The organism is Gordonia sp. ABSL11-1 (genome assembly GCF_030315685.1).
Classification (GTDB): domain Bacteria; phylum Actinomycetota; class Actinomycetes; order Mycobacteriales; family Mycobacteriaceae; genus Gordonia.
This window is the reverse complement of the sequence record NZ_JASXSI010000002.1, coordinates 1-115,343: the sequence shown is the minus strand read 5'-3', so window position 1 is coordinate 115,343 and position 115,343 is coordinate 1. Positions and strand designations below refer to the sequence as shown.

Here is a 115,343-nt window from a genome sequence, read left to right as displayed (position 1 = left end):
CCGAGCTCGACGAGGTAGCCGACAGCCTGTCGCATGCGCATCGTGTCGTTGGTCCGGACTGTGGCGAGCCGCTCGCCGACCAGATCCCCGGGCAGCCGGCGACCGACCACGACCATCGGCGCACGCCCGGACAGCGCTGCGAGATCGTCGGGCGACGACATGAGCCCGAGGAGGATCACCGCGCCACAGCGATGATCGAGCAGGGTGTCGATAGCCGACGGTTCCGCGCGTCCCGGGAGGTTCGCGGTCAACAGGACGTCGTAGCCGAGTTTCTCGGCCGCGGGGTAGATGTTCGTGACGAGTTCGCCCTCGAACAGTTGCGACACGTCGATGAGGACGCCGAGCGTCCGGCTCTTCCCGAGCGCGAGAAGTCGGGCCGCGGCGTCAGGCCGATATCCCAGTTCGTCGGCGACGTGCAACACCCGGCGACGGGTCTCCTCGCCGGCCCCGGGCGTCCCGTCCAGCACGAACAACACCAGGGTGCGGGAGACGCCTGCCCGCGCGGCGACATCGGCCATGGTCGGACGACGTGATCCGCGGTCGGCCCCGCGATTGTCCCCTGCTCTCGGCGGCACTACGACTCCTCCCCGATGGTGACGGTTGACACAGTGACCCACCCGCATCCTCTATCGGGCCGAGCGAACGGATGCTGACTGGTTCATCACCTCCCTCGATCCGATCTACGAGCGCGACACCATGATCCCGGTCTCGCCCGGAGAGGTCCCACCAACCGACACGGCACACCGCGACGCGCGCCCGTCCTACGCTCACCTGACGCAGCTGCTGCGTTCCCGGGGCTACACGGTGGACGAGGACCTCATCGGCGACTACCGGCCCGAGGCGTCGCCGAGTTGTACCGGGAGGCGTTCGCACGGATGGGCGGAGTCGACTCACCGCTCGCGTGAGTACAGCTGGGCCTCAGGAAATCTCGCGGCGGTCGCCGTCGACGCGGGCCCGCACCAGACGTAGTGCGTGGGCGACCGTGGCGGTGACGATGTCCTCGGGTTCCCCGTCGAACGTCTCGTCCGAACTGCTCACCTCGCCGCGATCGAAGAGTCCGAAGCACACCGTGCCCGGCGGCTCCTCCTGCGCCGACGGACCGGCCTCACCGGTGACCGCCACCACCAGATCGGCACCGAGCAGGCGCGCCGTGTTCGCGGCCATCGCCTCCGCGGCCCTCGCGCACACGACGGGACCGTCGGGCACGCCGAGCAGCCCGTGCTTCACCTCAGGCCGGTAGGCGACGATCCCGCCACAGAACCACTCAACCGAGTTCGGCGCGCGACTCAGCTGTGCCGCGATGTTGCCGCCGGTGAGGGATTCGGCGACCGCCACGCGGACCTCACTGACGGTCGCGGCGTCGGCGATCAGTCGGCACTCACGATCGATCGTGACGGAGTCCATCATTCGCACCTCCTGAGTCGACGCGGGGTCGCGCCCGACGACAGCGCTCCGATCGGGCAGGTCGTCGCGTACCCGGCGTCGGATACCCCGCGGTCGGCGGGACGAATCACCCTGCACTCCGGCGCCGGGTGCGGCATCATCGGCGCTCATGACGGCCTCGGATGATGCGGACACCCGGTGAGCGATGCCGGGCTGGTCTTCTTTCACGGGCCGATGGGGGCGGGGAAGTCGACGTTCGCCCTGCAGACGCATTTCAACCAGGGCCGACAGGGGCGGTCGGGACTGCTGCTGACCACGTTGGACCGTTCCGGTGATCACGTGGTGACCAGTCGGATCGGTCTCAGCGCCCAGGCGTCCGCCGTGACGGTCGACGACGCGGTGGACGAGGTCGTGTTGCGCCGGCATGAGGCCGCGGCACTGGACTACGTGGTGTGCGATGAGGCGCAATTCCTCCGACGCCGCCAGGTCGATCAGCTCGCCCGGCTCGTTGACGAAGCGGAGATCGACGTGGTCGCCTTCGGACTGCTCACCGACTTCCGGGCGACACTCTTCCCCGGGTCGGCGCGACTGGTCGAGATCGCAGACGAGGTCCATCGGATGCAGGCCATCGTGCTGTGCTGGTGCGGTCGGCCAGGTTTCCTCAATGCACGCATCGTCGGCGGCGAGGTGGCCCGATCCGGTGACGTCGTCGCGGTCGGCGACACCCACGACGGACCGGTGATCTATCACGCGCTGTGCCGACGGCATTTCGTCGAAGGACGGTGGCGGCGGGACGACACGACCCTCGGCTGATGCCCACGGGCCACCTCGGAGTCCGAGTCGGCCCGCTCGCCGATCATCGTGGTGCGGGTCCTGCGAACTTACTTGAATCACGTCACCGCAGCTCAGCGGCTCGAGCGAACAATCACGCAAGCCGAGAAGGGTGGCCGACCCGTGAGAACGGTCTTACCACGCCCTGCCGCGAAGCAGAAGACCGCCGAGCAGGTCGAGGAGATGGTCGGACTTTGGTATCAGTGCCGCAATGTCGAGGAGGTCGCCAGGCTGGTCGGCGCGGATCAGACGACGGTGCGGCGGAATCTCCGCAAGGTTGGCGTCGACACGTCACCGCGGCGCATGACCAACGATGACATCCAAAAGATCGGGCGCCTAGCCGACGAGGGGCTGTCGCGCCGGCAGATCGGCGACAAAGTGGGCTGGACTCACGGTGCGGTAGCCAATGCGATCAAGCGGTACAGCGGGGACAGATAGCTACGCCGCCCGAGACGGGGGCTCATCAGTGACCGGGCCCGCAAGGAGTTCATCCGCTCGCTCGCGTCGCTGGAGTTCGTCGACATGGGCGAAGAGTGCCCGAACGAGCTTCTTGGCATCTGGCTCTGGGTGGACTAGTCCGCTCGTCCGGATCACCCGGTCGGCGTTGCGGCGCTTCTTTCGCTTCGCTCCTACGGGCAGCGCCGCGCGGCGAGCCGCTTCGGCCGCCCGCCGATCGTCGAGAGCGTCCAGCTCGCGCAGGAGCTTGTTGAACGCTTTGCCTGCTCGCTGCGGAAGCGAGGGGTCGCGCTTGGTCACGAACCGTCGGAACTCGATGAGGTCGGCATCGGACATGGCGGCATCGAGCACGAAAAACGCGTGCAGATCCCACTGCTCCGAGGCATTCAGGACGCTGAGCCGACTGCCGTCGTGGAGCCAAAGTCGACGAAGGTGTTCGTGGATGGCGAGATAGGCGGTATGGGTGAGGCGCGGCATCAGGACTGCCGTTTGATCTGGAAGGTCTCACAAAGCTGCTCATCCAGCTTGATCAGTGCGGCCGCACCATCGGCGCTCGGTTTTGCGTCGCCAGACTCCACGATCGCACTCGCTATCGCGACCTTCGAAGGCACTTTCAGGCCTAGCGGCTCCGCCCACTTTTCGATTACAGTCGGCCACGGCAGGCTGTTGTCAACGGGCAGCTCAGGCAGATCAGGGACTGTGGATCCGGTATTGCACTCCTTCAATAGTTCGCTCATTCGGTTCGCGTACACGCCTGGATCGAGAACATTCTCAAGCGTGATGGCATCCAGCGTTCTGATCAGAGACTCGTCAACGCCACCGTCAATGAGCCGCTTGCGAAGTTCACTGCCCCCGACGTCACCGTCGACCAAGAAGGCCACGCGCGCACCTTCTAGATCCAGATCCGGGTACACCTCTAGTGCAGCTTCCGAAAGCCCCGGCGCAATCTGATATTCCAGGAACTCTCGTCCAGTGGCAGCTCTAATCAGCGATGGAAGCACCACCATCTCAGAAGCTCCTTCAGCCAGGACTACATACCGAGCTGGAGTGAAAGCGGCGGCACTTGCACCCATAGCGAGCATGAGCGGCGAAAATCCTGCAGAGCCTGAACCTGCCCAAAAACTGTTCTTGATCTCACTCACCGAAAGTTGATCAGGTTTCGGAAGAACCGCTCGCACACCAACACCTAGATCGGGAGGCAAGCAGGCAGGAGAATGTGTTGTGTAGATAATCTTTGCCGCATCCTCCTGTCGCATAAACGTATCAACCAGATCCGCTTGAGCGTTGTAATGAAGATGGGTTTCCGCCTCATCAATAAGAAGGATGGGTGGCTTATCGATGCCCCGCACGGCCAGAAACGAACGCAGAGCAGCAAACATACGCAGACCGGCGCTACGTTCGTCAAAAGTCGTAATCTCGCGACCGTTCTCGCGCACCATGATCTGGAGAGTCGATCCGTCGAGGTTCAGATGTATCGTCACGTCCGACTGGTTCCAGGATGTGCCGTAGACGTGCTCGAGTTGCTGGTTGGCCTGCAAAATCTGGGTTTGTGCTTGTCCAATCTGGCCTGACGAGAGCACTTGCCACAAGCGCTGCAGGTCAAGATCAGCAAGAGTAGCAATACTAGCGAGCGCTGGGGGCGGGCTCTGAACCACGGAGTCGTCCAGCCCATAGCCCGATTGAAGATTTCTATCTTCGTCAGAGAACATAACAAACTCTGGCATTCGCGACTTCAATACCTCATGCACATCTCGCCACGGATCCGCACGCGTGTACCAACTATGAATTTGCTCCAGCGCCCGAATCACGGATTCGTTACTAAAAGAACCGTCAGACTGCAGGTGGCTGATTAGTGTCGATAACTCACCAAGAAGCTCGTCGGACATTTCTGACTTCAGTTCGCGTTCATCGAAGCTATCCATGAATGACTTGAGCCTGGACCCAAGAGGGACTACATCGGTTTCGTGTAGGTCATCAGCCTCTGACGCAAGAAATTCTTTCCCTGCCTTTGTCTTCGCGTACTTGCTAATCGCTGCAATTGCCTCAACGAGCGGCCCGGCACGTTTTGCCGGTTGAGGCCTAATACTATTAACGACTCCTCCACCAGCTCGACGTTGGTACGTCATCCGACGAGGGAGCTCTTCCAGATCGAGACCCAGCTCATCCACCGCAGATCGGTCGGCGTCATCGAGAACGAAATCCGCTGCCACAACGATGCTGTCATCTTCAACAGTCCCGAATCGTGCTCGATCACTTACATTGACCGACTCCGACGATGTGATGTAGTTGAGGGCTTTCAGTAACGTGGTCTTGCCAGCCTCATTAGGGCCGACTACCGCTATAACCTTACTATCCAGGTTGACTTTTCCCGAAGAGATTCGGCCAATCCCACTAATTGATACGCTTATAAGTCTCACAAAGCATTCCTTTTAACTTGTTATACAGCAATACTAACACGACGATACGACAGAGATTGTCGTGACTAAAACAACGTCACCGGTACATTCCACCCCTATGGTTGATCGCGTCACTCCCCCACCCCGGATGGACCAACCTAACGGGACTTGAAACAGGTTCTCAGGGGTCAGAGAGTATCGCGAGGGTCTGACAGTTTCCGCTAGAAACACAAAAAAGGCCACGTCGGTACAACCTGGCCTCTGTTTTGTGTGTCATGTTCTCTCGAACATACGTTCGATATGGTGCGGGTCCTGCAAACTTACTTGAATCACGTCACCGCAGCTCAGCGGCTTGAGCGCACCATTGCGCAGGCCGAGAAGGGTGGCCGACCTCCGAGAACGCACCCGCTACGCCCGGCCGCGAAGCAGAAAACGGCCGAACAGGTCGAAGAGATGGTCGGGCTGTGGTACCAGTGCCACAACGTCGAGGAGGTCGCCCGTCTGGTCGCCGCCGATCAGACGACGGTGCGGCGTAACCTCCGCAAGGTTGGCGTCGACACGTCACCGCGGCGCATGACCAACGACGACATCCAGAAGATCGGGCGCCTAGCCGACGAGGGGCTGTCGTGCCGGCAGATCGGCGACAAAGTGGGCTGGACTCACGGTGCGGTAGCCAATGCGATCAAGCGGTACCGCGGGGGACAGATAGCTACGCCGCCCGAGACGGGGGCTCATCAGTGACCGGGCCCGCAAGGAGTTCATCCGCTCGCTCGCGTCGCTGGAGTTCGTCGACATGGACAAAGAGTGCTCGAACGAGCTTCTTGGCATCTGGCTCTGGGTGGACTAGTCCGCTCGTCCGGATCACCCGGTCGGCGTTGCGGCGCTTCTTTCGCTTGGCTCCTACGGGCAGCGCCGCGCGGCGAGCTGCCTCGGCCGTCCGTCGATCGTCGAGGGCGTCCAGCTCGCGCAGGAGCTTGTTGAGCGCTTTGCCTGCTCGCTGCGGAAGCGAAGGATCGCGTTCGGTCACGAACCGACGGAACTCGATGAGGTCAACATCGGACATGGCGGCATCAAGCACGAAGAACGCGTGCAGATCCCACTGCTGCGAGGCATTCAGGACGCTGAGCTGACTGCCGTCGTGGAGCCAGAGTCGACGAAGGTGTTCGTGGATGGCGAGGTAGGCAGTCTGAGTGAGGCGTGGCATGTTAAGTGTCTAGATCCCCGCTCTCTAAGAGCATGAGATAGGCAGTGACGTGCATTATCGCGATGACAGTATTGATCCGCGAATACTGCCGTCCGCCAACAGCATGGGCGCTCGCGTGGCGACTAAAATTCTGAGGAACCTTGTCCCCACGACTTGTGTAGAACTCTGTAAAAGATCCCCAAATGCCACCAAAAACAATGCTTGCCCGCAACGGCAAGCTATTGAGGTCAAGTCGGTTGCGTTGAGCAGTGACAAGAGTCCGATCAGTAACGTCAAGCGTCTCCCGCAGCATTGTATCGAGCAGGCTCGCCGCTAACGCTTGAGCCGCTTCCGGGCTACCGGCCTCTAGAGCATCGATCGCTTTGAGGGTGAAATCGCGATACCCTGAATACTTGGTTTGCGCCACAGTGCTGACACTCGCTCGACAAGACTTCATGACAGTCTTCCATCGTCGACCGAGCAATCGCCTACGCTCCTGTTTCGTCGCTGCGTCGAATAGCTTCTGCAAGATTTCAGCTTCAGGCACCCAACCAAGTGCCAGACCCTCATCGAGCAGGAGGGATTCAAGCTTGGCCATCTCTCCGCTTTTCACTCCCTTCCAGTTTGGGGGATATGCAGCATCGATAGCCTTCAGGATGGCGTCAAGATCGAATATCGTCTCAAACTGTCTACGCTGCGTTTCATATATCTCCTTGAACGCAGTGAAGCTGGCCGGGTCGACAGCATTCTTGAAGGCGAGATTCTCAAGATTTATCGCTGGGCCAAATAGCCGACCGTAGTCAAGTCCAAGTGGCGGGAGGTCGAGCCTGAAAGCTGGCAGGTTAAGAGCGAACGCCTGCCCAAGGTCAAAGGTTCCGATCTTAGGCTGCAGGGCGTCAAGCATCATCTTCACAGCAGGCGATTCGAACGCTTTGAATGCATGATCAACGGATGGCATGAGCTTGCTCATGTCAATCGACCCAGCGATCTTACGCCGGGTCTCCCGGAGAATCCTTTCCTGCTCGGGTGTCAAAGGATCCTCATCACCGCTTCCATCCGCTCCGCTTGTTGCGACTGGCATCTTCTATCTCCCCGTTCCAAGCAGTCGCTCAACCATAAGCAGGAAACTCGCTACCGAAGATGATTCGCCAGAGTCGAATGGCCTCTTCGTGATCTCCGCGCAACTCGGCAGCGTTAGCGTTGGCCGCTCGTTGAGCTGCGCTTTGCATATTGCTGATCACCGATGACCGTGACGACCAGGTCAGGTAGCTAGATAGATCCCCACTATGTCCAGCGGGATCGGACACGCTCAGATGGTCTTGGCCCCAACGAAAGAACTTCTCGCATGCGTCACGACTGTCTGCATCAAGAGAGCTGAACGCATTCGCAACGATGACCTCAATGTGAAACGACTTCAGATATTTACTATGGACATTGTTCCATCGCTTTATCATGCGAATCATCGGCTTCAGTCGACTGCTGAGCTCGCGATTCCTCTGTGCGATCCAGTCGTCATGCTGGTCTGGATCGGTCGTCAGCCACCCACCATCCCCCTTGGGCAATGCATAGCCGCCACCAGACCACCTAAAAACGGGTGCTATATCTACGTGTGGCGCCGATTTGTAGAACAAGCGGACGGCCTGTCCGCGAGCTCCAACGACTTGAACATTATATTCGTTGAGTGAATCGCGAATGCGGTAGAGAAACTTCTTCGAGTCGAACCGATACTTCTCAAATATATTATCCTTGTTGGTAAAGACTGCCATCACGTCAACATCGTCGAGCGGACGAATTATTGTTCCCCGATCAGCCGATCCGATCAATTTTGTCGTATCCAGCGGAAGGTCGGACGTAGATCCGAATGACGACCTGAGATAGATCGTAGTCATGTCTTTGCGGCTTTTTACAGTCTCCTTTTGAGCGTCAGTCAGTCGCAACACCTCCTTAAACTCTTCGAATGCCTTCGCTGTTGTCAAAGCCATCAGCTCACCTCGTCCTGCTCATACGTCTGTCCGCCTGCCCGCAGGTTTCTTTTTGCTCGCCAATACGCATAGGTACCTGGCGGATCGGCTGTCCGATTCACTTCGTCCCGCCGAACTGTCAACTCGGCCAGCTGATCACGAACATCCTCATAGGGCAGCTTCTGCAGATCAACCATCAACAACTGACGTGCTGTCGTCTGCAACTCAAGGTAAGCGTTTGCAGCCGCCTGCGCTTGAGCAACTCGGCGAGACGGATTCAGCGTTGTCAGCGCCGCGCCAAAGCCTGCCGCAATCAACGCCAAAATTGCAGGTGTCGTACCGACGCCATCACTGGCCAGCCCAGTACCGCCTGAGATGGCCGCCAGAACAGCCGCAGGCAGTCCAAGCACAACATTCATGGCACGCCAAAACTTGAGCTGTTCGAACTGGCCCTGTCCGCTCCACACCGCACTCTCATGAATTCGGTGAATTTCATCCGAAATTGACTTGAGATTAGTAGGAACATCCGGGAGCTTGAGTCCCGCGCTCGCCTTCGATTTCGCCTTCTTTCGAAACACTACATCTATCTCCTATTTGGTCATACTTTATTTGGCGAACTTGTATCAATGTTCTTATCTCATCTTAATGCAAATTGCGGAAGATCCGATAGTACGATGCTCTTTCCACAACGCCACCGGTACACTCCACCCCTATTGTTGATCGAGTCACTCACCCGCCCCGGATGGACCGACCTTACGGGACTGGAAACAGGTTCTCAGGGGTCAGAGAGTATCGCGAGGGACTGACAAGTTCTGCTAGAAACGCACAAAAGGCCACGTCGGTACATCGTGACCCCTGGTGACTGTCATAAGTTCTCGAACATACGTTCGATTTGGTGCGGGTCCTGCAAACTTACTGTAATCACATCACCGCAGCTCAGCGGCTTACCAGGGTTCTAGAGCGTGCTTTGACCGCTAGTCGACGGCCTCGAGCGGTGCCAGTCCGGCCACCGGCGGCCAAGCAGCACACCCTCGAAGAGATCGAGGAGATGGTCGGGCTCTGGTGGCAATGCGGCAACGTCGCCAAGATCGGACGAATCGTGGGAGCCCACGAAAGCACCGTCCGACGGAACCTACGCAAGGCCGGCATCGACACCGCGCCCAGGGTGCTCGAGGTGAAAGACATCGAGGAGATCGGAAAGCTGAGCGAGCAAGGTTTGTCGATCCGGGAGATCGAGAAGCTTGTGGGGTGGACGCGCGGATCGGTCATGAAAGCAATCCGGTTGTACAACGAACACAACTCCCGCGAGAGCACTGAGTCGTGAAGCTAGGCCGCCACGTCGTCATCACGCCGAGATCTGTCGTCCGCTCGTGCCATCTCCCTCGCCACATCCAGGAGAACTCGAGCCAGCTTGTCGGTATTCGGGGTCGGATGAACAACGCCACTGATCCTGATCACCCGGTCGACGTTCTTGGTCTTGCGCTTGGGCCCAGCGGGTACCGTCGCCATCGCGGCCTGCTTCGCTTCACGCCGGACATCGAGGGCATCCATCTCCTGCACTAGCTTGGTCAGCGCCTTGCCGGCGCGCTGCGGCAACGACGGATCGTAGACGGTGATCTTCTGGCACTCCCCCAGCTCAGCATCCGAGAAGCGCCACTCCGTCGCATAGAAGGTATGGATGTCCCACTGCTCTGGTGCCGACAAGAGCGAGAACATCCCAGGGTCGTGACGCCAGAGCTGGCGCAGATGGTGGTGGAGGTTGAGGTAAGCGGGTTGGGTGAAGCGAGGCTCGTTGTTGCGCTCGTAGCGGTCGACGCTGAGGACCTCGGTGGCCTCGGTAGCCTCGGTATCGATTAGGGCTTGAAAGCCCGCACGGATCAGTTCAGCGAACATACTCGCCGGATCGGCGCCCTTGAGCGCATCGAGCTAGCTGATCAGGGCAGAACGGTCGTGGGTCATCGCGCGGTTCCGTTGCTCGAGTCACTGGTCAGGTAACTCGTTCATCACTACGCGATGGCCCACCCACAACCCCAGCCGCGCCACGCCCGAACTGCAGCTATCCAGCCTCACCGAAAGTCCACCACGTCACGGGACTTACCCGCGTAGGGCGTAGTGGCCGATGATGATCGCGTGGTCGCGTGGCAGGCCAACAACGCTCTGAACTTCCGTTCGCATTGCCTGCGGCCGCGACTAGGAGGATTGATACTTCCTTCAGCAGCTCGAAGCCTTCACGAACGAAGGGCTCCTGCGTCCGAGGCTCGCTTGAGCTCCTCGAGATCAACGACGTGGAGCTCGCGGAGCATTCCCGGATCGAACGGGCTGGTGCGGGACAACAGCTCAGGATTCATCGGCATACCCAAGCAACACTTCATGTGGCGGCGAATCCTCGCACCAGTAGTCGTTCGCGCTGTCTGGCTTCGTTCGGTGGCGCGCTGTCGTCAGGATGAGCTCATCCTTCGCCCGCGAGATAGCCACGAAGAACTCGGCCTTCACGTCGGCGTCCTTTTTGCCCCAGAAGAACTGGGACTCAACGCCGAAAACGATGACCTTCTCGAACTCCATGCCCTTGCATTTGTGGACCGTCAGGATCCGGACGGCATTTTCTTCCGACAGCCGGTCGAGCGCCGCGACCGGCTCACCGTCGACCGCCAGCTCGCGCTTGAAGCCATTGACGGCTTCCTTGATCACCTCATTGAGCCGCGAGCCCTGCTGATACGAAGGCGACAGCGCATTGAGCGCCGGACGTGATACGAACTTGACGAACGAGTTGATGAGCGGCTTCCACGAGGTGTAGTCCGAAGCATCAAACCCGGCAGCGCGCACTGTCACCCGTGCTTCACGGAGGATTGTTCGAAGCTTGCTGTCCAGCACGCCGTCAGCTTCTTCGATTCCGCCGCGCGTCACCACGCGCACCAATTCCGAGTACGCCTCGGGACGGCCGTCATCCGCAACGACCCGGAGGAAGTTGAAGATCAGGGCGGCAGCGGGCTCCGCGGTCAGATCCTGGGACTGCTGCTCGTTGCGGTACGGGACGCCAGCAGCGGTGAGGTGCCCTCCCAAAATGCTCGTAATGAGGTGCGGCTGCTGCCGAGCCAGCACTGTGATCTCCCGTGGCGGCACTCCTTCGTCGAGCCACTCGCCGATCATCTCCGTGACCGAAGCTGCTTCATCCTCGTCGGTATCGAAGCGGAGCACCTCCAGGATGCCTTCTTCACCTTCGAGGTCTTCGTCCGGGCTCGCCGCGGACGGGTCCATCTCCAAGATCATGCGGTTCTGCATCCGGCGCAGCCGAGGCTTGGATCGGAAGTTCTGATAGAGCTGCAGATCAGTCGCACGGAAGTCTTCGGCGAAGGTCGCCATGACACCTTCGAGTGCATCCGCGAAGCCCATGATGCGCTGCTTGGTGTCACCGACGCCGATGAGCTGCACGCCGGTGGCTGCGAATGCCTCCTTCAAGAAGGCGTACTGCGCCGTCGTTGCATCCTGAAACTCATCCATGAAGACGTGGCTGTAGGTCTGCCGCAACGCGCCACGCGCGTAGTCGTTCTTCTCGAGGATCTCCAGCGCGAGAGGCACGAGGTCGTCGAAGGTGATCTGCTGATTCTGGATGCGCGTGCGGGCATCGATCCGGTAGTCCGAGTTCAGCGCGTTCAGGCCCGTGAGCGCCGAACGGTAGTTGTCGATGAGGCGCTTGGCAAACGCGTGGAAGGTGAAGCTGTCGAATCGAGCGGCGTACTGAGAACCGGAGCGTAGCCGAACGCGGGACTGCAGGTTGCGGGCGGCGTCGACCTTGAACGAGATCGCCAGGATGCGCTTCGGGTACGGGTTCGCTCCCGTGCGAAACAGGAAGTCGGCGCGCTGGGCGAGAAGCTCTGTCTTGCCTGCGCCAGGGCCAGCGGTCACGACGACGTTCGCGTTGGTCTCGCGGACTGCTTTCAGAGCGTTCGGCTCGAGCTCAAGCCCGCCGACCGGAGTCCAGTCCTCTGGCTGAATCACTCCGGAAGCGCCTCGAGTTTGGCCTGCACGTCCGCGACCAGGCGTTGCAAGACTTCGGGGAGATCCGCCAGGAGCTGCCCGTTAGTCAGCGCCGCCATCGCCTTGAGGTGCGACGCGGGCTTGCTCTTGAGATCGAACAAGCGGTGATAATCATCGAAGAGCTCGAAGGCATCCTCGGGCAGGTGGTCCTCGTTCGCGTGAGACTTGCCGAGCACAGCGGCGACTATCTTCTCGTCGGGCGTTCCAACCGACTCCACCCCGTATGCGTCGGGGAAGGCCTCAAGCATCATCAGGTCGAGGTCTACGGGGTGCGAGAAGTAGACGCCCTTCTGCTCCAGCGCATAGATCGGACCGTGACCGTCCGTGAAGCTCACGTCGTTGTAGACGGGGAAATCGACGACGTCGTCCCACTTCGCAAGCCCGTCAATCTGGGCGTTCGTGAAGGTACCGGGGTTGAGTTTGTTGTACTGTTTAAGCGCGTTGCTCACGCGGCCCCAGCCTCCTTGGTACCGGCCGGAATCCAGATCAAGCAAGGTGACATGCGGGATCTCCAGTTCGTTCAATAGGCGCCAGAAGTGATTGACGTGACGACCACCCAGCGGGACAACGGAAACTGACGCGTCATCTTCCGCAACGCCAGCCGCAGCGAGTACACGCGGTAACACGATTTGCTCGCTATCGCCCTCACCGAGAACGACCAAGCGCGAGAAGTAGAGCTCAGGGAAGGCCAACACCGCCTCACGAACATACTTCGCCGTTTCGTCGTTCTTGGCCGGGAGGACGATCCGACGCACCTGAGACTGACGATCACCGTCAAGACGGAGGAAACAGATGGCCTCAGGATTGACGCGGCGCAGCAGGGCAGGCGAGTGGGTTGCAATCAGCGCCTGCGAGTCTCCATGCTCAGCAGCCTTGCGGAGCTGCCGGATGATGCGGCCGAGGTACTGCGGAGCAAGGCTGTTCTCCGGTTCCTCCAGCGCGATGATGGTGTGCACCGGCGGTCGGAGTCGGTGCTGATCGAAGGCCGTCTCCGTGCCGTCCAACACCTCCCGCGCGAGCGACTGCCAGGCGAGCACTAGCGAAATGTAGAGCAAGGACTTCTGGCCATCGCTGAGCCGATCGAACGGCAGCGACGAACCGGCCGGAGACGGCGCGAACGAGACCGTCAGCTGACGCAGCACACTCTCCAGGTCGCCACTGCCGAACGCGATTGAAGGGTCGGTGAAGAAGGCGCCGGAGTGAAGCCCAGACCATTCCCCCGCAAGCTGCACGCCGATGCTCTTGACCGCTGCGTTCCCTGCAAGCGAGTCGGTGAGATCCTTCGACAGCGTGTCGAGCGTGGTGCGCTCCGCTGTCCAGTCGGCAGCACGCAGCGCCCGTCCGACGAGCGAAGCGGTGGTGTAGGCGATGTGCTCAGCGGGATCGCGGCGCGCAGGCAGGTAGTGCACTTCGATGTTGGCGCGATCGAATCGGGACATATCAGCTCGCTGCGTCGGCGCCCCATCGGTATCAGCTTCGAGAATGTACTGGAGCTTCTCCTCGATGACATTGTCCGGAGCGATCGTGGCGGTGAGTCGGATACGGATCCGAGGTGCACCGTCTTCAGTCGCGATGCGCATGTGCGCGAAGTTCGGTGGGACAGACGGATGGTCGCCATCCTCACCCGATTCCGGCACCTCGACATCGACTTCGATCCAGAGCTCGGGCCCGTCTGCATGCACCTCAACAGCGGTGAGACCGGCAGAGATGTGGAAGTCGGAATATCGGATCTTGCGCTGCGTAGGTAGCGGGCTGAACAGCCGCGACAGCGCCTCGAGCACCGCCGTCTTGCCGGCGCCGTTCGGGCCAAGCACGTAGGTGACATCTCGCAGTGCGATCGTGGTCGGCGTCGGACCGAACGACTGGAAACCAGAAATCCGGAGGTAGGTGATCTGCATCAGACGTCCTTGTCTCTCATCACGTGGGTGGAGGCTCCTGAAGCCAAGTGGGCAGCGGGTTGATGCGGAAGCGCCTCATCCTGGCGATCAATTCGAGCGGCATAAATGGAGTTTCGCTCATTGTCGTAGACTTCGTACTGTCACCCGGTCCAACCAGCATCAACAGGCGGTGATCCTTGGGCACCACCCAGCTTAATTCCTTTATTCGCGATAGTTCTCGATATCTATACGGCTGACTCTCATGTAAATCCTTCTATTTGCATTATGTCACGTAATCAGAAAGAGCTGATGCAAACTCATTCAATACCGTTCGAAGATTGTGTCGTCCACACCGCCCAGCTGGTTGTTACGTTGAAAATAAGACCTTCCTTCGGCGCAAGCCCAATCTGTTAGCGCAGCTCACGGGAACATGTACCGAGACTCAACTACCTGCCAGGACTCGAAACACATCCACAGAGTTCAGAGCATAACCAGTGGGTGCGACACGATTTGGCTAGAAACACGAGAAAGGCCACATCGATACGACGTGACCCATGTTGATTGTCGTGATCATTCGAACCTACGTTCGACCTGGTGTCCCGCAGGGCAAGCATACTTGAATCCCGTCTCTGCAGGCGAGGGGCTTACGGGGCTGTTGGAAGAAGCTTCTCAGGGTGACTGCGCTCCACAAACGCGCATTTACCCGTGCCCACGAAACAGAAGACGGCCGCGCAGGTCGAGGACGGACGGTGGGGCTCTGGCACCAATGTCGCAACGTCGAACAGGTGGCGCGGCTCGTCGTTGCAGACCAGACACGACGCGTGCGACGGACCCTTAACACGGCTGCCTCGACACCACGCCGCACCGCATGACCGACGCTGACATCCAGGAGGTCGGCGCTTGGCCGATGAGGGACTATCGTGCCAGCAGATCGGCACACGGTTTGGGCTGGACGCACGGGGCTGTGGAACTGCGATCAAGCGATACCGCGGAGGACAGCTGGTCATGCCACCGGAGAGATGGAGACTCTCAGTGTCGAGCTGACAGCGAGTAGATGATCTACTTGCTCAGGCCACGGCATACCCTCGTGACTCTGCCTTCACCCGGGCAGCGCACCTTAAAGGTCATCAAGTCCGGCGTTCCGCTCCTCACTAATGGACCCCAAGTCCAGAAGTTCATAGTGCTCACCCGAAAATGTACCCTCGAGTGTTGAGCCGTCCTGGCTGGTGCCGAGCATTACGAGAAGGCGGCGGCGGTCCACTAGAACGCCTCTGTGGATCGCGGATGGTTTATACCAAGAACCGTCCGCCTGCCGGAAGTCAAAAGGGATGAAGCAGATGGGCACAGGCTTCGCGAGAAGCGACATGATCCCGTACCACGAGTCATCACTGACACTGTGCTGTTTGTCCACCCATTTCGGCGTACATGCACATTGCCCAAAGTAAACTATTAGACCATTGACATCGTCACCGAAGCCATTCCAGGCAACAATATCTAAACCATTATCGCCGACGTCACTAGTCCTGAACTCTGTCTCGAGGAAGCGAGTTCTCTCGTTCAGGTCCGCAGCAAGCGTCCTCAGCTTATCTGGCAATTTACCAGTGTATCGCGAGCCAACACCAAGAGAATTCTTGCCGAATATGTGCGTCTCTGCCGAATCGCCTAGATGGCGCTTCAGTGCTACGAAGCACACGAATTCAAAAATACTAGTAAGCTTTGATCGTGCAGACCTGTCAGGCACATAGCGAAGACTCGAGCTGATTAGAAGTAGCAGATATAGATTTCGCCATTCCGTTTCCCCTTTCACGCGAACAAGGGTTCCATCCTCCGAGACAGCAAATGGATATGCGGAGCCGAAACTGACTTGACGCGTAGTCATGTAGGCTAAAATCTCCCGGGCCTCACTAATGCACTTATCTTCGGGGTCGTCATCCTCGCCTCGAGCGAATGGATCAGCCTCGTCCTCCTTAGGGGAGGGGTCATCGAATGCTTCCGTCCCTCGCCACTCTTCACGTTGCGAAATTGCAGCCGCCAGATCGTGCACGCTCAGCTCCCCCTCAGCCGAATTGAGGCAGAGCAATTCCGCCCAATCCGCCCACCGATGTCGCTCATATGAACCGGGTAGGCGAGATAGGTTGCCAAGAAGGCCCACCTATGAACCTCCCCCAGCCTGCTGCCGACCAGCGTCTGCGAGTAGCCTGCTACTTAAATCTGCGACGCGCCCAACCGCCTCCATTGCCGGTTCATCGAGGGACTCATTCGGCAAGGCCCCTCTGGCAAGCACAAGAGCCTGATGAGCGTTCTCGACGTACTCGAGAAACTCTCTACTACTCTCAATTTGCTCAAATGCGGAGCTGAGTGACGCTCCCTGTTCTAATAGCCTGAGCGCATTGTCGTTCGCAATGACCTCAGACAGTTTTCTTATATTCCGTGATTCGCCAAGTACCGTCCGACCACGCGGCCCCTTCCTAAAGATCCAGGTGAAGATGTTCTCTACGTGGCTACGATTAAGCGTTTCCGAACGCAGGTCCTGACTGCTCTCGAGACCGAGATACTCAACCACATTGCTGTAGGCCAAGACAGATGATATCAGCGAGAATTCTACGGATTGCTCGGTAAGGCCCGCGATATCAAAGAAGTCATGCTCAGAAGCAAAATTGTATATCGTCAGCGAGCAGAGCAGTCGACCAACGTAGTCGGAACGACTCCCGATACTCCGGGCGAGTTCCTTGAATCGCTCGGTGGATTCGCCTTCGGACTCGCCATAACGCTGATCAAGATAGCGCGCTTTCGCTAGCGGATCCCATTCCTTAATCCCAGTGACGTGTCGATATCCAAGATGCTTTAGAATATCGTTACGGCCTTCGAAAACTAAGCACGGTAGTCGTCTGACTTCAGACTTCGCTGAGCCCGCCACCGTCTGCACCGACCTACTTTTCGTGGGCGCCGCTTGTGGATCAGCGAGGAGCTTGGTCGCTGCAAGCCTCCGGTTGCCCTCAATCACCTGGAACGAGGTGCCTCCGCCGCCAGCCGGACAAACGAGCAGAGGTTCACCAGGAAAGAACCCCTGAGAAGCGATCGATCGCATCAGGTCAATCAATCCAGCATCCCTGAGCATAAAGCTCAGTACGTCGTTCTGGTCCTCGCCGTCAACATGAGTGGGAAACCTGGGGTTCTGCGGATCGAAAGTGAGATCTTCTAGCGGGATCTCGCGGTACTCTGGAGTCAAATCACAGTCCTGTCCGTGAGGTCGGCCTGAGGGGTGCAAACTCTGTGCTATTTGGGGATCGGTCCGCGAGTTGGCGTGCCCGAAATCGAAAGACGGACGGCGACAGTTTACCGCTCCTCGCTGATGCTGGGCGCTGGCGTATGAACCACGTCTCCGGGGCGAGCTCGACGCCACAGGTCGCCATCAATGCGCACTGCGGACTGGTCATTACTCGGCACGAGCCTTACAGAAACATACTCATCGGTCTTTGGCACCGGAACGTCCAGCGCAGCTGCAAGATCGCGGTGATACATGCCGCTGAGAATAACGTAGCCTTCAGGCTTAAGGGCTGATCTTGCACCGCCGTTGTAGCGTACGCGTTTCTGGTGGTCGAGCTGACGACTCACTGTTGCAACACTGTTTCGGTGTACGATCATGCCCTCAGCGGCACGGAACAACTGGTTGGTACGCTGTGTGCCGAATCGATGACTGAAGATGTAGTCAACCGCATCTCGCGGAAGCTGTAGGAGAACGTTCGGTCGCAAATCTGCGCCCCTCCATAGCCAGCGGATCAGATTTCTGCCAAGCTCGTTCAGCTGGCTCTTCTTGTCCCGGTTGTAGCCGACTCGGCGCACGTCTGCAGTCACCCGAATTAAGCCCAGGGACCATGTCGACTTCGAATCGTCCCCTGTCGCGACGAGCGCCAGCTCGCCGAACACTTCGGGCGGAAGCATCCATCCCCCCACAGTCTGGCTCCATTTCGCGTCGACCTCATGGCCCGCGATCCGGTAGTCAGTGGCGTCTCCCCCCTCGAAACCGAACTCACGCTGCGCGTTGATCTCGAAGAGAGTTCCGAAGTGGGTCTTCTCGGTCTTCATGAGCTGATCCCACCGGTAGCGTCCGGTCTCCTGGCCGTTGTAGATCATGTCGTAGGTGTGACGGATGACGGCAGCCCACCGCGAACCGTCAGGATCGAGCCGTCTAAGTTCCCTAGCCACCTCGTCGAGAGCCCTGTCCGGCGCTTCGAGCGAGAAGAGGCCACCCGTCGTCATCCGCGTACCGTATCGCGCGCGAATGCTATGCGGACATCGGCCACGCGCACGAATCGAGACGCGTCCCGGCCGCGACACCACCGAGTTGGACCTCTTCCTGTGTTCAGCTACTTCGTGTCGCCTGCTGAGACCTGCGCCTACTTAACGGATATCCTCCCCGCGTGACAGCCGACGAGGGATTCCTTCCCCTACCGCTTCCCGACAGCGATGAACTGGCGGAAATTCTACCTAGGAGAGAATCTCGACGAATCTATGCATATCTCTACGATCGCCGGAACAACCCGCCAACGCAGGTTCAGATCGAGGAGCATCTCAGAGAGGTCCGCGGTGAATCCCACTCCAATCCGGGTCGGCGAAGGCGCGAGCTTGCGCCTTTGTTCGAGATCCGGAAGGTTGGTAGCGGCCGGAGGCCGGGCTACCTACTGGTCGGCTTGAAACCGACCGCCACATCGACTGCTGCCGACAGCCAGGTGACTGGAGCACTGCGAGCGCAGGTACTCCAACATCAACGCTGCGCTATGTGCGGGAAGACGCCGCTCAAGCATGGCGTCGAGCTTCAAGTCGACCACCGGCTCCCTCGGGCTTGGGGTGGACTGACAGTGCTCGAGAACCTCCAGCCCCTCTGCACCGAATGCAATCACGACAAGAGCGCTCTGTTCTCGACTTTCACAGCGTACGAAGAGAAGATCAAGCAGGCTGCAGGGTGGGACGACCCGAGGCAACGACTGGGCGAACTCCTCCGCGCCTTCGGGCGTGGCGGCTGGGTATCGTCGGACCTACTAGAGGCTGTCGCAAGCGCGAAAGAGCCACAGGACGACTGGCACCGGCGGCTCCGCGAGCTTCGCGACTTAGGGTGGGATTACCGGTTTAGGAAGAAGCGCGTCGGCGCTCGAGTCCGCGTCGACTACCAACTCACGAAGTCGGCGCCGTGGCCAGACGACATACCTAGAACTATCCGATTGAATTCAAAGTCCTAGAACAGCTCGTCTAGCCGCTTTCGCGCCGAGCGATTCCCTAATCGCGTTGCCGACTGCAGCCGCTACGGGCGGCGGAAACGCGTTGCCGATCTGCCTATAAGCAGCGGTCTTTCGTCCGAAGAACGTCCAGTCTGTCGGGAACCCCTGGATTGCAGCAACCATTTCGAGCGTCAGCCTGGGGACGTGATCGGCAGGCGTGAGCTCGTTAGGTCCGTGGTCCGCAATCCCTTTCCCGTCCACGCCGAGATTGAGCCAGGCGGCCTTCGCCCGGGTGGGCCCGAGATCGGCCCCGCCGTGCTTGCGCGAACCGCCGACGATCGTTGGGCCGATGCCGTCGGCGCGCTCGGCCCACTCTTCCGCGCCAACCCATCCATCACGCGCCATAAGAGGACGAAGGGTCTCGCCAACGGTTGCAGCGCTCCCCTCCGGGGCCGGCCAAGAGAACTTCTTCATGTAGGTCTTGCGCAGGCCCACGAGTATGAATCGAGGGCGAAGCTGGGGAACCCCGAACTCACACGCGTTGACGACTTGCCATTCCGTCTCGTAGCCAAGATCCGCGAGCCGCTGGCGAATGAAGGAGCGGTATGGCTGAAACTTCGCCGTCGACAGCCCCCGGACATTCTCGAGCATTACCGCAGAGGGCTTGGCTTGCTCCACGAGTCGGAGGGCCTCCGGAAACAGATCGCGCTCGTCATCCTGCCCCAACTGCTTCCCGGCGATCGAGAAAGGCGGACACGGGACGCCGCCCGCGAGCAAGTCGATCCCTCGGAAGTCTCGTCCGTTCACTTCGCGGACGTCGTCCTCGATGACCTTCCAGTCCGGTCGATTGATCCGCAGCGTTTCACACGGTTCACGCTCGATCTCAACTGCAGCTTCATGCCCGAACCCGGCCTGCTCGAGCCCCAGCGATTGCCCGCCAGCACCCGCGCAGATCTCGAGGCAACTCAGATCGCCCGCCACCTGCAGCTCCTTAACTACGATCGAACACCTGTTCGATACAGTACCGACGCACCACGTTGGATGCAACAGTTGCTAGTCCGTACCGTATGGCAATGCCCTCGGCACATCACGTCGGCTCGCCGAGCCCCGCCCAAGCGGCGTACTCGACAACACCCGGACGGTCGCGGAATATGGCCGCAATCCGCCGGACTGACACCAAACCAGAGATCGTTTTGCGACGCGCCTTGCATGCCCGCGGCAAGCGGTACCGCAAGGACTTCCCCATTCGAACCGGCGGCAAGCTTATCCGACCCGACATCGCTTTCACGCGTCTGCGCATCGCCGTCTTCGTCGATGGCTGCTTCTGGCACTCCTGCCCGAAACATGGACAGAGACCGAAGAACAACACCGAGTACTGGTCGCCGAAGCTGGCTCGCAATGTAGAACGCGATCGCCTTCAGACTGCGCTGCTCCAAGACGCCGGCTGGACGGTTATCCGCTTCTGGGAACATGAGTCCACCGACGACATGGTCAGCGTAGTTGTTCGTACGATTCGGATGGCCGAGAAGCGAGGCCGGTAGCGGCCGTCGTCAGAATCGAACGCCGCCGGGACAGTCGCTCGAGTCATACAGAACCTTGTGGGACTCAACCATGAGCGCGGGCTCGTGGTCGTTCAGAGACTGCCCACCCTGCGCGACCCAGCAAGGCCGGGAGCCGCCGTAGATGGTCTCGTCGAACTCGGGCGTCCAGTCCGGGGTTTTGACCGCGTAGTCTGCCTCGGTTCCATAGGCGTAGCAGTAGGCAGCTTCAGTTTGTTTCGTGAAGTGCCTGACGCAGTCGAGGGCCAGCTGTCCGATCTGCTTAGCGTCCCGGCTACCCGCGACGAATCGAACGTTCGACTGGCCGCCCTTGGCTTCTTTGGTAACTCCCTGGGCCCGGACCATTGCGGGATTGAAGGTGAGCACCGGCGACTGCGCCGCCGAGGCGGCCGGCGGCGCAGTCGCCGATGGGGACGATCCGCCACTTTGGACGGTCGTCGATTCTGCAGCGTTTATGGCCTGCAAGACGTCTCCCCACGATTCGGGCGGCCTGCTGTCGTCGCTGCTCCCGCACCCGGCGATCAGGGTGCAGCTGGCGAGCACCAAGAGACCTACCCGTGTTCGACTCATCACTCCGCCAGTATGTCGGTCACCGTTGGCCAGACTCAACGAGTTGCCGAAGCTCATCCGGGGTCTTCCACCCCGTACCTTGATGGATCATCACGTGGCAGTTGGCGCACAGGAGCACCAGATCGTCGAGTGTGGTTGTCACCTCGCCCGAGGCGTGCAGCGGCATGACGTGGTGCACCTGGATGTAGCCATTGCCGTGAGCGCCATACATTTTGCCGAAGTTGAACGCACAGACCTCACAGGCGATCGGCTTACCCGCAGAACGCACCGCCCGAAGCTTGGCGGCACGTAGCTGCGGATCGCGCTCTCGTGTCGCCACGAGGCGCCTCACCAGCCGCCCTTCGACGGCATGGACAAGCCCTTCTGCTGCAGTATCCACCGGGGCCGCACCCTCGGGATCCGGTACCGCAAAACTCGAGTCGGATTGAACCGTACGGGCAAGTTCCATCATTCGGCGCGGATCCCGCTCGAAGGCCAGTGCCACTTGCTCGGTCAGTCTGCCTCCGCGCGTCGCCGCTCCCCCGTAGTCCGAGCGGGACGTCCGGAGATCCTCGAGCTTCCTCTGGATGGAGCCTGGGCTGCGAAACGTTGGCGAGATCGCCAGTTCCGGATTCCGATCCCGCAGGATGCGCGACAACTCGATGACCGCCTCTTCATGAGCACGCAGCGTCCGGCGCCAGCCGTTGTCCTCCAAGAGTGCAGCAGCGAGCAACAGTTCGGACAGCGTCCAGTCAGTCACCCCTGTGACGTGAAACCCTAACTTGCGCAGTACTTCGGCGACCGCGAGACCACCGGTGAAGTCAGACGATGCCAGGCGCGCCCCGCCTACAGCGCCATAGGCAACCCCGGCAATCGCCTTCGAGTCGTACGCGCGGCCGTCGTGGATGAGAAAGTAGTCTCGCGCTTCCTTGAACGTGTTTCGCTCAAGAAAGGCATCCCTACCGAGGGCGTCACATTCGGCAATCGCGCCTAGGACACTGTCTCGTGTCAACAGCTGCAAGTTCGGCATGACCAGTACCGTATGGGACTACGCCGACGACGTTTAAGGAGCTGCGCGGGCCACATTAGAGATCGCCAAGATCGAGGCTAAAGGATGGGTCACCAACCAGGTCCGTGAACGTGATCCCAGTCTGAAGCTTCTCAACGAGCCTCGCCGCGTCTTCGCGTCGAACAAGGGCCAATATCTGGCCGTCGGCGCCTAGCAGCTCGAGCGCGTGATCACCGTCATCGTCGATGCGGCGGACACCCAGCGCGATCTCGCCCTTCGCGTTCGCCAACCAGGTGATGTCCCCCGATTCACCCATCACTCATGTCCTTACTGTGAAGCACTAGCGACCGTACGATCTAGCGCCGCAACGCGCGGTCAACGAGCACGATCAAACTTTCAATATCGCTGTTCTCCGTGGTTTCAAACCACACGGCCTCGCTCGCATCCTCAGTCTCGTAGACGCCAACGCCCCATCCGCGTTTCTCAGTTCGGTACCAGGCCAACGGTTCGTCAGCGTCGGTGATCAGCAGTGAATACTGTCCATCATCGATCTCAGCTTCGAGCGCAGCGCACATCCCGCCCGTCTGGGTGAACTTGAGGTCTATCCCCGCGAGTCCCAAGATGTCGATGACGTCGCGATACTCCTCGGCACCCTCCGCGAGCGCACGGTCATACCGATCACGGTCGAACAGTTGATTCATACTTGCGACGGTAGGCGATCGATCTGACATACGGCCCTTACGGCTGGGGCTTGAGATTGACCTTGGTGCTGCTGGCGAGTTGCCCGATCCAAGTCTCGTGCCGGTCGAGGCGCCCATGAACGGTATTGAACTCATCTCCGATTGCGTTCTGGATCTCACCGAGCTTGTCATCGATCTCGGTGACGCGGTTCTCCAGACCATCCAACCGCTTGTCGACGCGATCAAAACGATCATCCACCCTGTCGAATTTCGCCTCGAGCTTATCCATCCGAGCACCCAGCCGACCTTCAGCCTCATTGAGATTCACCGTCAGTAGGTCGACGCGCTCCCCCAGCAAACCGACACTGTCATGAACCTTGCGGAACTCGGTCTGCATGTACTTGAACAGTTGATCAACTTGTTTATCACTCATGTCTACATCCATTTTAGCAATTATTCACTGCCACAACCGATGTGAAATCCTCAACGAAGTGGATGGGTCGCGACAGGAGCGAGTGGACTTCGCTGGCACTCCGCCTTGTCAGGATCCAGGTGTATAACTGCCAATGGTGTAGTTCGTCGCGTTCGGCGACGGACGCGACGCAACAGCAGGTGCATGATGCCCGATGAAATCATCGACGTCAGCTTGTGGACTCTGTCGACCTTCCTCAGCGCCGCGACTCCGGCCGACCGGACTCGAGCGGTCAAGAATGCAGTCGAGATCTACGAGAACGCCTATGATCCGCGGAACGATTTCTACAAGCGGATCAGAACGGCGCTTGAGAACTCGGTAGCTGCAGGCTCCGACGACCCGCTCGAACTTGCCATCAGGAACGCTACAGAGGCCAAGCGCAGCCATTACACCCAGATAGCTACGGGCTGGAAACATTGGTCGCCCCGAAGCGAGGCCAGCGTCTCTGGACTACGCGGCTCTTGGACCAGCGGCTCGGTATCGATCCGAGTCTCACAACTGTTGACCACGTCGATCAAGCGTCGCGAGGTACTCGCCTCGACCTACCTTCGAGCCCCTGATCTCGACGACAATGCGGCTCAGGCGATGACGCGGATCATGGAACTTGCGTTCGACCGGCCTCCTGGGTCGACCGCCGTGCTCGATATCCGTCGTCCCCGCCTAATTCGCGGGCGACAGCGCCACTTCCGCAACTACGATGATTGGCTCGAATCCGAAGTTGCAGCATTCGAAGATCTGTTTTTGAGGATGCGGCGGGCAGCGTAGAGCAAACACGCGGCGCGACGCATCCCTGACGGCATCTCGTTGCCCGTGCCTTGCCTCTCGTTCCGCCTTTCACCTATCTCGGATGTCAGTGCGCGGCCTCGAATGCCTCGATCACCTCAAGCGGGATACGCCCTCGCTCACTGATCTCGTAGTCGTTCTGACGAGCCCAATCCCGGATCGCCTGGGTCTGCTCTTTGGATCGTTTGCCGAGCACGAGATTCTTGCGGCCCTTGGCGATGCCGGCACGCCGCGATGCCGCGACGTACTTTTCCAGTCCTTTGTGGAACTCTTTGGCGTGCGCGGCCGACGTGTCGAACTCGTACAGTTTGCCGTCGACACCGAACTGCACGGTGACCGCTTCCTTCAGCTCTTTACCGTCGATATCGTCGATGTACTGCACGACCGTTTGCTTCGCCACGATGCGTCCCCTCAAGAATCAATAGTGCGCTTTCACCCTCAACGTTTGTTGAGACTAACAGAAGTGCCGAATGGTCGTCGTCACGGACCCATAAGACTGTAGCGAAGCCGCGGCTATCCGTCCCTCTTGGCTGTCATCCGAAGTCTTGCAACTCCTGTCCGAAGGGAATCGCGACAAATACCCAAAACAGCGAGCCACCCACGGCCCCGCAAGCGAACCCGACCACGAGGGCCGACAACGCCCACACTCGCACCCGCCACGGCACGACGACCGCAGTTATCACTGCGGCCCAGGACAACACGACGCAGGCAGCGATAGACACGCCAGTATTGACGAGGCCGGCAACTGACACCACAAACACAGCAGCCCACCACCCAGCAATGCTGGCCGCTGCAAAGAACATCAACCCCAGCACGATCGGTCCGACTCGGTGCAGCACGGTCCTCACCGGCGATCGACCCTGGTAAGAACAATAGCCAGAATGATCATCAGCACCGCCATGAGAGCACCCATGACAGTCACGAGACTGAGATCGCTGTCCATATCACTTATTCCCGTCGATATGCGCGCGTCGAACTCTTGCTTCTGTCACGCAACCCCCAAACCACCGACACTGCAAGCGCGAGAATTGCGATCCCTATCGCAACCACCGCCGCAGGGATCTGCGGATAGTGCCCCGCTTCACCTGACGGAACGAGTTCATAGTGTTGCGGTAGAGCCAACAGGCAACCCGCGACCGGAATGACCAGCACAACGGGTAAGAGCCAATGGATCAACCTCCCGAGCTCGGGCTTGCGGGCAGCCAGAACTGCCGTCAGGCCGTACCCGAGAGCGAACAGGACGGGGATTGCCAGCAGCAGGGGTTCGGTGACGAGGTTCAAACCGAGCGAATCTCCCGACGTACCGCTAGCGACCAGCGCAACATTAGGGGAACGCGTTGTATACCAAAGCCCGATCGTGACAAGACCGAGAGCCAGGCCCACGCACGACCAGCGGACGAAGACAGATCTCACACTCATTTTCCGGATCCGTGATATCGAAGGTCATGACTTGTTTGGATCGGAATCACCGGGACACGCGTGGATTCACCCGAGCACAGCGCAGACGTCACCACAAGGGGCTGCCCACCCTGTAGGGCCTTGCACCACCTATCGACGCGGCTCATAGTGCATTCGATCGTCAAACGCGAACTGAAACCGATGAGCCTCAATGAGGCTAACGAACTCGTCGATCGAGTCGGTCTGAATAATGGTGTCTTCCCAGCCTTGCCCGCCGGAGCTAAGTAGCACGACCGGGCTATCATCGCCCGCCACCGTGTCCAATTGCAGCCACTCCGAACCGCCAGCGCCGCCGGCTACCATGACTGCACCATTGCGTGGAACCCACTCGTAGTACGCGTTGGTGACGTCAACGATGTCCTTCGGCGGGTAGATCGCGACGAACTCACCACTGGCTAACCACCCGGCCGAAAACAAGCTTGGAGACGTCAGATACCGACGCCACAAAGGCGGCAGCTTGACCCCGAGGCGTTCCTCCGCGTCGTCGACGTCACTGTTCGCACTGCCAGAGCGGTAACTGTAGCGGTGCAGTTTCGGTGCGGATAGAGCCGAAGCTGCGGCCTGCTCGATTGACTCGACGTGACCGTCGGGTGGGAGTTGGTACATCGAACACATGCCTCCCGGGGTAAGCCGAGAGCGCGCCTCGGCAAGCACTTCGCGCTCACGGTCTCCCCCAATCAGCGAGTCCGCGGTAGCCACGACTTCAGAGAGAACGCCCGGCACGCCACCACTCTGCTCTTGCAGCGCTGCAATCCATTTCATCTTCTACCCGTCCATTGCAAGCGACACATTCCGGCTGCACGTACTTCACCCGCAGACTGCCCGGGCGACCTAGTTTGGCTGACCTGGAACCGTGATGCCTAGTTCGCGGTCGGCCTGGCGGCGCTGGCTGACAACGTCGTGGACTAGCCACGTGCCGTCAACACGTCGCTTGACCTCGATGAGTATTCCCGGCCTGATTGTCGTACTGGGCGTGCCGTCCTCCGATGTATCGCTGCGAGTCTCGGCAGAGTCCGCATAAAACGTCGCCTCGGTATCGTCGATCGTGAGGTCCCGTCGTTTGATGAACTCGAGCCGGTACTTCGCGATGTTCAACGCCTCGCGGGTGATGTCGAAGTCTTCGTCGGAACCGGCATAGAACTGCCGCTGTGGCGAGTCCGGTGTGAGCGTGGCGAGGATGTCACGCCGCGATCCTGTCGACTTGGCCTGTTGGTACCGGTCCAGGGCTGCGTAGACGTCGTCCTGGCTAGACGCGAGAGACACAGAACCTTCTTCCTCCGGAGAACCACATGCGGTGAGTAGCAGAAGCGCGGCGATAGCGGTAGCGACGGCCGTCGCTACAAGACGCCGGTAACGGGAGTGATGCACCGCCCTGAGTCTCCTCTCGTTCCCTCCACGAATCCTGTCGCCATGTAGCCGATGGGATAGTTCGTATTGGCCTGCCCCGAAATTGAACTGTTCATGTTTCGGGTCATCGGAATATATGAGTTCGACTCAGGTGTAGGCCCCCAAATCGAATCCGGCGCATGACCAACCACGATGTCGCTATGAGGATACAGCTCCGGATGCGCCGCGCGTTCTCGCCGCGCGGCAGCTATCGCAGCGTTCTTGTTCGCGTCCGTTTGTTGGATCTTCTCCAGTGGGCCAAAGTTTCTTGCCTGTCCATCTGCTTGTCGGATGTAGCTCAGACGCTGGTTTCGCTCGTCACGAGTCTCGCCTGGCATAGGGCAGACAGCGACCAGTCCCATGCAGTCCGGCGCTGTCCCAGTTCCCCCTGAGGGGCAACTCGCCGAGCGATTACGGTTGTTGTGGCAATCCTGTGCCGATGAAAGATTGGCCAGACCGATCGACGTGGCGGCGATATTCTCCAGGGCCGCTTCATTGGTCGTCCCCGAGTTGTAAGCGGTCATGATCCGGTGCGCGACCTGGTCGGTCCAATGGTGCCCGGGGACAGTCGCCGTACCCGTGGGGCACGCCTCACGGAACTTCGTGTTCCAGTGGCGAATGAGCTTGTCGACCCCTTCACGGCACAGGTTGTTGGAGTTGGTGCCATCTTCGACATAGCCCTTACTGCAGCCAGGCTCATCGTTGCGTTGCTGCTCGCCCTGGGGGCGTGGACGGGGAGTCACAGTTCGCGGTGGCGGATTGGGCCGCCGGGTGCGAGCGTCTGTTGGCTCGATGCCACCAGGGCGCGGCGGCGCCACCGTCGTTTCGCGCGGCACGTCGACAATCGGCGTGCGTCCCGGTGCCGGGATGTCGGTGGGTGCGTGGGCTCCCATGTTGGGTCCGGGGGCTTCGGGGGTGTTGGTGTCGCTGGGCACCGTTGGTGCGGTGACCACGGGTGGGGGTGTCGTGGTGGTCGTGGTCGGGCCGGGGTCGTGACAGACGTACGGCACGGGTGGGTTCGGCGCTTCGGAGGCCGGGCGGCCGTGGGAGGCGGCCCATGACTGCGCCCAGGCACTGTTGTAGGCGGCGGTCTCGCGTGCGCAGCGCTCGGCAGGTGTTTCCGCACCGGCGGAATCGGCGGTGAAAGTCAGGACCAGCATCAGCGCGAGTACCGCTGCCACGGCCAAAGCGCCCAGGATTGCCACCCACGAACGGGATCGGCGTCGGGTCTGCGGATGACTCATATCAGTTGTCCCCCAGTGCCTCTCGGCGCGTCAAAGCCACATGCGGGCGGAGTGGATGTTGATGGTGTCATCAGCGGTCGGGGTCGACGCGGAGAACCGGACGATGACCCGCACCGTCGTCGGGCCGGCGCAGCCATCCACCCGGACGTGGACACGCTTGGCGCGAATCGACGCACGATTGGTCTGTAACGTCTTCTTACCCAACGAAATCTCAGTGATCCGACCCGGTTTGATCTGAGCCGAGATCGACGGACTCACCGACGCCGAACCACCCACCGAGACCCCCGGCTGTCCGCTGATCGTGACATTGGCGTTCGGCCCGATCGACGAGCCGAACCCGAACGTCGCGCCGTCGCTGACATCGACCTGGCAGCCCACGACCAGAAACTGTTCGAGGACCGCGGACTGCACCGGCTGCGTCGGGCGTCGCCCAGGGGACGGGGTGATCAACGCGCCCACCCGTGCCGAGATCCAGCCCTCACGAGAGGCGAAACTGTTGGCGATATTGCTCATCGGATTGACCACCAGCTCGCTGGCACGCAACTCGATCTTCCACCCGTCATCGGTGACCAGCGTGTCGTACTTCGACGCCACCGGCGTCGGCGTCGCCGCCACCACCCCAGCACCCCCGACCAGCGCCGCGACCGCGACGCACAGCGCCACTACCGATCTCCACCCGCGACCGATCATCCCCCGCACTCCTTCGTCCGCATCCCTGCGAGCCAGGCGACACCGGCACGAGCCCCTCACCCACCCGGGAGACCCGCGCCGACACCGCAACCAGTCATTCACCCTCACGAAGTGAATGCGCAGAAGGCTGGCACACCACCCAAAGATTCACAACAGCAAACTTTGTGCTTACTAATGGCTAATACCGGAACCGGACCGTAGTCCACACCATGCGGCACGGCCGACTGGCTGCGAATACACCACGCGGAGCCGACTTTGCAGACACGTCCGGCACATCCGCGACCTGTGAGTGACATCACTCGCCCCTGTCGTCCGCGCGGATGACAACCGCGCCAGGCTAATTCAGCCATTACGCGGGTGCCTGTTTCGTCCATCACTCACCAGCGATGCGCACTCTCGACGGCGAGCATCGCCGCTACTACCCCACCACGATCAACGCTGCGGCCAGAATCACGGGCAGCCTGCCGCAGGATCGAAAAAGAGGAGCGCCCCGGCATTCTCGGGGGGCGAGGGGTGTGCCGGGGCGCTGACCGCCATCAGTTCGCCACGCCGGGGAGGACGCAGGGACGCGGGGCGCGCAGATGGCGGCCACCAACCATGACGAACTCAGCCGTCACGATCGGTCGGCTCCACACTATCGGCACTGGGTGTCACAACGCGCTCGGGGGTCGCTGCGACGTCGCAGGCGAAGACGGTGCCGGCGGAGCATCACGGAGGGATTCAGGGACCATAGCGACGGCCGCACCCACAACGGCCACCGCAGCCACGATCATCGCGACAATGGCGACGCGTCTGACCCACGCACTCATGCTCCACACCCCTCCCCAGGCGCATCCGGAGCATGAACGTATCGGGAGTCGAGGCCGCCGTCTGGTTCGGAACCCGAATTCGTCTGCCTGGACCACAACCACGCACCGGCATGGGCATACACGGCCAGGCGGGCGCGGACGTGCAGGACAATGACCATCGTTTTGCAACATGCGTTGAGAACGTGAGCCTATGGTGGAGCTATGACCGCAGCAGAGCGCCACATCGACCTACCGATCGACATGGCTCGCGATGAACGCGAAGGCATGACGTCAGTACGAGGCATGCTGCTCAGCCTGGCCGCGTCACTACCCATGTGGGCACTGACCATCATCCTCGTCATGTGGCTGCTCTAGCAACGCTATCGCACTGCCGATCCTGCATTCGCGCTCGATCGCGCCATAAGAACGAATCCTGAGGACGGGGGCGGCTCGCCCGGACCTCCCCGGCAACAGGCGAGCCGCTAACCTCAAGCCTACGGAGACGATCTCACCACGCAGGGTTTCGCTGCAAGGACTACGCGGGTACTCGAGGCCATGGCCTGTTCCACGCCGCGCTTCGCTCTTGCCGCCGCAGTGGTCTTCGCAGCTTTGGCAGCGGTCTACGTCCTCGCGGCGATCTCCCAGCCGTCGGCACTAGTCGTCACGGGAGAGTGCATCCTGGGCGGCATCGCTCTGGCCGGTTGCGGCTACATGCTCGCCAATTGCGGACGGTAACTTGCCCCCGGTATCGATCGGGCTACAGGCATGATCACGTCATGGTGCCCTGTCGGGTCCGGAATCTAGGCGCGGGTTACCCGATACGAAGGCCCGCTAGCACAATGTCGGGCCATCGGCGTCCATGTGTATAGGGTGAATCGTAAGAACCCTGACCCTCCACTCGCGCCAACAGGGTCGATGCCGCAATGGGCGAACACACAACGGATAGTGAAGACTTCATCATGGGCGATGACGAGTTCGACACCCGGCCACTCACGGACACCGAAACAGTTGACCGACGCGAGTTGCTGACCGCAGCCGTCCGCCTCCGCCGTCACGAGTTGGGTTTGTCACGGCGCAGAGTACTCGCGAACGGTGGCCCATCCGCGTCTCGGTGCAAAAACATGTGGAGCGGCGCGGCGACTACGGCGACCTCGACCAAAACGCACTGCGCCGCTACGACACGGCGCTGCAATGGCAACCCGGCGCGGCAGAGCGCGTGCTGCTGGCGGGCTTCATGCCGCAGCCGGCGGGCCCACGCGACGACCAGGAGACCCTGGCTTCGCCAGCCATTGCCGAAATCCCGTTCGAAGAATGGCTCGACAGCATGATATGCGGCCTCATCGCCCTCGACTCCGCATTATCGGCCGGTACGCCGGATCGGCGCGAGTTCGACATCGACGTGGCAAGACTGCACCTGGAGAAGGTGCGCGACGATCTCCGCAAGACCGTCCAGGTCATCCACGACGCGCGTCCACTGATCACCGAGCACAGCCACGAGCAACTCGTGACCAGTCTGTTGGAGCGCAACCGGCACCGCGGCATGCGGCCGCCGTCGGCGGTCATGAAAGCTGCCCACCGCTACCTGGCGCTGCCTCCCCCACCGAAGCTCTCGGACCTCTACGGCTACGACCAAGCCGTCGATCACGTGTTGTACCGAAGGTTCCTGGTCAGCGACCACACGCCCGCCGAACTCTTCACCCCGGACCGCGTCGGCCGCTACATGGACAGGCTACGACGCAGCCCGAAACCATAAACGGTCGGAAACGACGACAATGGTTCCATTGCTCTACCCAGCGCGTAGTACGTCAATCGAAGGAATACGGAGGCCCCGCTCGTCATGGACAACGTCGACGACCACCAGGCACCACGGTCGATCCTCGATTACGCCGACACACCCCTGCACGCGCTTGCCCTTGCCGAAGTGAATGACGCTGCCTTCGCGGAACTGCGCCGCGAGACCGCTCTGGAGCGCAACCTCGCCATCCTCGAACGGCTCATCCCGCCTGCCTGTACCGACCTGGACGCGGCACACGCCTATCTCGAGGCCGCTATCAGCAATGCACGGGCAACGTTTCCGATCGCCGAAGCCACCTTGGCGGCCTGGGACCGACGCTCCGACACCGAGTTCCCGCTTCTCGGCAAGGTCGCGATACTCGCTATTGCCAAGCACATCGAGGGGCTTCCTGCCGACGACGCGCACGACGAATGAGATCTCAGGAACCCACGTAAATCCGAATGATTGCGGTAGGGCATGGCGGGCAACGCACAAGAAAGTACGCCAGGCATCTGCCTAGAGATACCGCGAGCTAGCCCAGCCGACACTATCTGTACACGGAAACGCCCCGCCTGCCCGAGACCGCGGGCAAGCAGGGCGTTTCACGTCTGCCTCCATCCCCTCAGGAGAACGGGGCGGTCCCCCGGAGGAGGCCGATGAGGCACCGCCGATCACCACACATCTGGGAGGATGCCTGCACTGACCGGCTGGCCTCAGCATAGTTGGCATGGCAACACCGCGCGCGTCGAAGCGGGGCCGTCAGCCCGATCAGCCCGCCACCGGGCTCAGAGCATCCGAGTCCGCGAACGCGATCCCGCCGTCATCGATAGCGATTGCCCACCGTCGCGGGCGAACCGTCGACCCATACCCATCGGCGACCGCCACATCCTCAGGCTGCTCACCGAAGTCATCAACAATCACCCCGACCCGCTCACGCTCATCCAGCGTCGCCACCCGCACTCGCTGACCAACTGCAAACGTCGCCGACATCGCAACACCGTCCTTCTGACATCCACCGCCCGCGCCGCGCCATCCACCGACGTGGAACGCTCGCCGCTGCCACAGGTATCCTCCGATCGCAAAATCAAGATTCGCGATCACGATGAGCATGACACAGCGCCGGCCGCAACCGAACGCTGCCAGCAGCACCAGCTCTGTCTTGGGTCATCACGCACCGCAGCCACCCAATTACAGTGCGCACGAATGCGTCCTGAGCTAATCTTCACCGGCGAAGTCCACATTCACTGACATACACAGAGCTAAGGGGTGGTCGACGTGCCGTACATGGGGATGCTCTACCTCGTCATCCTGGTGATCGCTCTCATCGACATCATCACCACCGACAACGGGCTCATTCGTGGCATGCCCAAACTGGGTTGGGTCCTGCTCGTCGTTGTCCTGCCCCTGATCGGCGCGCTCCTGTGGCTCGCGTTCGGCCGCCCCACCGCCGACGACCGCCCCCGCCACGCATCTGGCGCCGCAAGCGCATTTCCCGAATACGACCGCCCAGGACGCCATATTCCCCAGGACCCCGAAGCAGATCGAGTATTTCTGCAACAACTGCGCGACCGTGCCGAGCAGCAACGCCAAACCGCTCGTGACCAGCGCCGCGCAACCGAACGAGACACCGACCCGGACGCAGCCACGTGACCACACGCCGAACACCTCACACCGGGACCCCACGTCGACCCCGCACATCGAACCCGATCGGCAGCGATGCGCGCCAGGCAGAATGGTGGAACGAACGCCACGAACTGGTCGCCTTCGCACTTCGGTGGGCACCCTTCGGCGGTGGCAACGCCGAGGACATCCTCGTCACGTTCGGCCTGAGCGAGGAAACCTTCTTCCGACGTCTCCGCGTCATCCTCGACGGCCCAACGATGCCAGGCTTAGACGCTCCCGATTGGGAGCGGCTCCGCGACGTCTGCAACGAGCGGTTCTCAGAGTTACAGCGGCTGACAGACAGGTGAGAAGACCCACGCCGCTTACCTACCCAGTGAGGCCGACGTTGTCGGGAGAGCGGAGAAGAGCTCGTCCGTTAGTCGGTGTGGAGTGCATTGGACTGAGCCCTGATCTCACGCCCGCTGTGTCGTACAGGAGGCATGGGTAATGCGGCCAGAAGCACCGCGCTCGGTGGGTCGTGTGAACAGATGAATTGATGGCGCGAACGGTGCCAGCACATCCGAATTGTCCCGAATGGGCCGCTCCCTCGGCGATCCGATGGAACCGATCCGGTGGCTGGCGCGTCATACTGCTGATCGGTGTGATCACGGGGAGATCTGAATCAGGGGGTGTTCAGCATGGGAGCTGGCGGGGCAGGCGGCGAGGTTCACGCAAGTCCGCCGCAGATCGCGGCCGCGGCGAACCAGATCGACGGCACGATGGATGAGCTGCGTCGTCAGTTCAACAAGCTGGTCGACGAGCATGACCGTGTCGTCGGCGCGTCGTGGAAGGGCAAGGCCTCCGACTACTTCACGAAGGTCTGGAAACCTTGATGAACGACCTTCACCAAGGCGTTGCACAAGGCCGGCCGACGCTACGGCTGCACCGAAGCTGGCAATAACAGCGAGTTCGAAGGGCAGTTGCGTCTATAAGCGGCGGGGAAGACTTTGAAGTCTCGCTCGACGATCTGATCGCCTTGATCGACAGGACCAAAGTCTTCGACAAGCGCGTGTCCGACGCCGTGCAGGCATCGATGGGACCGTCACCAGTCTGCACGTTGACTGGACCGGGCATGGTGCCGAGGCCCATGACGCCGCGGTGAGGAAGTGATACGCCGAGGTGCACCAGATGCAAGAAGGCCTGTCGCGCGTCCAGGACGATTCTCGATGGAGCTCTACTCGCCCCGAGCACGCACCACAAAGTAGGAGCGCCCCAGCGTTCTCCGGGGGTGGTGAGGGGCGTGCCGGGGCGCTCACCGCCATCAGTTCACCACATCGCGGAGGACGCAGGGACGCGCGGATGGCGGCGCGGCGACCGTGACGTTCGCAAGGGATCACGATCAGCCTGCTCCACACAATCGGTACTGGGTGTCACAGCGCGCTCAAGGTTTGGCCCGGCGTCGTCGACGAGGGCGGCACCGTTGACCGGCAACGGGGTTCCTGAAGTTGTACAGCGCGGCGCCCGGGCCAATGACAGTCTCAAACCATGGGCGAGGCACCAGTCCCACGTCCACCCCTCACCGCCAGCTCCACGCGTCGACTGAAGGACGCTCATCTGTTGGTTTTTGGTCCACGATGACCCAACGGGGGTGAATGCAGTCTCGTCAGCCGCCGACAGGAGCAACAGCACGACTCTGGGCATTCACAATAGTTGAACACGAATTGCGTATACATAGTCATCGCCATCGGCGACCGTGTGTTAATAGTCGTTCGATTGGACTAATTCGAACCATGAACCTTCGCGGAGCAACGTCACCGAGTCAGCTATGCGACGCTGCTCGCACGCGGTGTGAGCGGGCACATGTCCAACCTCAATCCTAATCAAACCAACTTACTATTTCGACGTACTCAGCGTTATCACTGCTGGTCAGAGGACGGCTGTCCGTTCTCACTGAACTCGATTCGATCTTTAAGGACTCATTACCATTGAAGTAGCAACGAAGGGGCTGCGAAGGGGCGGACGCTATTGCGTCCGTATCTGGCGGCTCCCTGGCACCATCTGAATCTGTTGCAGCTCCCACGGGTGCGTGTTAATTTAGCGAGGCAAACAGTCAATAGGTGATCGACAGTCGAATTGATGTTGTCGGACGCCGGACGGTTGAAAGGAGGAGCAATGGACACGTACCAAGAGACGCGCGATGAGTCGCGCGAAGTCATCGTCACTTCCGACGATGGGGGAATCACCCCGACGCGTTGCGACTGCTGAGCACAGTCATTACCGGACGCGGGGCCATTAATGTAGGTGGCCTCGCGTTCGACTGTAATAGAGGCATTCGAGTTCGAGGTGGATTGGTATGCAAATCACGCTGAAGTCTAGTTCCGGTTCGGAAAGGACAGTCACGCCAAGCGCTAATAGGATTAGCGACCTTAGTGACGTTCGCGAGTACATCGCAGCTTTGAATTTCGAGGAAATTAAGTCCATTATTACGCAACCCGGGCTGCCGAGTGAGGCGCCTATCGAGGATATCCATGCTGACTTTTGTGAACTACACTACAAGCGATGGCTGTTCCTGAGGCGGAAGCATGAGGGGGAGTTGCTACCTCCGACGAAAGATATCGATGTGTTTTGGCACAGCCACATCCTTGATACCTATCGTTACCATGAGGACTGCGACCACATCTTTGGGTACTATTTTCATCACTTTCCGTATTTTGGCGTCCGAGGCCCCGATGACGAGCGCGCGCTGAAAGACGCTTTTCGCAAGATGGTTGTCCTGTATAAGGAAGAGTTTGGAGTTGACTTACCCGCTTTCCTCACGAGGTGATTCGATAGGCTGTGCGTGTGAGAGCGATCTTCGGACCAAACGCAGTGACCCGCAACGCGCTTTTGCCTGCGTCTGGAATAATTCTGCTAAGTAGTGCCACCGGAGGAATGTCTGCGGACATTTTTCAGATTTACGTCGTGGATACACTGGGATTCTCGCCCAATCTGGTTAGTATCGTTGCCCTGAGCATGCTAATCAGTATCCCGATCCAGCTGCTCGCTCCTTCGCTGGCAGACCGCGTCGGCTACCGGCGGATCATGAACTATGGCGCGATTACTGTCGCGACAGCCGTAGCGCTCTTACTCGTCGGCTCGGTTTTCTGGCAGACTGACCGTAACGCCCTCGCTGCGGCTTTGGTGATAGGTAGTACGCTGGCAGAAATTGGCATATCGATCTCATTCGGTGCAGCCTGGAGCGCCTGGTTGGCAGAGTTTACGGGTTCTGAGGAACGTCCCCTCTTTCTAGCAAGCATGCGCTTCTGGGCTCAAGCGACCGTCATGGCGGCGTTTATGATTCAAACCTTTGCGTTCGATGGCCGCATCACAGGCGCGCTATACCACGGCATCCTCATATACTGTCTCCTATATCTCTTAGGTTCGATGATTGTCTATCGCCGTCTGCCGGAGTCCCAACATCGGCCGGAAACTGGCACCCTCGAACCTTTCAGAAAGTGGCGAGATGTTCTCAATGATCCGGACTACCGACTGATATACTTCGCTGCGGCTGCGCAATTTCTCATTGGTGTGCCGCTAATGTCAGTTTACGCATTGACTGTTCTTGAAGTCTCGGCGTTCGTCGTTGGCCTGGTTCTGAGTCTAAGGAGTGTTGTATCGCTGGCGATCACGCCAGTTTCCGGGTGGTTCGTTTCAAAGGTTGGCCCAAGTCGAGCTTTGGGCTTCGTTGGGGTCACTCTATCGGTTGAGATGATTATTTGGACCTTTTTCCCCGAAGTGCGCGGCAAAGACCTCGGCTCTGTAATATTTGCCGTTCTGGTTCTTTCCTTTCAGATGACCAAATCAGCCTTTGCATTGACATTGTCAACAGTGGAGTACGAGGTCGTACAGCCATCACATCGAGTGCGGGCGTTCACTCTAATTGACCTGACTTCGTCGGCGGCGATGCAATTGAACATCGCCGTGGGAGCTTCCCTAGTGGCGTTAAGTTCGAGTGATGTTTATGTGAACACCTCGCTCATGCGTCTTGACCCGGTGAAGGTCTTCACTGCCCTGGGAGCGGTAACTGCTATCTATTTGACGATGCGATATCGAGCGCTCGCACGGAAGGCAACTGTTCAGGAAGAGCTCATTTGATCCGCCTAGCCATCGTTGGAGCTGGCGAGCAGACCAAGCGCACTCACTTGCCGTGCATCGCGCATATTCGGCGCGACGGTGTTCCCGTGTCGGTGTCTGCGATCGTCGACTACAAGGCCCAACTGGGTGCTGCAGTTGACAGGGCTCAGGCGGAGGGTGCCTGCGATATGCCGCCGTCTACGGTCGCGATCGACAGTGTTGCAGGGAGATTGCAGCGACCAGATGCGGTTGTGAGTCAGCTTACGGCGTTGGGCATACATGCGGTTGTGGTAGCCACGGATCCGCCTCCGCACTTGCGATACGTTGAAGCATTGGAAAGTGCGGGTCTGCCATACTTGTGCGACAAGCCGTTCATTTGCCCGGTCGATGTCTCTCTGAACCAGCAGTATGCGGCAGACGCTATTGCCTCTTTGGTGAAACTATCGAGGTCTTTTCGCACTCGGCACGGTCGCCCCCTCGGTAGCGTGAACATCACCCGACGTTTCGGTGATTCGATGAGGTTATCTAAGCAGCTGATTGAGGCCGCCGAGCGATCGCACGGAGTGAGAGTCAGTTTCGCATCGACCCAGTACAGCGATGGAGAACAGCGCGAAGCCGCCGAGTGCGACCGAGTCGGTGACCATCCCTTTGTCCACGGGTATGGCGCACTGAACCACTCTGGCTACCATGCGGTTGATACCGCCGTGTGGCTCGCGGGCCTCGATACTTATCCTTTCGGCTTAGGTTCGGTCGAAGTGCAGACAACGTCCCGCTCGGTAGACGACTATTTGGGCCGCCGCGGACAATCCGACCCTCACCTCATGAACGTTGGCGCTGAGTACGACTGCGTGGTGAACGCAAAGGTCAGGCGACACGACGGCCACTCGACGCTCGTCAGCGTCGCTAGTATTCATGACTCAACAAGCAACCGGCGTTGGTCACGAGCTCAATCCGTCGACGAGAAGCTTCATCTTGGCAGGTTGTCAAACGAGCTAACCCTGATTAATCAGGGTGAACTGCAAAACGTCTTGCTTCGGCTCCTCGAGGTTCCACACAGCGCAGCTACCGACCGATTGGCCGGTTTGCCTAGACGGTGTATGCAAGCCGACGTGACTCGGAATCCCTTGTTTGCGGCCGAACTAGGAAGGCCTGTGTACGAGGACCTCAGCCCGCCACCCACGCAGCGGAGTCTTTCAACATCTTCGAAGCTTCGAGCCTTGCAGAGTTTCATCTCCAAGGTACGCGGTGACCAGTACGACCAGAACATTGATCTCGATCGCCATTTTCTGTCGCAGTTGATACTGCTAATGGCGGCGCAATCGGTGGCAGGGGGTGGTGTCCGTGTGGTCGAGTCGGCCGACTCTTGGGCACGCGATTGACCTAGTCGCGAGCGGATACATAGGCGCGTTGCTCTTGCGTGCCGCAGGATGGGATGTCTTTCCGCTAGTGCGGCGGTATGACATGTTCGCGTATCCGCTCACTCGGGGAGGCATGCGAACTCTGGTGCTCTTCCACCACGCGAACGGCGAGACGACGGTTGTAGCCGCGGCTCATATTCTTCCGCTCGAACCGGCACGCTGCACCAGTATCCTTCGTTTGGCTCTCAATAAAGGAGACGACGAAGTGCGGAGGATCGCTCAAGTCTCCCTAGACGCTCAGCGACGCGGGTGGATACCGTTTGACCAGGTTAGAGGTCCGGCGAACCGACTGCGTTGCGACGATGTTGTCGCCGCCTGCGTGCACGTACTCGCGCCCAAGGATGTGAAGCTTACGTTGACTGTGGATCACTCAGCCTGCAGGGTCACCCTGTGAGCGTCAGTCTGCGGGTTGGGAAGTATGACCGCGATGGGTGGGTTCGCGCTTCGCGGCGCATCTCAGCTGGTGCAATACTACTTCGCGGTCTAACTGCACCACCAGCGTGGCTGATCGCGAAGGTCCCACGCAGTCACGTCGGTCCGGCAGGAATGTCCTCCCGCGCGGCCGTCTGGCTGTACCGCGCGGGAAAGGTGGCGGCGGTCGTCTTCTCGGCCGATGATCTACTGAGCAGTCGTCTGTCGTTTCGCTCAGTCGCGGCGGGGGCCCTGACCGAAGCGGCTAGCACACGCCGAATCGATGGTTTCGCGCCCTACCTGGACCACCTGTATTTGTACGCGCTTGGCGTCTTTGCGTTGGACAGGCTTGCTCCCTGCTCGTCAGAATCGCTTCCTGCTCTCTCTCACTATCCCTCGGCCATCTACACCGCATCCGGTTTGGTGAAACTCAGAGAGGCTCCACGGTCTTGGCTGCTCACGGGTGATATTGTTGAGAATGCAATCCAACTGTATGCGCCGCGACCAGTCCTACAGTTTGCGCGAATCTTCCCCCCAAAATGGATTTCCAGAGCAGTGCTCGTCTTCGAGATTTCCGCACTACCGGTCAGCGTGCTGGGGTCGCCCTCTCTGCGACGAACTTACGCTCAGCTAGGGCTTGCGTTTCATGCTACGAACGCGATCTGCCTACGAGTCTCGTTCTGGCATCTCGCTGTGCTGCACATTCCGATTATCGTCGCAGCACAGAGCAGCCGGGGTTGACACCTAAGAGCGGTTTGGGAAGTCGGTGCTGGTGCGCATCGACCCTGCCGACGACACCCACGAATACCTCAACTACTCACCCCCCCCCCGGAACCTGGCCCTACTCGGTTGAATCGGGGGCCGCGACGAGCGCCCAGGACCCCCACATCCCTCAAGACCCCGAATCAGACCGAGTATTCCTGCAACAACTACGCGACCGTGCCGAGCAAGAACGCCAAACCGCTTGAGACCGGCGCCGCGCAAACGAACGAACTACCGACCCAGACGCACGCCCGTGACGAGACGCAGAGCATCCCAAACTGGAACCCCACTTCGACCCCGCACTCCGGACCCGACCGGTAGCGATGCGCGCCAGGCAGAATGGTGGAACGAACGCCACGAGCTGGTCGCCTTCGCGCTGCGGTGGGCACCCTTCGGCGGTGGCAACGCCGAGGACATCCTCGTCACGTTCGGCCTCGCCGAGGAAGCCTATTTCCGACGTCTCCGCGTCATCCTCGACGGCCCGACGATGGCGGGCCTGGATGCAACTGTCTGGGAGCGACTGCGTCAGGTTTGTACCCACCCGACTGTCTGCGAAACCTGAGTCACCTGGATTGTGACCGGGAATGGGAGGCAAGGCAAGAACGCTGCCCTGCGTTATCGCTTCGAGCGTTGAAGTCTGGCCCACATCTGAATGGGTTCGGCCGCGAACCGGGCTACGCCGGCAGTTTGTTCAGCGTTGCTTTCGCCTGTTTACGGACCTCGCTGTCCGGGTCGTCGATGTACTGTTCGATCACGGGGCGCAGCCCGGCCGGTAGAGGCTTGAACTGGCGGATGAACTTCACACCCAGGGCCCTCACACTGGGATCGTCGAGCTGGTCGACGACGATCCTGAGTCCATCGTCGGAGCCTTGCTTGATGAGCCACTCCAGCACGGCCGCCCGCCCGGAGCCTAGCGAACGATCGGCGGCCACATTGGCCATGCGTTCATAGTCGGTCGGCACGGCCAGGTACTCGAGCGCGTTGCCGACGGCATACAAGTTCACCTCGGGCATACGTGGTTCGACATAGAACTGGTCGAAGAGCACTGGCACCGCATCAGTGCCCATCGCGTCGATGGTCGTAAGGGCGCGACACAGGCCATCGCGAAAATTGCCCAGCTCGCGAGCATCAGTCAGCCCAGACTTCTGCTCAGCGGTGCGCAGCCAATCGATCAAAAGGGGCACCAACTCCGGGTACCGTTCGGTGCTATTGACAAGATCGGGCAACGAACGAAAGGGCAGCTTCGCCTTCTTGCTTACGTTCGTGATGTCTGCGGAGAGACGCTCGTGCGCTCTGATCCATTCGGGTGACGGTGCCATCTCAGTTCAAACTCATCTTCTCAAGCGTGATTTGACCACTATCGATCAGCCGCTGTAGCGGCGGGGAAATTTGGGTTCGCTCGTCGACAACGAGCTTCATCGTATAGCCACGGGCGTGCGCGTAGTCCATCATGTCCTTGATCTGCTGTGTCGCGCCGATCTTGTTCGTGTTCTTGACCTCGGTAACCTCTTGCGCGACATCGTCAATGTCGTCGGGTACACGGGTTCGACCATTGATCTGGATCTTGGTCTTCGGCTTGTTGGGGTCGATGCCCGCCTTCAGCTCGCCGATGCGGCCCCTCAGATTGTTCTTCTGCCCCTGGGTGTTCGCTTCCTTGAGCTGCATCTGCAGGAAGTGAGTCAACCGGTCGCTGGACTTGGCTTTGGCGCCCTTCTCAAAGAAGTTGCCAACCTTGATGCCAGCTCGGGTGCGCTTGACCGTCTCGATGACGTTGCGGATCTTCGCCCCGTACCGCGTCACGGTGGCCGTCAGCTTGGCGGCGCCGACTGTGCCACCAAATCCGGCGGTGACCACCGCCAGGCCGACCGTGATGACCGCGTCGACCGCCAGGTCTTTCGCCATGTCGTTGAGCAGGCCGTCCATTTGCGAACGGACCTGCCCCAGGTACTCCTTGTGTGACTCGACGCTATCCTTCAGTGCGGCAGCCAGTTCGGTGTACTCGTCGATGAACGAGTCGAGTTCTTCGAGATCCTCGATGACGACGTCAATCTCGTCGCCGTTGAGGTCGCCGAACATACCGGAGACCCCCGACAGCTTGCCTTTGTAGCTGCCGCCACTGTCGGCGGCCACTTTCGACCAGGCGGCCGAGGCGGTGTCGAGCTTGCCGGTGTTGCCGTTAGGGACCGGAATACCGACCTTCTGCAAGAGCCCGATGACTTCTTCGAGGCCATCGCCTTCGCCGCCCTTCGCCGTCGGCATCGCGATGCACATGGCCAGCGGCGGCTCGCCAGGATCGGCGGGCGGGTTGCCATCCTGAGACCCGTTAGTGTTCGAGTCTCCTTCTGCGGCAGCATGGTTCTTACCCATTTGCAGCAGCACGCGCCCATACTTGTGGATCGCCGGGCCGAGGTTGCGCCCCATACTCTCAAAGGCCTGCGCCTGGGTGTCGTAGGCGTCGGCAAACGAATTGCCTGCGTCGTCGGTGCCGGCCATCTCGCCAGTCCCGGAAAGTGCGTTCAGGGTGTCCGCGTGCGCCTTCGAGAGCGCGTTGCCCACCTCGAAGAGCGCCGATGCTACTTGGTAGTAGTTACGTGGCCGGACAGTTTCTGCCATCCGGTCACCGGCCCAGCATCGACAGGTTGGTGGACTTTGCCGAGGTGTAGTTGGCGTGCGCGCGCCGCGCTGCGATGCGCATCTCCTCGACCTCCCCATTGGCGCGCGTCATTGCCCGCGCCCATGTCGCCTGCCGCTGCTGATAGGCATCCGACCCAATGCCACCCCACACCTGGGCGCATCGCTGGACGACATCGTTATCGACCTCGTCCATAATGTCGCTGAGGCGTTTGACGAACTTCGCGATCCGCTCGGTGGTGTCATCGAGCAGCTTCAGATCGATCGTGTAGCCGTCGTCGGGGCTCGCTGCACCGCTGCCCATGCTCAGATCCTCAACAACGAGGTCGAATTGTCGCCATCGGTCTCGTCGTACCGCTGGGCCGCGGCGGCGACCTTGTCACCGATATCATCGAGGTCGTCGATGATGACCTGGACGGCCTCTTTCAGCTCGCCCCAGCTATCCCCGTACGCTTTGGCTGATCCCCCGCGCCACACCCGCAACAGATCTTCGACGTCGCGGCTGATCCTGTCGAGTTCATCACCCATACCGCCCGAATGGCGCTTGGCACTCATCGCCGCATCAAGCTGCACATCCACCTGTGTGCGTGCTTCTGCCCCCACCGTTACCCCCTCGTCGTCGGAATAGCTCAGTCTGCTCGTCGTCAGTCCCACACCAGGTGAGGACTCACCGCTGCCGTCATCGGTCCCAGGTTGAATGTCGATGGATCGGGCATCTCGTACGGCACCAGGATCTGCATCGCGTACTCACGATGCTCCAAAAGCACTTCAAGTTGCTCCGCCCCGTCATCCTCGGTCGTCACGTTGGACACGATTGCGTAGGACCGCATGTCGTCAGCACGCGTCCGCAGATCCCCCACGAGCCGGTCCCGGATCGGCGTCTCGGACAGCGCATACTCGTCCGTGTCCTGCGGCACCGTGGCGACGATCCGCCGCTCGCCGTCGCCAGAGTTTACAACTGCGACCGGATCAAAGCCCCAGTTCTCACTCAGCCGCTCGGCCGCCACCTCGATACAGACATCCAACAGATCGTCGAAGTCAGCCTGACACTCCACGCTCGCCTGGTCTCGCCATCTCGCCATACTCGCCCCCGAATAGATAGTTGCCCATATTGAATCCCGACTCTCAAGCCAGCACCCTAACGCTTTCTTGGACGTCGCTACCGTCGCGGCGGTTCCGCCACCATCAGGTGACTTTCCTCACATCCGAGTGCCGCTCACGCGGAACCAATAGCCCGACTCTGACGTCTTAGCAGTATGGAGCAGAAGATCAGCGCCTCGTGGCCGTACGATTCTGAGTGCCCCGCGTGCCGCAAGCTCACCGGCGCCGATGCGGATCCGCTCGCCGACCGCGGCATCGACTGGCGAACGTACTTCCAAGGTGCTCCGAGAACCGAGACGAGATCCGCCAACGCGCCGAGCACTCGCAACCTGGAGGTGACCGCACGTAGCGCACGTCGGATCACGAAATAGACCGTCCATGACCCTTAGACGCAGCGCATTGCCTGCCGTTCCATCCAGCGGTGCGCGAATCGCTACCACCACGTCTTCGAAAATCCAAGACGCCTGCGGAACTCAGCAACATCGCTCGCCGCCGGCGGATCCACCTCGGGCCGACGAATGGGCTTCTGCAACGGATCCACCGTCTCCTCGACAAACCGCTCACACCATTTCACCCATTCCAGCGCTGCATCTCGGGCATCGCCCTCAGGCAGATCTATGCTCCGCCTTCTTAGAGCTGCCACAAAGTGACGCAGCCGATTTGCGAGCTCCCACTGCTCCATGTGCGCGGTCAGCGCTTTTCCGAACGCGTCCTCGACGTAGGCTGCGCTCGCCGCTTCGTCCTCGCGCTCGCGCTGACGTGCTTGCTTGTCCTCTTCGACACGTCGCCGCTCCCGCTGGTCTTCGTCCGCCACCGCCCAGCACTCGAAGGCGGCCAGGACATCGCCCAGTTTCTCATCGAGCGGCACGGATGCAGTATCGGGCCAGCTCTTTTCGGACGGGTACCCCGGGGAGTTAAGTGTTACGAGGGCGAGCCGATCGGACACCACATGGTCGTACGGAGGGATTCTCTTCCACGACCACTGCTTCGCTTCGGCCAATTCTCTGTCTGTCGGAACATGTGGGACACGGTCGTTGAGCTGCTTGATGTCGACAGGGCACCGAAAGTCGCCAGACGACAGTACGAAGAGGCCCCACGGTTGCTGGCGTCGCGTGTAGTAGTCGGTACCTGGCAGCTTGGTGACCTCGTCGATCTGGTAGCCGCGGGCCTCCGCCTCCTGAGCGAGACAATGCAACAGCACATAGGCCCGGCGCCGCTGATCGTTGGTGACGAAGTCCAGCCATCCTTGCGTCCGAAGCGACGCCACCACCGGGTGCCACCGCGAGATTCGAGATGACTCCAGCAGCTCCTTCGGACTGGCCGATTGCCAGTCAGTCACTGCAACCAGTCGAAACACAGTCTGGCGGTATGTGGCACCCGAGTACATCGCTAGGTGCTGCCCGTCCGGCGCCATCTTCCGCCGGTTGATCGTTCCGACGAGCGATCCATAGTTGGTTTTGTCGTCACGGGTGTCTCGCTCCAGGACGCCTCCCGCAACAACCACGTCCTGCAGGAGCTGCCGCGTCGGGGTGAGCCCGTCCGGTGTTGTACGGCGCGGAGGGGAAGTCGACCTCTTGCGCGGAGGCTTCGTGGCTGGTTCGCCAGTAGCCGTGAGGCCCTTCGCCTGCGCGATGTTTCGTCCTCGCTCAGGCCTGTCTCCCCAATGCCCCGGCGGATAGTCGTCGTGGTCAAGGTAGTGCTGACCCGCTGGCAGCAACTGCGCAGTCCAGCCGCCTTTCGGCCGCGACACCTTTACGAGGCGGCGAGATTCAAGAGCACGTGCGTTGAGCTTGTAACCGTGGCCTTCCCACACTCCAGGCGGGCATCCGTCAGCGATCCAACGAAGAACCGCCACCTGGTCGTCATGCAGTGGGTCCTTCAGTGGCACGTCGTCATCTCCCCCGTTGACCCGCGGCGTTTCCCGCAGACAGAGCGTGAGGCAGCTTCGTCGTTCGCGCGCGCCACACCGGGTGAATTCATCCGGCTGGACGACTATCTCGTCCGGCGCACTTCGTGCGTAGTCCCACTCTCCCAGACAATCGCTCGGCGCTCGGCGGCCCGCTTCCTGCGGCGTTGACGGCGCGGTGAAGGGACTTGCGTCGCCGCACCAACGTCCGCAACGCGGGCTATGCACGATGGTGTTCGCTTCCTTCCTGCCGACCACGACTCGGCTGTTTCGTGAGGCTGAGGACGGACTCCGATGATTGGACTAGACCTGCCATGGCGCCGGCAGGCACCACCCACAACCGGAACGCGCCATTCTCGATTTCCCTGCCGCTGAAGGTTCGCCGCTGCGGCGGCCAGCAGGACGCTCCCGACTTCAGATTGTTCTCGACGATTTCACCGACGAACTTCGATATGCTCGCGTTCAATTACGGCTAAGGGTGTGTGCAGACTTTAAGAGTTCGAGAGCGTAGCGATCAGCCGCTTCGCGTACGAAGGTTGACGACACCTTGTGCAGGAAGACAGCGATCAACACACCAAAGATCGCAATGAACAGTCCTCCGGCGGTTGCGGCGCGTTCCCAGCCGACTATGGAGCTGACCAATGCAAGCGCTAGGCCGACGAATGCCGCGGCGTAAGCGACAACTAGGCCTACACGGCGGAGGCCGAATAGGCTACGCCGGAAGCAATACCAAACCAGATGCCCTTTTAGTTGCGGGTAGCTGTCGGCCGAGTTGGTTAGAGCGATGAGCTTGCTTGCCGCGGCCGCATAAATATCGTCTGCCGCTGATGGGTCTGCCATTTCTTCGGCTAAACTCGGCAGTTTGAGTGATGGCCCTACTATCGAGTTGATAGCTTCGTGCAGATCTGCTAGTCGCGTGAGATTGCTTGCGGTCGCCCATCGCATATGAATGGTAGTCGGCGGACCACCCCACTCCACCCACAAACGGTCTTGAAGACGTTTACCGGGGCCGTGCCCGAGGTGGGCTGCGAGCATTGCGAGCACCAACCAAAGCGGGATCGGCAGCAGCTGCCACCACTGCCAGGCCCCGCCGACGACCACGACTGCCACCTGGATCGCTACTAGCGCAGGCGAAGTGACAAGTAGTAACGGCGATGCGTAAGCCTTGAACTCAAACCCGTCAAACACGGCTACCTAATCAGACTCGTCGAGCGGACCGAGACTCTCTATGGACGACCACCCTGGACGCGACAGGCCGCTTTGGTAGCACACGGTTCGGCCCTCGGTTGCGACAACATAGGCACCTCGCCGGAGGAGCGCGTTCACGACCTTTGGACTCGGGTGCTTCGGGCTGGCCTTGGCCGAGCTCACTATTGCCTTTACCTCTGACTCGATTCCCCGCGGCCCTACGATGCGGTCCAAGATAGAGGGAGACAGGTTTCGCCTACTACCGTGATGAGGCACTTGAAGAAGGGCCACACGTGAGATGTCAAAACCACCGTAGTGCCGCTCGTACTCGAGCGCCGCGTGCTCCAGTGCGGGGACCCCTGCATCACCAGTCAGCAAGATCCGAGTCTTGGTGTCGGTGATGGTGATGATGGTCGAACTGTTGTTGCGATGGGTGGTCTCGGGGTTCTCGGCAAGAGTCTCAGTATGCGGAAGGAAGCTCAGTGCACGATGAAGTAGATCTGTGCCGGACGCCACCATGGCGCGCATCGCCTTGGCCGCACGCGCCTTTGCGGCAGCGCCCGACCGTTCGTCATCAACGGATTGTCGTATCAGTTCCTCGTAATAGTCCTTCGTTGGACCCAACACTCGGAATCGTCCGTCCCACCGCACAAGGCCGCAGAACGGCTCGGTTACTGTCACCCCGCGGGCTGCCGCCGCCGCGATCACAGCGTCCACCTTCTCTATGTTGGTGAAAAATCCGCTGTCCGCGCTACTCATGTGATCGCGAGGTCGGTGGATAAGAAGCTCACCAACACTCATGTTCTCTATGACGTAGAGAAGCCCGTTGAGGTGGTCGGCATCAGGATGGGTAGACACGACGAGGTCAACGTGGTCGGTACTGTAGTACGTCTCGATGTGCTCGACTAGGTCTTCCCCTACCGCAGAAAACCCGCCGTCGACCACAAACACTCGGCTTGATCCGTCGTCCAGCCAGACTCGGCCCCCAATGGCATCACCGCTCTTGGTGCCTCCGCCTTGATCGGATTCGACCGGCAAGAAATCAATCTCGAACACTCTCTACCCCCACCCGTCGAGCTCGCCCTTCATTGTCTCTCGAACAGTACGGGCGGGGTACGACAACTCTTCAGCTATTGGTCTGTCGCACGTGCCACCGGAGCCTGAGCCCCTACGCACGAGTGCGAAAGGTCGTATCAGCGGTGGGCGACGCCGAGGTTGATACGCCGAACTGTCAGGCCGAGGGCTCGATGAAGAGCTCCACAGGGTCAACCCCCAAGTGGTTAGCGATTCGTTCGACCGTCTGCAGCGTGAGGTTCCGTTCGCCCCGCTCGACGCCACCCATATAGGTACGGTGCACTCCCATGAAGTCGGCGAAGACTTCCTGGCTGTAGCCGCGCTCCAGCCGATACCGACGCAAGTTGCGTCCAACGACTTTCTGCAGCTCGCCCTCCATAACGGAGAGCTACGTTTCCCCGGTGCTACTTGAAGGTCTACAGACTTATGAGTAGCGTCGATGCATCCATGCAGGTAGACGCAGGGAGCACTCATCGTGACGGTATCGCTGCACGCGCTGACGGAGGAGCACGTCCCCGTCGTTCTCCGCGCCTGCGCCGATTGGAAGGAACTCGCCCAGCATGGTCCGCCCTACTGGCGACCACGCAGCTCCGCCGAGCTCTTCCGCAAGATCGCTGCAACCGCCGGTCCCCAGCCGGCAACGGAGTACACGTTCGTTCTGGTGGAGGCTGACGGCCGCTTGGTCGGCGAGTGCTCGCTGCACACGATCGACTGGCGCAACCGGGTCGCCCAAGTAGGCATTTGCATCTGGGACCCTGCAGACCGCGGTCGCGGCTTCGGACGGGCAGGCGTCTGCCAGATGGTCGATTGGGGTAACGGGCACCTCGGGTTGCATCGGCTTGAGGCGTGGATCATTCGGGGAAACGAGGCGTCTCGCAGGTTGTTCACTAAGGCCGGTTTCGACCACGAGGCGACGCTACGCCAGCGATACTTGCACGCTGGTGCCCACTGCGACGTCGACGTCCTCGCACGAGTGGCACATCCGAAGCTTCGATTCGGTCTAGGCGTTGACCTGCGGTTTTGATACAATTGCCGTAGGCAATGACGCGAAAACCACAGTCATCAATGGCATTTCGGCTCCGCAAGACTAAGGCGGCCCTGCTCGCTGTCTGCCTGTCGCTGAGCGGTATCGTCCTTATCGCACTCGGCGGATGGATTGGATCGCTCGAGTTAGGCGCGTGGAGCTGGCTGCAGGCTGTTCCGTTCGGAGAGCTCGGCGGAACGCTGTTCGGCGCCGGGCTCTTGGGCACGCTGTTTGAGTACAGCTTCCGCAAGGATCAGGACGAGGCGACGGTCGAGCAGTTCCGTGCAATTATCAAGGAGCAGGCGCCGGCAATGCGGGACGCCGTGGTTGAGGGCTTCGCGATACACCCTGAAGACCTCCGGCGCGTCGCCAACCCGAAGCTGCTCGACGACATTGCCTCCAACGTCATGGCGATTAGACTTGGCGATGAACAGTTCGCGCGTGAGATCTACAGCGAGATCCGGGATCAGGCTATCCGCGCGGCTGAGCGCTGGCACGACGTTGAGGTTCGGATCAGACTCTCGGATACGCCAGCCGAGAGGTCGGCCGGCACTCCCCTGTTCGACGTCGTGGTCGAGTGGGAGTACACCACGGTCCCGTCCGGCACAGTGCGCCGCTTCGCCTGTGTCTCCGATCGCGCGGAGTATAACGACCTACTTCTCGACATCCCCACAACGTCGCCGTGGTTCATGAAGCCGAGATCTGGTGTCGACCCTTCCGCTCGAGAGAGCTACGAGCTGCTGGAACTCAGTGTCGACGGCCGACCTCAAGCGATCCGACGAACTGCTCGCAAGGGCAGCCAGATCTATACCGCGCACCTCGACGCGGAGGCGAGAAATGGTCACCCGGTGCGGGTTCGGCAGGTGTTTCGCACCGTGACGCCGCAGTGGGGCCACCGCCTCTTCTTCGAACTCCCCCAGCCCGCCCGCAACATAGGACTCACGATGGACTACACCGGCACGACGATCACCGACATGCGGGCTAGCGACACCGTCGGTTCCGCCAAGCCGGCGCTGATCACGTACAGCCCCGAGGCGGTTACTGGGAAGGTAATCACGGTCGAGTCCAGAAGCTGGCTGATGCCACGGAGTGGGTTTGCGTTCACCTGGACCCTTGACGCAGAACTGCCCCGAAACGTCGCACGCTCCGAGGCAGCCTGACTTTATGTTTACTCGCCGCCGCCCATGAGCGCCTCCCTTCTCGCGGTATGAGACGATGCTACTTATAAGTATTCCTACATTCAACTGTCAACTCATTGACTTCAGCACACAGTGCAGGCAGGTGAGTTGCTCTGCACCAAGGGCGAACCAAATGGGGGCGAGTTCGTCGGACAGACGTGGAGGATCCCCATCGACTGACCGTGGGCCCGAGCGGCGGCCGGAGACGCAGCGATCGCCTAGTGTCGCGTTTCATAAAGTTCTAATAGGTTGGGCTTTTGTCAGGATTTCGTCGGCGGCCTTTGTCCATACGAAGGGATGTTTGCGGTCGTTCCAGCCCGTGATGAAGGCACGGATTTTGGCGTTGAAGTCGGCGACCGAGGTGAAGGTGCCGCGTCGGATGGCTTGGCGGTCGATGATGCCGAACCATATTTCGACGACGTTGAGCCAGGATGCCGAGGTGGGCGTGAAGTGGACGTGGAAGTTGGTGTGCTCAGCCAGCCATGCTTTGACCTCGGGGGTTTTGTGCGAGGCGTAGTTGTCCATGACCAGGTGCAGTTGCTGGCCCGGGTAGGTGAACCGTCCTGGGTCTGGTGGAGACCGTGATCTCACCAGGAGAATGCCGGTATGGGTGCACCGAGAAAATTCGATCCAGAGACGCGTGAGCGGGCCGTGAGGATGTATCACGACCACCTCACCGAGCACGGCGGCGGCAAGCTCGCCGCCCGCGAGCATGTGGGCGCGCTGCTCGATATCAACCAGGCAACATTGCGCAACTGGATCGAGAAAGACGCACCGATCGTCACTGCTCGGGGAACGACAACGGTCGGCGAACATGACGCCGAGCTTGCTGCGCTTCGCAAGGAGAACGCTGAATTGCGCGGGGCCAACGAGATTTTGAAGACAGCGCGGTGGCGATGTCCAGCGCGGCGAACAAAGTGCTGGTGCCATGGCACTTGTAGTCGTGGGTGCGGCGTTCGATCTAGCCGGGTTTCATCAGCAGCATCGGGGCCGTGCGATCGCGTGCCTGGATCTGCACTTCCTCTCCCACGCACAGTACGATCGCGTTCTCCGGCGGTTCCAGGTAGAGGCCGACGATGTCGGTGACTTTGCCGACCAGTTCCGGGTCGGTGGAGTAATTGAACGTTCCCGCCCCGCCACGGCTGCACCCCGTACTCTCGCCACGCTCAGGCCACGGTGGCGTTGCCAATCTTCAAGTGGCGCGCCAGCAACCGCGACGACCAGTGCGAGACACCGTATCTCTTTGGCGGCCCTTCAATGTGGCGGCCACGATCGCGGCGTGGTCGACCCGCCCGGGGGCGCCCGGAACGCTCGGCGTCGACCAGTCCGGCCAGTCCCTCACGCAGATACCGGTTACGCCACTTCACCACCGTCGCGCTCGACGCGGCTGTCAACTCCTGTATCCGCGAGTTCGCCATCCCCTCGGCGGCCAACGCCACGATACCAACCCGCTTCACCGCACCCGCCGGCGCCGTCGTCGACCGCAAAATGCGTTCGAGTTCAACATCATCGCCATCACGAAGGGTCAACGCCGGAGCTGGGGAATCCGCCACAACTCATTCTCCCAACCGGTCAAGCGTTTACAAACTTACGAGACACGACACTAGATAGATCGCCTACCGCTCTTGCATCGAGCGCGCGGCACGCAATCTGTGTCGATCCCACCACGATCAACTAACCCGAAGTACCCGACTGCACTGTAGTTGCCCACACTGGACCAGCACCTCACGACTACTCGGATAGCACAACGACTGGGTCGGACCAACTCATCAGGCGAGCCCTCTATACGCGGCTTCCGACCAACGAGCGCAGGATTCGACCATCTGGTAATAGCGCTGTTGGCCAATGCCCATCGCGTCAAGAACGGAGACCGACGGATCGCTCTTTCGCAGAGATGACGGCGCCCTTAGGTAACGCAGACTAGGCGGACGACCGGTCAGGTTCGCAACCACCCCCCCGCGATCATAGGTCGATTCGTCAAATGCCTCAGGGCACAGCCGAATCACGCATGGCGTGACTTCGACCCGCCCCGGCGATACTAAGCATTGAAACCGAAAATCCCACAAACGCGGACCGTCGCGCAAAGTGTACGGTGTCGAGGTGGCGAATTCGAAGAAACGCAGTGGAAATATGGTATCGTCCGCATTCATTCCATAGCGCTCCCTCGCTGTGGAAAGCATATTATCGAGCCTTCTTTGTCGCTCGGCTACGGAGTTAACAGGAGCAAAACACTCGATCCCCACCCCACCAGAGCCGGCATTGATTTTCCCTATGACGGGCATTCCATCAGCGATAAAGGACTCGATAATCTCCCATGCATCGTGCTCACTTACCGCTTCCGCATGGCGAAGCGGTGTAAAACCAGTACCCTGCGCAAGGTCCTGTTGCCAGCTCTTATTATGCACGATTGCGGCAGCCGCGCCTTCATGTTGGAAGTCGGGTGGTGGATTATACGAATCTCCATCGCGCCGGATTATTCCACGCCGAACAAGCTCTGGAAGCAAGTTTGGATTGGTCCCGAATACGACGGGCCGACCCCTGTAGTAGATACCTCTACCGTCCGACGTGATGTGGTCGGCGAGATCTGGAATTCTTCCGCAGACTATTGATATTTCTTCGTCGCCTAGGTGATCTCGGTCATTTGTCAGCCGAACTACAAACTCTTCAGAGAGATACTGTGCAAATACGCCCGCCCTTAGATACAACTCTCCGATGTGAAGCAGACTTGGCGCATAAGCGATTAATGCAACGCTGGGAGCGTCAGTCCAACGTCGGCTACGTAAGGTCAAGTACATATGTCTCGCGCGTCTATCGTCACGACCCGAAATTGCCGATGACAACGCAGCATTCGAGCCATTTGCCTCGATTAAGCAGATTCGTCCGTCACGCGCAACTAAGGTGTCAAGCAAGAAAATACCAAATGATGACGTATCGGTCGCAATAGAAAACGAGGGCTCCGAAAGGGAATAAATTTCGGACCTCCGCGGCCCGTCGGACCCTTCAACCCAGCCCGCACCAACTTGACTCAGACGAGGGAAACTATGGCCTGCGGCGAGCAATGCCAACTCCACTGCAATAGCGTGAAAGTCTTTTTGTTGCTTCATAACTGCTCATTTCTTATGTCTCGTCGACAATATCTAGCGAGAGCAATACCTTGCGCAGCTCACCCGCTGATCGGCAAACTGAAATCGCACCGGCCTCCTTTAAGGATTCCCAGTCATCGAGACCCCAGGTCACGCCAATAAATGGAACTCTTGCCTGCTGAAAACGCGCGGCGTCAACAACCGAATCGGTTATTGCTATCGCACCTTCCGAAAATCTGCCGATCAAATCAAATTTTTCAGCCGCGTCACATCCAGCGATTTCAACGAAATGTCTGACTATTTCAGGACCCGCAGCTATGGCAAATGTGTCGGCGTGTCCTGCAGTCACCAGAACCTGGTCGATCTTGACTCCCGCCATAATCTCTTGCAGCCCTTCTACAACTCCGAGAGTGGGCGCGCGACACAACAAGCTTAGCCTGTGAAAATCTCGGATAGTTGTCAACTTCATTGGATCGACGAATTGCACTCCGGCAGCTGACAGAAGTTCTCGATAAGTTGAGACATCAGCTAACTGAAGAAGCGCGCCTAGATCGCGTGCAATGTTATTGATCGCATCCCCAGAGTCCACTATAGTTCCGTCCGAGTCCCAAATGACTCTTCGAAAACTCATTGCGCACCTAGATATCCGCCGATTGCCCCGGCTGTAAATCGAATACCATTTGACCGTTTCCTACAAGCTCGATGAACTCGCTGCGTGAACCTTCAATTGCAGCAATTTCGGTATGAATAGGAATAATTGTACCGGCAAAGGAGATGGAAGATAGATAGTCCGCCGCTTCTTGTGGCGTAAATACTTTGTTTCCACCGACCGGGATCAGAACAGTGTCGAATGCCACAGGCGGCTTAACGAATCTTTTGGAATCGGCCATGAAAAAGATGGTACGGTTCAGAATTTTCAGAAGATAGCCAAAATGCTCAATGCTTGCGCTAATTGGTCCATGATTCACCTGGATAGCCGTTACTATAACGTCTGCGAACGAAAAAGAGTCACAAGGTCCTAAGCCATAGTGCCTGGCGAATGCTAGCTGCTTCACCAAGGATTTAGGGCCGACAACGGGTACGGCAAGCCCGTCAATAAGGTCTCTGTCAAAATGGTCGGGGTGCTGATGGCTGACAAACACAATGTCAGGTTTCAGACGAGAGATGTCATCTAGGTTCGAGCCCGATCCAAAATCAAAGCCAATTCGAGCACCAATTGGTGACTCGATTATAAATCCTGCCTGATGTAATCTAGTAAGTTTCATTTGAAAACCCCTTTCTCGGATTCTTAGAGTGAGTTCTAGTGGCTCTTTCAGTATATTCTATTCCCGCTTTAGCTCATAGAGCGACTCAGCGTCCACCGCTGAAAGTATGGGAACACCCAGATCTGGAACAGCCTTGGGTCGCGCGACGAGTAAGATAGAGTCGATAGTCAACCCTGGCGATTCTCGGGAGATAGCTGCAATTGCGCGGCCTACCGAATCACCCGTGATAATCCAGTTGTCTACCAATACCACAGAACCTTGCGGAAGCTCGCCCTCCACACTGCGTTGAAGACCAGACTCGCGTGGTCCGTCGGGCAATACCGTGCCGTATGGAACGCGAAGGCCGCCAGCTAGCCACGCCCCCCATATTAGCCCGGAATTTGCCACTCCTATCACCGAGCATATATTTCGGCCATGCAGTTCAGCCATCATTCTGTTGATTATCTCGTTGCGCAGCTCGACATTTGCGCCAGCGCCTCTGATATCTAACAGGTACGGCATCTCATTTCCGGTGCGATCGCGTAGATGGTCTCGCTTACGCACCATATGCCGTGCTAGCTGCTTGTCATCCACCAGTGAACTCTCCAATCTCTACGACGCGCTGGGGGAGCCTTAATGATCGTGCACCGGGCCTACTCCCCGCCTCAACAACCAATCCAAGCTGATCAATACCGGGTACCTCTGCCGACTCGATCAGGCCGAGAGTCATCATTCTTGCGAGTGCAATTATCCCAGTAATGGGATAACTTCCATGCCTTCCATGGGAGTTAATGAAATACAGATTTCGACTTCCGCAAACCATCATCCTATCTCCATGCTCTAGCTTCTCTGCGAATTTCCTCTCGACGCGAGTATGGTCTCCCAAGATTATGAGATAATTATCTAGTTGAAAACAATCTGGATGGTCCGGAAATCTTGATGCAAATCCGACACTGAATTCGACGTGACCAGAGACTACTGACTGGGTCTTGGTTAGAACCTTGACTGCCAGCTGGTATCGATAACCCGACCTCGGCTCGTAAGCAACCACTTCAGCCTCTGGCCATTGCCGGCCATAGGCAGCGGCAGCGGCGACGACCGCGTTTCCACAGGGAACCAGCGCGGAACTGATACCGTCTTGATAAACCAGAACTTCAATTCTCTTCGAGCTTCGGGTCAAAGGGTCGACTACGGCCGCTTTACCCCAGGCCGACACTTCGAAATTCGGCCGACGTAAAGCGTCCGGACAGCCCGCAAGAAACTTTGACAAATCTGCATCCGCAGGAAATAACAGGCCTGCAGTCCTATTCTCGCCCGTCTTGGTGCGCGTTACGAAGCTTTGAGGTGGTCCGTCAGGATTCACATCAGCTCCGTAAATACGCCGAAGTGGACAGACTGTATAGTCGCTCGTCGACGTAGATCATCCCTATGTCGCTGTGTCACCGTTATTGCTATATTTAGGTTCTTACACATTTGGCCTCGGGTCGGTTCTGATTTAGTCTCGTGACGGTCGTGGTTCGGGCGAACACCCTGATGGTCGCCTCGGCAGGGCTGGTGGGGTTGACATTCGTCGAATGTCCCGTGCCCGTCTTGTACCACCCGAACGAAGATGGCGACTTTGGTTCTGACGGCGGGTCGTCCTAGTACTGAGTATTTCGTCTTAATTCCGGCCAGATGTGTGCTGACTGCCGCCTCTGTCATGAAATGTCGCTCGGCCGCCTCGCGTCTGAGTCTGACAACATCCCGTGCGCACAGCACCTGCACCTCACGGTTGGGGAGCTTGGGTGTTGGCCTAGCGCTGCGGCAATATCGAGAAGTTGAGTCTCCCCTTCTGACGAAGTCAGCACAGAAGTATGCGACTCGTTCCAGGGCGTACCCGCGAGCATCGGGCGCCCTCGATGCCCAGTGGGTGCACAACGAGGGCGCCTCGGCATTCAGAGCTGTCACTAGCCGTCAATCCGTTCTCGTATCTTCGCCTCTCACGACAACGGAGGCCTCAGATAGTGGAACATGCAACCCGTTGAGCAGGTAATAATGATTGCTTTGGCTAACGAGCTAAGAGGAAACGTCTGCGTACAACACACATTGACTCTGACCACAAGTTGGAAGCTGACATGTGCACATGCACCCCTGCCGGCCAGGTGATAGGTGACCGGGGTCGTCGCATCGCGGAAGCGGTTGCACCAGGTGGCGGGCTATAACATCCTGCACCGAGTGGACATGCGGACGCTTGCCACCGTGCGCGTGGCGCGTCAGCATGCTTGACTTTGTCATCAAATCGAGGCGTAAGGAGGGGAACGTTGACATCGGGGTCCGAACGATCCGAAAGCTCGCGTAGGCGCTTACTGATTGCAGGTCGAGCGTTGCTCGCAAACGGCGACGCGGAATTGTTGATGGCCGGTCTACGCATCGAACAGGTTGCGGCGGCGGCCGGAGTATCGACCCAAACCTTCCACAATGCCTACCCTCGGGGTAGCCGGGCCGCGGGCGGAAAAGCTCAGTTCATCGACGAATTGCTTCATTCCATCGTTCCGGACAGTTCGTCTCCGCCGGACGCCATGATCGCCGACATGTTTGAGCGAACCCGCGTGGGCGCCGATGGAGACCCACGGGTGTGGATCCGGGACCTGGTCGACCAGGCTAATGCCTACCTTCGCCAGGATACGAGCACCCCGCTCCGGTTACGAATCACTGCCTATGCCGCGCCAGACGGCCCGTCAGCACGCGCTGTGCACGACCAGTACAAGGTGGTCACCGCTGCTGTGATCGCCGCGCAGGCCGCAGCGTTCACCCGTCTCGGCGGCTTGAGTCTGCGGCAACCCTTCTCGATGAGGACTGTTGCGGTGGCTCTGACTGCCTTGGCTGAAGGGCTCGTACTGCGAACCCAGTATGACCCGGAGTCAGTACCAGATAACTTGCTGGGCGACAGCGTGGTCGCATTGTTGTCGGCTGTCATCGACTTCGATGAACAGCATGGCCACATCGACGATGCGATAGTGCCTTTGATCGACGACCCGTCCTCAGATCTCAACGTTGATGTCGATGCCTGGCCGGACGACCCTGAGCAAGCCGTGATCGACGCTGCGGCCACCGAGTTCGCCCAGCGCGGATACTTCGCCACCAGGCAGCAGCACATCGCGCGGCGCGCCGGAGTGCCCCTTCTGTCGCTGCGCGCCCTATTCCCGTCGAACGTCGACATCGTCGTGGCCGCCCTCGCACCGACAGTTGCCGTACTGCGGCGGCGTACTGAGAACGACCTGCGGCTGGGACGATCACCACGCGACATCATCTCGTCGTTCCCGGCACGAATGGCCGAGCAGATCATCGGCCATCGCAGTTTCGTAGACGCGATGGCGTTGGTGCTGAGCCTGCACGGCGCCCAAGCCCAGGTTAATGCGACCCACATTCGCGAAGAGCTCTTCTTCCCTGGCACGATCATGGGTTGCATCGCCAAAGGCCAGCAAGCGGGTCAGGTTATGAACGGCCTCGACGCCACCGATCTGGCGGTGACCCTGACCAACAACATCATTTTTCGGTGCCTCAGCAGACGGCAAGAGACCGCCGCCGAGGTCGGCGACGCCATCAATCGGATGTTCTTGCCGGTGCTGTTCGCCGTTGACGAGCCGCAGTCCGCGACGCCTGACGCCGAAGACAGGACTGCCTGATCTCGCCGAAGTGCGAACGGTCCAGCGGCCATTGACTTTGATGGTCAACGGCCGCTGGACTGTCACACGACTGACTACGACTACTGTACGGTACGAGACTTCCCGTCGGTATCGAAGCCGTCCGTACCGAAGGGCAACAGAACGACGCGGGGTTCGGCAACCGCACCGCGGCTGTTGTGCACGATTCGGTACTCGGCGCTGAGCTGTCGCAGACTGGCGATCACCAGTTGTTTGAGGTGTGCGGCAGTCTCTTGGTCGGCATCCTGACCGGCGCGAAGTTCCGCAACAAGGTCGACATCGGCATGGTCGCCATCGTCTGTTGCGGGTCGGAAGTAGAACTTGCCGGTTAATCGGGTCGCTAATGAGATGTGCTCGACGGCAGGACGAACGAAGTCGGGGTAGATGTTTGCCCCGCTTATGATCGCTGAGACGTCCGAGCGCCCCGCAACAAACAGGTACATCCCGGTTTGGTCGACCACAGCCGCCAAATCGGGTCGTCCACCGGCGACTAACCGCTCGACGACCTTCGAACCGGCAAGAACATCGCCCCGGTCGTTGACCCGGTATCGCACTAGAGGTAGCACGCCGCCGACTGTGAACAGCAGGTAGCCGTCCTGGTCGCGCTCCACGAACGTCGCCTCAGGCCGGTACTGAACAAACGCGGGTTGGTGAACATGGTCGCCGCCCTGCGCGTCCTCGACGCCGAAGACGCTGGCGTTGAGCGCCGGATCGGCGGCGGCAGCGCGCCGGATCGCTACCGTCGCGGATGTTTCGTAGCCGACGAAGCCGACGTCGGTGGCGCCGTACACGACTCGGATCCGATCACCCTCGGGGTCGCCGAGCAGCGCATGGTTCCGTTGGCGGACGATCTCGCTCATCGGCTCGCCTCCAAGGACCAACTTGATATCCCGGTTGGCCACCAATTTCGGCCGGTCCAAGATGTCGCGCGCCACTGGCGGATAGGCGAAGATTACGATCTGCTCGACCAGACCTTCGGCCTCCGCGATGACGCGTGCCACAGCGTCGACGTCCATACCGGGCGTCGCAATCAAGATGCGATGTCCCCGCCGGTGGAGCTCCAGCAAGGTGTCGTACATGAGCGTCCCACCGACGTACGGCCCGAGCGGGAACGTCACGACCACCAGCGCCGGACGGTAGTCGGTCTGCGCCAGTTCCCGCAGGCTCACGTCGAACATCGACGCACAGTGCAACATGGTTGCCCGGTCCCTAGGCCAGAACGTCGGAGTCCCGCTCGAACCCGAACTCTCTGAGATCGTATCGGCGCCGAACACGGCGGGTTCGACCAGATCGGTCAGCGGCTCAGCGTGCCGGTAACTGGCCTTGCTCGTCGGCGGCAGGGCCAGGAAGTCATCCGGCGTCGTCAGAGGCCGGTCGGGATCGATGCCGTTTCGCGTGAGGAAGCGACGGTAGGCGCGATTGCCTCGCCGCTGTGCTTCGGCGACGCGCAGCGCGCGATCCGCGCCGGCGACTGGTTGGTGCATGGACATGATAAGAGCCTTCCTTCTGCTGGTTGGAAGTGCCTCAGCCTCGTGAGCGAAATCGTCTCTCGCACAGTCGGTATTGAGTGGCACGTCATCAGCAGAAGGCATGGATCGGGGTGTTCCGGCTGTGGCGTAACAGACCGTCACACGGTGCCACACCGACGGACTTTGAGCCGTTAAGGAGCGTTCAGTGGATGCCCTGTGTCCATGAGTCGCGGTCCTTCTTCCGCTCCTCCGCCTCTTCAAGCTCTCGGCGGGCGTTCACTAGCCCGAAGGATCGACTCAGTTCGGAGTCGCAGTAGGCATCGATCTTCCGACACAGCTCCTCGGATGGGACCCGCCAGGACGCTGTTGCTACATTAAGCGCCCGGTAGGAGGATGGCTCGATGCGAAGGTTCTTTCCCATCTGTGCCGAAGTGAGCCCGGATTTCCTTATGGCTCTTAGCGCGGCGCGAACCGACCCTCGCAAGACGCGGCGGCGCTCCGAAATCTCACTGTCAAGTGTTCCGCTACTGTCTGCCGACTCGTCCGTGACCGCTGGCACAGCCAGGACCTCCGGGAACGTACCAACACCATCGATGCGTGGGCGACCCGGTAGGTAGGCGGCAAGCCGCCTCTCGAGATCAGGCGGGATCTTCGCGTTGAGTAGTCCTCGCGCGATCTGGGTTCGGAGATGCCTCGGTGCGTGTTCGGCAATGTCGGCGAGAACGTAGAAATGACGTGGTTCGGCGTGTCTGATCGCCGTCCCCACCGCGACGCGCATGCGGTTCGCCACGTCGTGCACTTGGGTGGCTGACAACCGTTCCATCTCCTCGACGACTTCTCGTAGCTGAAGAAGCACGTCGTCGATGTATCCATTCTCCACCTCGAGCGTCATGAACCGCGACAGATTGCCCGCTCCCCCGACCTCCGTGCGCATCCTTCCGAGAAGGCGGGGTGCGAACATGAGCGTAAACACTTCGTCCCATTCCGCCGGGCACGCTTCAGGCAGAAATGCGCGTGCCTCTAGCAGGGCGTCGCGCGCAGCGTCAACAACCCTCGGTTGATCAACTCGCCCTTCGATCCGAGCAGGGCGAATCCGAGGTTCCGGGTCACGGCTCGATGTGACGATCGACGAAAAGAGCACCGCGGCCGCGGGCAAATGAGCCGTCCTGATAGTCATTAAAGAAGCGGATTTTAGAACATTCGCCTTAGCAGACGGATCGCGGAGTCCCTGATACCAACCTAGGACTCTGTCAAATTCTGGTAGGAAAACTCTCGTCTTCACCAATAGTCCTAGTAGATCTGCGCCCTCCGCCTGCTCCTTGTCGGTCCCTGTCAGAAGTGCACCAATCCAATCCCGGAATATGGCACTCTGATTACGGAGCTCCTCGCGGTTGGCGTCATGGAGAAGAAGAGATTTTGCGGTGGATGGTCGCTTAACCTTCCGTGCCAGAGTAAGCGCTAGCGGCACCAAGACTGCCGGGCGCTCCGGCGCTCGCTCTCGCGCATGATCCAGAAAAATGTTCACAGCCCGCTGCCAGCTTTCGGAAGCGACGGGCGTGTCTTTCATGGACCGGATCGCTACGAGGGCTGAATGGTCGTCGGCGACAATGGCCGCCGCGGCGAGAGAAACCAGCCATCTTGGTGACGTCCAAAGGCGATTATTGGTTGACTGCGCGCGTGTAACTGGAGCGAGCACCTCGGTAACCACAGTCGATGGAATGCGGCTATCCATCAGAATCATGCGTGATGTCGCTGCCCACAGTTCTGGCCCAGGCACGAAGACTTGATGTTCGGCCGGAAGATGCCCGTCGAGGCAATCAGCGAGCCGTAAGATGACAGCGCCTCTTGCTGGACAATCGCGAATCAGCACCTGAACGACACATCCGCGACCCAATTGACGGGGCGCGGACGGACCACTAAGCCCGAACAGAATCGCCACGGTTGTGTCAATGATGGAAGTGTCGGACGATTGAGAGAATGTGGCGAGAACGAGACCCACCGCGACAAGCCTGCTGCCGAGTATTGGCGACTGGTCACCGTCTCTGAGCTCACCGTCTGCCGAAACGATCTGCGATTCCAGGCTACGACAGAGGCCCGCGACCCATGCTGCCCACTCATCTGCCCAAGCGCTGCCCCGTTGGGCGATCCAGCGCGCTGCAATCACCTCAGCAAGGGCGTCTCGAACTACCTTGGAATCGCTGTCACCGGAAGCGTCCTGGATTCGGTCGACGAGATCCTCAAGCTCCCTAAGATACGTATCTGATCCGAGCGTAGGCCAGTGGGCGGCAGCCAATCGAAGATATTGGGCGACAGCTTCTTTACCTTGGCGATCCTTGCCTGCATCGTTCTTGCGTGTCTTCTGCGCCAGCTCACGACGCTTCCGGTCACCCAACGTTATCTCATATATTACGTCGTGTATCAGGTCCCGTCCCAACGCGGGATCCTCTTGAATTACGCTGCTTAAGAGCACCCTAGGTTCGGCGTTGGCACGCACATATTCAGCATGTTCGACGGCAAGGCAGCTAAAGACACTTGCTAGCCGAACGAACTCCGTTACCGCCGCCGGCGATCGGCCAACTAGCGAGAGTGCCGCGGCCACCACATCGGTTCGGAGCTCCCGATGGCGAATCCATATTGAATTGAGGTGCTCTGCGACCGAGAACGGATCGCTATGTACGCCAGAGACGCTTCGCACGAATCTGCGAAGCGCGTCCGTGCTGAGGGTGGAGAGCAGCTGGGGATCAGCCGTTAAGAGCCACGGGTGATGCGCCCAGATCACCATTGCGATCGCAACGAGATTCGGCTCTTCAGACTCAACGAGATCACGAAGTGCTTCTTTGACCACGGGCCTAGCAAGCTCGTCGTTTGCGAGCATGACTAACACCTGCTCAAGGACTGCGCCGACGAACAGATCGTCAGGAAGCTGCCGCAATCGACGAACGAGTCTCGGCACCTCTCGGTCAGCACCACGACCGCACAAACCTTTCGCCGCCGCATACTCGAAGAAGGTCTGGTGGAAGTACCTCACCGATCGGTCGTGCACTCTGAACTTGTCTCTTGTCACGACGACACCGCGTTTTTCGAGGGCGCTTAGCGCGCGAGTCAGGTCATCCTGAGTGGGTGACAGTTGTGCATTCCGTGCGGCTTCGGCTCCACGGCGCACGACACTAGCAATGCTGGGCTCTGGAGATCCGAGAGCCAGCATTGCAATAGCGATAAGGCCAGCTGAGTCACTCAGATCGTCTTCCGGCGTGACCGAAGCGACGCCGTCGAGGTGGCGAACGTCGGTCGCTATGCGTCGCTCCCAGAAGAGGTCATACAGCCCAGTAACGTCGATCTCCAGCAGGGGGAAGTGCGGTGCCGACAGTTCGAACAGGAGACGTAGCAGTAGCGGGCTTCGACAGACCTCGTCAACGATGAGTCCTCGAGCCCGAGCGGACAGAATCGCCGCTACCGCATCTGAGGTTGGTGCGTGTGTTGTCGAGCAGTACGTAGCGGCGAGTGCCCCGATCGCATTCGGCAACTCACGTTCCAGGTCGTACGCCTCAAGAAACACCCGGCGACCGAAGCCAGGCGCAAGACTCCGAGCTTCGAGTGGACGCGTCGAGATTATCGTCGGCACTGCCATCGCCTTCATCTGCCCGACCAGCTCGACTACCTCGACGCGTGCGGATTCACTGTGCAGCAGTAGGTCAGCAGTGTCGAGCAGTAGGACTGCTCCCTTCGGCGACTCAGCGATCTCATCGACTACCGCTCTTGCGGAGATCACCCGCTCGCCGTGCGAGTCGCCCTGCAGCCATGTCGCGGAGACTAAAAGCGGACGTCTGCCACGGCGCTCTAATCTATTGCACAGAGACCACAACAGACTGGTCTTTCCGTACCCAGCCTCACCGACAAGCACACGCGTGTCAGAACCAGGATTTAAAAGGTCCGCTTCGAGCTGTGCCTCAACATCTCGGGTGACGTACAGACTGCCGGTGCTGGTCGCAGCACGTCCGAGAAGGTGTTGCGCCCCGACGTCCTCGATGTAGCGACGTGAAAGTCGCTCGACCCGGCCGAGGGCCGCGTCACTGAAGTTGGAGTTTGGGGAAGCTCCGACTGCGTGAGTGCGATTAGCACGCCCCTCTTCTGCGAACTGAAGCGCCAGCTGGGCAAACCGAACCACATACTGGTCGAACTTGTTGTGGTCTTCGTCATTTCGGAAGATGGCGATGCTGACGTTGAGTCCTGCCACGGCCGCCCTTCTTCTATGAGTGATCGCGGCCGGCACCTCAGGGTTGAGCCGCAACATGCGGCCAACGACCACGACCACGTTGCCCTCGGACATCGCCCGAGGTCCGCCGTGTTCCGGCGGCACAGGGCTGCCGAACTCCTCAACTAATGCGCGCAGAAATCGCTGGACGAGTTCGACACCAGTAGCATCACTCCCGCCGTGCCAGACGTCGGCCAAACGCTGTAGCGCGGGAGCTTCCGCGACTTCCGCTGAGTCAATTGCACCGCTACCGCCGGTGCGGGTCAGGAAATGGATGGCGGAGACCACCTCCCTGACACCAGGTTCCTCTGGCACGACACTCCTCAGCTTCCACGAAGCGCGAACCGCAATCGTAACGAACCGAACGTGCACGCACACCCCGGCGACGGCTCACTCGACATCGCTTCGCCAGGACAAGTAAGTGCTCCATGTCACACCAACTGTTCTGTCGCGCCTGTACACGGGGGTTGTCACCTCGAGCACCCAGGCGACCGTCATTGGTCATGGGTTTGACGTATCGGGGACCGTTCTCAATTTCGACTGGCACCTACGGTTGGCCGCACATCGCACCACGAACGAGAGGAAGATGATGCGAGTCAGGGATTTTAAAGTGTTTCGCAGAGCTCGCAGTGTTGCAGTTGGAATGACTTTTGCTACCGCGACTCTTGTCCTCGGGTCGGCCTGCTCCTCAACGGCCCAGCCGGGCGTCCTTGCCGATCTCCATGCGCTGCGAGAGCAGTGCAAGGGTGCACAACAGTCGGCGCTGATCGCCTCCGACGAATCGACCACGTCGCGCGGCAGTACCTCGCGCGCAATCCGTCAACAGGTGATCCACGGCGGGATTACACGGACGGCTGTATGCGGCGGCGTTTTCCGCCTCACTGTCTTCTCGGGCTCGCAGGTCGGACAAACGGTGTTCGACGGTGATCTACGTGCCGACGGCGCAACTGAAGTCGCGAGGCTGCGCAAAGTGCCGAAGATCGTCGACGACAGCATAGAAGCCATCGATAAGGCGCTGCCGGCGGCTCTTGCCACGTTGCCCGGCGACGGAACGGACACGACGGCTCAGTACCACGCAGCGGCGGAATTCTTCGCTCAGGCCAAACCAGCAGCGGGTGCGACGTCAATGACATTCACCGTGCTGACCGATGGCATCAGCACGGTGCCGACGGGGCTCACCGATCACGGCTTGACGACCACTGAAGCGACGCGGCTGGCGCGCACCGTCACGCCCGCCTTGTTGCCGGGTGTCCACATCCGGATCATCGGGGTGGGCCGGACGAGCGACGACGGGCAGCTGCCGAGCACGTACGTCGATGCCCTCAAAGCGTTCCAGACCGAAGTCTGCCAGGCCTCACGGGCAGCGTCGTGCCTGATCGTGACCGATCCGGAATCGCGCGGTGCGAAGTGATCGGGACTAGCACGCGACCCAGACGCCGGGCGGTTCCCCGCCCGACACCAGTCCGCGCCAACCGGCTGCCGCATGTTGACGGCGCCAGCGCGGTGGCGCGGCCGCAGACGCTGGCCGGTGCGACCTATCTCGAAGATGCCCACGACGCGGAGGCGCAGGAGCAGCTCCATCTTCACGCGGCTGCAGGCGTCGCACTGGCCCGTCCCCGGGCGGCGCGCGCGACCGCACTGGGTCTTCATGTTGATCGGGTTCGCCAGCTCGTCGCGATCGACGATCCGCTCGTCGTCTCGGCCCGGGACCACCTTCGAGACGCCGAGGCTGCGTTGAGCGCACTGGTGCTGCGATCCACACGTTCGCACTGGGGCTACCGCTGCAGGATGTTCGGACTCCTCCTCGGTGATGTGGTCGGCACGTCGACCGCGGCGATAAGCCTGGGTGAGATGCCGATGCTGGCGGTGATCCAAGGCTGCGCAGCCGGTGTCGCCGCGGTCACGGCGGGTCTGGCCGGTGAACAGCTGGGCCGAGCGTCGCAGGTCGGCATCCGCACGTATTCGGACGACATGCCGAAATCCCTGGAACCATACCGGCACCTACTCGACGGGCGCCGCCAGAAGACAGCCTGGCTCGCCGGGCTCAACCTTCTGGCGCTCGCGATCGTCTTCTTCATCGGATCCGGCATCTACACGCTGCGTGCCGCGATCGAGGGGTCCGCGGCCGGTTGGACATTTGCCGCATTGTCCTCGGGCATCGCGTTGGCCTCGTTCGTCAACTCCTGGACACACGCCGATGCCATCGCTGATCTGCTCGATGGCGCCGAACGCACCTACAAGCGAGCACTACGTCGCCATTTGCGTCTGACGGCCGGGCCGCGCCTTCTTCTCGGCCTGCATGCGGGCGAGATTGCCGCGTCGGTGGTCCGAGAACATGGCGCCCGCGGATCGGCGGCGAGCGAGCACCTCGCCGCCGACAAGAACCGCGCCCTCATGGAGAGTCCCGATGTCGTCGGGCACGGACGGGCGCTTGCCCCGATCGGGCGCAAGCCGCGCGGAGGTGAGACGCGGTGAACACCCGGCAGTCATCGTCACCGGTTCCAGTCCTGCTGCCCGTCGGACTCCTGCCCGACAGCGTGATTCCGACCCAGACCGATAGGCCTCGCACGACGTCCCGCCCTGAGCTAAGACCCAGACTCGTACTGCCGGACGTCGGCGCGTGTCCGGGGCACGCGGTCGACCTCATCGCACTTATCGACAACTCCCCGAGCGTCTCCGGCCCGGGCGGCAACGATCCGCTATCGGACCGGATCAGCGAGCTGCAGACGGCTATTCATCACATTGCCGCTTCCTGCCGCTGCCGGCGCGAACGGATCAGCCTGGTCTCGTTTGACTGTCCCAGCGGTACAGCCATCCTGCGCCAGACGCTTTCGAAATCAGGTCTTCGGCACCTCGAACGTGGTCTGCTTCGCATGCCGACAGACCCAGGGTCGAGCTCGCTCGGCCCAAGTCTCGACATCGCTGAGCAGATCACCAGCGAAGCTCAGGGCAAGGCCATGGTGGTGGTGCTCTCCGACTTCCTGCTCACCGACGACCACCCGGACGACGTCCTTGAACGGATCCGGAACCTAGGAGCTGACAAGCACGTGGTCATGCTCGGGGCCGAGCCACCCTCCGTACTCGAGGCTGACCCTACGGTCACCGTGTCGCGGATAGGACCATCGTCTCAACCGGGTGCCGTCGCAACGGCGCTAACGGCCGCGTTCATCGATGCAAGGGCGGCGGGTGATGCCCATCCGTAGCACCTCAGGTATCCAAGTTGTCTATTTGACAACGCAATTCGCGGTGACCAAACCACTGCCAGAATCGCCACTCTGACCCCTGCACTCCCGTGTCCGATCGCCCATCTCACCGGGCGACGCGTCACCCGGCCGGACGATTGAGCCGAGAACCCGGCTCAGCCGTAATAGGGACAGATCCCGGCACCTCCCGCACCTATCCCGGCACGACCTGCCAGGTCGTCGCCGCGGTTTCGTGCGCCCTAAAACACCGGGCCAGAAAGGAATTACACGCCATGACCACGCCCCACCCTGCACCACCTGCAGAACGCCAAACCAGCCTCCTCGATCTACTATCAACAGGATCGCCTGCGCCCAAAAGCCGCCTCGGACGGCACGCCGTCGCCGCAGCATCTCCCATCCGCCCCAAAGAGCCGACCAGCACCGAAGATCCCATCCGGTTCGTCGATGATCTCGCCGGCATCGGCGGATTCCATCTCGCGCTCGCAAGCCTCGGCGCTCAGTGCGTGTTCGCGACCGAGAACGACCCGCTCGCCCGTGCTACATACCAGAACAACTTTCAGACGCTTCGGCCCGAACTCTTCTCTTGCGGACGGTTCGCGTCCGACATCGGCGCAGTCGATCCCGCCGACATCCCCGAGCACGACGTCGTGACGGCGAGCTTCCCCGTCCAGCCGTTCTCGTTCAAGGAGATGCAGCGCGGCCACGACGAACACGACACCCTGCTCGTCCATCTCGCGCGCCTCATCAGGCACACCCAACCGCGGGCGTACATCTTCGAGGACGTCGCGGGCCTTCGGTTTCATCACCAAGGCAGGACATTCGCCGCTATCCGAAACACCATGACCTCGCAGCTCGGCTACTCGTTTCACACGGGGGTGCTCCGTGCCTGCGACTTCGGCCTTCCCCAGCTGCGCCCGCGGCTCTTCATGGTCGGATTCAAAGATCCATCGACACCGTTCGCCTTCCCCGATCCGGTGCCGCTTACACAGACGCTCGGCGACGTCCTTGGCGGACAGTGCGACCGAGAACTGAGCTACACGTTGCTCGGAAGCGGCCTCCGCGACCACGCCAACGCCCGGGTGAACTGGGATACCTACACCGTTGACGACCGAGTACACCGCCTGACCTCGCGAGAAGCCGCTGCGCTGCAAGGCTTCCCCGACGGTTTCAAGCTGCCCGCTTCCCGGGCCCGCGCCCTTCGTCAAGTCGGCAACTCAGTAGCTGTGCCGGTCGCGTCAGCCGTTGCACGCGAGGTCATTTCAGCACTTCGGGCCGCAAAACCCGGGTCAACCGCCAACAAGGAGATGCCCGCATGAGCACCGCACGACAGGCCCGCCAACACAATCGAGCTGGCACTCCCCCGCCGAAGTTTCGGACGATCATGGCCGACCCACCTTGGGACGTCCAGCAGAAGGGACATCTGGGAGCAAGTCAGCACTACTCGCTGATGACACTCGACCGCATCAAGGCTATGACCGTCGCCGACCTCGCCGAAGACGATGCGCACCTGTGGCTCTGGGTGACGAACGCGACGCTGCGCGACGGGTACGACGTCATGGAGTCCTGGGGCTTCGTGCCTCGATCGCCCCTGACCTGGATCAAACCGCGCCTCGGCCTCGGCAACTACCTACGTAACGCCACCGAGCACCTCATCCTCGGTACACGCGGCCGAGCGCCGGTGAACTTCCGCGCACAGCCGACCTGGATGTTCGCGCCGCTACAGGACCACTCCCATAAGCCCGAGGAGCAGTACGCCGTCATCGAGCGAATCTCGAGCGGCCCATACCTTGAGTTGTTCGCCCGGCGCCGACAACCCGGCTGGCATGCCTGGGGCAACGAAATCGACAGCGACATCACCATGCCCGGGTATCCCGTGCCGTCGGACACACAGAGAGGAGGCCACCGTGGCTGAGCCGAACCCGACTAAGAGCCCACTCGACTGGTTCGCCCGCTTCTGCCTCGTGGCACTGTTCGGCGCGGTGGCGCTGTCCATCGCCGTCGACCTACTGTCCCGGATCTGGATCTGGCTGGTCGTCATCGGAGTCTGCGCCGCCGCAGTGTGGATCGTGGTGCTGTGGTGGCGAGCAAGGAGCCGACCATGGTGAGTACTCAGCAGAATTTCATAATCTCATCAGTTAGAGGTCAGTTGTTGTCAAATCGACACTCGCCATTGACTTTTCCTGACCAGAGGCGCATAGACAAGAGAGACGACCTCCTTTGGGTGTGGGGATGTGCCGCAATCAGCGCCAGCCATCACGCCGTACAGAAAGGAGGACTCAGGCGATGACACGTTCCCGTCGCACCCATCCCCGCCGCGCGTACCGGCGCAATGCCGACCGGCGAATTCGTATCACTGACGATCGCCGCGATCCGCCAGATCGTGTTCGCCTTGCCCGCGCACTGCTGCAGCACGCCCGTGACCTGGCCGCCGCCCAGGCAGAAGCCGACGCCAAAGCAGAACGCACCGCGGCGCCCGAGCCCAGTCCGACTGACCATCGCGGTCCCGACTCGGAGGAAGCGAAGTGAGTGCGCGAAAGTCTCCTCCCTGGGTCTTCAGCGAGGTCTGGCCTGCACGACCACTCGAGCCGGATACGCTCGAGTCTTTCCTCGCACGGCTCGCTGCCGACCCTTCTAGTCCCCCGATCGTCTTCGAGGCGCGAGCACAGTCAGGTACCACCCGTCATCTTGTTGGGACACCCGCAGACCACGTGCGGTGGGTCCAGCGCACACTCCGTGATTTGATTCCGGGCTCCGTTTTGCTACCCGGCGACGCCAATGGCCGGCCCGCCGTCGCGACCGCGGTCCAGATCCGTTCTACTCCAGTAATTTTGGGACTGGCATACGATCCGATCGCCGTGGCGACGGCGCTGCTGTCAGCGCTCGACGTTCATCTTGCTCACAGCGACACTCTGGTACTGCAGGTAACTATTGGCCCGCGAGTTGCAGGACGGACCATGAGACGACCGGTTGCTGACCCGGCACAGCCGATCGTTCAGCTGCTGACCCAAGGTGTCATGCAGGCGCCAACGCCGATTCAGCGCAGCGTTTCAGATCGATTCGCGCACCATCGGTTCCAGACGTTGATTCGCATTGGCGCCGCCGCCGATACGTCCGGACGCAGGCGCCGCCTCATACTGGGTGTGTTCGGCGCGATTGGTACCGCACGCGCCGCTGGGGTCCATCTGACGCTCAAACGCGATGCGCCGGAGGCACTCAACGGTCCACACCTGCCGAGGCGGTGGCCTCTCACGCTGACCCCAGGCGAACTGTGTGGCGTTCTGGCGTGGCCGCTCGGCGATGCCGATCTGCCGGGCGTGCCCGCACTTCATCCCCGCCCGCTGCTGCCCGTTCGCCTGCCAACACCAGGCGGGCGCGCGTTTGGGTCGACATTTCTTCCAGGCAGCGGCATTACCGTCGGCGTCAACGCCACCGACAGCCTGATGCACATGGTTGCCCAGGGACCAACGGGGTCTGGCAAGAGCAATGTCCTGCTCCTGCAAATTGCCGCCGATATCGCCGCTGGCCGGGCGCTGCTGGTCATCGACCCCAAGCAACAGCTCATCGACGACATCATCGCCCGCGCGGTCCCCGCCGAACGCGCGAACGACGTAGTCATCGTCTCACTGACCGATCTCCATGTCCCAGGTATCAACCCGCTCGATGCCGGTGACCGTGATCCTGATGTCCTTGTCGACGGCCTGTTGGCTGTGTTCAGGGCAGTTTTCGCCGATGGGTGGGGACCACGTACCGAGGACATCTTCATGGCCAGTCTGCTGACACTCGCGCGGGCGGGAAGAGCCATCGGCACGCCGTTCACACTGGTCGATCTACCACGGCTTCTCACCGAAGCAGCATTTCGGCGGCGGGTCATCGGCCACGTCGCCGAGGAACCGACGCTGGCCGGTTTCTGGGCCACCTACGACGACCACAGCCCGGCCGCGCAAGCCGCCATGATCGCCGCTCCGCTCAACAAGCTCCGCCGCTACCTGTTACGCCCCGCCGTCCGACGCCTGCTCGATCAACCGCGTCCTGCCTTTCGCCTGCGCGATCTCTTCCGCGACAACAAGATCGTCCTGGTACCGCTCAACGAGGGACTGATCGGACCAATCACCGCGCAACTGGTCGGCTCCCTCATCGTCGCCGAGGCGTGGAACGCCGCCCAGGAACGGGCCACCGAACACGAGCCGATGAAACGTCCGGGCGTCGTGGTCGTCGACGAATGCCAAAACTACGTCCACCTGCCGACTCAGATCGGCGACGTCCTGGCACAATCGCGAAGCTACGGAGTGGCCTGGGTCCTCGCGCATCAAACGCGCTCACAGCTGCCTCCCGACCTACGAGAAGGTGTCGATAGCAACGCCCGCAACAAGGTGTTCTTCCGCCTGGAAAGCGCAAAAGACGCCGCCGAAGCAGCCAAACTCACCCATGGCGTGCTCGCACCCGAGGACTTCCAGGAGCTACCCACCCGCACCGCCTATGTCCGGGTCATGACCGGAGGCGAGTCCTCCGGCTGGACGATGGTGTCAACGCTCGCTCCGCCACCACCCACCGGCCTCGACAGTGACATCCGGCGCCAGAGCCGCGAACAGTACGGCCGTCAGGACGCGCAGCTGCCGACGGCGTCCGAAACCGCCCCTGCACCTCCCGCTCCGTCGACCGCTCCAATCCCACCCACATCGGTCGGCCGAAAGCGACGTCGCCCCAGAGCAAATGACGACGGAGGAACAGCATGAGGAGTGTCCGTCGAACCGTCCAGTCGACCATCCGGCCACGTTGCTCACGTTTTCCCGCTTCCGCAGCACGATCGGCCTCGTTCCGCCTTTCCGGGATGCAACTGACCGCTGATTCAGCGGTCCGGCCGGCCGGCCCGCGGGCCAGGTCTAGCGCGGCAAGGCATCGACGGAGGCCACCGCCATGATGCGCCTCTTGTCCGACCTCAAAGACCGTCTGTCAGAGCGTGACCTACAGATTCTCCACGACCTCGAAGACTTCCGGCTCCTCACCACCCGCCACATCCAGCGCCTGCACTTCACCACAGGTCACCGAACCTCATCGGCAGCCACACGGGCCTGCACGCGCGTTTTGGCACGGCTGACCGAACTCGGCCTCGTCGCCCACCTGACCCGGCGCATCGGCGGCGTCCGCCAAGGATCCGCCGCCACCACCTGGCAACTGGCCGCGACCGGAGAACGGCTCCTACGGGCGCTCCGCGGCAGCGGCACCCGCCGCCGCTACACCGAACCGGCAACCGAGTTCATTGCCCACACCCTTGAGGTCGCTGAACTCGCTGTGCGTCTGCGCGAGGCCGAGCGTGATCGGGCCCTGGAGGTTCCGGAGATCCAGGCCGAGCGCCGCGCCTGGACTCGCTTCATCGGCACTCACGGCGCCCCAGTGTGGCTACGGCCAGACCTACGCGCCGTCACCGCGGGAATCGACTTCGAACAGCACTGGTTCATCGAACTTGACCGGCGCACCGAACGCGGTGCCTTTCTCGAGCGAAAGCTCACGACCTACGGCGCCTACTACAACAGCGGCCAATACCAGGCCGCCCACGACCTCTTCCCCACCGTGCTGTGGGTCGTTCCGGATCTTCGGCGCAGCGAAGAACTTGCCCGCATCGCATCTTCACTCGGCCTTCCCCACGAGGTCTTCCGCTACTGCCTTCCGGATGCGTTCATAGACCTTGTGACCGCCGAAACCAATGGAGCACAGACAGTCCCACTGCCGGGAATCTTGCACCCCGACCCACCGACAACCGCTTAACCCCGAAAGGAGGAAACCTATGGATCACGAACTCCCACCCCAGCCCACACCCTCGGACGGCCCCGACCACCGACCGAGCCCCGCGCACGATCTCGACCCTCGGCTGCTCGAACTCGTCAACGCCCAGATCGAAGCAGCCGTCGACCGCCAAGGACCGATCCCAACCGACGTCGCGCGAGCAATCGCCGCCTGCCTCCACGACTTCGCATCCACTCCCGTCCGAGACCATCTCCGCCGCTTCGCGGTCGGCGGCGTGGAGGGTGGCCGCGACCTATGGCGGCCGGCGCTCACGGAAGTCCACGACGGCCGCGTCCCGGCGGACTTGCAGCGCTGGACCTGCTGGCTGGCAACCTACTCGCTCGCGTCGATGCCAGCTGAAACCGGTGGAGTTCATCCATCAGACGGTGACGCGCTGCACGCATTGCTCGATACCGCCGACCCAGACGGTCCACTGGATGTCGAGCATCTGGTTGAGGACTGGTCGCAGCGCTACCACGAGAGCTACCGAACCCTCGAGGACATGCTGCAAGGGATGACCCACCTGGAGGATGCTGAACGAAAGATGGTGGCCATCGCCGAGGCCTACCACCTCTCCGATTTCGTATCAATCGATCGTGACGCCATCCTTGACGAGATCACCGCTGAGCACACCGTGCTTGATGCCGGCGGCAGGCTCCATGTCTTCCTCGGCGCAGGCAATCAGGAATGAACCAGAAACAGTGCCCGGCACACTCACACCGGCAGCTCACGGCAGGTCTTCCATTCGCCGGGACGCACCACATCACCAAGTCGCCGCGTAAACCACTGCAACAGATGTAAATTCCGCGTCACAATCGCTATCGGCATAGCCAGTGACCAGAGTTATCATTAGGACAGATTGGTTAATGCGTTGAACGCCAATATAACTGAATCAAGGAAGGAAAGACACATGAATAGCATTCATACAGATACCAAGTATCGTACTGAATCAGAACATCATTCCGATAATGAATCTCCCAGGACAGCAGTATGCTACGTCCGGGTCGGCGCGACTGAACCAACAGAGGCCTCCACAGCAAGGAACTCGCAGCTCACTCGACTTCACAAGTATGCGGCCACCCAAAGCAATCCACGGCTCGTCGACGTTATCGATATGCACAGATCAGCCAACTCAACCACACGCTCCGGGCTGTACTACCTAATGGCGCTCGCCCGAGCCGAACGCATCGACAACTGCTACGTCACCAGCCTCGAAATCCTCGCCCAGCGTCCATCATTCCTCCGCCAGCTCACCACCGAACTCGAGCAACACGGCGTCGCCCTCCACGTCGTCACCGACGCCGAGAACCCGATACTCGAGGCCCCCTAATGCCTAGCGCGTACCTGCCGGCTACCCAAAGCCCGTCGAGCACTGCAGCGGCGGATTCAATCCATGACGAAGTAGCAGACAACGACACGCCGTCTCTCCAGACGATTACAGCGCCACCGGGCACTCGCGCTGTGGTCTATCTCCGCGTCTCCTCCTCTGGACAGGTCAACACCGACTACGACCCCGAGGGCATTTCCATCCCGGCTCAGCGGGTGGCCTGCGTGCGCAAGATCGACCAACTCGGGCTCAACATCGTCGGCGAGTACGTCGAACCTGGGCGCTCCGCTACCGAGATCACTAAACGCATCAAATTCCAGGAGATGCTCGCCCGTATCCGCCAGGACAAGGACGTCGACTTCGTCATCGTCTACAAACTCTCCCGCTTCGCCCGCAACCGCATCGACGATGCCGTCGTGATGGCCGACCTCCAGAAGCGCGGCGTCACCCTCATCTCCGCGACCGAGCAAATCGACGACACACCCGTCGGTCAGCTCATGCATGGCATCCTCGCCGCGTTCAACGAATACCGCTCCCGAGAAGACGGCGCGGACATCGCCTACAAGATGGGAGAGAAAGCCCGGAAGGGCGGCACCCTCGGCCGTGCCCCAATCGGGTATCTCAACACCATTGACAGACAGGATGGACGCGAAATCCGTTCGGTCGCCATAGACCCCGTCAGAGCACCTCTAGTAAGGGTCGCGTTTGAGCGGTACGCCGAGGGCGATGCCACGATCAAAGATATCGCGACTGAACTTACTGCCCGTGGGATGACGACCAGACCAACTCGCAACCGCCCAGCAGGGCCGATATCGCACACAAAGGTCGCTGCCATGCTTCGGGATCGCTATTACATCGGGCGCGTGAAGTACAAGGACGACGAGTTCCCAGGTCGTCACGAGCCAGTCGTGTCCGAGGAACTGTTCGACCGCGTACAACTGCTACTTGAGGAAAGAGGGTTTGCGGGCGAACGCCGCCGCAAACTTCATCACTATCTCAAGGGCAGCCTCTTCTGTGGCAAATGCCACTCGCGCGGGGTCCAGCGCCGGATGATCATGCAGCGTGCCACCGGCAGACACGGTGGACATTACAATTACTTCTTCTGCCGTGGCACCCAGGACCACACATGCGACGCCCCCTACAACAACAAGGAGCTAGTCGAAGCTGCCATCGAGGAGCACTACAAAACCATCCACTTCAGCCCAGAGTTCATCGAAGGACTTAGGAACGTAATGGAAGAACTTCTCGCCGACACCACCAAGGCCACACGTCTGCATCGCAAACAACTCGAAACGCTGCTCAAGTCTCTTGACGTGAAAGAAGAGAATCTGCTCGACCTCGCCTCAGATGGATCGATGGCTACGGCCAAGGTGCGCCGGCGCTTACGCGATATTGCCGAGCAACGGCAGCGAATTTCCGCCCAGCTCGACGAAGTATTAGACGATCTCGGACAGGGCGCCAAGTACATCGACCTCTGCCTTGAATTGCTTGCCAACCCATACAAGCTCTACCTGAGTGCCAGCGATGAGACACGTCGACGGCTCAACCAGGCCATTTTCAAGCATCTCTACATCCACGACGAGGACATCACGGCCCACGAGATCACCTCGCCCTTGGCGGAGCTTCTCGCGGCTGATGCTGGCTTCCGGACCTCACAGGCGCAGAATGCCCAGGGGCCCGCCGAAACGGTCGCCTACGCCGCGTACAGCGCGCACACGGCCCAACAGGAAGGCGCCGTCCCTTCGGCCGGCGCCAAACTATTCATCGATGACCTTCTCGAATCTGTACACGGACGTGCTGATTCAAGTAAGACTTGTATGGTGCGCGAGGCGGGACTTGAACCCGCACGTCCTAGGACACTGGAACCTAAATCCAGCGCGTCTGCCAATTCCGCCACTCGCGCGTGTCGCCGACCACACCGGCGCCCGGGCCAGCCTACCGCCCGCGAGCCGATCATCGCTGGCCAGGTACCGTCGAGGATATGCAATCTGGTTCGTCTGCCCGCGGCAGTCGGCGCCGTCCGGCGCTGATCGCTCTGGTGGTCGTGGCGGCGGCGTGCCTCGCACTCGCATGGTGGCAGTGGGACGTCTACGAATCCTCGGCCGGGACCGCGCAGAACCTCGGCTACGCGCTGCAGTGGCCCGCGTTCGCCGTCGCCGTGATCTGGGCGTACCGACGGTTCGTCGTGCTGGAGGGCAATCCCGACGAACAGGCCAAACTGACCGAATCCAAGGGCGCCACCGAGATCCCTGCAGGCATCCTGCCGGATCGGCCCACCACACCGAGCGCGTCGTCGCTGCGGTCGACCACCGCCCCGGACGATGACTCGGCGCTCGCCGACTACAACTCCTATCTGGCCGACCTCCGTCGGTCCGACGCATCACAACCGAGCAGTGAGGACCAACGCAGGTGACCGAGACGACCAGCAGCACCGAGACCGGCGCCCCCGTGGAGAAGGTGCGCGGCGCCCTGTTGCGGTATCGGATTCTGGCCTGGATCACCGGTCTGTGGCTGCTGTTACTCGTCGCCGAACTCGTCCTCAAGTACGGCTTCGACGTCGATGCGCTCGACTTCGTCCCGATCGTGCACGGCTGGGTCTACTTCGTCTACCTGATCCTCACCATCGACCTCGCCATCAAGGTGCGCTGGCCGCTCGGCAAGATCATCCTGACCTGCATCGCCGGCACGATCCCCTTCCTGTCCTTCTGGTTCGAGCACATCCGCACCAAGGAAGTGAAGGCGCAGTACAACCTCTGACGCCCCCGCCCGGTGTGTCGCCAGGTGATGTTCACGCACTGATCGCTTGGCGGTGACATCGTCGTCGGCGTCGATTCACGAGCCGCGGACAAGACTGAGCCGTGCGAATCGTGCAGCTCGCGAACTTCTACGGCGCCCGATCCGGTGGGCTCCGCACCGCCGTCGACCGATGGGGCGCAGGCTATGTCGCCGCGGGCCACGAGGTCGTCCTGGTGGTGCCGGGAGCGACGGATCACGCCGAGACGATGCCCAACGGCGTACACCGGATCGAGGTCGCCGCCGGCCGCCTCCCCTTCTCCGGCGGGTACCGCCTCGCGCCCGCCCGTCGTGTGGCCGGCATCCTCCGCCACCTGCGTCCCGATGCGCTCGAGGTGTCGGACCGATTGACCCTGCGCGGCTTCGGTCAGTGGGCGCATCGGCGCGGTATCCATTCGACGATGGTCTCGCACGAGCGACTCGACCGGTTGTTGTCGATGGCGATGCCGCCACCGATCGCGCGGGCGATGGCCGACGAGGCGAACCGCCGCACGGCGGTGTCGTTCGACACCGTGGTCTGCACCACGGATTTCGCTGCGGCCGAGTTCGATCGGATCGGTGCTACCAACGTGGCGCACGCCCCGCTGGGCGTCGATCTCGAGGTCTTCGATCCCCGTCACGCCGATCCCGCGGTCGGAGCGCGGTTTGCCGACGACACGACGACGCTGATCACCCACTGTGGTCGCCTCTCGCCGGAGAAGCGTGCCGATCGCAGTATCGAGGCGGTCGCTCGGCTCCACGCCGACCACCGGCGTGTCCACCTCGTCGTCGCGGGCGACGGCCCCTGCCGACCGGCACTCGAACGGTCCGCGCAGGGACTGCCGGTCACGTTCGTCGGACACCTCGCCGACCGGCAGCTCCTCGCCACGCTGCTCGCGACCACCGAGATCTCGTTGGCTCCCGGACCGCACGAGACGTTCTGTCTCTCGGCGCTCGAGTCATTGGCGTCCGGCACCCCGGTGGTGGGATCCCGGTCGTCGGCGGTCGCGGGGTTGGTCGACGCGACATGCGGTGCGCTGGCGGCGAATTCGGGTGCGGCCTTCGCCGATGCGATCGAACAGGTCCTGGAACTCCCCCGGCCCGAACGCGAGCGGGCCGCACGGCGACGGGCCACCCGCTACCGGTGGCCCGATTCGGTCGAGGCCATGCTGACCGTGCACCACCGACCCGGCACGCTCAACGGCTCGTCGAGATCAGCCGGCGAGCTCGCGTAGCGCCGGGACCAGCTGTGCCAGTGCCTTGCCCCGGTGACTGAGCGCGTCCTTCTCCGGCGCCGACAGTTCGGCGGCCGAGCGTCCGCCGGCTGCGTCGTCGTCGGGGACGAAGAGCGGGTCGTAGCCGAATCCGTTGTCGCCGCGCGGTGCTCGCAGGATGGTGCCGCGCCATTCACCCCGCACCACGGTCCGCTCGCCCGACGGCGCGACCAGCGCGCACGCCGACACGAAGGCACCGCCCCGTCGGTCGTCGGGGACGTCGCCGATCTGCGCGAGCAACAGCTCGTTGTTGGCCGCATCGTCGCCGTGCCGTCCACTCCAGCGCGCTGACAAGACTCCCGGCATCCCGTTCAGGGCATCCACGGCGATACCGGAATCGTCTGCCAGACAGGGTAATCCGGTCGCCCGAGTACCGGCGACGGCCTTGATGAGTGCGTTGTCCTCGAACGTCGCGCCGGTTTCCGGCTCCTCCGGGTACTCCGGCACGGCATCGAGTCCGACGACGTCGACTCCGGTGATGCCCGCGGCGTCGAGCACGCGGCGCAGTTCCGCGAGCTTCTTCGCGTTGCGACTGGCGAGGAGCACTGTCGCCATCAGGGCTTGTTCGGCAGGTCGCCGGGATACGGTGCGGCCAGCACTTCGCGCTGCGCGGCGAAGAGTTTCTCGGTGCCGATCATCGCGACATCGAGGAGCTTGTCGAGGGTGGCGCGCGGGAACGTCGCCCCCTCGCCCGTGCCCTGCACCTCGACGAGTGTGCCGGCGTCGGTGGCCACCACGTTCATGTCGACCTCGGCCCGCGAGTCCTCCTCGTAGGGCAGATCGAGCCGCACCCGCCCGTCGACGACGCCGACGCTCACTGCGGCGATCATGCACGACAGAGGCTGCGGATCGCTGAGCCGGCCGGCCGCCTTCAGCCACGTCACGGCGTCGGCGAGAGCGACATACGCACCGGTGATGGCGGCAGTCCGGGTGCCGCCGTCGGCCTGCAGGACGTCGCAGTCGACCGCGACAGTGTTCTCGCCCAATGCACTGAGGTCGATGCAGGCCCGCAGCGACCGGCCGACGAGACGGCTGATCTCGTGCGTGCGGCCGCCGACCTTGCCCTTCACCGACTCGCGACGGGATCGCTCGTGCGTCGACGACGGCAACATCGCGTATTCGGCGGTCAGCCAGCCGAGCCCGGAACCGCGCCGCCATGGCGGCACGCCCTCGGTCACACTTGCCGTACACATCACTCGCGTCCCACCGAACTCGACCAGCACCGAGCCGGCCGGATGACTCGTGAATCCGCGGGTGAAGGTGATCGGTCGGAGTTCGTCATCGGCCCTGCCGTCAGCTCGTGTCGTCACGGCCCCAACTCTAACGATCGCCCCCGACGGCCGATCGGGTCGGTCTCACGGCACGAGATCGAAGACCTGGCCGGGCCGGACCAGGTCGACCGGACCGGCGAAGGTGGACCGCGCCTCCGCGAGGATCGTCTCGGCATCGAACCACGGCGCGAGATGCGTGAGCGCAAGGGACCGCACGCCGGCCTTCGTCGCGATCTGCCCGGCCTCGTATCCCGACAGATGCAGGTTCGGGGGCCTCTCGTCGGGTGCGTGCGTCCAGGTCGCCTCACACAGGAAGATGTCGGCGCCGTCGGCGACGTCGACGACCTCGTCGCACATCGCGGTGTCACCGCTGTAGGCGATGACCTGTCCACCGGGCCCGGTGATGCGCAGTCCGTACGTCTCCGGTGGGTGATTGACCCGATAGGGAGTGATCGACACCCCCGCGATGGTGACCTCGACCCCGTCCTCCCACGCCTGGCAGTCAAAGGTGTCCGAGATGTCGTCGACGTCTCCGGGGATCTCCGCCGAGGCCGCGCCTATCCGCAACGCGGTGCCGGGTGGGCCGTAGAGCCGGGCACGTTCGGTGGCCGGTCGGGGCGCATAGCGTCGCCAGACCAGCATGGCGGGTATGTCGAGGCAGTGATCGGCGTGCAGATGGGACAGGACGACGTCGACGTCGACGGGATCCACCTCACGCTGCAGTTCGGACAGGACGCCCGGACCGCAGTCGATCAGCACGGGTCTCTCGCCCTCGACGGACAGCAGGTACCCGGAGCAGGCAGCGTCCGGTCCACCCACACTTCCGGCACATCCGAGGACGGAGAGACGCATAGGCCCTACTGTGCCATGCCCGCCTGAGGACGAGTCCGCATGTAGGTCACAACTCCCCAACGATGGTTGCGACGCTCAGAGGTGTTGGACCTGACCGATCGCCGGCCCGAGGAAACGGGTCGACAGACGGGCGAAGAACTCCGGATCGCCGGTGGAACGGAACTCGCGGATCGCCGCGCGATCGGAGTGCGGGTGCAGGAGATCGAGTTGGGTCAGCACCCGGAAGAGGTCTTTGGCCGTCTCCTCCGCGCTAGACACGAGGGTCACCTCGTCGCCCATCGCGAGCTGGATGACGCCGGACAGCAACGGGTAGTGCGTGCAGCCCAACACCACCGTGTCGACGTCGGCTTCCTGCAGCGGTTCGAGATATCCCTGTGCGAGTCCCAGGATCTGGCGCCCACTGGTCATGCCGCGCTCGACGAAGTCGACGAAGCGCGGGCAGGCGACGGCGGTGATCTCGGCGTCGCGGGCAGCCGCGAACGAATCTTGGTATGCGCGTGAGGCGATCGTTGCCTGCGTCCCGATGACACCGATACGGTTGGTCTTGGTGGCGACAACCGCACGACGCACAGCCGGCAGGATGACCTCGACGACCGGGATGGGTGCATAGCGTTCACGGGCGTCGCGCAGGCATGCGGCCGAGGCCGTATTGCACGCGATGACAATCGCTTTCACACCGCGTTCGGCGAGGTCGTCGCCGATGGCCAGGGCGTGCCGTCGGATGTCCGGGATCGCCAGGGGGCCGTACGGGCCGTTCGCGGTGTCGCCGATGTAGACGATGTCCTCGTCGGGCAGGAGGTCGATGATCGCGCGCGCCACCGTCAATCCGCCCACACCCGAGTCGAAGATGCCGATCGGCGCGGTCTGCTCGCCTATGACCGAACCCCCGGGTACGGCTGCTGGGTGCCGGCCTTCCGTGCCCGGCGACGATCACGATCGGCGAGGTACCAGGCGGCCAGGACACCGCCGATGGCGCCGAACAGATGCCCCTGCCATGACACCCCGGAGTCTGTGGGCAGCACACCCCACAGGACCGAACCGTAGATCAGAAATAGGACGACACCGCCGAGGATCTGCCAGATGTCGCGGTTGAACAGTCCGCGGATCAGCAGGTAGGTGAGCCAGCCGAAGATGATGCCGGACGCTCCGACGGTGATGCTGTACGGCGGGGCGAACAGCCACACGCCGAGACCGGAGACGACCCATACGATCGCCGTCACGATGACGAACCGCTGCGACATCAGCAGCAGGAATCCGAGCACCAGACCGGGTATCAGGTTGGCGAACAGGTGTTGCCAATCCGCGTGCAGGAACGGCGCCCAGAGGATCCCGTCGAGACCGTCCACCTGCCGTGGCTCGATGCCGGCGTCGTCGAGTCGATAGTTCGTGACGGCGTCGACGCCCTCGATCACGAACAGCAGCGCGGCGATTGCGGCCATGATGAGCGCCGATCGTTGCCACAGCGGCCGCGGTCGGTTCGGGGCGGTGCCCGATCCCGGGGGCGTCGGGTTCACGGTCATCGGTCTTCCTGTCGGTGGCTGCAGTGTCGTCACGCCCAGAGCTGGCCTTCGAGGGCCTCCTCTGCCTGCTCCAGGCTACCTCCGTACGCTCCGGTGCTCAGATACTTCCATCCGGCGTCGGGGATGACGAGGCCGATGTCGGCCCGCTCCCCCTTCTTCAGTGCGCCGCGGCCGACACCCCGGGCTGCCTGCAGGATGGCGCCGGTGGAGATCCCCGCGAAGATGCCCTCGGTGTCGATGAGCTCGCGGACGCGTGCCACCGCGTCGACGCCCTGCACCGAGAACCGTCTAGTGAGGACCGAATCGTCGTAGAGCTCCGGGACGAATCCCTCGTCGATGTTGCGCAGTCCGTACACCTCGTCGCCGTAGCGGGGCTCGGCAGCGACGATCTCGATGTCCGGATTCTGTTCGCGGAGGAACCGGCCCACACCCATCAGCGTGCCGGTCGTGCCCAGGCCGGCGACGAAGTGGGTGATCTCGGGCAGGTCGGCGAAGAGTTCGGGGCCGGTGCCCTCGTAGTGGGCGAGCATGTTGGCCTCATTGCCGTACTGGTACAGCATCACCCAGTCGGGATGCTCGGCGGCGAGTTCCTTGGCCATGGCGACCGCGGTGTTCGACCCGCCGGCCGCCGGCGACGAGATCACCTCGGCACCGAACATCGTCAGCAGCGACCGACGCTCCTCGGAGGTGTTCTCCGGCATCACGCAGATGAGGCGGTAGCCCTTGAGCTTGGCGGCCATGGCCAGTGAGATACCGGTGTTGCCGCTCGTCGGCTCGAGGATGATCGAGCCCGGTTCGAGCAGCCCGTCACGCTCGGCCTTCTCGATCATCCTCAGGGCCGGCCGGTCCTTGATCGAACCGGTCGGGTTGCGGTCCTCCAGCTTGGCCCACAGACGGACGTGGGGGCCGTCGTCGCTGTCGTCCCACCGCGGCGAGAGTCGTTGCAGGCCGATCAGCGGTGTGTGTCCGACCGACTCGATGAGCGAGGTGTAGCGGGCCACCGAGGCCTAGCCTCCGGCGACGGCGGGCAGGATCGTCACGTCGTCGCCGTCGTCGACGGAGGTGTCGAGTCCACCGGAGAACCGGACGTCCTCGTCGTTGACGTAGATGTTCACGAACCGGTGCAACTTGACTGCACCGTCGGAGTCGGCGGCGACGAGTCGTTCCTTGATGCCCGGATTGGCCGACTCGAGGCTGTCGATGATCTCCGCCAAGGTGGTCCCACTGGCCTCGACACGCTTCTCGCCTCCGGTATGGGTGCGCAGGATGGTCGGGATGGACACGGTTACCGCCATGGTCGTCAGCTCCTGATCTCGATGGGTTCTTCGGTCACGACGCCATCGACGATGCGATAGCTGCGGATCTCGGCGTCGTCGTCACGGGTGGACACCAGGACGTAGTGGGCGTTCGGTTCGCTCGCGTAGGAGACGTCGGTACGGCTCGGATAGGCCTCGGTCGCGGTGTGCGAGTGGTAGATCACCACCGGCTCCTCGTCGACGCGGTCCATCTCCCGCCACACCTCGAGCTGCTCGGCCGAGTCGAACCGGTAGAAGGTGGGCGAACGCTCGGCGTTGATCATCGGGATGAAGCGCTCTGGGACATCGGAACCCTCCGCTCCCGCGATGATCCCGCAGGCCTCGTCGGGATGGTCGGCGCGTGCGTGCGCCACCATCGCGTCCACCAACTCCTGGCCGATCGTCAGCACTCCAACTCCTCCTCGACAACAGCCCCTTGCGACATCAGCTGTCAGCAACGTCGCGATCCGCGCCGCTATTCCGCCGACCCACGGTATCCGCGCCATGCCGACGGCACCACGTCGGCATAGGTCGGGATTCCGGCGACCGGTGTCGCGGCGAGAACGGCTCCGACGATCGCGCGATGCACCACGACCGCGGCGACGCGGGAGACCTCCGCGAGCAACGCGACGTCGGGGTTCATCCCACCCGGCACCGGTGGCTGCTCGGGGTGCGCGGTGCGGGTCGACACGGCGAAGATGGTGTCGCCGTCGAGCGGCGAGTGGGCGGGGACGATCGCACGGGCGAGGCCGTCGTGGCCGGCCATCGCGACCCGGCGCGCGGATGCCGCGTCGAGGGCGGCATCGGTGGCGACGACACCGATCGTGGTGTTGAGGACGGTCTGTTTGGCGGTCAGCTCCGCATACCGAGCCACCTCGTCGACTGCTGGCACCCCCAGGCCGAAGTGGGCGGTGTCCGATGACGTTACACCCCAGGGTAATCCGGTCGACGGATCGATCACCGACCCCACCGGGTTCGCGACCATCAGAGCACCCACCGTGACACCGGCGGCCGGGCCGTCCGTCAGGGTGACCGACGCGGTCCCGACGCCGCCCTTGAGGGCACCGGCTCGTGCCCCCGCACCCGCGCCGACACTGCCGACCTCGAGGTCGACGGTCACCGCCGCCAGCGCCGCGCGGCCGAACCCGGCGTCGGGTCGGTGCTCCCAGGCACCCACCGGCAGATCGAAGATGACCGCGCCCGGGACGATCGGCACGACATGTCCACGGCCATCCATCGGGAGTCCGCTGCCCGCGCCCTCCAGTCCGAGCATCACGCCGTCGGCGGCGGCCAGTCCGTAGGCGCTGCCCCCGGAGAGGACGATCGCGTGGGCGGTCTGCACCGTGTTCACCGGGTCGAGGAGATCGGTCTCACGTGTGCCCGGACCACCGCCGCGGACATCGACCGCACAGACCGCGTCCGGGGCGTCGATCCGCACCACGGTGGTCCCGGTCGCCCAGCCGCGACCCGGGTCCGCGCCGTCCGGAGAAGCCACCCGGGCGTCGTCGTCGATCCGGTGGTGATGGCCGACCAGGATGCCGGCGACGTCGGTGATCCGGTCTCCCGGTCTGGCGATCATCCCCATCACATCAACGACTCGACGAGCAGTTCCTGCATGACCGTGAGCCAGTGATAGACGTCCAGGTGTGCGGCATGCGGATGATCGGGTGGAAGCGAGTCGGGCGTGTCCTCGGAGATGCCGAGCATCGCCCCGAGTGCGAGCCGGACGTCGTTGAGCGCCGTCAGCCACCCCATCGCCTGCGCCTCGGTGAGCGCGAGATCACCGCCGCCGTCGGGCAGGGTGTCGAGCACCACCTGCGCAGCCGACATCTTGGCGTCGATGATGTGCGGCTCGTGCATGCTGCGCAGCGCGCCGTTGATGTCACCGTTGACGACGTCGGTGGTGAGCTCACGGTCCTGATCCGGACGATGGAAGTCCGGCAGCAGTCGGCCGAGCGTGACGTCGGTCGGCGCGGCGGTGTGGCCCGTCGGGATTCCGGTGACCTCGGACAGTTCGTCGCGCGGTGCCGACGCCTCGCGTTCGGTCAGCAACTCGCGCATCGAGGTCACCATCGAGGCGAGCAGTTCCGCCTCGTGCACGTCGAGATGCGAGCAGATGCGCGTCGCGGCGCCACGGCCCTTGCGTTTCCAGGTACGCACGGTGGTGTCTGGTTCTCCGATCAGGTGTCCCGTTGCATGGTGGCCCAGAGTCCGGCGGCGTGGAGCTTGCGGACGTCCGACTCGACCTTGTCACGGTCCCCGGCCGATACGACCGCCTTGCCCTCGGTGTGCACTTGCATCATGAGCTGGTTGGCGCGCGACTCCGAGTAACCGAACACCTTCTGGAACACGAAGGTCACGTAGCGCATCAGATTGACGGGGTCGTCCCAGACGATGGTCACCCAGGGGCGGTCGAGTGCGGTCGCACCCTCCGCCACGCCCGGTTCGGCGACGGCGGTGCCACCGGGTCCGGGAGCGTCGGTCTGCTCGCCGCGGACTGTCGCGTCGATCCGCAGCCTGTGGATTCCCGGGTCACGCCGCTCCCTGTGGATTGTCCCGTCGCTCCGTTCGCCCGGGAAGGTAGCCTCGTGCGCACGAGTTACGTCAGGCGCCATACGACCAAGGGTAAGCGATTGTGACCATCGACAACACCGCGCTGCTGACCGATCAGTACGAACTGACCATGGTCTCGGCAGCGCTGCGGCATCCGGTTGCGCAGCGACCGTGCGTCTTCGAGGTGTTCGCCCGCAGGCTGCCCGACGGACGCCGTTACGGCGTCGTGGCGGGCACCGGACGTGTGCTCGACGAGCTCGCCGACTTCCGGTTCGGTGACGCGGAACTCGACGTCGTGCGGCGCTTCCTCGACGACGACACCGTGGACTGGCTGCGGGAGTACCGGTTCTCCGGCGACATCGACGGTTACCGCGAGGGCGAGCTCTATTTCCCCGGTTCGCCGATTCTCACCGTGCGGGCGAGCTTCGCCGAGGGTGTGCTCCTCGAGACCCTGATCCTCTCGATCCTCAACCACGACAGTGCGATCGCGTCCGCGGCCGCCCGGATGGTGAGCGCGGCCGGGTCCCGTCCGATCATCGAGATGGGCTCGCGCCGGACCCATGAACGCGCCGCGGTGTCGAGTGCTCGCGCCGCCTATCTGGCGGGAGTCGCCGCGACCTCCAATCTGGAGGCCGCGCGCACGTACGGCGTGCCCAGCGCGGGGACCGCCGCGCACGCGTTCACCCTCGGCTTCACCGGACCGGACGGTCCCGACGAGAAGGCGGCGTTCGCGGCGCAGATCGAGGCGCTCGGCGTGGGTACCACCCTGCTCGTCGACACCTACGACATCACCCAGGGCGTGCGCAACGCGATCGAGGTCGCGGGCACCGACCTCGGTGGTGTGCGCATCGATTCGGGTGATCTCGGTGTCCTGGCCCGCAAGGTCCGCGATCAGCTCGACGATCTGGGCGCCGCATCCACCAAGATCGTCGTGTCCGGCGACCTCGACGAGTACGCGATCGCCTCGCTGCGCGCCGAACCCGTCGACACCTACGGCGTGGGGACCTCACTGGTCACCGGCAGCGGCGCACCCACCGCGGGCATGGTCTACAAACTGGTGGAGGTCGACGGACGACCGGTGGCCAAACGCGCCAGTCACAAGGAATCCCGCGGCGGCGCGAAGACCGCTGTCCGGTCCGCGCGGGCATCGGGCACGATCGTCGAGGAGATCGTGCACCGCGCCACCGACGACACGCCGGCGGTCGATGGCCTGAACGTGCGTCCCCTGCAGATCCCCCTCGTCCGCGACGGTCGGCCCGTCGACGGTCTCCCCTCCCTCGCCGACGGCCGCGACCACCTCGCGAACGCCTTGGTGAGCCTCCCGTGGGAGGGGCTGGGCCTGTCGCACGGCGATCCCGCGGTCCCCACCCGATTCGTCCTCGGATAGGCGGCAGATGAGCAGCAAACCCAAGGATCTGGCCCTGATCGTCGTCGACGTGCAGAACGACTTCTGTGAAGGCGGCGCCCTCGGGGTGAACGGCGGGGCCGCCGTCGCCGCGGCGATCGAGAGCATCGTCGGCGACTACCGCACCGTCGTCGCCACCCGTGACTATCACATCGATCCGGGTGATCACTTCTCCGAGACGCCCGACTACGTCGACTCCTGGCCACCGCACTGCCGCGTGGACACCGACGGCGTGTGGTTCCACCCCTCGTTCGATGCGTCGGCCGCCCAGGCGATCTTCTCCAAGGGCCAGTACAGTGCCGCCTACTCCGGCTTCGAGGGGTCCACCGAAGACGATGTGCCACTGGCAGATTGGCTGCGCAAACACGGGATCGGCCGGGTCGACGTCGTCGGCATCGCCACCGATCACTGCGTACGTGCGACGGCCCTGGACGCGGCCGGGGAGGGTTTCACCACGCGGGTGCTGCTGAACTTCACCGCCGCGGTGTCCTCGGACACCGCATCGAAGGCGTTGTCGGCGATGCGCGCGGCCGGTGTCGATCTCGTCGGCGACCTCCTCTACGACGGATCCGCCCGGATCGAATGACCTCAACCCCTCCGGTGACCGCGCTCCTCGACGCCGCGGTCACCGCTCTCGGCGGTAGCCGGCGCGACGGCCAGGTGCGCATGGCGTCGGCCGTCGCCCATGCCATCGACACCGGCGAGCACCTGGCGGTGCAGGCCGGCACGGGCACCGGCAAATCGCTGGCCTATCTCGTGCCCGCCATCCGCCATGCCGTCGAGTCGGGACGGACCGTGGTGGTCTCCACCGCGACGATCGCCCTGCAGCGCCAGCTCATCGAGCGTGATCTGCCCCGACTGGCCGGCGCACTCGCCGGTCCGCTGCACCGTGAGCCGACCTTCGCCATCCTCAAGGGCCGCGGCAACTATCTGTGTCTCAACAAGATCCACAGCGGGACCGCCGAGGAGCCGGCCACCGAGTTGTTCGACGCGTTCGAACTGTCGCGTACCGGACGTGAGGTGACACGGCTGCGGGAGTGGACCTCGGAGACCGAGACCGGCGACCGCGACGACCTGTCCCCCGGTGTGTCGGACCGTTCCTGGCGCCAGGTGAGCGTGACCGCCCGTGAGTGTCTCGGCGCGGCGAACTGCAGCTATTCCGAGGACTGTTTCGCCGAGCGTTCACGCCGCGCGGCCGGCAAGGTCGACGTGATCGTCACCAACCACGCCCTCCTCGCGATCGACGCGATGAGCCCGGCGAGCATCCTGCCCGAACACGACGTGGTGATGATCGACGAGGCCCACGAACTCGTCGACCGGATCACGTCGGTCTCCACCGCCGAATTGTCCGGTGCGGGGATCACACTCGTGGCCCGGCGCTGCGGCAAGCTCCTCGACGACGAGACCACCGACGCGCTGCTGGGCGCCGGCGAGAACCTCGACGCCGTGCTGACGGAGCTCCCCGGCCGGGAATGGACACGTCTGCCGTCCGGCATGGCCGAGGCGCTGGCGAGTCTGCGCGACCGACTGTGGCTGGCCCGCAACGAGATCGGTCCGGTCCGGATGCCCGGCGCCTCCGACGAGTCGGCGGCGGCACGCAGCGCGGCCCTCACCTCACTCGAGGAGACCCACGACACCGTCGTCCGACTCCTCGGCGCCTTCGACACGCCCGACCCGGCCAAGCGGCACGACGTGGTGTGGGTCGCACACGAGAAGGCCGGCAACGACACCCGGGCGGTGGTGCGGATCGCACCGCTGTCGGTCGGCGGCCTGCTGCGCGCGTCGCTGTTCGCGAACTCGACGGTCATCCTCACCTCGGCGACCCTCACCGTCGGCGGCAACTTCGACGCGCTGGCCGCCACGTGGGGACTGCCCGCAGCCGGACGTCGTGACACCGACGGCGCGGACCCCGCGACCGAGCGCCCACCCGCACCGGAGATCGAGTCGACCGCCATCGGCAAGGCCGTGCCCGCCGACAACGCTCCACCGCGATGGTCCGGACTCGATGCCGGCTCACCCTTCGACTATCCGAAGGCGGCGATCCTCTACGTCGCCCGACATCTGCCCCGTCCGGGCCGGGATGCGATCGCCGAGCAGACCCTCGACGAACTCGCCGAACTCATCGCGGCCGCCGACGGACGGACCCTCGGTCTGTTCTCGTCGATGCGTGCGGCGCGCGAGGCCGCCGAGGCCATCCGTGAGCGCAGCGATCACCCGGTGCTCTGCCAGGGCGACGACACGACCTCCGCGCTGGTACGCCGGTTCGCCGAGGATCCGCAGACCTGCCTGTTCGGCACGCTGTCGCTGTGGCAGGGCGTCGACGTGCCCGGGCCGTCGTGCAGCCTCGTGGTGATCGACCGCATCCCCTTCCCCCGCCCCGACGATCCGCTGCTCACCGCGCGTCAGCGCGCCGTGGAGGCCCGCGGCGGCAACGGATTCCTGACCGTCGCCGCCAATCACGCGGCGCTGCTCTTGGCCCAGGGTGCGGGTCGCCTACTGCGATCCACCGACGACCGGGGTGTCGTCGCCGTTCTGGACTCCCGACTGGCCACGGCCGGATACGGTGGGTACCTGCTCGCGTCCCTGCCGCCGTTCTGGCGGACGACCGACGGCGATCTGGTCCGTTCTGCGTTGGGCAGACTGGCCGCGATCCCCTACGGTTGAGCGTGGCAGGGTTGCCGGAGACGCCACACCGGGAGCGTGCGCCAGAAGAGCCGCAGGACAGGGCCGCAGGACAGGGCCGCAGGTCTAGGACAGAGGAGGCCGCTGGTGATCGGGCGGATGGGGATCGACGATATCCAACCCCTGGTGTCTGCCGGGCAGGTGCCCGCCAAAGCCGTTGTCGGCGAGCTGATCCCGATCAGCGCAACCGCGTGGCGTGAAGGTCACGACGCGCTCGGGGTCACCGTGCACGTGGACGGCCCCAACCGTGCCGCGCTCGACATCCGGATGCAACCGGCCGGCCAACCGGACGTGTTCAACGCCGCGTTCGTCCCCGATGACGTCGGCTACTGGGTCTTCCGCATCGAGGCGTGGAGCGATCCGTACGCCACCTGGCGTTCAGCCGTGATCAAGAAGATCGACGCCGGTCAGGGGGCCGTCGACCTGGCCAACGACCTGGAGATCGGCGCCGATCTGCTCACGCGCGCCATCGACATCGTTCCGATCGAACACACCGAGACGCTCACCGACGCCGTCGAACAACTGCGTGCACGCCGTCGTCGGGTGGAGAACCGGGTCAACCTGGCCCTCTCCGACGAGGTCGCCGAACTCCTCGCCGCCTATCCCGTCCGCGACCTGGTCACCAAGTCACGCTCGTATCGCGTCTGGGTCGACCGTCGTCGAGCGCTGTTCGGATCGTGGTACGAGTTCTTCCCCCGGTCCACCGGTGGGTGGGACGGCGAGGGGCATCCCGTCCACGGCACGTTCCTGACCGCGGTCGACGATCTGCCCCGCATCGCCGGGATGGGCTTCGACGTCGTCTACCTGCCGCCGATCCATCCGGTCGGCCGGGTCAATCGCAAAGGGCCGGACAACACCCTCGTCGCCGGACCCGACGACGTCGGTTCCCCGTGGGCCATCGGCTCCGACGAGGGCGGTCACGACGCCATCCACCCCGCACTCGGTACCGAGGACGATTTCACCTACTTCATCGGCAGGGCAGCCGAACTCGGCCTCGAGGTCGCGATCGACCTCGCACTGCAGTGCGCGCCCGACCATCCGTGGGCGCGGGAGCACCCGGAATGGTTCACCACACAGCCCGACGGCACCATCGCGTATGCCGAGAACCCTCCGAAGAAGTATCAGGACATCTACCCGCTCAACTTCGACAACGACCGCAACGGGCTCTACCGCGCGGTGCTGAAGGTCGTGCTGAAGTGGGTCGGGCTGGGAGTCAAGATCTTTCGTGTGGACAATCCCCACACCAAGCCACCGAACTTCTGGGAGTGGCTGATCACCGAGGTGAAGAAGCGCGACCCAGACGTGCTGTTCCTGTCGGAGGCCTTCACCCGGCCGGCGCGCCTGTACGGGCTCGCCCGGATCGGGTTCACCCAGTCCTACACCTACTTCACCTGGAAGACGCTGAAGTGGGAACTCGAGGAGTTCGGACGTGAGATCGCCGGCCACGCCGACGAGGCGCGTCCGAACCTGTTCGTCAACACCCCGGACATCCTGCACGAAAGCCTGCAGCACGGCGGTCCCGGGATGTTCGCACTGCGTGCCGCGCTGGCGGCCACGCTCGCGCCGTCGTGGGGCGTCTATTCCGGTTACGAGCTCTACGAACACGTCGCGGTCGCCGAGGGCAGCGAGGAGTACCTGCATTCGGAGAAGTACGAACTCCGCCCGCGCGACTACAAGGCCGCGAGCAGCCGCGGCGAGTCGCTGGAACCGTGGATCACCACACTCAACGCGATCCGTCGGCGCCATCCCGCACTACAGCAGCTGCGGAACATCACCTTCCATCATCTCGACAACCCGGCGTTGATCGCCTATTCGAAGATCGACCCGGTCTCGGGCGACCGGGTCATCGTCGTGATCAACCTGAATCCCTTCGGCACCGAGAGCTCCACACTGTGGCTCGACCTGCCGAGCCTGGGATTCGACTGGCAGGACCGATTCACCGTGCGCGACGAGGTCTCCGGTCAGGAATTCCACTGGGGGCAGGCCAATTTCATCCAGCTCGAGCCCTGGCGGGCGGTGGCGCACATCCTGTCGCTGCCGCCGCTGGACCCGAGTACCGCCCGTCGACTCGCCTACCGGATGCAGTGAGGTTCCCGTGACCACGAGCCAGAGTCCTGAAGCATCGGCCTCCGACCACGACCTGCGTCGGCTGTTCAGTCTGACCCACCCCGACCCGCACGCCTTCCTCGGAGCGCACGACGCTCCCGGTGGCTGGACGATCCTGCGTACGTTACGTCCCGACGCCGTGTCCGTCGTCGCGGTGATCGGCGGCGAGGACCATCCGATGACCCGGCAGACCGACGACCTCTGGGTCGCCGCGGTGCCGATCAGTGACCTCATGGACTACCGGTATCGCGTCACGTACCCGAATGCACAAGGCGGCACCGACGATTACGTCGTCGCGGACGGCTATCGCTTCCTGCCCAGCCTGGGCGAGGTGGACGTGCACCTCTTCTCCGAGGGCCGGCACGAATCGCTGTGGGACGTGCTCGGAGCGCGGGTGGTCGCCTATACGACACCCGACGGCGAGGTTCGCGGCACAGCCTTCTCGGTGTGGGCACCGAACGCCCACGGCGTCGCGCTGATCGGAGACTTCGACGGGTGGGCCGGCCGCCAGACGCCGATGCGGTCCATCGGCAGCAGCGGGGTCTGGGAGGTGTTCGTCCCGGACATCGGCGACGGGGCCTCGTACAAGTTCCGCATCCACGGCGCCGACGGCGTCGTCCGCGACAAGGCCGATCCGATGGCGCGACGCACGCTGGTGCCGCCGTCGACGGTGTCGGTCGTCAGCGAGACCGACTACGAATGGTCCGACGACGAATGGATCGCCCGGCGCGCCGCCGGGACGCCCGTGGACGAACCGATCAGCGTGTACGAGGTCCACATCGCGTCGTGGCGGGCCGGACTGTCCTACCGGGAGCTGGCCACCGAGCTCGGCGACTATCTCGTGGAGAAGGGCTTCACCCACGTCGAGTTCCTGCCCGTCGCCGAGCACCCGTTCGGCGGGTCGTGGGGCTATCAGGTGACCTCCTACTTCGCCCCCACCGCACGGTTTGGTGGTCCCGACGACTTCCGGTACCTCGTCGACCATCTGCACTCGCTGGGCATCGGCATCATCGTCGACTGGGTGCCGGCCCATTTCCCCAAGGACGACTGGGCCCTTGCCCGCTTCGACGGCACACCGCTCTACGAGGACGGTGACCCCATGCGCGGCGAGCAACTCGACTGGGGCACCTACGTGTTCAACTTCGGTCGACGCGAGGTCCGCAACTTCCTCGTCGCCAATGCCCTGTTCTGGTTCGATCAGTTCCACATCGACGGACTGCGGGTCGACGCCGTCGCCTCGATGCTCTATCTCGACTACTCACGTCCCGACGGCCAATGGCGTCCGAACATCTACGGCGGACGCGAGAACCTGGAGGCGGTGCAGTTCCTGCAGGAGACGAATGCGACCGTGCACAAACACTTCCCGGGAGTGCTGACGATCGCGGAGGAATCGACGGCGTGGCCGGGCGTCACGCAGATGACCAATCTGGGCGGGCTCGGATTCACGTTCAAATGGAACATGGGCTGGATGCACGACACGCTCGGCTATCTCGGCCGGGACCAGATACATCGCAGCTTCCATCATCACGAGATCACCTTCTCGCTCATGTACGCCTGGAGCGAGAACTTCGTCCTGCCGATCTCGCACGATGAGGTCGTCCACGGCAAGGGCACCCTGTGGACCCGCATGCCCGGAGACTCGTTCACCAAGGCATGCGGCGTTCGAGTCCTGTTGGCGTACATGTGGTCCCACCCCGGCAAGCAGCTGCTGTTCATGGGTCAGGAGTTCGGCCAGACCGGCGAGTGGGCCGACAACCGCGGGCTCGACTGGTTCCAGCTGGAGGGGTGGGAGGGCGAACTGCACTCCGGCATCTCGGCTCTGGTCACCGATCTCAACCGGGTCTATCGCGCGCATCCCGCCCTCTACACACAGGACGCGACCCCCGACGGCTACTCGTGGATCGACGCCAATGACACCGCCAACAACGTCATCAGCTTCCTGCGGTTCGGCTCGGACGGCTCGATGATGGCCTGCCTGTTCAACTTCTCCGGCAGCGATCGGGCCGACTACCGCATCGGTCTGCCCACGGCAGGCACCTGGGACGAGGTCCTCAACACGGATTCGGCAGCCTACAGTGGCGCCGGGAAGGGCAACCTCGGCAGTGTCGTCGCCGACGGCCCCGGATGGCACGGGCGGGCCACCTCGGCTCAGGTCATGCTGCCGGCCAACTCGGCGATCTTCCTGGCACCGACCTCGCGCCCGAGCACCTCGGTCGAGACGTCAGCCCGGACCACGGAGCAGATCCCGTCGGCCTCCACCGCATCGGCGACCGTCGCGCCGGCCCCCACCGGAGGTCTGACCGACCGGCGCTGACCGCAGGACCCCGCCGTCGCCGATGTCCCTGCGCGACCTACACCGACGCCGACCACCCGTCCTCGCGGCACGGTCGGCGAGGGTGGGGATCAGTAGAGCGCGGTCGCCAGCTTCCGCCGCGCCGACACGACGAACGGCTCGGCGGGATCGAACAGCTCGAACAGCTCGAGCAACCGGGTACGTGCCCGGGTCCGATCGTCACCGGCGGTCACCTTGACGACGCCGATGATCCGGTCGAAGGCCTGCTCGGGCTGCTGCGACAGCAGCAGCACGTCCGCAGCCGCCAGTTGGGCGTCGACATCGGTCGGTGCCGCCGTGTCGACGATCGCCGGATCGTGCGCCTGGGCGCGAAGGACGAAATCGAGATTGCGGGCAGCCGAAGCCGCCTCGACGTTGTCGGGCTCCGCCTCTGCGATGGCCCGGTAGTCGGCGAGTGCGCCCTCGAAGTCACCGCCGTTCAGCTTGTCCTCGGCAGCCACCATCCGCGGGTCGTCGGCCTCGGGTTCGGCCTCGCCCTGCGGAGCCATGCCCGGTAGCGCATCGCCGACCTGGGCGAGGATCTCGTCGACCCACTGGGTGATCTCGGCCTCCGACCGCACGCCGTTGAACGCCGCGACGGGCTGTCCCTGCGCGATGGCCACGACCATCGGGATCGACTGCACTCGGAATGCCTGTGCGATCCGGGGATTGGCATCCACGTCGATCTTGGCCAGCACCCAGGTTCCCTGCGCGCGGGCGGCGAGGGACTCCAGCACCGGCGACAACTGTTTGCACGGACCGCACCATTCGGCCCACAGGTCGACCAGGACCAGTTGCTGCTGGGACCGGACGAGCACCTCGGACTCGAAGGTCTCCTCGGTGACGTCCATGACCGCACCACCGGCGGAGGCGTCCGGGCCACCCGCCGACGTCGGGCCCGCGGCGCCGTCGGGTGATGCCTCCGGTCGGGGCCGTGTCGGTCGTTGTCCCTGTTGACGCTGGGCGTCGGCTCGTTCCTTGAGGGCCGACAGGTCCACCGCCCCCGCCATGGCTACCGCTGCAGCCTGTTGCCGGGCGGCGGCCGCCGCCTGCTGCCGATTCGTTGGTCGTGTCACCGTTCCAGTGTGTCACGTCCGCGGGGAACGGTTCGCTGCTCGTGGGCAGGTCCGGCGTCACCCGGCCGCACCACACCCGCCGCGGCGGCGGCGAACACGAGGGCTCCGATCGCGACGACCAGACCGACCGCCAGAGTGCTCCGGTTGCTGATGAAGCCGACCACCGCCGGCCCCGCGAGCATGCCGAGGTAGCCGCAGCCGACGACAAGCGAGATGCTGCGCCCGCTCGACTCGGTGGTGAGGTTGCCCGCGGCGGTGAAGATCTGCGGGATGAGGCCGGCGAGACCGATGCCGAACACCGTCCACCCGACGATCGCCACCCACGCCGTCGGCGCCAGCACCGCGAGCGTCATCCCGACGATCCCGATCAACGCGCCGCAGCGGACGACAGCGATCGGACCCAGCGCGGCCGCGACGGGGTCGATGCCGAAACGAGCGACGGTCATCGCGGCGCTGAACGCGCCGAAGGCGATCGCGCCGACCGACTCCGGGCTCCCGAACGTCTCGACGATGTGCAGCGCACTCCAGTCGTACGCGGTGCCCTCCGCCAGCATCAGTGCGAACGCGACCGCCGCCAGCAACACCAGCCGTCGACGATCGATGCCGACCCACCATCGGCGCGAGGTCGCCCGACGCGGCGCCTCCGATCCCTCCGACGACGACTGCGTCGTCGATGTCACCGGCTCGCGGAGCCCCGCCGGGAGGAGACCCCGAGCAGCGCACGCGATCGCGATGAGCCCGACACCGCCGGCAACGCTCACCGTCACGAGGACCGGGACATCGCGCCACAGCGTCAGCGCGACGACACCCGACCCGACGAGACCACCCACCGAGAAGAAGCCGTGGAACGACGACATGATCGGCCGGCCGTAGTTGCGTTCGACCGCGACGGCCTGCGCGTTCATCGAGACGTCGAGTGCCCCGTTGGCGAAGCCGAACCCGACGAGGGCGATCGCCAGCGTGCCGGCACCGTCGGCGCTCACCGGCGCGAGGATCACCAGGGAGAGCAGCACTGCCGCCGCGATGGTGGTCGGGCGCGATCCCCACCGGTCGATGATCGGACCGCACAGCTGCATGCCGACGAACGCGGATCCGCCCAGCAACAGCAGCATGCCGCCGAGGGCGTCGTGCGAGATACCCGTGTGTTCGGTGACGACCGGGATGTGCGCGACCCACATCGCCGCGAGAAAGCCGTTCAGCGCGAAGACCGTGGCCACCGACGCCCGTGCCCGGCGATCGGTCGCCGCCGACCGCGCGCCGCCCATCACGCGAGGTGCCGGTCGATCCGCTCGACCTTGCCGGTCATCTCGTCGGTGTGGCCGGGCCGGATGTCCGCCTTGAGCACGAGCCCGACCCGCGGTGCGTGACGCGCGACCGCCTCGGTGGCCGCCCTGACGACGGCCATGACCTCGTCCCAATCGCCCTCGAGGTAGGTGAACATGGAGGTGGTCTGATGCGAAAGTCCGGACTCGCGGACGACCTCCACGGCCGACGCGACCGCCGCACTCATCCCGCCGTCCGCGTCGACGGCATCGCCGCCCGACGGTGTCAGGCTGAAGGCGACGATCATCGGGGCACCGAAGTCAGGCCGCGACGCGCGGTGCGGTCGTGTCGTCGGAGAGTTCGGCGAGGTGGCCGTTGCGCTGAGCCCACCACTCGAAGACGAGGGTGCCGAACGGCGGGACCGAGGACACCAGCGCCAGCACCGTGACGACGACACCCCAGCGCAGCTGGACCGCGGTGATCAGCGACACGACGACGAAGAGCACGAAGACGATGCCGTGCACCATGCCGGGCACGGCCACCGCCTCGGTGTGTCCGAGGACCCACTTGAAGAACATGGCGATCAGCAGGGCCAGCCATGTGATCGCCTCCAACACGGCGACGAACCGGAAGCGTTTGGCGGGTGTGCGGAGATCGAAGAAGTGCGACATGAGCTCCATTGTGCCGAATCGGACATTAAACTACGACAAGGTGTAGTAGAAGTCTCCTGCGGAGACATCCACCACCCGCGGATCAGCTCTTCGGCACCCGGATGATCAAGGCGTCGCCCTGCCCGCCGGCGCCGCACAGCGCGGCCGCGCCGACCCCGCCACCACGACGTTGCAGTTCCAGGGCCAGGTGCAGGGCGATACGAGCTCCCGACGTCCCGATCGGATGGCCGACGGCGATCGCGCCGCCGTTGACGTTCACGATCTCCGGGTCCACGCCGAGCTGCTTGGCCGAGGCGAGTCCGACCGCGGCGAAGGCCTCGTTGATCTCGATCAGATCGAGGTCCGCGGGCGAGATCCCGGCACGGTCGCACGCCTTGATGATGGCGTTCGCCGGCTGGGCCTGCAGCGACGAGTCCGGTCCGGCGACGACACCGTGGGGTCCGATCTCGGCCAGCCAGCTGACGCCGAGTTCGGTCGCCTTGGCCTTGCTCATCACCACGACCGCCGCGGCACCATCGGAGATCTGCGACGAGTTGCCGGCAGTGATGGTGCCGTCCTTGCGGAACGCCGGCCGAAGACCGCCCAGCGACTCCGCCGTGGTGTCGGCCCGCACGCCCTCGTCTTCGGCGAAGACGATCGGGTCACCCTTGCGCTGCGGAATCTCCACCGGCACCACCTCGTCGGCGAACACACCGTTCTTCCACGCGATCGCCGCGCGCTGATGACTGCGGGCGGCGAACTCATCCTGCTCGGCGCGGGTGAAACCGCATGTCACATCGGCTTCGGCAGCACTGGTGTCGACATCGTTGCCCTGCTCGGTCAGCGCGCCCATCGGCTGATCGGTGAACGCGTCCCACAGGCCGTCGAAGGCCATGTGGTCGACCAATTCGGTGTTGCCGTACTTGAATCCGCCACGACTGCCGGGCAGCAGATGCGGCGCCTGGGTCATCGACTCCTGCCCACCTGCGACGACACAATCGAACTCACCGGCGCGGATGAGCTGATCGGCGAGCGCGATCGCGTCGACACCCGACAGGCACATCTTGTTGATGGTCAGCGTCGGCACATCCCAGCCGATACCGGCCTTGATCGCGGTCTGACGCGCGGGCATCTGCCCCGCGCCGGCCGTCAGCACCTGACCCATGACCACGTACTCCACCGCCGACGCCGGCACCCCGGAACGCTCCAGCGCGCCCTTGATGGCGACCGCACCCAGATCCACCGCGCTGAAATCCTTCAGCGACCCGAGCAGACGCCCGAACGGGGTCCGCGCGCCCGCGACGATGACCGTCGACGACTGTTCGGTGGACGTGGACATGGGAGACCTCCAGCAATCGTGAGGAGCGGCAGACCGAGCGCCCGCTCTGTGCGCTTCCACCTCCAACGCTACCGTTAGTGCATGACCACCCAAGCATCAGACCCTGCCGCATCGGCATCGGCCACCGCCGCCATCTCGGACCTCGTCACCGCTGTCGACCACGTCGGCATCGCCGTGCCCGACCTGGACACCGCAAAGAAGTGGTACCTCGATCATCTGGGCTTCGAGACCTTGCACGAGGAGACCAACACGGATCAGGGTGTGATCGAGGCGATGGTCGGTCCGCGCTCGGCCGGAGAGACCGGCGGGGCGGTCGTCCAGCTACTTGCCCCGCTCAACGACGACTCGACGATCGCGAAGTTCCTCGACCGCAACGGGCCCGGACTCCAGCAGCTGGCCGTCCGGGTCACCGACGTCGACGCCGTGACGGCCCGGCTGACCGACGCGGGCATCCGCGTGCTCTACCCCGAGCCGCGACGCGGAACAGCGGACTCCCGCATCAACTTCGTGCACCCGAAGGACGCGGGTGGCGTCCTGCTCGAGCTGGTCGAGCCCGCGAGGGATTCCCCAGCTCACTGACACCGCGGACTGAGTTAGACTGTGCCGCATGTCAGCTCCCGCACCGCGGCAACTCCCGTTCGCCATCGTCATGCGCGGCTTCGATCGCGATCAGGTCGCCGAGCACCTACAGCGCATGGATGCGGAGTTGCGGGTGCTCGCAGCCGACCGTGACGCAGCGACCGCCAACGCCCACGAGCTCGCCGCACATCTCGAGCAGGCACGTGACGAGATCGAGGAACTGCGGCGCGAGATCGACAAGCTGTCGGTTCCGCCCACCACCGCACAGGGCATGAGCGAGCGGCTCGGCCGGATGCTTCAGCTCGCCTCCGACGAGGCGTCCGAGATCCGCGCCGAGGCCGCCGCCGAGGCCGCAGAGATCACCTCGATCGCCCGGCAGGAGGCAGCCTCCCTCCGCGACGACGCCGAGTCCGACGCCGAACGGGTGCGCGACGCGGCCGAGACCAAGGGCCAGAAGCTCGTCGCCGACGCCGAGGAGAAGTCCCGCAAGGCCCGCGAGAAGGCGGATGCACTCGCCGCGAAGTCGGCAGAGGAGGCCGAGGAGGCCGCCAAGCTGATCACCGAACGCAAGGCCGCGATGGAGGCGGAGCACAAGGAGACGATGAACGCCGCCCGCGACGAGGCGCGACGGATCGTCACCAAGGCCAAGGGTGAAGCCGCCGAACTCGAGTTGCAGAGCACCCGGGCCCGGCAGGCGGAGCGGGAACGACACGACGCCGAGATCACCTCGCAGCGCGACCGCGCCCGCCACGAGGCTCAGCGGATGAAGGACACGGCACTCGAGATCGCGACCGAGCGCCTCGCCCGCTCGCGCGAGTTGGCCGGCAAGGCCGACCTCGCCCGTAAGCAGGTCGTCGATCAGCTCAACCAGGTGCGCGATCAGCTGGCGAAGGTCCCCGCCCAGCTCGCCGAGCGTCACCAGGATCTCGCCGAGCTGACCGACAACGACGACATCGAGCTCCTCAATCGCGCGCTGTCGAGCTCATCGCAGGTCAGGCGTTCCGGCCAGACCAACGGCACGGCGGCCGGCGGCGCCACCGGCAACAGCACCACCACCGCCGACCACACCGCGGCTCCGACGCCGACGGACACCTCATCCGGCACGGAGGCCGACGACTCGGCGGCGACGACGACCTGACGTCGTTCACGCGCGACGACGGGAGCGGCCCCGTTAGGATCCCGGCCATGAAGAAGCGTGCGTTCGTGCTGCTCAACCGCATGATGAACGCGGTCATCTCCCGGCTACGACCGCAACGTTTCCGCGGTGCCGACCTCCTGCTGCTGACGACGACCGGACGGACGAGCGGAACGCCGCGCACCACTCCCCTCATCTACAGACCCGACGGCGACCGCTGGATCGTTGTGGCGTCGAACGGCGGCGCCGACTGGGAGCCCGGATGGTGGCTGAATCTCCGCGCCGGCTCCCCGGCGACGATCGACATCGGTGGGACGATCACTCCCGTGATCGGGACCGAACTGAGCGGCGACGAACGCACGGCGATGTGGTCGACGCTCAACGACGAGGTCTTCGACTACCAGGGCTACCAGGACAAGGTGCATCGCACGATCGCGGTCGTCGCACTCACCCCCGCACCCTGACACCTGACACGCGACAAACCGCGACGCCCATCGGCGCGGCAACGGCCTCAGAACAAACGGAACTCGGTGCTCTCCGCACCGCGAAGTGCATCGTAATCCAGTACCAGACAACGGATTCCACGATCCTCGGCCAATGTCCGGGCCTGCGGCTTGATCTGCTGCGCGGCGAACACACCGGTGACCGGGGCCAGGATCGGATCACGGTTGAGCAACTCGAGGTAGCGGGTCAGCTGTTCGACACCGTCGATCTCCCCGCGCCGTTTGATCTCCACCGCCACGGTCGACCCGACGGCGTCGCGGCACAGCAGGTCCACCGGCCCGATGGCGGTCATGTACTCGCGGCGGATCAGGCTGTGCCCAGGCCCGAGGGTCTCGACATGTTCGGCGAGCAACTCTTGCAGGTGCGCCTCCACGCCGTCCTTGACCAGACCGGGATCGACGCCCAGCTCGTGCTCCGAGTCGTGCTCGATCGACGCGATCCTGATGCGCAGTTCCTCGCCCGACTTGTTCGTGACGACCCAGTAGGCCTCCGCCTCGACACCGTCGGGTACGACCGACTCGGTCATCCAGCACGGTGGACTCATCCAGTTGAGCGGTTTGTACGCACGATCATCGGCGTGCACGCTCACCGATCCGTCCGACTTGATCAGCAGCAGGCGCTTCGCCATCGGCAGATGTGCGGTCAGTCGCCCGACATAGTCCACTTGGCAGTTCGCGATAACCAGACGCACGGGGGTCAGCTTAACGCCGACCCCGTCGCGCGCCGACGATCACACCCCGTCGAATCCATCGCCGGGTCCGTATCGCTGTTTCAGCAGGAACGCCTCGGCGTCGGTGACCGCCTCGGCCATCGTCGCGTGCACGTGCGGCAATGTCGGATCGAATCCGCGAAGCGCTTCGGGCGCAACGATGTCCGGAACCACGCGATCGTTTCGGTGCCGGTCCACACTCGCGCGCATCACGCCGTCGGGATCGACGACCATGCCGCGCTGCCCGCGATCGTCGAGGACGTGTTTGAAGGTCAGCACCATCGTCCGGGCGACCGGATCGACGATCCCGATCCGGGAGATGTCGACGATCGCGACGTCGTAGTGGTCGATGTCGGTCTCGAGCCGCCGCATGGCGGCCTCGGCACCGGAGAACGTCAGATCACCCTGCAACTCGTAGACACGCACACGTTCCCGACACGTCTTCAGGTAACTGCGCTCCCGCTCGGTCCAGTCGTCGCCGACCTCGAACTCCCCGATGTCATAGGTGGAACGGATGGTCACCCGGCTCTCGCGGGTCAGGTTGAACATGTGCAGACCGAGATCGGTCGACAGATGCCGGCAGGTGTCGATCCCCCGAACGCTGTTGCCGTGGACGTCGAGGCGGGGCGAGTAGACGCCGATCCCCAGCTGGCCCGGCAGGATCGCGAGTATCCCGCCACCCACCCCGCTCTTCGCGGGCAGTCCCACCGTGGTCACCCAGTCGCCTGCGCCGTCGTACATCCCACAGGTGGTCATCACCGACAGCACGCGCTGGGCCACTTCCTGTGTCATGACCTGGCGCCCGGTCCGCGGGTTGAGGCCACCATTGGCGATGGTCGCGCCGATGACCGACAGGTCGTCGGTGGTGACCCGCAGCGAACACTGGCGATAGTAGAGATCCAGCGCTGCCTCCGGGTCGGTGTCCACCACACCGAAACTGTCCAGCATGTAGGCGATCGCGCGGTTGCGGGCACCGGTCTGTGCCTCCGAGGAGTAGACGTCCTCGTCGAGCTCGAGGTGTCGGCCGGCACAACCGGAGTAGAACTCGACGAGCTCGCCGAACACCGACTCGACCGTCGACGCGTCGACATCGCGGACGGGCGGCAGCAGCAGCGACGCCGCCATGATCGCCCCGGCGTTGATCATCGGATTGCGCGGACGGCGATCGGCGTCGACGCTGATCTCGTTGAACGCCTCACCGGATGGCTCGACCCCGATCCGTGCATCCACCTGGGCCGGACCGAGTCGGGTGAGGACCAGCGCGTACGTCAGCGGCTTGGAGATGGACTGGATCGTGAACGCGACGCCGCTGTCGCCCTGCGAGTAGACGTTGCCGTCGTGGACACACATCGACAGGCCGTATCCATCCGGGTCCACACGCGCGAGTTCGGGGATGTAGTCGGCCACCGCACCCGAGGAGTCCGCGGAGCAGACGCCCATGATGTGGCGGAGATATCCATCGACATGCGTGGTCACACCACTGAATCTATGCCACGGCCGGGTTGTCGGCCGCCTCGCACGCGCCCCGGCACGCGACAACCGCCGAAGTGCTGCGGCTCGCCTCGTCGCCCACACCGTTTCGTCGGTGGTCGATGCGACCGGCCGGTCGGCATCGTGGTCGCGGACGTCCACCGACGACAAGGGAGTCCTCCGGTGTCCCTCCCTCTCGCCACCGCCCACAGCTCATCCGCGCCGTCTGCCGGCGCCCTTACCGACAACGCATCCGCACCGCCGCGCCTCACGTTCGAGCCCGCTTCCCGCCAGCAGATGACCCGCACGACACACACCTGCTCGTGCTGTCCGCTCGCGATGCCCTCGGATGGGACGCGACGACCGGTGAGCGCGTCGCCGACGCCTTCGGTCGGCTCGGTTCATCGCGCGTCGAGGTCGACGACTCCCTCCGGCTGATCGTGGCCGCCGGGACGACGTTCGATCAGGTCGTCCTGATCCGTGTCTGTGCCGGTACCGCAGAGCTCACCGGCGTATCCCCGCAACCACCCGGCACCGAGAAGGGCAAGAGCCTGGCGACCGACAAGATCGGGGTCGTCTCCGGCACTGTCCTCAGGATCTCCACCGTGGCAACGGGTTACACGCTCACCGCGTCCATCGGGCTGATCGTGGCGGCCGTCGGACTGAAGATGCCGGTGATCCTGATCGCCGAGTTCATCCCGATGTTCCTGACCGCGTGCGCCTATCGTGAGCTGAACTCCGGCACCCCGACTGTGGCGCGTCGTTCACGTGGTCCACCAAGGCCTTCGGCCCGTACGTCGGACGGATGTGCGGGTGGGGCATGGTCATCGCGACGATCATCGTCCTCTCCAACCTCGCCGCGGTCGGTGTCGAGTTCTTCTATCTGACCCTCGGGCGCGTGTTCGACTCCACATGGCTCTCCGGGCTCGACGACGACAAGACCGTCAACATCGTGACCACCCTGGTGTTCCTCGCCATCGCCACCTGGGTGTCGATGCGCGGGATCACCACCAGCGAACGAATCCAGTACGTCTTGGTGGCCTTTCAGATGGTCGTGCTGATCACATTCGCGGTCGTCGCCCTCATCCAGGTCGGCGACGGCGGGGCGCCCGCCCACCTGCAGTTCGACATCGACTGGTTCAATCGTTCACCGGTCCGAGGATCGCGGCGTTCGCCGTCGGCCTCACGGGTTCGATCTTCGCGTTCTGGGTCTGGGACACCTGTCTGACGCTGGGTGAGGAATGCAAGGACCCCAAGCGCACCCGGGGTCGCTCCGGTCTCCTGTGCGTCGTGTCGATCCTGCTGACCTACCTCCTCGTCGCCGTCGCGACCATGATGTACACCGGCGTCGGCACCGACGGCGTCGGTCTCGGCAACCCGGAGAACGCCGAGAACGTCTTCGGCGCGCTCGCCGAACCGATCCTCGGCAAGTGGGGCGGCATCCTGCTGTTCCTCGCCATCCTGGTGTCGTCGGTCGCCAGTCTGCAGACGACCTTCCTGCCCGTCGCACGCACCATGCTCGCCATGGGCAGCTAAGGCGCGTTCCCGAAGGAGTTCGCCGAGATCCCCCGGTTCCTCGCACCGTCGTTCGCGGCGCTCGTCGCCGGGACCGTGACCGCGGTCTTCTACACAGTGGTCACCGTCCTGTCCGAGCACACACTTCTCGACACGATCGCCGCGCTGGGCATCATGATCTGCTGGTACTACGGCATCACCGCGTTCGCCTGTGTGGTACTTCCGCCACACACTCTTCGCGAACCTGCACAATGCGATCTTCCGACTGGTCTTCCCGATGCTCGGCGGGATCGCCCTGCTCGCCGTCTTCGTCATCTCGGTCGGTGAGAGCATGAACCCCGACAACGGCGGCGGGGCGTCGATCTTCGGCGTCGGGCCGGTCTTCTCCATCGGCTTCGGGCTGTTCATCCTCGGCGGCGTCGTCATGCTGGTGCTGCGTGCCCTGCGACCCGAGTTCTTCCGGTCCGAGACGCTGCCGCGATCGGTTCCGGAGCGCCATCCGACATCGACGACCACCGAGACACCGACCTCGGTGCGCTGATCGTCCCCACGAGTAGAGCTGCACGAGAAGAATGGATTCCATGAACGTCATCACCGCACTCACCCCGCCCCCGTCGTTGGCGCGTGTCGATGTCCCCGCGCGGCCGCCGCTGCGCGTCGCGCTGGTCCAGCATCGCTGGCAGGAGGACCCGAGCGCACTCGAGGCCGAGCTGGCCGACGGGATCGCGACGGCCGCCGAGCAGGGCGCGCAGGTCGTGTTCCTGCCCGAGCTGACGCTGAGCCGCTACCCGGCGTTCGTGCGGGGCGGCGACAACCCCGGCGCCTACGCCGAGGACCTGCTGTCCGGCCCGACCCACCGGTTCGCGCTCGACGCCGCCAAACGGCACGACATCCTGGTGCACGCGTCGCTCTACGAGCATGCACAGGCAGAGGACGCCGCACCCGGCACCGACGACGACGGCCTCGGATACAACACGGCGATCCTCGTCGGACCCGACGGTCTCGTCGGGCGGACACGCAAGCTCCACATCCCGGTGACCGCGGGATACTACGAGGACACATACTTCCGCGGCGGCCCGTCCTCCACAGAGGCCTACACCGTGCACACCCCCGACGCGCTGGGTGGCGCACGGATCGGCATGCCGACCTGCTGGGACGAGTGGTTCCCCGAGGTCGCCCGGATGTACTCGCTCGCCGGCGCCGAGATCATCGTCTACCCGACGGCGATCGGCTCCGAGCCCGATCACCCCGACTTCGACACGCAGCCGCTGTGGCAGCAGGTCATCGTCGGCAACGGTATCGCCAACGGCACGTTCATGATCGCCCCCAATCGTCATGGCGACGAGGGTGCGATCACGTTCTACGGTTCGTCGTTCATCTCGGATCCCTACGGCCGCATCCTGGTCCAGGCACCGCGCGACGAATCCGCGGTCCTCGTCGCCGATCTCGACCTCGATCAGCGTCGCGACTGGCTGACCCTGTTCCCCTTCCTGGCCACCCGCCGACCGGACACCTACGGGCGCCTGACCGAGCCGGTCGACACCGAGAATCCCACCGGGAGGGCATGATGGCGTGGCGGATGCCGGCCGAGCACGAACCACATCTGCGGACGTGGATGGCGTTCCCCAGCGCCGGCTACTCCCTCGGTGACACCGCCGAGGAGCACCACGAGGCGCGCACGGCGTGGGCCGCGGTCGCCAACGCGATCAGCGACTTCGAGCCGGTGGTGGTCATCGTCGACCCGGACGAGATGGACGCCGCGAAGCGCTATCTGACCTCGGCCGTCGACATCGTCGAGGCCCCACTCGACGACGCATGGATGCGGGACATCGGTCCCACCTTCGTCCTCGATGACGACGGCCACGTCGGTGGTGTCGATTGGGTCTTCAACGGCTGGGGCGCCCAGGACTGGGCGAGATGGGACCGCGACCAGCACATCGGACGATTCGTCCTGGAGCACGCCGGGGCGGACCGCGACGGTGAAGGCGTCACGCCCATCTCATCGACCATGGTGAACGAGGGTGGTGGCATCCAGGTCGACGGCGAGGGCACCGTTCTGGTCACCGAGACCGTGCAGCTCGACCCGGGACGTAATCCGCGGATGTCGCGCGCCGACGTCGAGAACGAACTGCGTCGCACGATCGGCGCCGACACGGTGATCTGGCTGCCCCGCGGTCTGACCCGGGACTCCGAGCGATATGGCACACGCGGACACGTCGACATCGTCGCGGCGCTGGCCGCGCCGGGTACGGTCCTCGTCCACTCGCAGCGCTATCGCTCGCATCCGGATCATGCCGTGTCGCAGGAGATCATCGGCATCCTGCGCAACGCAACCGATGCCGGCGGGCGCGCTCTGGACGTCGTCGAGGTGCCCGCACCCGAGGCCCTCACCGACGCAGACGGATTCGTCGACCACAGCTACATCAACCACTATGTCGGGAACGGCGTCGTCGTGGCGTGCGGCTTCGCCGACCGCAACGACGCGCAAGCGGCCGAGATCCTCGGCGCCGCCTACCCCGGGCGAGCGGTCGTCGCGATCGACGCACGGCCGATCTTCGACCGTGGCGGCGGCATCCACTGCATCACCCAGAACGAGCCGGCCGCGCAGGCCTGACCATCACCCCCGCGCCGACGACCCGGACGGCATGTGCCACCCGCACAACATATCTCGCATCGAGGAGACCACATGACCACCATCAATCGTGACGTGATCGTCGTCGGCGCCGGGCCGTCGGGCCTGACCGCCGCACATCACCTCGCCGCCGCGGGCCGCAGCGTGGCCGTCCTCGAGGCCCGCGATCGCGTGGGCGGTCGGACCTGGACCGACACCATCGACGGCGCCGTGCTGGAGATCGGCGGACAGTGGGTGTCACCGGATCAGTCCGGCCTGTACGAGATGCTCGACGAACTTGGCCTCGAGACCTACCCGCGCCACCGCGAGGGCAGTTCGGTGTATGTCACCCCGACGGGTGAGCGGATCGTGTACGACGGTGACGACTTCCCGGTCGGCGAACGCACTCTCGCCGAGATGAACCGACTCATCGGGATCATCGACGACCTCCCCGCGCAGATCGGGGCCGAGGAGCCGTGGGCGCATCCGCGGGCGGCCGAGTTGGACACCGTGTCCTTCCGGGTCTGGCTCGAAGGCTCACCGACGACGCCGAGGCCATCGACAACATCGCCCTGTTCGTCGCCGGCGGGATGCTGACCAAACCGGCACACGCGTTCTCGGTGCTGCAGGCAGTGTTGATGGCGGCATCCGCCGGATCGTTCAGCAATGTCGTCGACGAGGACTTCGTCCTCGACCGACGTGTCGTCGGCGGCATGCAACAGGTCTCGCAGCGCCTGGCCGAGCGCCTCGGCGACGACGTGTTCCTCGGTTCGCCGGTCCGCACGGTTCGGTGGAATCCGGACGGCGGCGTCACCGTCATCGCCGACGACGGCTGGAATGCCATGCACAGCGGGTGATCCTGGCGGTCCGCCGAATCTGTACAGCCGAATCTCGTTCGGTCCGCCGTTGCCGCGCCGGCAGCACCAGATGCATCGGCACCAGTCCCTGGGCCTGGTCATCAAGGTGCACCCGGTCTACGAGACACCGTTCCGGCGCGCGGACGGCTTGTCGGGCACGGGGTTCGGCGGGTCCGAGCTCGTGCAGGAGGTCTACGACAACACCAAACCACGACGACGATCGTGGCACCCTCGTCGGATTCTTCTCCGACCAGAAGGCCGACGCCATGTTCGAGTTGCCCGCCGACGAGCGCCGGAAACACATCCTCGCGTCGATCGCGCGGTTCCTCGGCCCGAAGGCAATCGAACCCGTCGTGTACTACGAATCCGATTGGGGTTCCGAGGAATGGACCCGCGGTGCCTATGCCGCGAGCTTCGTCCTCGGTGGGCTGCATCGCTACGGCCGCGATCAGCGCACGCCGGTCGGACCGATCCACTTCTCCTGCTCCGACATCGCCGGCGCCGGATATCAGCACGGCGACGGCGCCATCCGGAATCGGCAAACGCACCGCGCAGGTGATCGACGACGACCTGGACTGATCAGCCGGCGCCGAGATGCACCTGCACGCCGTCGGCGAACCGGTAGGGGTTGGCGGCGAGGAGCCCACCGAGATGCTTGCGCAGCCGCGACATCTCGGCGCGCACCGTGATGGTTCGATCACCGACGCCGAACAGGTGCTCGGACATCTGGGCCGCACTCCGACCCTCGGGGTGATGTGCCAGCAACGTCAGGATCTCGGTGTGCCGCGGGGACGGCTGCATCGTCCACCGTCCGGCACCGCCCGACACGGTGACCGACGGATTCCGAGGATCGCTCAGGTCCAGGTCGATGGCGGTTCCAGACGAGTGCGACTCGGGCTCGGCGATCCGCACCAGCCATCCACCGGGCAGAGGTTCGAGGTCGCATTCGCCGAGGCTGTGCAGCATGGTCCGGCCGGGTGCGGTCTGGCGGGGCAGGGTCAGCCGGCTGCGCGGCGTGATGCCGTCGAGCGCGGCCACCCAACCGTCGTTGTCGACAGCGAGGGCCGGACTGCACAGTCGGGCCAGCATCGGCGCGGCCACCGATCGCAGTTGATCGAGCGATCTCCGATGGTGATCGCGCAGTTGTGATTCGGCCAGCCTGGCGACCACGTCGACGAGCGCGACCGTGGTCGGATGGATGGTCGCCGCGGGGCCGCTGACGTCGACGGCGCCGAGCACCGCCCCGGTCCGCGGATCGCGGATGGGCGCACCGGCGCAGGTCCACGAATGGTGGGTCCGCACGAAATGCTCGGCAGAGAACACCTGCACCGCTCGCCGCGACATCAGTGCGGTCCCGATGGCGTTCGTGCCGACCGTGTTCTCGCCCCAATCGGCACCCTCGACGAATCCGAGGCGGTCGGCGCGCTGCAGAACGCGAGGCGCGCCGCTCCGCCAGAGCACGTGGCCGTGCGCGTCCGCGACGACGAGGATGTTGTCGCCATCGGCGATCACCGACTCCAATCCGCGCGTCAGGTCCTCCAGCACCACCGCCAGACCCGAGTCCAGACGCCGGGCCTCGAGTTCGGACACGTCGAGGCCGTCGTCGAGCGCACCGACATCCGGATCGACACCCGCCGTCAACACCCGGTCCCAGGAGTCACTGATCACCGACCGCGGCCGCGCGGGCATCTTCTCCCCCGCCATGGCCGCATCGTAGACGGCAGCCAACAGCTGGGCGTAGTGACGCGGATCGTCGCCCGCCGACATCGCGGGCTCGGGACCGGCGTGGATCTCTGGTACCGACACCCCCCGATTGTGCTCCGGATCACAGGTCTGCCGCAAAGACGGAAGAGAGGTTGCACGGGGTTGCGCCTCGACGGGCTGTGCCCGCAACCCGATGCAACCCTTGCCCCTCACATCGGTTCCGCGATGTGCTGTGGCTCACACCGAGATGCCCGCTCACGTGCAAGGAGAAGACCATGACGCAGACCCTCGAACCCACCGGCACCGGTTCCGCGGAGCCGACCGCCGACGACGCTCAGCGCCGGGTCGACGCCTGGCTCGCGGACTTCTCTGCGGCACTGGCCGCCCGTGACATCGCACGGGTGACCGGCATGTTCGCCGCGGACAGTTTCTGGCGGGACCTCGTGTCCTTCACCTGGAACCTGAAGACGGTCGAGGGCCGTGATCAGATCGCCGACATGCTCGGCGAACGCGTGGCCGACACCGATCCCCGTGGGTTCCGGACCAGTGAACCGCCCACGGACGACGACGGCGTGGTGACCGCGTTCATCGAGTTCGAGACCGCAACCGGCCGCGGTGTCGGGCATCTGCGGCTGAAGCCCGACCCCGAGACCGGGGACGATGTCGCCTGGACCCTGCTCACCACCCTGCAGGAACTCAAGGGACACGAAGAGCCTTCCGGCCCCGGACGCGTGCTCGGCGCGGTCCACGGTTCCGATCCCGATCGCCGGTCGTGGGCGGAGAAGCGGGACGACGAGGAGGCCGAGCTGGGTCGCTCCCGACAGCCCTACGTCCTCGTCATCGGAGGCGGCCAGGGCGGTATCGCGCTCGGCGCACGTCTGAGGCAACTCGGCGTGCCGTCGATCGTCGTCGACCGACACGAGCGTCCGGGCGATCAGTGGCGCAAACGCTACAAGTCCCTCTGCCTGCACGATCCCGTCTGGTACGACCACCTGCCCTATCTCCCGTTCCCGGAGAACTGGCCGGTGTTCGCACCCAAGGACAAGATCGGTGACTGGCTCGAGTTCTACACCAAGGTCATGGAGGTCCCCTACTGGAGCGCGACGACCTGCCGCTCGGCGACGTACGACGAGGCGCGCGGGCAGTGGACCGTCGAACTCGATCGCGACGGCGAGTCGCTGACCCTGCATCCGACGCAGCTGGTGCTCGCCACCGGCATGTCGGGCAAGGCCAACGTGCCGACGATCCCCGGCCAAGACATCTTCGCCGGAGACCAACACCATTCCAGCCAGCACCCCGGACCCGACCGCTATGCCGGCCGCAAGGTGGTGGTGATCGGGTCGAACAATTCGGCGCACGACATCTGCAAAGCGCTGGTTGAGAACGGCATCGACACCGCGATGGTGCAGCGTTCGTCGACCCACATCGTGCGTTCCGACTCGCTGATGGAGATCGGGCTCGGCGCCCTCTACAGCGAGCAGGCCGTCGCGTCCGGAATGACGACCAAGAAGGCCGATCTCACGTTCGCATCGCTGCCGTATCGGATCATGCACGAGTTCCAGATCCCGCTCTACGACCAGATCCGCGATCGTGACAAGGAGTTCTACAATCGGCTCGAGGCGGCCGGGTTCGACCTCGACTTCGGCGACGACGACTCGGGCCTGTTCATGAAGTACCTGCGCCGCGGTTCCGGCTACTACATCGACGTCGGTGCCTGCGAACTCGTCGCCGACGGCACCATCAAGCTCGAACACGGGCAAGTCGATCACCTCACCGAGCACAGCGTCGTGCTCGCCGACGGGACCGAGTTGCCGGCCGACGTCGTCGTCTACGCGACCGGATACGGATCGATGAACGGGTGGGCCGCCGACCTGATGGGCCAGGAGGTGGCCGACCGAGTGGGCAAGGTGTGGGGCCTCGGTTCGGAGACCACGAAGGATCCCGGTCCGTGGGAAGGCGAGCAGCGCAACATGTGGAAACCGACTCAGCAGCCGGGCCTCTGGTTCCACGGCGGCAACCTGCATCAGTCGAGGCACTACTCGCTGTATCTCGCGCTGCAACTGAAAGCACGGTACGAGGGCATCCCGACCCCGGTATACGGGCTCCAGGAGGTACACCACCTGAGCTGACCTCGGCACGGTCGTCGACGGGCCGGCCCGCACGAGCGGTCCGGCCCGCCCTCGTCTCACCGTGGTGACCGGACGCGTCGTGGAGCACGCCACCATGTCCACCTCGGCGGTCTGATGTGTGCCATGTTGGCGGATGCGTGCCCCCGTCGACCGGCGCACAGTGAGTTCACCTGCATGATTTCGGAGAGCTCACGATCGGAGTGCACGATGAGGTTGCTGGTCGCGTATCTGGCCACCCCCGGCGGGGAGGATGCGGTCGCGCTGGGCGCGTGCCTCGCCCGCACTCTTCACGCATCGCTCGACATCTCGCTGGTCATCCCCCCGGACAAGCCGGAGGCATTCGCCGCCACCGGCAGCTATGCCGACGTCCTCGACGAGGCCGCCAAGGAATGGCTGGACCAGGCCGCCGCGCTCGTCCCCGAGGACGTGACCGTTCGAACTCATGTCGCGGTCGACGAGAACTCGGCCGACGGCATCCTCAAGGAGATCGATCGACTGGACTCCACGATGCTGGTCGTCGGGGGCTCGGGCGGCGGCCTCATCGGTCGACACTCACTCGGTTCCGTCGTCAACGACCTCCTGCATTCCTCTCCGGTCCCGGTGGCGCTCGCGCCCCGCGGATTCAGCCGCACCGGGCCGCAGCGGGTCCGCGAGATCACCGCAGCCATCGGCCGACGTCCGGGCGCGGAGATCCTGCTGGACACCGCCGTCGAACTCAGCGCACAGGGGCAGATCCCGCTACGCCTGATGTCGCTGGTGTCGCGCGACGACTGGCCGCCGAAGCTCTCGGCCGAGGAGGAGCAGCAGGCCGTCGAGCGCGGGATGGAGCTCGCCGGCCGCGCCCTCGACGAGGCGCGTTCGCGTCTTCCCGAGGGGACCGGACTCGACTCGGCGGTCGCGGAGGGCCGCAACATCGAGGATGCCGTGCTGACCGTCGACTGGCACGACGGAGACGTCATCATGGTCGGCTCGAGCCGACTCGCCGCACCCCGAAAACTCTTCCTCGGTTCGACGGCGGCGAAGATGCTCCGCGTCCTGGCCGTACCGATGATCGTCGTGCCGCGGCAGGCACAGTCATGAGCGACCCGGCCGGAGGCGGGCCGGGTCCGCAGGGCGGCTCGTCAGATCTCGTCGACAAGGGACTCGCCTCCGGCAAGGTCGGCACCTTCGCCGGCGCCGTGCTCGGCATCTCCTGCGTCGCACCCGGTTACACACTGACGGCCAGCATCGGGCTGATCGTCGCCGCCGTCGGCCTGAAGATGCCGGCGATCTTCATCGCCGGGTTCATCCCGATGTTCCTCACTGCCTACGCCTATCGGGAGCTCAATTCCCGCGCGCCCGACTGCGGCGCCTCGTTCACGTGGTCCACCAAGGCATTCGGGCCGTACGTGGGATGGATGTGCGGTTGGGGCATGGTGCTCGCGACGATCATCGTGTTGTCGAACCTCGCCGCGATCGCCGTCGAGTTCTGCTATCTCTTCATCGCCCGGGTGTTCAACAGCCCCGGGATCGCCGACCTCGCCGACAACAAGGCGATCAACATCGTGACCACGCTCGCCTTCATCGCCGTCGCCACCTACATCTCCGGCCGCGGCATCACGACCAGCGAGCGGGTCCAGTACATCCTGGTCGGCTTCCAGATGATCGTCCTCGTCGCGTTCGCCATCGCCGCCATCGTCGAATCGGTGAACGGGGACGCGCCCGCCGGACTCAGCTTCAGCCTCGACTGGTTCAACCCGTTCACCGGGCTCGCACTGGGGGCGTTCGTCATCGGCGTCACCGGTTCCATCTTCGCCTTCTGGGGATGGGACACCTGCCTCACCCTCGGTGAGGAATCCAAGGACCCGACAAAGGTTCCCGGCCGTGCGGGTCTGCTGTGCGTGATCTCGATCCTGTTGACCTATCTTCTCGTCGCGGTGGCGGTCATGATGTATGCCGGCGTCGGCGACACCGGTATCGGACTGGGCAACGACAAGATCTCGGAAAATGTCTTCGGCGCACTCGCCTATCCCGTCATGGGGAGTTGGGCGGGACCACTGTTGTTCTTGGCGATTCTCGCGTCGTCGGCCGCGAGCCTGCAGACGACGTTCCTACCCGCGGCACGAACAATGCTGGCCATGGGAGCCTATGGCGCCTTCCCACGGCGCCTGGCCTCCGTCCACCCGCGATATCTCGTGCCGACGTACAGCACCGTCCTCGCGGGTGTTGTCACCGGCGCGTTCTACACGATCGTCAGCCTGCTGTCGGAGCACACACTGCTGGACACCATCGCCGCACTCGGCATCATGATCTGCTGGTACTACGGGATCACCGCATTCGCGTGCGTCTGGTTCTTCCGTCGCGAGCTGTTCACCAGCGTGCGCAACGCGGTCTTCAAGTTCCTGTTCCCACTGCTCGGCGGCCTGATGCTCGCCACCGTCTTCGTGATCTCCGTGCGTGAGAGCATGAACCCCGACAACGGCAGTGGCGCATCGATCTTCGGTATCGGTCTCGTCTTCTACATGGGCTTCGGACTCCTCGGTCTCGGCGTGATCCTCATGTTCGTGATGAGAGCCGTCTCGCCCGAGTTCTTCGCCGGGCGCACCCTTCGGCGCGACACACCGGCTCTCCTCGACGAGAGCTCGCTGATCGACCGTTGACGTTGCAACACTGAACGGATGAACCGACAACCGTTGACCAGGTCGACACCATGGCGGGGACGGACGATCGCCTGGGACCGTTTCGGCGCCGGGGAGCCCGTGGTATTCCTGCACGGGACCCCCTGGTCGTCCGCGCTGTGGCAACCGATCGCCGACGCCTGCGCTGCAGGATTCCGCGTACACCTCTGGGACATGCCGGGATACGGACACTCCTCCAAAGATCCTGACCACCCGGTGGACATCGGCGTACAGGCCCGCCTCTTCGCGCATCTCCTCGAGATGTGGGAGCTGGAGAGTCCGCACGTGATCGCCCACGACATCGGCGGCGCCATCGCCCTTCGCGCGGCACTGCTCCACGACGCGCATTACCGATCGCTCTGCCTCGTGGACGTCGTGGCGCTGAGGCCCTGGGGCTCGCCGTTCTTCTCACTGGTCCACGACAACGCCGACGTGTTCGCCGCACTGCCAGCGGCAATCCATCGCGGCGCCCTCGAGGCCTACATCCGCGGAGCCGCGCACCGAGAGATCCGGGCAGACGATCTCGAGCTGCTGCTGACACCGTGGCTCGACGAATCGGGGCAATCGGCCTTCTATCGACAGATCGCCCAGGCCGACCAGGCGTTCACCGACGAGATCGAACCGCGATATCCCGACCTCGACATCCCGACTCACATCGTCTGGGGGTCCGAGGACCAATGGATACCCGTGGACACGGCCCATCGGCTGCACGATCTCATTCCCGAAGCAACAGTGAGCACGATCGCCGGCGCTGGTCACCTGATCCAGCTCGACGCACCGGCCGCACTCACCGGGGAGATTCTCCGATGGTTGTCGTCGCACGAGACGAACAACAGGCGAACGTAAAAGGCTTGAACGCACAAAAGACTGTGGCCCCCGAATTGCCTTCGGGGGCCACAGTTC

111 protein-coding genes, 1 tRNA gene and 7 pseudogenes (1 of these 119 running past the window's edge) are annotated in these 115,343 nt (G+C 63.0%); 54 read left to right on the top strand and 65 right to left on the bottom strand.

The window, feature by feature from the left end; genetic code table 11:
* A pseudogene (locus tag QSJ19_RS03230) lies at positions 1-518 on the bottom strand (LacI family DNA-binding transcriptional regulator); its annotated part reaches 136 nt to the left of the window's first position; the annotation flags it as partial.
* A 400-nt stretch (positions 519-918) separates the two neighbouring features.
* On the bottom strand, positions 919-1,407 hold the full coding sequence (locus QSJ19_RS03225) for a CinA family protein (RefSeq protein ID WP_502876089.1): 489 nt from the start codon (positions 1,405-1,407) through the stop codon (positions 919-921).
* 174 nt (positions 1,408-1,581) lie between these two features.
* Here QSJ19_RS03225 and QSJ19_RS03220 point away from each other — a divergent pair, with 174 nt between their 5' ends.
* Positions 1,582-2,196 (top strand): thymidine kinase, encoded by a 615-nt coding sequence (locus QSJ19_RS03220; protein WP_286318273.1) that lies wholly within the window; start codon positions 1,582-1,584, stop codon positions 2,194-2,196.
* A 72-nt stretch (positions 2,197-2,268) separates the two neighbouring features.
* A complete protein-coding gene (locus tag QSJ19_RS03215; RefSeq protein ID WP_286318272.1) occupies positions 2,269-2,652 on the top strand; it encodes a helix-turn-helix domain-containing protein in 384 nt (127 codons plus the stop codon).
* Here QSJ19_RS03215 and QSJ19_RS03210 read toward each other — a convergent pair whose 3' ends face one another.
* Both QSJ19_RS03210 and QSJ19_RS03205 read right to left on the bottom strand, forming a co-directional pair.
* Positions 2,653-3,147, bottom strand: coding sequence for a hypothetical protein (locus QSJ19_RS03210; RefSeq protein WP_286318271.1), 495 nt, complete (start codon positions 3,145-3,147; stop codon positions 2,653-2,655).
* Positions 3,147-5,087 (bottom strand): AAA family ATPase, encoded by a 1,941-nt coding sequence (locus QSJ19_RS03205; RefSeq protein ID WP_286318270.1) that lies wholly within the window; start codon positions 5,085-5,087, stop codon positions 3,147-3,149. Before QSJ19_RS03205 ends, QSJ19_RS03210 begins: the two co-directional genes overlap by 1 nt.
* A 282-nt stretch (positions 5,088-5,369) precedes the next feature.
* On the opposite strand from QSJ19_RS03205, the gene QSJ19_RS03200 reads away from it, so the two are divergent.
* A complete protein-coding gene (locus QSJ19_RS03200; RefSeq protein ID WP_286318269.1) occupies positions 5,370-5,807 on the top strand; it encodes a helix-turn-helix domain-containing protein in 438 nt (145 codons plus the stop codon).
* On the opposite strand, the gene QSJ19_RS03195 is transcribed toward QSJ19_RS03200, so the two are convergent.
* The 4 genes from QSJ19_RS03195 to QSJ19_RS03180 form a co-directional block, all read right to left on the bottom strand.
* Positions 5,776-6,270: a hypothetical protein gene (locus QSJ19_RS03195; protein WP_286318268.1), complete on the bottom strand. Its 495-nt coding sequence runs from the start codon at positions 6,268-6,270 to the stop codon at positions 5,776-5,778. The two genes, QSJ19_RS03200 and QSJ19_RS03195, sit on opposite strands and share 32 nt — an antisense overlap.
* Before the next feature lies 1 nt (position 6,271).
* Entirely contained in the window at positions 6,272-7,219 is a 948-nt protein-coding gene (locus tag QSJ19_RS03190; RefSeq protein WP_286318267.1) for a hypothetical protein, read from the bottom strand.
* 139 nt (positions 7,220-7,358) lie between these two features.
* On the bottom strand, positions 7,359-8,231 hold the full coding sequence (locus QSJ19_RS03185; protein WP_286318266.1) for an SMODS domain-containing nucleotidyltransferase: 873 nt from the start codon (positions 8,229-8,231) through the stop codon (positions 7,359-7,361).
* On the bottom strand, positions 8,231-8,788 hold the full coding sequence (locus QSJ19_RS03180) for an SLATT domain-containing protein (protein ID WP_286318265.1): 558 nt from the start codon (positions 8,786-8,788) through the stop codon (positions 8,231-8,233). The genes QSJ19_RS03185 and QSJ19_RS03180 overlap by 1 nt, the downstream gene beginning before the upstream one ends.
* Before the next feature lie 416 nt (positions 8,789-9,204).
* Here QSJ19_RS03180 and QSJ19_RS03175 point away from each other — a divergent pair, with 416 nt between their 5' ends.
* Positions 9,205-9,534 (top strand): hypothetical protein, encoded by a 330-nt coding sequence (locus tag QSJ19_RS03175; protein WP_286318264.1) that lies wholly within the window; start codon positions 9,205-9,207, stop codon positions 9,532-9,534.
* 473 nt (positions 9,535-10,007) lie between these two features.
* Here QSJ19_RS03175 and QSJ19_RS03170 read toward each other — a convergent pair.
* The 6 genes and pseudogenes from QSJ19_RS03170 to QSJ19_RS03145 form a co-directional block, all read right to left on the bottom strand.
* Positions 10,008-10,169 (bottom strand): annotated as a pseudogene (locus QSJ19_RS03170) (IS256 family transposase); the annotation flags it as partial.
* 378 nt (positions 10,170-10,547) lie between these two features.
* A complete protein-coding gene (locus QSJ19_RS03165; protein WP_286318263.1) occupies positions 10,548-12,206 on the bottom strand; it encodes a UvrD-helicase domain-containing protein in 1,659 nt (552 codons plus the stop codon).
* Entirely contained in the window at positions 12,203-14,143 is a 1,941-nt protein-coding gene (locus QSJ19_RS03160; RefSeq protein ID WP_286318262.1) for an ATP-dependent nuclease, read from the bottom strand. Before QSJ19_RS03160 ends, QSJ19_RS03165 begins: the two co-directional genes overlap by 4 nt.
* Positions 14,144-15,239: 1,096 nt before the next feature.
* On the bottom strand, positions 15,240-16,166 hold the full coding sequence (locus QSJ19_RS03155) for a hypothetical protein (RefSeq protein ID WP_286318261.1): 927 nt from the start codon (positions 16,164-16,166) through the stop codon (positions 15,240-15,242).
* A 108-nt stretch (positions 16,167-16,274) separates the two neighbouring features.
* Positions 16,275-17,351 carry a ParB/RepB/Spo0J family partition protein gene (locus tag QSJ19_RS03150; protein WP_286318260.1) on the bottom strand — a complete coding sequence of 359 codons (1,077 nt, stop codon included), beginning with the start codon at positions 17,349-17,351 and terminating at the stop codon, positions 16,275-16,277.
* 107 nt (positions 17,352-17,458) lie between these two features.
* Positions 17,459-18,382, bottom strand: a complete 924-nt coding sequence (locus QSJ19_RS03145; RefSeq protein WP_286318259.1) for a NaeI family type II restriction endonuclease — start codon at positions 18,380-18,382, stop codon at positions 17,459-17,461.
* A 161-nt stretch (positions 18,383-18,543) separates the two neighbouring features.
* Between QSJ19_RS03145 and QSJ19_RS03140 the strand changes: the two genes are divergently transcribed.
* A complete protein-coding gene (locus QSJ19_RS03140; RefSeq protein ID WP_286318258.1) occupies positions 18,544-19,359 on the top strand; it encodes an HNH endonuclease in 816 nt (271 codons plus the stop codon).
* Here QSJ19_RS03140 and QSJ19_RS03135 read toward each other — a convergent pair.
* Positions 19,348-20,319 carry a DNA cytosine methyltransferase gene (locus tag QSJ19_RS03135; RefSeq protein ID WP_286318257.1) on the bottom strand — a complete coding sequence of 324 codons (972 nt, stop codon included), beginning with the start codon at positions 20,317-20,319 and terminating at the stop codon, positions 19,348-19,350. The two genes, QSJ19_RS03140 and QSJ19_RS03135, sit on opposite strands and share 12 nt — an antisense overlap.
* Positions 20,320-20,411: 92 nt before the next feature.
* On the opposite strand from QSJ19_RS03135, the gene QSJ19_RS03130 reads away from it, so the two are divergent.
* On the top strand, positions 20,412-20,879 hold the full coding sequence (locus QSJ19_RS03130) for a very short patch repair endonuclease (protein WP_286318256.1): 468 nt from the start codon (positions 20,412-20,414) through the stop codon (positions 20,877-20,879).
* Between the two features lie 9 nt (positions 20,880-20,888).
* Here QSJ19_RS03130 and QSJ19_RS03125 read toward each other — a convergent pair whose 3' ends face one another.
* The 5 genes from QSJ19_RS03125 to QSJ19_RS03105 are packed head-to-tail and all read right to left on the bottom strand — an operon-like array spanning position 20,889 to position 23,568.
* On the bottom strand, positions 20,889-21,470 hold the full coding sequence (locus tag QSJ19_RS03125) for a hypothetical protein (RefSeq protein WP_286318255.1): 582 nt from the start codon (positions 21,468-21,470) through the stop codon (positions 20,889-20,891).
* A gap of 16 nt (positions 21,471-21,486) precedes the next feature.
* Positions 21,487-22,476, bottom strand: a complete 990-nt coding sequence (locus tag QSJ19_RS03120) for an HNH endonuclease (protein ID WP_286318254.1) — start codon at positions 22,474-22,476, stop codon at positions 21,487-21,489.
* Between the two features lie 55 nt (positions 22,477-22,531).
* A complete protein-coding gene (locus QSJ19_RS03115; protein WP_286318253.1) occupies positions 22,532-22,771 on the bottom strand; it encodes a hypothetical protein in 240 nt (79 codons plus the stop codon).
* 40 nt (positions 22,772-22,811) lie between these two features.
* Positions 22,812-23,156, bottom strand: coding sequence for a hypothetical protein (locus tag QSJ19_RS03110; RefSeq protein WP_286318252.1), 345 nt, complete (start codon positions 23,154-23,156; stop codon positions 22,812-22,814).
* Positions 23,157-23,193: 37 nt separating this feature from the next.
* A complete protein-coding gene (locus QSJ19_RS03105) occupies positions 23,194-23,568 on the bottom strand; it encodes a hypothetical protein (protein WP_286318251.1) in 375 nt (124 codons plus the stop codon).
* 186 nt (positions 23,569-23,754) lie between these two features.
* Here QSJ19_RS03105 and QSJ19_RS03100 point away from each other — a divergent pair, with 186 nt between their 5' ends.
* Positions 23,755-24,372, top strand: a complete 618-nt coding sequence (locus QSJ19_RS03100; RefSeq protein ID WP_286318250.1) for a hypothetical protein — start codon at positions 23,755-23,757, stop codon at positions 24,370-24,372.
* An 85-nt stretch (positions 24,373-24,457) separates the two neighbouring features.
* Here the strand turns inward: QSJ19_RS03100 and QSJ19_RS03095 are convergent, their stop codons facing one another.
* The 7 genes from QSJ19_RS03095 to QSJ19_RS03065 all read right to left on the bottom strand — a co-directional run bounded on the left by QSJ19_RS03095 (position 24,458) and on the right by QSJ19_RS03065 (position 29,168).
* Entirely contained in the window at positions 24,458-24,790 is a 333-nt protein-coding gene (locus QSJ19_RS03095; RefSeq protein ID WP_286318249.1) for a histone-like nucleoid-structuring protein Lsr2, read from the bottom strand.
* Between the two features lie 133 nt (positions 24,791-24,923).
* Positions 24,924-25,238, bottom strand: coding sequence for a hypothetical protein (locus QSJ19_RS03090; protein ID WP_286318248.1), 315 nt, complete (start codon positions 25,236-25,238; stop codon positions 24,924-24,926).
* Between the two features lie 100 nt (positions 25,239-25,338).
* On the bottom strand, positions 25,339-25,671 hold the full coding sequence (locus QSJ19_RS03085; protein ID WP_286318247.1) for a hypothetical protein: 333 nt from the start codon (positions 25,669-25,671) through the stop codon (positions 25,339-25,341).
* Between the two features lie 267 nt (positions 25,672-25,938).
* Positions 25,939-26,610, bottom strand: coding sequence for an SMI1/KNR4 family protein (locus tag QSJ19_RS03080; RefSeq protein WP_286318246.1), 672 nt, complete (start codon positions 26,608-26,610; stop codon positions 25,939-25,941).
* A 69-nt stretch (positions 26,611-26,679) separates the two neighbouring features.
* Complete coding sequence (locus QSJ19_RS03075) at positions 26,680-27,216, bottom strand: hypothetical protein (protein ID WP_286318245.1); 537 nt, start codon at positions 27,214-27,216, stop codon at positions 26,680-26,682.
* Positions 27,186-28,439, bottom strand: a complete 1,254-nt coding sequence (locus tag QSJ19_RS03070) for a hypothetical protein (RefSeq protein ID WP_286318244.1) — start codon at positions 28,437-28,439, stop codon at positions 27,186-27,188. Before QSJ19_RS03070 ends, QSJ19_RS03075 begins: the two co-directional genes overlap by 31 nt.
* A gap of 69 nt (positions 28,440-28,508) precedes the next feature.
* Positions 28,509-29,168: an MspA family porin gene (locus tag QSJ19_RS03065; RefSeq protein WP_286318243.1), complete on the bottom strand. Its 660-nt coding sequence runs from the start codon at positions 29,166-29,168 to the stop codon at positions 28,509-28,511.
* A 1,010-nt stretch (positions 29,169-30,178) separates the two neighbouring features.
* Here QSJ19_RS03065 and QSJ19_RS03060 point away from each other — a divergent pair.
* The 11 genes from QSJ19_RS03060 (at position 30,179) to QSJ19_RS03010 (ending at position 40,598) form a co-directional block, all read left to right on the top strand.
* Complete coding sequence (locus QSJ19_RS03060) at positions 30,179-30,331, top strand: hypothetical protein (protein WP_286318242.1); 153 nt, start codon at positions 30,179-30,181, stop codon at positions 30,329-30,331.
* A gap of 180 nt (positions 30,332-30,511) precedes the next feature.
* Positions 30,512-30,691: a hypothetical protein gene (locus tag QSJ19_RS03055; protein ID WP_286318241.1), complete on the top strand. Its 180-nt coding sequence runs from the start codon at positions 30,512-30,514 to the stop codon at positions 30,689-30,691.
* 376 nt (positions 30,692-31,067) lie between these two features.
* Complete coding sequence (locus tag QSJ19_RS03050; protein WP_286318240.1) at positions 31,068-31,709, top strand: hypothetical protein; 642 nt, start codon at positions 31,068-31,070, stop codon at positions 31,707-31,709.
* Positions 31,710-31,793: 84 nt separating this feature from the next.
* Positions 31,794-32,165, top strand: coding sequence for a hypothetical protein (locus QSJ19_RS03045; protein WP_286318239.1), 372 nt, complete (start codon positions 31,794-31,796; stop codon positions 32,163-32,165).
* Positions 32,166-32,420: 255 nt separating this feature from the next.
* Complete coding sequence (locus QSJ19_RS03040; protein ID WP_286318238.1) at positions 32,421-32,978, top strand: hypothetical protein; 558 nt, start codon at positions 32,421-32,423, stop codon at positions 32,976-32,978.
* A gap of 27 nt (positions 32,979-33,005) precedes the next feature.
* A complete protein-coding gene (locus tag QSJ19_RS03035) occupies positions 33,006-33,380 on the top strand; it encodes a PLDc N-terminal domain-containing protein (protein WP_286318518.1) in 375 nt (124 codons plus the stop codon).
* A 650-nt stretch (positions 33,381-34,030) separates the two neighbouring features.
* Positions 34,031-34,225, top strand: coding sequence for a WXG100 family type VII secretion target (locus QSJ19_RS03030; RefSeq protein ID WP_286318237.1), 195 nt, complete (start codon positions 34,031-34,033; stop codon positions 34,223-34,225).
* A gap of 1,460 nt (positions 34,226-35,685) precedes the next feature.
* On the top strand, positions 35,686-36,156 hold the full coding sequence (locus QSJ19_RS03025; RefSeq protein ID WP_286318236.1) for a glycine-rich domain-containing protein: 471 nt from the start codon (positions 35,686-35,688) through the stop codon (positions 36,154-36,156).
* A gap of 17 nt (positions 36,157-36,173) precedes the next feature.
* Positions 36,174-37,466 (top strand): MFS transporter, encoded by a 1,293-nt coding sequence (locus QSJ19_RS03020; protein WP_286318235.1) that lies wholly within the window; start codon positions 36,174-36,176, stop codon positions 37,464-37,466.
* A 464-nt stretch (positions 37,467-37,930) separates the two neighbouring features.
* Positions 37,931-38,824: a hypothetical protein gene (locus tag QSJ19_RS03015; protein ID WP_286318234.1), complete on the top strand. Its 894-nt coding sequence runs from the start codon at positions 37,931-37,933 to the stop codon at positions 38,822-38,824.
* A gap of 1,465 nt (positions 38,825-40,289) precedes the next feature.
* A complete protein-coding gene (locus QSJ19_RS03010; RefSeq protein ID WP_286318233.1) occupies positions 40,290-40,598 on the top strand; it encodes a hypothetical protein in 309 nt (102 codons plus the stop codon).
* A gap of 112 nt (positions 40,599-40,710) precedes the next feature.
* Here the strand turns inward: QSJ19_RS03010 and QSJ19_RS03005 are convergent, their stop codons facing one another.
* The 9 genes from QSJ19_RS03005 to QSJ19_RS02965 form a co-directional block, all read right to left on the bottom strand.
* A complete protein-coding gene (locus tag QSJ19_RS03005; protein WP_286318232.1) occupies positions 40,711-41,355 on the bottom strand; it encodes a hypothetical protein in 645 nt (214 codons plus the stop codon).
* 1 nt (position 41,356) lies between these two features.
* On the bottom strand, positions 41,357-42,649 hold the full coding sequence (locus QSJ19_RS03000) for a putative toxin (protein ID WP_286318231.1): 1,293 nt from the start codon (positions 42,647-42,649) through the stop codon (positions 41,357-41,359).
* A gap of 4 nt (positions 42,650-42,653) precedes the next feature.
* Positions 42,654-42,971, bottom strand: coding sequence for a WXG100 family type VII secretion target (locus QSJ19_RS02995; RefSeq protein WP_286318230.1), 318 nt, complete (start codon positions 42,969-42,971; stop codon positions 42,654-42,656).
* A 2-nt stretch (positions 42,972-42,973) separates the two neighbouring features.
* A complete protein-coding gene (locus QSJ19_RS02990) occupies positions 42,974-43,321 on the bottom strand; it encodes a WXG100 family type VII secretion target (RefSeq protein ID WP_286318229.1) in 348 nt (115 codons plus the stop codon).
* Positions 43,312-43,722, bottom strand: coding sequence for a hypothetical protein (locus tag QSJ19_RS02985; RefSeq protein ID WP_286318228.1), 411 nt, complete (start codon positions 43,720-43,722; stop codon positions 43,312-43,314). Before QSJ19_RS02985 ends, QSJ19_RS02990 begins: the two co-directional genes overlap by 10 nt.
* A gap of 479 nt (positions 43,723-44,201) precedes the next feature.
* A complete protein-coding gene (locus QSJ19_RS02980; RefSeq protein ID WP_286318227.1) occupies positions 44,202-45,656 on the bottom strand; it encodes a hypothetical protein in 1,455 nt (484 codons plus the stop codon).
* Positions 45,657-46,136: 480 nt separating this feature from the next.
* Positions 46,137-46,784 (bottom strand): hypothetical protein, encoded by a 648-nt coding sequence (locus tag QSJ19_RS02975; protein WP_286318226.1) that lies wholly within the window; start codon positions 46,782-46,784, stop codon positions 46,137-46,139.
* An 84-nt stretch (positions 46,785-46,868) separates the two neighbouring features.
* Entirely contained in the window at positions 46,869-47,918 is a 1,050-nt protein-coding gene (locus QSJ19_RS02970; RefSeq protein ID WP_286318225.1) for a ComEC/Rec2 family competence protein, read from the bottom strand.
* A 175-nt stretch (positions 47,919-48,093) separates the two neighbouring features.
* On the bottom strand, positions 48,094-48,315 hold the full coding sequence (locus QSJ19_RS02965; protein ID WP_286318224.1) for a helix-turn-helix domain-containing protein: 222 nt from the start codon (positions 48,313-48,315) through the stop codon (positions 48,094-48,096).
* A gap of 96 nt (positions 48,316-48,411) precedes the next feature.
* Here QSJ19_RS02965 and QSJ19_RS02960 point away from each other — a divergent pair, with 96 nt between their 5' ends.
* Together QSJ19_RS02960 and QSJ19_RS02955 are read left to right on the top strand one after the other, a co-directional pair.
* Positions 48,412-48,960, top strand: coding sequence for a GNAT family N-acetyltransferase (locus QSJ19_RS02960; RefSeq protein ID WP_286318223.1), 549 nt, complete (start codon positions 48,412-48,414; stop codon positions 48,958-48,960).
* 41 nt (positions 48,961-49,001) lie between these two features.
* On the top strand, positions 49,002-50,120 hold the full coding sequence (locus tag QSJ19_RS02955) for a hypothetical protein (RefSeq protein WP_286318222.1): 1,119 nt from the start codon (positions 49,002-49,004) through the stop codon (positions 50,118-50,120).
* Positions 50,121-50,369: 249 nt separating this feature from the next.
* Here the strand turns inward: QSJ19_RS02955 and QSJ19_RS26945 are convergent, their stop codons facing one another.
* Complete coding sequence (locus tag QSJ19_RS26945) at positions 50,370-50,852, bottom strand: transposase (protein ID WP_502876088.1); 483 nt, start codon at positions 50,850-50,852, stop codon at positions 50,370-50,372.
* Between QSJ19_RS26945 and QSJ19_RS02945 the strand changes: the two are divergent.
* Positions 50,745-51,026, top strand: a pseudogene (locus QSJ19_RS02945) (transposase); the annotation flags it as partial. The gene QSJ19_RS26945 and the pseudogene QSJ19_RS02945 overlap by 108 nt on opposite strands.
* On the opposite strand, the pseudogene QSJ19_RS02940 reads toward QSJ19_RS02945, so the two are convergent.
* Positions 51,024-51,264, bottom strand: a pseudogene (locus tag QSJ19_RS02940) (IS630 family transposase); the annotation flags it as partial. The pseudogenes QSJ19_RS02945 and QSJ19_RS02940 sit on opposite strands and share 3 nt — an antisense overlap.
* A gap of 40 nt (positions 51,265-51,304) precedes the next feature.
* Positions 51,305-51,667, bottom strand: coding sequence for a helix-turn-helix domain-containing protein (locus tag QSJ19_RS02935; RefSeq protein ID WP_286318221.1), 363 nt, complete (start codon positions 51,665-51,667; stop codon positions 51,305-51,307).
* A gap of 666 nt (positions 51,668-52,333) precedes the next feature.
* Between QSJ19_RS02935 and QSJ19_RS02930 the strand changes: the two genes are divergently transcribed.
* A complete protein-coding gene (locus tag QSJ19_RS02930) occupies positions 52,334-52,747 on the top strand; it encodes a hypothetical protein (RefSeq protein WP_286318220.1) in 414 nt (137 codons plus the stop codon).
* A gap of 508 nt (positions 52,748-53,255) precedes the next feature.
* Here the strand turns inward: QSJ19_RS02930 and QSJ19_RS02925 are convergent.
* From QSJ19_RS02925 to QSJ19_RS02915, 3 genes are all read right to left on the bottom strand, one after another.
* Positions 53,256-53,810, bottom strand: coding sequence for an HAD family hydrolase (locus tag QSJ19_RS02925; RefSeq protein WP_286318219.1), 555 nt, complete (start codon positions 53,808-53,810; stop codon positions 53,256-53,258).
* Positions 53,811-53,859: 49 nt separating this feature from the next.
* The gene (locus QSJ19_RS02920; protein ID WP_286318218.1) at positions 53,860-54,486 is read right to left on the bottom strand and encodes an MBL fold metallo-hydrolase; all 627 of its coding nucleotides are present in this window, start codon (positions 54,484-54,486) and stop codon (positions 53,860-53,862) included.
* Between the two features lie 565 nt (positions 54,487-55,051).
* On the bottom strand, positions 55,052-55,828 hold the full coding sequence (locus QSJ19_RS02915; RefSeq protein ID WP_286318217.1) for a hypothetical protein: 777 nt from the start codon (positions 55,826-55,828) through the stop codon (positions 55,052-55,054).
* A gap of 1,000 nt (positions 55,829-56,828) precedes the next feature.
* On the opposite strand from QSJ19_RS02915, the gene QSJ19_RS02910 reads away from it, so the two are divergent.
* Positions 56,829-58,130: a TetR/AcrR family transcriptional regulator gene (locus tag QSJ19_RS02910; RefSeq protein WP_286318216.1), complete on the top strand. Its 1,302-nt coding sequence runs from the start codon at positions 56,829-56,831 to the stop codon at positions 58,128-58,130.
* A gap of 80 nt (positions 58,131-58,210) precedes the next feature.
* Here the strand turns inward: QSJ19_RS02910 and QSJ19_RS02905 are convergent, their stop codons facing one another.
* Both QSJ19_RS02905 and QSJ19_RS02900 read right to left on the bottom strand, forming a co-directional pair.
* Positions 58,211-59,638, bottom strand: a complete 1,428-nt coding sequence (locus QSJ19_RS02905; protein WP_286318215.1) for a phenylacetate--CoA ligase family protein — start codon at positions 59,636-59,638, stop codon at positions 58,211-58,213.
* Between the two features lie 181 nt (positions 59,639-59,819).
* Entirely contained in the window at positions 59,820-64,184 is a 4,365-nt protein-coding gene (locus QSJ19_RS02900) for a hypothetical protein (protein ID WP_286318214.1), read from the bottom strand.
* A 106-nt stretch (positions 64,185-64,290) separates the two neighbouring features.
* Here QSJ19_RS02900 and QSJ19_RS02895 point away from each other — a divergent pair, with 106 nt between their 5' ends.
* The 11 genes from QSJ19_RS02895 (at position 64,291) to QSJ19_RS02845 (ending at position 74,183) form a co-directional block, all read left to right on the top strand.
* Positions 64,291-65,280 (top strand): hypothetical protein, encoded by a 990-nt coding sequence (locus QSJ19_RS02895; protein ID WP_286318213.1) that lies wholly within the window; start codon positions 64,291-64,293, stop codon positions 65,278-65,280.
* Positions 65,281-65,372: 92 nt separating this feature from the next.
* Entirely contained in the window at positions 65,373-66,344 is a 972-nt protein-coding gene (locus QSJ19_RS02890) for a hypothetical protein (RefSeq protein WP_286318212.1), read from the top strand.
* Positions 66,341-67,072: a vWA domain-containing protein gene (locus tag QSJ19_RS02885; RefSeq protein WP_286318211.1), complete on the top strand. Its 732-nt coding sequence runs from the start codon at positions 66,341-66,343 to the stop codon at positions 67,070-67,072. The genes QSJ19_RS02890 and QSJ19_RS02885 overlap by 4 nt, the downstream gene beginning before the upstream one ends.
* A 272-nt stretch (positions 67,073-67,344) precedes the next feature.
* On the top strand, positions 67,345-68,388 hold the full coding sequence (locus QSJ19_RS02880) for a DNA cytosine methyltransferase (RefSeq protein ID WP_286318210.1): 1,044 nt from the start codon (positions 67,345-67,347) through the stop codon (positions 68,386-68,388).
* Positions 68,385-68,984 carry an MT-A70 family methyltransferase gene (locus QSJ19_RS02875; RefSeq protein ID WP_286318209.1) on the top strand — a complete coding sequence of 200 codons (600 nt, stop codon included), beginning with the start codon at positions 68,385-68,387 and terminating at the stop codon, positions 68,982-68,984. The genes QSJ19_RS02880 and QSJ19_RS02875 overlap by 4 nt, the downstream gene beginning before the upstream one ends.
* Entirely contained in the window at positions 68,977-69,177 is a 201-nt protein-coding gene (locus QSJ19_RS02870; RefSeq protein ID WP_286318208.1) for a hypothetical protein, read from the top strand. The genes QSJ19_RS02875 and QSJ19_RS02870 overlap by 8 nt, the downstream gene beginning before the upstream one ends.
* A gap of 178 nt (positions 69,178-69,355) precedes the next feature.
* Positions 69,356-69,598: a hypothetical protein gene (locus QSJ19_RS02865; RefSeq protein WP_286318207.1), complete on the top strand. Its 243-nt coding sequence runs from the start codon at positions 69,356-69,358 to the stop codon at positions 69,596-69,598.
* A gap of 212 nt (positions 69,599-69,810) precedes the next feature.
* Positions 69,811-71,805 carry a type IV secretory system conjugative DNA transfer family protein gene (locus tag QSJ19_RS02860; RefSeq protein ID WP_286318206.1) on the top strand — a complete coding sequence of 665 codons (1,995 nt, stop codon included), beginning with the start codon at positions 69,811-69,813 and terminating at the stop codon, positions 71,803-71,805.
* A 193-nt stretch (positions 71,806-71,998) separates the two neighbouring features.
* Positions 71,999-72,835 (top strand): replication-relaxation family protein, encoded by an 837-nt coding sequence (locus QSJ19_RS02855; protein WP_286318205.1) that lies wholly within the window; start codon positions 71,999-72,001, stop codon positions 72,833-72,835.
* Between the two features lie 253 nt (positions 72,836-73,088).
* Positions 73,089-73,544, top strand: coding sequence for a hypothetical protein (locus QSJ19_RS02850; RefSeq protein ID WP_286318204.1), 456 nt, complete (start codon positions 73,089-73,091; stop codon positions 73,542-73,544).
* Positions 73,545-73,763: 219 nt separating this feature from the next.
* The gene (locus tag QSJ19_RS02845) at positions 73,764-74,183 is read left to right on the top strand and encodes a recombinase family protein (protein WP_286318203.1); all 420 of its coding nucleotides are present in this window, start codon (positions 73,764-73,766) and stop codon (positions 74,181-74,183) included.
* Positions 74,184-74,239: 56 nt separating this feature from the next.
* On the opposite strand, the gene QSJ19_RS26735 is transcribed toward QSJ19_RS02845, so the two are convergent.
* The gene (locus QSJ19_RS26735) at positions 74,240-74,683 is read right to left on the bottom strand and encodes a hypothetical protein (RefSeq protein WP_353507114.1); all 444 of its coding nucleotides are present in this window, start codon (positions 74,681-74,683) and stop codon (positions 74,240-74,242) included.
* Here QSJ19_RS26735 and QSJ19_RS26730 point away from each other — a divergent pair.
* A pseudogene (locus QSJ19_RS26730) lies at positions 74,600-75,352 on the top strand (recombinase family protein); the annotation flags it as partial. The gene QSJ19_RS26735 and the pseudogene QSJ19_RS26730 sit on opposite strands and share 84 nt — an antisense overlap.
* A 646-nt stretch (positions 75,353-75,998) precedes the next feature.
* Here QSJ19_RS26730 and QSJ19_RS02835 read toward each other — a convergent pair.
* Positions 75,999-76,083, bottom strand: a tRNA-Leu gene (locus tag QSJ19_RS02835).
* Positions 76,084-76,161: 78 nt separating this feature from the next.
* Between QSJ19_RS02835 and QSJ19_RS02830 the strand changes: the two genes are divergently transcribed.
* The 3 genes from QSJ19_RS02830 to QSJ19_RS02820 all read left to right on the top strand — a co-directional run bounded on the left by QSJ19_RS02830 (position 76,162) and on the right by QSJ19_RS02820 (position 78,187).
* The gene (locus QSJ19_RS02830; protein WP_286318202.1) at positions 76,162-76,593 is read left to right on the top strand and encodes a transcriptional regulator; all 432 of its coding nucleotides are present in this window, start codon (positions 76,162-76,164) and stop codon (positions 76,591-76,593) included.
* On the top strand, positions 76,590-76,937 hold the full coding sequence (locus tag QSJ19_RS02825; RefSeq protein WP_286318201.1) for a DUF3817 domain-containing protein: 348 nt from the start codon (positions 76,590-76,592) through the stop codon (positions 76,935-76,937). Before QSJ19_RS02830 ends, QSJ19_RS02825 begins: the two co-directional genes overlap by 4 nt.
* Positions 76,938-77,038: 101 nt before the next feature.
* The gene (locus QSJ19_RS02820) at positions 77,039-78,187 is read left to right on the top strand and encodes a glycosyltransferase (protein ID WP_286318200.1); all 1,149 of its coding nucleotides are present in this window, start codon (positions 77,039-77,041) and stop codon (positions 78,185-78,187) included.
* On the opposite strand, the gene rdgB is transcribed toward QSJ19_RS02820, so the two are convergent.
* The 11 genes from rdgB to clpS all read right to left on the bottom strand — a co-directional run bounded on the left by rdgB (position 78,167) and on the right by clpS (position 85,674).
* A complete protein-coding gene (gene rdgB, locus QSJ19_RS02815; RefSeq protein ID WP_286318199.1) occupies positions 78,167-78,781 on the bottom strand; it encodes an RdgB/HAM1 family non-canonical purine NTP pyrophosphatase in 615 nt (204 codons plus the stop codon). The genes QSJ19_RS02820 and rdgB overlap by 21 nt on opposite strands.
* Positions 78,781-79,536, bottom strand: coding sequence for a ribonuclease PH (gene rph / locus QSJ19_RS02810; protein WP_286318198.1), 756 nt, complete (start codon positions 79,534-79,536; stop codon positions 78,781-78,783). The genes rdgB and rph overlap by 1 nt, the downstream gene beginning before the upstream one ends.
* Before the next feature lie 45 nt (positions 79,537-79,581).
* On the bottom strand, positions 79,582-80,349 hold the full coding sequence (locus QSJ19_RS02805; RefSeq protein ID WP_286318197.1) for a cyclic nucleotide-degrading phosphodiesterase: 768 nt from the start codon (positions 80,347-80,349) through the stop codon (positions 79,582-79,584).
* A gap of 75 nt (positions 80,350-80,424) precedes the next feature.
* Positions 80,425-81,225, bottom strand: coding sequence for a glutamate racemase (gene murI / locus QSJ19_RS02800; protein ID WP_286318517.1), 801 nt, complete (start codon positions 81,223-81,225; stop codon positions 80,425-80,427).
* The gene (locus tag QSJ19_RS02795) at positions 81,222-81,869 is read right to left on the bottom strand and encodes a rhomboid family intramembrane serine protease (RefSeq protein WP_286318196.1); all 648 of its coding nucleotides are present in this window, start codon (positions 81,867-81,869) and stop codon (positions 81,222-81,224) included. The genes murI and QSJ19_RS02795 overlap by 4 nt, the downstream gene beginning before the upstream one ends.
* Before the next feature lie 29 nt (positions 81,870-81,898).
* Complete coding sequence (locus QSJ19_RS02790) at positions 81,899-82,870, bottom strand: PLP-dependent cysteine synthase family protein (RefSeq protein ID WP_286318195.1); 972 nt, start codon at positions 82,868-82,870, stop codon at positions 81,899-81,901.
* A gap of 6 nt (positions 82,871-82,876) precedes the next feature.
* Positions 82,877-83,164, bottom strand: coding sequence for a MoaD/ThiS family protein (locus QSJ19_RS02785; protein ID WP_286318194.1), 288 nt, complete (start codon positions 83,162-83,164; stop codon positions 82,877-82,879).
* A gap of 5 nt (positions 83,165-83,169) precedes the next feature.
* Positions 83,170-83,574, bottom strand: a complete 405-nt coding sequence (locus tag QSJ19_RS02780; protein ID WP_286318193.1) for a M67 family metallopeptidase — start codon at positions 83,572-83,574, stop codon at positions 83,170-83,172.
* Positions 83,575-83,639: 65 nt separating this feature from the next.
* A complete protein-coding gene (locus QSJ19_RS02775; protein WP_286318192.1) occupies positions 83,640-84,749 on the bottom strand; it encodes a P1 family peptidase in 1,110 nt (369 codons plus the stop codon).
* Positions 84,749-85,324 carry an oxidative stress transcriptional regulator AosR gene (gene aosR, locus QSJ19_RS02770; RefSeq protein ID WP_286318191.1) on the bottom strand — a complete coding sequence of 192 codons (576 nt, stop codon included), beginning with the start codon at positions 85,322-85,324 and terminating at the stop codon, positions 84,749-84,751. The genes QSJ19_RS02775 and aosR overlap by 1 nt, the downstream gene beginning before the upstream one ends.
* A 20-nt stretch (positions 85,325-85,344) precedes the next feature.
* Positions 85,345-85,674: an ATP-dependent Clp protease adapter ClpS gene (gene clpS / locus QSJ19_RS02765; protein ID WP_286318516.1), complete on the bottom strand. Its 330-nt coding sequence runs from the start codon at positions 85,672-85,674 to the stop codon at positions 85,345-85,347.
* Positions 85,675-85,799: 125 nt separating this feature from the next.
* Here clpS and QSJ19_RS02760 point away from each other — a divergent pair, with 125 nt between their 5' ends.
* The 5 genes from QSJ19_RS02760 to glgB all read left to right on the top strand — a co-directional run bounded on the left by QSJ19_RS02760 (position 85,800) and on the right by glgB (position 94,224).
* Positions 85,800-87,104 (top strand): nicotinate phosphoribosyltransferase, encoded by a 1,305-nt coding sequence (locus QSJ19_RS02760; RefSeq protein ID WP_286318190.1) that lies wholly within the window; start codon positions 85,800-85,802, stop codon positions 87,102-87,104.
* 7 nt (positions 87,105-87,111) lie between these two features.
* Positions 87,112-87,708, top strand: a complete 597-nt coding sequence (locus QSJ19_RS02755; protein ID WP_286318189.1) for an isochorismatase family protein — start codon at positions 87,112-87,114, stop codon at positions 87,706-87,708.
* The gene (locus tag QSJ19_RS02750; protein WP_286318188.1) at positions 87,705-89,786 is read left to right on the top strand and encodes an ATP-dependent DNA helicase; all 2,082 of its coding nucleotides are present in this window, start codon (positions 87,705-87,707) and stop codon (positions 89,784-89,786) included. Before QSJ19_RS02755 ends, QSJ19_RS02750 begins: the two co-directional genes overlap by 4 nt.
* Before the next feature lie 105 nt (positions 89,787-89,891).
* A complete protein-coding gene (locus QSJ19_RS02745; protein WP_286318187.1) occupies positions 89,892-91,892 on the top strand; it encodes a maltotransferase domain-containing protein in 2,001 nt (666 codons plus the stop codon).
* Between the two features lie 7 nt (positions 91,893-91,899).
* Positions 91,900-94,224 (top strand): 1,4-alpha-glucan branching protein GlgB, encoded by a 2,325-nt coding sequence (gene glgB, locus QSJ19_RS02740; protein ID WP_286318186.1) that lies wholly within the window; start codon positions 91,900-91,902, stop codon positions 94,222-94,224.
* Positions 94,225-94,313: 89 nt separating this feature from the next.
* On the opposite strand, the gene QSJ19_RS02735 is transcribed toward glgB, so the two are convergent.
* The 5 genes from QSJ19_RS02735 to QSJ19_RS02715 form a co-directional block, all read right to left on the bottom strand.
* The gene (locus tag QSJ19_RS02735) at positions 94,314-95,318 is read right to left on the bottom strand and encodes a tetratricopeptide repeat protein (protein WP_502876081.1); all 1,005 of its coding nucleotides are present in this window, start codon (positions 95,316-95,318) and stop codon (positions 94,314-94,316) included.
* Positions 95,315-96,583 (bottom strand): MFS transporter, encoded by a 1,269-nt coding sequence (locus tag QSJ19_RS02730; RefSeq protein WP_286318185.1) that lies wholly within the window; start codon positions 96,581-96,583, stop codon positions 95,315-95,317. Before QSJ19_RS02730 ends, QSJ19_RS02735 begins: the two co-directional genes overlap by 4 nt.
* The gene (locus tag QSJ19_RS02725; protein WP_286318184.1) at positions 96,583-96,888 is read right to left on the bottom strand and encodes a thiamine-binding protein; all 306 of its coding nucleotides are present in this window, start codon (positions 96,886-96,888) and stop codon (positions 96,583-96,585) included. Before QSJ19_RS02725 ends, QSJ19_RS02730 begins: the two co-directional genes overlap by 1 nt.
* Before the next feature lie 13 nt (positions 96,889-96,901).
* Complete coding sequence (locus QSJ19_RS02720; RefSeq protein WP_502876080.1) at positions 96,902-97,252, bottom strand: DUF3817 domain-containing protein; 351 nt, start codon at positions 97,250-97,252, stop codon at positions 96,902-96,904.
* An 82-nt stretch (positions 97,253-97,334) separates the two neighbouring features.
* Entirely contained in the window at positions 97,335-98,570 is a 1,236-nt protein-coding gene (locus tag QSJ19_RS02715) for an acetyl-CoA C-acetyltransferase (RefSeq protein WP_286318182.1), read from the bottom strand.
* An 81-nt stretch (positions 98,571-98,651) separates the two neighbouring features.
* Between QSJ19_RS02715 and mce the strand changes: the two genes are divergently transcribed.
* The 3 genes from mce to QSJ19_RS02700 are packed head-to-tail and all read left to right on the top strand — an operon-like array spanning position 98,652 to position 100,748.
* Positions 98,652-99,149, top strand: a complete 498-nt coding sequence (gene mce / locus QSJ19_RS02710; protein WP_286318181.1) for a methylmalonyl-CoA epimerase — start codon at positions 98,652-98,654, stop codon at positions 99,147-99,149.
* A 28-nt stretch (positions 99,150-99,177) separates the two neighbouring features.
* Complete coding sequence (locus QSJ19_RS02705) at positions 99,178-100,287, top strand: coiled-coil domain-containing protein (protein WP_286318180.1); 1,110 nt, start codon at positions 99,178-99,180, stop codon at positions 100,285-100,287.
* A gap of 47 nt (positions 100,288-100,334) precedes the next feature.
* On the top strand, positions 100,335-100,748 hold the full coding sequence (locus QSJ19_RS02700; protein WP_286318179.1) for a nitroreductase/quinone reductase family protein: 414 nt from the start codon (positions 100,335-100,337) through the stop codon (positions 100,746-100,748).
* A 47-nt stretch (positions 100,749-100,795) separates the two neighbouring features.
* On the opposite strand, the gene nucS is transcribed toward QSJ19_RS02700, so the two are convergent.
* Both nucS and glsA read right to left on the bottom strand, forming a co-directional pair.
* Entirely contained in the window at positions 100,796-101,479 is a 684-nt protein-coding gene (gene nucS, locus QSJ19_RS02695; RefSeq protein WP_286318178.1) for an endonuclease NucS, read from the bottom strand.
* 39 nt (positions 101,480-101,518) lie between these two features.
* Positions 101,519-102,937 carry a glutaminase A gene (gene glsA / locus QSJ19_RS02690; protein WP_502876087.1) on the bottom strand — a complete coding sequence of 473 codons (1,419 nt, stop codon included), beginning with the start codon at positions 102,935-102,937 and terminating at the stop codon, positions 101,519-101,521.
* A gap of 581 nt (positions 102,938-103,518) precedes the next feature.
* Here glsA and QSJ19_RS02685 point away from each other — a divergent pair.
* From QSJ19_RS02685 to QSJ19_RS02670, 4 genes and pseudogenes are all read left to right on the top strand, one after another.
* Positions 103,519-105,023, top strand: a pseudogene (locus QSJ19_RS02685) (APC family permease).
* A gap of 40 nt (positions 105,024-105,063) precedes the next feature.
* A complete protein-coding gene (locus tag QSJ19_RS02680; protein ID WP_286318176.1) occupies positions 105,064-106,050 on the top strand; it encodes a nitrilase-related carbon-nitrogen hydrolase in 987 nt (328 codons plus the stop codon).
* Positions 106,050-107,096 (top strand): agmatine deiminase family protein, encoded by a 1,047-nt coding sequence (locus tag QSJ19_RS02675; protein ID WP_286318175.1) that lies wholly within the window; start codon positions 106,050-106,052, stop codon positions 107,094-107,096. The genes QSJ19_RS02680 and QSJ19_RS02675 overlap by 1 nt, the downstream gene beginning before the upstream one ends.
* Positions 107,097-107,168: 72 nt before the next feature.
* Positions 107,169-108,483, top strand: a pseudogene (locus tag QSJ19_RS02670) (flavin monoamine oxidase family protein); the annotation flags it as partial.
* Positions 108,484-108,529: 46 nt separating this feature from the next.
* On the opposite strand, the gene QSJ19_RS02665 reads toward QSJ19_RS02670, so the two are convergent.
* Complete coding sequence (locus tag QSJ19_RS02665) at positions 108,530-109,717, bottom strand: GAF domain-containing protein (protein ID WP_286318512.1); 1,188 nt, start codon at positions 109,715-109,717, stop codon at positions 108,530-108,532.
* A gap of 212 nt (positions 109,718-109,929) precedes the next feature.
* On the opposite strand from QSJ19_RS02665, the gene QSJ19_RS02660 reads away from it, so the two are divergent.
* The 4 genes from QSJ19_RS02660 to QSJ19_RS02645 all read left to right on the top strand — a co-directional run bounded on the left by QSJ19_RS02660 (position 109,930) and on the right by QSJ19_RS02645 (position 115,286).
* The gene (locus QSJ19_RS02660) at positions 109,930-111,783 is read left to right on the top strand and encodes an NAD(P)/FAD-dependent oxidoreductase (protein ID WP_286318174.1); all 1,854 of its coding nucleotides are present in this window, start codon (positions 109,930-109,932) and stop codon (positions 111,781-111,783) included.
* 207 nt (positions 111,784-111,990) lie between these two features.
* The gene (locus QSJ19_RS02655; protein WP_286318173.1) at positions 111,991-112,863 is read left to right on the top strand and encodes a universal stress protein; all 873 of its coding nucleotides are present in this window, start codon (positions 111,991-111,993) and stop codon (positions 112,861-112,863) included.
* On the top strand, positions 112,860-114,422 hold the full coding sequence (locus tag QSJ19_RS02650; protein WP_286318172.1) for an APC family permease: 1,563 nt from the start codon (positions 112,860-112,862) through the stop codon (positions 114,420-114,422). The genes QSJ19_RS02655 and QSJ19_RS02650 overlap by 4 nt, the downstream gene beginning before the upstream one ends.
* Before the next feature lie 18 nt (positions 114,423-114,440).
* A complete protein-coding gene (locus QSJ19_RS02645; protein WP_286318171.1) occupies positions 114,441-115,286 on the top strand; it encodes an alpha/beta fold hydrolase in 846 nt (281 codons plus the stop codon).
* The last annotated feature ends 57 nt before the right edge of the window (positions 115,287-115,343 follow it).

Coding starts and splice junctions, on each gene's coding strand:
- QSJ19_RS03045 (WP_286318239.1), top strand. CDS start 31,794: ATGGACAACGTCGACGACCACCAGGCACCACGGTCGATCCTCGATTAC.
- glsA (WP_502876087.1), bottom strand. CDS start 102,937: ATGGGCGTCTGCTCCGCGGACTCCTCGGGTGCGGTGGCCGACTACATC.
- QSJ19_RS03115 (WP_286318253.1), bottom strand. CDS start 22,771: ATGGGTGAATCGGGGGACATCACCTGGTTGGCGAACGCGAAGGGCGAG.
- QSJ19_RS03000 (WP_286318231.1), bottom strand. CDS start 42,649: ATGGCAGAAACTGTCCGGCCACGTAACTACTACCAAGTAGCATCGGCG.
- QSJ19_RS02775 (WP_286318192.1), bottom strand. CDS start 84,749: ATGGGGATGATCGCCAGACCGGGAGACCGGATCACCGACGTCGCCGGC.
- QSJ19_RS03145 (WP_286318259.1), bottom strand. CDS start 18,382: ATGACGACGGGTGGCCTCTTCTCGCTCGAAGCGCCGGACAGGGCTCTC.
- QSJ19_RS03105 (WP_286318251.1), bottom strand. CDS start 23,568: ATGAGTGATAAACAAGTTGATCAACTGTTCAAGTACATGCAGACCGAG.
- QSJ19_RS02665 (WP_286318512.1), bottom strand. CDS start 109,717: ATGTCGGCGGGCGACGATCCGCGTCACTACGCCCAGCTGTTGGCTGCC.
- QSJ19_RS03210 (WP_286318271.1), bottom strand. CDS start 3,147: ATGCCGCGCCTCACCCATACCGCCTATCTCGCCATCCACGAACACCTT.
- QSJ19_RS03025 (WP_286318236.1), top strand. CDS start 35,686: ATGCAAATCACGCTGAAGTCTAGTTCCGGTTCGGAAAGGACAGTCACG.
- QSJ19_RS03160 (WP_286318262.1), bottom strand. CDS start 14,143: ATGCAGATCACCTACCTCCGGATTTCTGGTTTCCAGTCGTTCGGTCCG.
- QSJ19_RS02705 (WP_286318180.1), top strand. CDS start 99,178: ATGTCAGCTCCCGCACCGCGGCAACTCCCGTTCGCCATCGTCATGCGC.
- QSJ19_RS02700 (WP_286318179.1), top strand. CDS start 100,335: ATGAAGAAGCGTGCGTTCGTGCTGCTCAACCGCATGATGAACGCGGTC.
- QSJ19_RS03030 (WP_286318237.1), top strand. CDS start 34,031: ATGGGAGCTGGCGGGGCAGGCGGCGAGGTTCACGCAAGTCCGCCGCAG.
- QSJ19_RS02805 (WP_286318197.1), bottom strand. CDS start 80,349: ATGCGTCTCTCCGTCCTCGGATGTGCCGGAAGTGTGGGTGGACCGGAC.
- QSJ19_RS03195 (WP_286318268.1), bottom strand. CDS start 6,270: ATGCCACGCCTCACTCAGACTGCCTACCTCGCCATCCACGAACACCTT.
- QSJ19_RS02750 (WP_286318188.1), top strand. CDS start 87,705: ATGACCTCAACCCCTCCGGTGACCGCGCTCCTCGACGCCGCGGTCACC.
- QSJ19_RS02880 (WP_286318210.1), top strand. CDS start 67,345: ATGACCACGCCCCACCCTGCACCACCTGCAGAACGCCAAACCAGCCTC.
- QSJ19_RS02725 (WP_286318184.1), bottom strand. CDS start 96,888: ATGATCGTCGCCTTCAGCCTGACACCGTCGGGCGGCGATGCCGTCGAC.
- QSJ19_RS03005 (WP_286318232.1), bottom strand. CDS start 41,355: ATGGCACCGTCACCCGAATGGATCAGAGCGCACGAGCGTCTCTCCGCA.
- QSJ19_RS03120 (WP_286318254.1), bottom strand. CDS start 22,476: ATGCCGAACTTGCAGCTGTTGACACGAGACAGTGTCCTAGGCGCGATT.
- QSJ19_RS03130 (WP_286318256.1), top strand. CDS start 20,412: ATGCCCTCGGCACATCACGTCGGCTCGCCGAGCCCCGCCCAAGCGGCG.
- QSJ19_RS02720 (WP_502876080.1), bottom strand. CDS start 97,252: ATGTCGCACTTCTTCGATCTCCGCACACCCGCCAAACGCTTCCGGTTC.
- QSJ19_RS02965 (WP_286318224.1), bottom strand. CDS start 48,315: ATGGAGGGCGAGCTGCAGAAAGTCGTTGGACGCAACTTGCGTCGGTAT.
- QSJ19_RS02650 (WP_286318172.1), top strand. CDS start 112,860: ATGAGCGACCCGGCCGGAGGCGGGCCGGGTCCGCAGGGCGGCTCGTCA.
- mce (WP_286318181.1), top strand. CDS start 98,652: ATGACCACCCAAGCATCAGACCCTGCCGCATCGGCATCGGCCACCGCC.
- QSJ19_RS02730 (WP_286318185.1), bottom strand. CDS start 96,583: ATGGGCGGCGCGCGGTCGGCGGCGACCGATCGCCGGGCACGGGCGTCG.
- QSJ19_RS03060 (WP_286318242.1), top strand. CDS start 30,179: ATGACCGCAGCAGAGCGCCACATCGACCTACCGATCGACATGGCTCGC.
- rdgB (WP_286318199.1), bottom strand. CDS start 78,781: ATGGCGACAGTGCTCCTCGCCAGTCGCAACGCGAAGAAGCTCGCGGAA.
- QSJ19_RS03225 (WP_502876089.1), bottom strand. CDS start 1,407: ATGATGGACTCCGTCACGATCGATCGTGAGTGCCGACTGATCGCCGAC.
- QSJ19_RS03185 (WP_286318266.1), bottom strand. CDS start 8,231: ATGGCTTTGACAACAGCGAAGGCATTCGAAGAGTTTAAGGAGGTGTTG.
- QSJ19_RS02995 (WP_286318230.1), bottom strand. CDS start 42,971: ATGGGCAGCGGTGCAGCGAGCCCCGACGACGGCTACACGATCGATCTG.
- QSJ19_RS02875 (WP_286318209.1), top strand. CDS start 68,385: ATGAGCACCGCACGACAGGCCCGCCAACACAATCGAGCTGGCACTCCC.
- QSJ19_RS02680 (WP_286318176.1), top strand. CDS start 105,064: ATGAACGTCATCACCGCACTCACCCCGCCCCCGTCGTTGGCGCGTGTC.
- QSJ19_RS02905 (WP_286318215.1), bottom strand. CDS start 59,638: ATGTCCATGCACCAACCAGTCGCCGGCGCGGATCGCGCGCTGCGCGTC.
- QSJ19_RS03100 (WP_286318250.1), top strand. CDS start 23,755: ATGCCCGATGAAATCATCGACGTCAGCTTGTGGACTCTGTCGACCTTC.
- QSJ19_RS03110 (WP_286318252.1), bottom strand. CDS start 23,156: ATGAATCAACTGTTCGACCGTGATCGGTATGACCGTGCGCTCGCGGAG.
- QSJ19_RS02795 (WP_286318196.1), bottom strand. CDS start 81,869: ATGACCGTGAACCCGACGCCCCCGGGATCGGGCACCGCCCCGAACCGA.
- QSJ19_RS02645 (WP_286318171.1), top strand. CDS start 114,441: ATGAACCGACAACCGTTGACCAGGTCGACACCATGGCGGGGACGGACG.
- QSJ19_RS02865 (WP_286318207.1), top strand. CDS start 69,356: ATGACACGTTCCCGTCGCACCCATCCCCGCCGCGCGTACCGGCGCAAT.
- QSJ19_RS02830 (WP_286318202.1), top strand. CDS start 76,162: ATGCAATCTGGTTCGTCTGCCCGCGGCAGTCGGCGCCGTCCGGCGCTG.
- QSJ19_RS03080 (WP_286318246.1), bottom strand. CDS start 26,610: ATGAAATGGATTGCAGCGCTGCAAGAGCAGAGTGGTGGCGTGCCGGGC.
- QSJ19_RS26735 (WP_353507114.1), bottom strand. CDS start 74,683: ATGCATGAGCTGACCGACGGGTGTGTCGTCGATTTGCTCGGTCGCGGA.
- QSJ19_RS26945 (WP_502876088.1), bottom strand. CDS start 50,852: ATGCTCGCGGGCGGCGAGCTTGCCGCCGCCGTGCTCGGTGAGGTGGTC.
- QSJ19_RS02755 (WP_286318189.1), top strand. CDS start 87,112: ATGAGCAGCAAACCCAAGGATCTGGCCCTGATCGTCGTCGACGTGCAG.
- QSJ19_RS02920 (WP_286318218.1), bottom strand. CDS start 54,486: ATGAAACTTACTAGATTACATCAGGCAGGATTTATAATCGAGTCACCA.
- QSJ19_RS02675 (WP_286318175.1), top strand. CDS start 106,050: ATGGCGTGGCGGATGCCGGCCGAGCACGAACCACATCTGCGGACGTGG.
- QSJ19_RS02845 (WP_286318203.1), top strand. CDS start 73,764: ATGAATAGCATTCATACAGATACCAAGTATCGTACTGAATCAGAACAT.
- QSJ19_RS03190 (WP_286318267.1), bottom strand. CDS start 7,219: ATGAGCAAGCTCATGCCATCCGTTGATCATGCATTCAAAGCGTTCGAA.
- QSJ19_RS02955 (WP_286318222.1), top strand. CDS start 49,002: ATGGCATTTCGGCTCCGCAAGACTAAGGCGGCCCTGCTCGCTGTCTGC.
- QSJ19_RS02785 (WP_286318194.1), bottom strand. CDS start 83,164: ATGGCGGTAACCGTGTCCATCCCGACCATCCTGCGCACCCATACCGGA.
- QSJ19_RS02655 (WP_286318173.1), top strand. CDS start 111,991: ATGAGGTTGCTGGTCGCGTATCTGGCCACCCCCGGCGGGGAGGATGCG.
- QSJ19_RS03055 (WP_286318241.1), top strand. CDS start 30,512: ATGGCCTGTTCCACGCCGCGCTTCGCTCTTGCCGCCGCAGTGGTCTTC.
- QSJ19_RS03040 (WP_286318238.1), top strand. CDS start 32,421: ATGCCTGCACTGACCGGCTGGCCTCAGCATAGTTGGCATGGCAACACC.
- QSJ19_RS02660 (WP_286318174.1), top strand. CDS start 109,930: ATGACGCAGACCCTCGAACCCACCGGCACCGGTTCCGCGGAGCCGACC.
- QSJ19_RS03065 (WP_286318243.1), bottom strand. CDS start 29,168: ATGATCGGTCGCGGGTGGAGATCGGTAGTGGCGCTGTGCGTCGCGGTC.
- QSJ19_RS02715 (WP_286318182.1), bottom strand. CDS start 98,570: ATGTCCACGTCCACCGAACAGTCGTCGACGGTCATCGTCGCGGGCGCG.